The organism is Pseudomonas turukhanskensis (assembly GCF_027922365.1).
Classification (GTDB): Bacteria; Pseudomonadota; Gammaproteobacteria; order Pseudomonadales; family Pseudomonadaceae; genus Aquipseudomonas; species Aquipseudomonas turukhanskensis.
This window is the reverse complement of record NZ_BSFN01000001.1, coordinates 699,255-813,384: the sequence shown is the minus strand read 5'-3', so window position 1 is coordinate 813,384 and position 114,130 is coordinate 699,255. Positions and strand designations below refer to the sequence as shown.

103 protein-coding genes, 2 tRNA genes, 1 other RNA gene and 2 pseudogenes (2 of these 108 only partly in view) are annotated in these 114,130 nt (G+C 61.3%); 43 read left to right on the top strand and 65 right to left on the bottom strand.

Annotated features, from left to right (window positions below):
- The 6 genes from rplI to rnr all read right to left on the bottom strand — a co-directional run.
- Positions 1-445, bottom strand: partial view of a 50S ribosomal protein L9 gene (rplI, locus tag PKE98_RS03660; protein ID WP_108097884.1) — the 5' portion only. Its footprint begins 2 nt before the window's first position; only the first 445 of its 447 coding nucleotides appear in the window; its start codon is at positions 443-445; the stop codon is cut by the window's left edge — 1 of its three bases falls inside, at position 1.
- Between the two features lie 21 nt (positions 446-466).
- A complete protein-coding gene (locus PKE98_RS03655; protein WP_271193900.1) occupies positions 467-1,342 on the bottom strand; it encodes a hypothetical protein in 876 nt (291 codons plus the stop codon).
- 36 nt (positions 1,343-1,378) lie between these two features.
- Positions 1,379-1,609, bottom strand: coding sequence for a 30S ribosomal protein S18 (gene rpsR, locus PKE98_RS03650; protein WP_002551829.1), 231 nt, complete (start codon positions 1,607-1,609; stop codon positions 1,379-1,381).
- 28 nt (positions 1,610-1,637) lie between these two features.
- On the bottom strand, positions 1,638-2,063 hold the full coding sequence (rpsF, locus tag PKE98_RS03645; protein WP_108097886.1) for a 30S ribosomal protein S6: 426 nt from the start codon (positions 2,061-2,063) through the stop codon (positions 1,638-1,640).
- A 217-nt stretch (positions 2,064-2,280) separates the two neighbouring features.
- A complete protein-coding gene (gene rlmB, locus PKE98_RS03640; protein WP_271193891.1) occupies positions 2,281-3,039 on the bottom strand; it encodes a 23S rRNA (guanosine(2251)-2'-O)-methyltransferase RlmB in 759 nt (252 codons plus the stop codon).
- Positions 3,036-5,600 (bottom strand): ribonuclease R, encoded by a 2,565-nt coding sequence (rnr, locus tag PKE98_RS03635; RefSeq protein ID WP_271193890.1) that lies wholly within the window; start codon positions 5,598-5,600, stop codon positions 3,036-3,038. Before rnr ends, rlmB begins: the two co-directional genes overlap by 4 nt.
- 210 nt (positions 5,601-5,810) lie before the next feature.
- Between rnr and PKE98_RS03630 the strand changes: the two genes are divergently transcribed.
- Positions 5,811-5,897: transfer RNA gene (locus PKE98_RS03630), tRNA-Leu, on the top strand.
- A 190-nt stretch (positions 5,898-6,087) separates the two neighbouring features.
- Positions 6,088-6,174 (top strand) — tRNA-Leu (locus PKE98_RS03625).
- A gap of 143 nt (positions 6,175-6,317) precedes the next feature.
- Here PKE98_RS03625 and PKE98_RS27015 read toward each other — a convergent pair.
- The 14 genes and pseudogenes from PKE98_RS27015 to PKE98_RS03560 all read right to left on the bottom strand — a co-directional run.
- A pseudogene (locus PKE98_RS27015) lies at positions 6,318-6,833 on the bottom strand (methyl-accepting chemotaxis protein); the annotation flags it as partial.
- Between the two features lie 390 nt (positions 6,834-7,223).
- Positions 7,224-7,436 (bottom strand): annotated as a pseudogene (locus PKE98_RS27010) (methyl-accepting chemotaxis protein); the annotation flags it as partial.
- A gap of 982 nt (positions 7,437-8,418) precedes the next feature.
- Complete coding sequence (locus tag PKE98_RS03615) at positions 8,419-9,711, bottom strand: adenylosuccinate synthase (RefSeq protein ID WP_271193888.1); 1,293 nt, start codon at positions 9,709-9,711, stop codon at positions 8,419-8,421.
- Between the two features lie 50 nt (positions 9,712-9,761).
- Positions 9,762-10,949, bottom strand: coding sequence for an ATP phosphoribosyltransferase regulatory subunit (locus tag PKE98_RS03610; protein ID WP_271193887.1), 1,188 nt, complete (start codon positions 10,947-10,949; stop codon positions 9,762-9,764).
- A gap of 32 nt (positions 10,950-10,981) precedes the next feature.
- Positions 10,982-11,167 (bottom strand): DUF2065 domain-containing protein, encoded by a 186-nt coding sequence (locus PKE98_RS03605; protein WP_271193886.1) that lies wholly within the window; start codon positions 11,165-11,167, stop codon positions 10,982-10,984.
- Positions 11,168-11,278: 111 nt separating this feature from the next.
- On the bottom strand, positions 11,279-12,148 hold the full coding sequence (hflC, locus tag PKE98_RS03600; RefSeq protein WP_271193885.1) for a protease modulator HflC: 870 nt from the start codon (positions 12,146-12,148) through the stop codon (positions 11,279-11,281).
- Positions 12,148-13,314, bottom strand: coding sequence for an FtsH protease activity modulator HflK (gene hflK / locus PKE98_RS03595; RefSeq protein WP_271193884.1), 1,167 nt, complete (start codon positions 13,312-13,314; stop codon positions 12,148-12,150). The genes hflC and hflK overlap by 1 nt, the downstream gene beginning before the upstream one ends.
- A 96-nt stretch (positions 13,315-13,410) precedes the next feature.
- On the bottom strand, positions 13,411-14,712 hold the full coding sequence (gene hflX / locus PKE98_RS03590; RefSeq protein WP_271193883.1) for a ribosome rescue GTPase HflX: 1,302 nt from the start codon (positions 14,710-14,712) through the stop codon (positions 13,411-13,413).
- Positions 14,713-14,724: 12 nt separating this feature from the next.
- The gene (gene hfq / locus PKE98_RS03585) at positions 14,725-14,985 is read right to left on the bottom strand and encodes an RNA chaperone Hfq (protein ID WP_108097895.1); all 261 of its coding nucleotides are present in this window, start codon (positions 14,983-14,985) and stop codon (positions 14,725-14,727) included.
- 93 nt (positions 14,986-15,078) lie between these two features.
- Positions 15,079-16,053, bottom strand: coding sequence for a tRNA (adenosine(37)-N6)-dimethylallyltransferase MiaA (gene miaA, locus PKE98_RS03580; RefSeq protein ID WP_271193882.1), 975 nt, complete (start codon positions 16,051-16,053; stop codon positions 15,079-15,081).
- Positions 16,054-16,066: 13 nt separating this feature from the next.
- Positions 16,067-17,953, bottom strand: a complete 1,887-nt coding sequence (gene mutL / locus PKE98_RS03575) for a DNA mismatch repair endonuclease MutL (protein WP_271193952.1) — start codon at positions 17,951-17,953, stop codon at positions 16,067-16,069.
- Between the two features lie 11 nt (positions 17,954-17,964).
- Positions 17,965-19,395: an N-acetylmuramoyl-L-alanine amidase gene (locus PKE98_RS03570; protein WP_271193951.1), complete on the bottom strand. Its 1,431-nt coding sequence runs from the start codon at positions 19,393-19,395 to the stop codon at positions 17,965-17,967.
- An 8-nt stretch (positions 19,396-19,403) separates the two neighbouring features.
- Entirely contained in the window at positions 19,404-19,883 is a 480-nt protein-coding gene (gene tsaE, locus PKE98_RS03565; protein WP_271193881.1) for a tRNA (adenosine(37)-N6)-threonylcarbamoyltransferase complex ATPase subunit type 1 TsaE, read from the bottom strand.
- Positions 19,871-21,370, bottom strand: coding sequence for an NAD(P)H-hydrate dehydratase (locus PKE98_RS03560; protein ID WP_271193880.1), 1,500 nt, complete (start codon positions 21,368-21,370; stop codon positions 19,871-19,873). Before PKE98_RS03560 ends, tsaE begins: the two co-directional genes overlap by 13 nt.
- A 62-nt stretch (positions 21,371-21,432) precedes the next feature.
- On the opposite strand from PKE98_RS03560, the gene queG reads away from it, so the two are divergent.
- On the top strand, positions 21,433-22,494 hold the full coding sequence (queG, locus tag PKE98_RS03555; protein WP_271193879.1) for a tRNA epoxyqueuosine(34) reductase QueG: 1,062 nt from the start codon (positions 21,433-21,435) through the stop codon (positions 22,492-22,494).
- Positions 22,495-22,614: 120 nt separating this feature from the next.
- Here queG and orn read toward each other — a convergent pair whose 3' ends face one another.
- Positions 22,615-23,160, bottom strand: coding sequence for an oligoribonuclease (gene orn, locus PKE98_RS03550; protein WP_271193878.1), 546 nt, complete (start codon positions 23,158-23,160; stop codon positions 22,615-22,617).
- Between the two features lie 139 nt (positions 23,161-23,299).
- Here orn and rsgA point away from each other — a divergent pair, with 139 nt between their 5' ends.
- Positions 23,300-24,331, top strand: a complete 1,032-nt coding sequence (gene rsgA, locus PKE98_RS03545) for a small ribosomal subunit biogenesis GTPase RsgA (protein ID WP_271193877.1) — start codon at positions 23,300-23,302, stop codon at positions 24,329-24,331.
- Between the two features lie 88 nt (positions 24,332-24,419).
- On the opposite strand, the gene motB is transcribed toward rsgA, so the two are convergent.
- Both motB and motA read right to left on the bottom strand, forming a co-directional pair.
- Complete coding sequence (gene motB / locus PKE98_RS03540) at positions 24,420-25,448, bottom strand: flagellar motor protein MotB (RefSeq protein ID WP_271193876.1); 1,029 nt, start codon at positions 25,446-25,448, stop codon at positions 24,420-24,422.
- Between the two features lie 3 nt (positions 25,449-25,451).
- A complete protein-coding gene (gene motA, locus PKE98_RS03535) occupies positions 25,452-26,303 on the bottom strand; it encodes a flagellar motor stator protein MotA (protein WP_271193875.1) in 852 nt (283 codons plus the stop codon).
- Positions 26,304-26,431: 128 nt separating this feature from the next.
- On the opposite strand from motA, the gene PKE98_RS03530 reads away from it, so the two are divergent.
- The 5 genes from PKE98_RS03530 (at position 26,432) to PKE98_RS03510 (ending at position 33,886) form a co-directional block, all read left to right on the top strand.
- Entirely contained in the window at positions 26,432-27,952 is a 1,521-nt protein-coding gene (locus PKE98_RS03530; RefSeq protein ID WP_271193874.1) for an HDOD domain-containing protein, read from the top strand.
- 48 nt (positions 27,953-28,000) lie between these two features.
- Complete coding sequence (locus PKE98_RS03525; RefSeq protein ID WP_271193873.1) at positions 28,001-28,819, top strand: rhodanese-like domain-containing protein; 819 nt, start codon at positions 28,001-28,003, stop codon at positions 28,817-28,819.
- A gap of 34 nt (positions 28,820-28,853) precedes the next feature.
- Positions 28,854-29,711, top strand: coding sequence for an archaetidylserine decarboxylase (asd, locus tag PKE98_RS03520; RefSeq protein WP_271193872.1), 858 nt, complete (start codon positions 28,854-28,856; stop codon positions 29,709-29,711).
- A 229-nt stretch (positions 29,712-29,940) separates the two neighbouring features.
- Positions 29,941-31,752 carry a cyclic-di-GMP receptor FimW-related protein gene (locus tag PKE98_RS03515; protein ID WP_271193871.1) on the top strand — a complete coding sequence of 604 codons (1,812 nt, stop codon included), beginning with the start codon at positions 29,941-29,943 and terminating at the stop codon, positions 31,750-31,752.
- Between the two features lie 64 nt (positions 31,753-31,816).
- Positions 31,817-33,886, top strand: coding sequence for an EAL domain-containing response regulator (locus PKE98_RS03510; protein ID WP_271193870.1), 2,070 nt, complete (start codon positions 31,817-31,819; stop codon positions 33,884-33,886).
- A gap of 77 nt (positions 33,887-33,963) precedes the next feature.
- Here PKE98_RS03510 and secB read toward each other — a convergent pair whose 3' ends face one another.
- The 3 genes from secB to PKE98_RS03495 are packed head-to-tail and all read right to left on the bottom strand — an operon-like array spanning position 33,964 to position 35,175.
- Positions 33,964-34,452, bottom strand: a complete 489-nt coding sequence (gene secB / locus PKE98_RS03505; RefSeq protein ID WP_122451596.1) for a protein-export chaperone SecB — start codon at positions 34,450-34,452, stop codon at positions 33,964-33,966.
- A 53-nt stretch (positions 34,453-34,505) separates the two neighbouring features.
- Positions 34,506-34,760, bottom strand: a complete 255-nt coding sequence (grxC, locus tag PKE98_RS03500) for a glutaredoxin 3 (RefSeq protein ID WP_271193869.1) — start codon at positions 34,758-34,760, stop codon at positions 34,506-34,508.
- A gap of 1 nt (position 34,761) precedes the next feature.
- Entirely contained in the window at positions 34,762-35,175 is a 414-nt protein-coding gene (locus PKE98_RS03495) for a rhodanese-like domain-containing protein (RefSeq protein ID WP_271193868.1), read from the bottom strand.
- 286 nt (positions 35,176-35,461) lie between these two features.
- On the opposite strand from PKE98_RS03495, the gene gpmI reads away from it, so the two are divergent.
- The gene (gene gpmI, locus PKE98_RS03490) at positions 35,462-36,997 is read left to right on the top strand and encodes a 2,3-bisphosphoglycerate-independent phosphoglycerate mutase (RefSeq protein WP_271193867.1); all 1,536 of its coding nucleotides are present in this window, start codon (positions 35,462-35,464) and stop codon (positions 36,995-36,997) included.
- Between the two features lie 57 nt (positions 36,998-37,054).
- On the opposite strand, the gene PKE98_RS03485 is transcribed toward gpmI, so the two are convergent.
- From PKE98_RS03485 to ompR, 5 genes are all read right to left on the bottom strand, one after another.
- Entirely contained in the window at positions 37,055-37,795 is a 741-nt protein-coding gene (locus PKE98_RS03485) for a SapC family protein (RefSeq protein WP_271193866.1), read from the bottom strand.
- A gap of 657 nt (positions 37,796-38,452) precedes the next feature.
- A complete protein-coding gene (locus PKE98_RS03480; RefSeq protein WP_271193865.1) occupies positions 38,453-39,538 on the bottom strand; it encodes a HEAT repeat domain-containing protein in 1,086 nt (361 codons plus the stop codon).
- A gap of 95 nt (positions 39,539-39,633) precedes the next feature.
- Complete coding sequence (locus PKE98_RS03475; RefSeq protein ID WP_271193864.1) at positions 39,634-43,404, bottom strand: bifunctional diguanylate cyclase/phosphodiesterase; 3,771 nt, start codon at positions 43,402-43,404, stop codon at positions 39,634-39,636.
- Positions 43,405-43,509: 105 nt separating this feature from the next.
- Complete coding sequence (locus tag PKE98_RS03470) at positions 43,510-44,823, bottom strand: ATP-binding protein (protein WP_271193863.1); 1,314 nt, start codon at positions 44,821-44,823, stop codon at positions 43,510-43,512.
- A gap of 118 nt (positions 44,824-44,941) precedes the next feature.
- Positions 44,942-45,673: an osmolarity response regulator transcription factor OmpR gene (gene ompR, locus PKE98_RS03465; RefSeq protein WP_271193862.1), complete on the bottom strand. Its 732-nt coding sequence runs from the start codon at positions 45,671-45,673 to the stop codon at positions 44,942-44,944.
- A 162-nt stretch (positions 45,674-45,835) separates the two neighbouring features.
- On the opposite strand from ompR, the gene PKE98_RS03460 reads away from it, so the two are divergent.
- The 4 genes from PKE98_RS03460 to rmf all read left to right on the top strand — a co-directional run bounded on the left by PKE98_RS03460 (position 45,836) and on the right by rmf (position 50,624).
- Positions 45,836-48,148 (top strand): Tex family protein, encoded by a 2,313-nt coding sequence (locus PKE98_RS03460; protein WP_271193861.1) that lies wholly within the window; start codon positions 45,836-45,838, stop codon positions 48,146-48,148.
- A 3-nt stretch (positions 48,149-48,151) separates the two neighbouring features.
- Entirely contained in the window at positions 48,152-48,559 is a 408-nt protein-coding gene (locus PKE98_RS03455) for a PaaI family thioesterase (RefSeq protein ID WP_271193860.1), read from the top strand.
- Positions 48,560-48,718: 159 nt separating this feature from the next.
- Positions 48,719-50,302, top strand: a complete 1,584-nt coding sequence (gshA, locus tag PKE98_RS03450) for a glutamate--cysteine ligase (protein ID WP_271193859.1) — start codon at positions 48,719-48,721, stop codon at positions 50,300-50,302.
- 109 nt (positions 50,303-50,411) lie between these two features.
- Positions 50,412-50,624 carry a ribosome modulation factor gene (gene rmf, locus PKE98_RS03445; RefSeq protein WP_271193858.1) on the top strand — a complete coding sequence of 71 codons (213 nt, stop codon included), beginning with the start codon at positions 50,412-50,414 and terminating at the stop codon, positions 50,622-50,624.
- 240 nt (positions 50,625-50,864) lie between these two features.
- On the opposite strand, the gene argA is transcribed toward rmf, so the two are convergent.
- Together argA and argE are read right to left on the bottom strand one after the other, a co-directional pair.
- Positions 50,865-52,163: an amino-acid N-acetyltransferase gene (gene argA, locus PKE98_RS03440; protein ID WP_271193857.1), complete on the bottom strand. Its 1,299-nt coding sequence runs from the start codon at positions 52,161-52,163 to the stop codon at positions 50,865-50,867.
- A 114-nt stretch (positions 52,164-52,277) separates the two neighbouring features.
- Positions 52,278-53,435, bottom strand: a complete 1,158-nt coding sequence (argE, locus tag PKE98_RS03435) for an acetylornithine deacetylase (RefSeq protein WP_271193856.1) — start codon at positions 53,433-53,435, stop codon at positions 52,278-52,280.
- Positions 53,436-53,620: 185 nt separating this feature from the next.
- Here argE and PKE98_RS03430 point away from each other — a divergent pair, with 185 nt between their 5' ends.
- The 6 genes from PKE98_RS03430 (at position 53,621) to PKE98_RS03405 (ending at position 59,230) form a co-directional block, all read left to right on the top strand.
- Positions 53,621-54,991 (top strand): CYTH domain-containing protein, encoded by a 1,371-nt coding sequence (locus tag PKE98_RS03430; protein ID WP_271193855.1) that lies wholly within the window; start codon positions 53,621-53,623, stop codon positions 54,989-54,991.
- 339 nt (positions 54,992-55,330) lie between these two features.
- The gene (gene tfpB, locus PKE98_RS03425) at positions 55,331-57,115 is read left to right on the top strand and encodes a type IV pilus assembly ATPase TfpB (RefSeq protein WP_271193854.1); all 1,785 of its coding nucleotides are present in this window, start codon (positions 55,331-55,333) and stop codon (positions 57,113-57,115) included.
- A gap of 62 nt (positions 57,116-57,177) precedes the next feature.
- Positions 57,178-58,038, top strand: coding sequence for an SPFH domain-containing protein (locus tag PKE98_RS03420; protein ID WP_271193853.1), 861 nt, complete (start codon positions 57,178-57,180; stop codon positions 58,036-58,038).
- A 13-nt stretch (positions 58,039-58,051) separates the two neighbouring features.
- On the top strand, positions 58,052-58,501 hold the full coding sequence (locus tag PKE98_RS03415) for an NfeD family protein (RefSeq protein ID WP_271193852.1): 450 nt from the start codon (positions 58,052-58,054) through the stop codon (positions 58,499-58,501).
- An 88-nt stretch (positions 58,502-58,589) separates the two neighbouring features.
- Positions 58,590-58,913 (top strand): DUF2388 domain-containing protein, encoded by a 324-nt coding sequence (locus PKE98_RS03410; protein ID WP_271193851.1) that lies wholly within the window; start codon positions 58,590-58,592, stop codon positions 58,911-58,913.
- A 92-nt stretch (positions 58,914-59,005) separates the two neighbouring features.
- Positions 59,006-59,230, top strand: a complete 225-nt coding sequence (locus tag PKE98_RS03405) for a hypothetical protein (protein WP_271193850.1) — start codon at positions 59,006-59,008, stop codon at positions 59,228-59,230.
- A 157-nt stretch (positions 59,231-59,387) separates the two neighbouring features.
- Here the strand turns inward: PKE98_RS03405 and gcvH are convergent, their stop codons facing one another.
- From gcvH to PKE98_RS03365, 8 genes are all read right to left on the bottom strand, one after another.
- Positions 59,388-59,777 (bottom strand): glycine cleavage system protein GcvH, encoded by a 390-nt coding sequence (gene gcvH / locus PKE98_RS03400; protein ID WP_271193849.1) that lies wholly within the window; start codon positions 59,775-59,777, stop codon positions 59,388-59,390.
- A 97-nt stretch (positions 59,778-59,874) separates the two neighbouring features.
- A complete protein-coding gene (gene gcvT / locus PKE98_RS03395; RefSeq protein ID WP_271193848.1) occupies positions 59,875-60,957 on the bottom strand; it encodes a glycine cleavage system aminomethyltransferase GcvT in 1,083 nt (360 codons plus the stop codon).
- A 179-nt stretch (positions 60,958-61,136) separates the two neighbouring features.
- Complete coding sequence (locus PKE98_RS03390) at positions 61,137-62,750, bottom strand: ABC transporter permease (protein ID WP_271193847.1); 1,614 nt, start codon at positions 62,748-62,750, stop codon at positions 61,137-61,139.
- Positions 62,751-62,989: 239 nt separating this feature from the next.
- Complete coding sequence (locus tag PKE98_RS03385; protein WP_271193950.1) at positions 62,990-63,949, bottom strand: extracellular solute-binding protein; 960 nt, start codon at positions 63,947-63,949, stop codon at positions 62,990-62,992.
- Between the two features lie 209 nt (positions 63,950-64,158).
- Complete coding sequence (locus tag PKE98_RS03380; protein WP_271193949.1) at positions 64,159-65,379, bottom strand: 2-octaprenyl-3-methyl-6-methoxy-1,4-benzoquinol hydroxylase; 1,221 nt, start codon at positions 65,377-65,379, stop codon at positions 64,159-64,161.
- 52 nt (positions 65,380-65,431) lie between these two features.
- A complete protein-coding gene (ubiH, locus tag PKE98_RS03375; protein WP_271193846.1) occupies positions 65,432-66,625 on the bottom strand; it encodes a 2-octaprenyl-6-methoxyphenyl hydroxylase in 1,194 nt (397 codons plus the stop codon).
- Positions 66,626-66,633: 8 nt separating this feature from the next.
- Positions 66,634-67,968, bottom strand: a complete 1,335-nt coding sequence (gene pepP, locus PKE98_RS03370) for a Xaa-Pro aminopeptidase (RefSeq protein WP_271193845.1) — start codon at positions 67,966-67,968, stop codon at positions 66,634-66,636.
- 24 nt (positions 67,969-67,992) lie between these two features.
- The gene (locus PKE98_RS03365) at positions 67,993-68,550 is read right to left on the bottom strand and encodes a YecA/YgfB family protein (RefSeq protein WP_271193844.1); all 558 of its coding nucleotides are present in this window, start codon (positions 68,548-68,550) and stop codon (positions 67,993-67,995) included.
- A 157-nt stretch (positions 68,551-68,707) separates the two neighbouring features.
- On the opposite strand from PKE98_RS03365, the gene PKE98_RS03360 reads away from it, so the two are divergent.
- From PKE98_RS03360 to PKE98_RS03345, 4 genes are all read left to right on the top strand, one after another.
- The gene (locus PKE98_RS03360) at positions 68,708-68,914 is read left to right on the top strand and encodes a TIGR02449 family protein (RefSeq protein WP_108097940.1); all 207 of its coding nucleotides are present in this window, start codon (positions 68,708-68,710) and stop codon (positions 68,912-68,914) included.
- Positions 68,914-69,225: a cell division protein ZapA gene (locus PKE98_RS03355; RefSeq protein WP_108097941.1), complete on the top strand. Its 312-nt coding sequence runs from the start codon at positions 68,914-68,916 to the stop codon at positions 69,223-69,225. Before PKE98_RS03360 ends, PKE98_RS03355 begins: the two co-directional genes overlap by 1 nt.
- 33 nt (positions 69,226-69,258) lie before the next feature.
- Positions 69,259-69,437: non-coding RNA, 6S RNA (gene ssrS, locus PKE98_RS03350), on the top strand.
- Positions 69,438-69,513: 76 nt separating this feature from the next.
- Entirely contained in the window at positions 69,514-70,164 is a 651-nt protein-coding gene (locus tag PKE98_RS03345; protein WP_271193843.1) for a 5-formyltetrahydrofolate cyclo-ligase, read from the top strand.
- Here the strand turns inward: PKE98_RS03345 and PKE98_RS03340 are convergent.
- Complete coding sequence (locus tag PKE98_RS03340) at positions 70,161-70,295, bottom strand: hypothetical protein (protein ID WP_271193842.1); 135 nt, start codon at positions 70,293-70,295, stop codon at positions 70,161-70,163. The genes PKE98_RS03345 and PKE98_RS03340 overlap by 4 nt on opposite strands.
- Positions 70,296-70,497: 202 nt before the next feature.
- Here PKE98_RS03340 and PKE98_RS03335 point away from each other — a divergent pair, with 202 nt between their 5' ends.
- Complete coding sequence (locus tag PKE98_RS03335; protein WP_271193841.1) at positions 70,498-70,944, top strand: EVE domain-containing protein; 447 nt, start codon at positions 70,498-70,500, stop codon at positions 70,942-70,944.
- 109 nt (positions 70,945-71,053) lie between these two features.
- Positions 71,054-72,925, top strand: a complete 1,872-nt coding sequence (locus PKE98_RS03330; protein ID WP_271193840.1) for a sensor domain-containing diguanylate cyclase — start codon at positions 71,054-71,056, stop codon at positions 72,923-72,925.
- 22 nt (positions 72,926-72,947) lie between these two features.
- Here the strand turns inward: PKE98_RS03330 and PKE98_RS03325 are convergent, their stop codons facing one another.
- Positions 72,948-73,376: a flagellar basal body-associated protein FliL gene (locus tag PKE98_RS03325; protein WP_271193839.1), complete on the bottom strand. Its 429-nt coding sequence runs from the start codon at positions 73,374-73,376 to the stop codon at positions 72,948-72,950.
- Between the two features lie 133 nt (positions 73,377-73,509).
- On the opposite strand from PKE98_RS03325, the gene PKE98_RS03320 reads away from it, so the two are divergent.
- Positions 73,510-74,487 (top strand): NADPH:quinone oxidoreductase family protein, encoded by a 978-nt coding sequence (locus tag PKE98_RS03320; protein WP_271193838.1) that lies wholly within the window; start codon positions 73,510-73,512, stop codon positions 74,485-74,487.
- Between the two features lie 64 nt (positions 74,488-74,551).
- Here the strand turns inward: PKE98_RS03320 and PKE98_RS03315 are convergent, their stop codons facing one another.
- The 4 genes from PKE98_RS03315 to trxA form a co-directional block, all read right to left on the bottom strand.
- Complete coding sequence (locus tag PKE98_RS03315; protein ID WP_271193837.1) at positions 74,552-75,520, bottom strand: CDP-6-deoxy-delta-3,4-glucoseen reductase; 969 nt, start codon at positions 75,518-75,520, stop codon at positions 74,552-74,554.
- Positions 75,520-76,986 carry a 4-hydroxy-3-polyprenylbenzoate decarboxylase gene (ubiD, locus tag PKE98_RS03310; RefSeq protein WP_271193836.1) on the bottom strand — a complete coding sequence of 489 codons (1,467 nt, stop codon included), beginning with the start codon at positions 76,984-76,986 and terminating at the stop codon, positions 75,520-75,522. Before ubiD ends, PKE98_RS03315 begins: the two co-directional genes overlap by 1 nt.
- 123 nt (positions 76,987-77,109) lie before the next feature.
- The gene (rho, locus tag PKE98_RS03305; protein ID WP_108097950.1) at positions 77,110-78,369 is read right to left on the bottom strand and encodes a transcription termination factor Rho; all 1,260 of its coding nucleotides are present in this window, start codon (positions 78,367-78,369) and stop codon (positions 77,110-77,112) included.
- Between the two features lie 261 nt (positions 78,370-78,630).
- On the bottom strand, positions 78,631-78,957 hold the full coding sequence (gene trxA, locus PKE98_RS03300; protein WP_108097951.1) for a thioredoxin TrxA: 327 nt from the start codon (positions 78,955-78,957) through the stop codon (positions 78,631-78,633).
- A 348-nt stretch (positions 78,958-79,305) separates the two neighbouring features.
- On the opposite strand from trxA, the gene ppx reads away from it, so the two are divergent.
- Complete coding sequence (ppx, locus tag PKE98_RS03295; protein ID WP_271193835.1) at positions 79,306-80,808, top strand: exopolyphosphatase; 1,503 nt, start codon at positions 79,306-79,308, stop codon at positions 80,806-80,808.
- 141 nt (positions 80,809-80,949) lie between these two features.
- Here ppx and ppk1 read toward each other — a convergent pair whose 3' ends face one another.
- Positions 80,950-83,292, bottom strand: a complete 2,343-nt coding sequence (gene ppk1, locus PKE98_RS03290) for a polyphosphate kinase 1 (RefSeq protein ID WP_271193834.1) — start codon at positions 83,290-83,292, stop codon at positions 80,950-80,952.
- Positions 83,293-83,311: 19 nt separating this feature from the next.
- Positions 83,312-84,325 (bottom strand): porphobilinogen synthase, encoded by a 1,014-nt coding sequence (gene hemB / locus PKE98_RS03285; protein ID WP_271193833.1) that lies wholly within the window; start codon positions 84,323-84,325, stop codon positions 83,312-83,314.
- A 210-nt stretch (positions 84,326-84,535) separates the two neighbouring features.
- Here hemB and PKE98_RS03280 point away from each other — a divergent pair, with 210 nt between their 5' ends.
- Positions 84,536-85,090: a DedA family protein gene (locus PKE98_RS03280; protein WP_271193832.1), complete on the top strand. Its 555-nt coding sequence runs from the start codon at positions 84,536-84,538 to the stop codon at positions 85,088-85,090.
- On the opposite strand, the gene PKE98_RS03275 is transcribed toward PKE98_RS03280, so the two are convergent.
- Entirely contained in the window at positions 85,091-86,329 is a 1,239-nt protein-coding gene (locus tag PKE98_RS03275; RefSeq protein ID WP_271193831.1) for a sterol desaturase family protein, read from the bottom strand.
- A gap of 306 nt (positions 86,330-86,635) precedes the next feature.
- Between PKE98_RS03275 and elbB the strand changes: the two genes are divergently transcribed.
- From elbB to PKE98_RS03230, 9 genes are all read left to right on the top strand, one after another.
- Positions 86,636-87,301 carry an isoprenoid biosynthesis glyoxalase ElbB gene (elbB, locus tag PKE98_RS03270; RefSeq protein WP_271193830.1) on the top strand — a complete coding sequence of 222 codons (666 nt, stop codon included), beginning with the start codon at positions 86,636-86,638 and terminating at the stop codon, positions 87,299-87,301.
- Between the two features lie 54 nt (positions 87,302-87,355).
- The gene (locus tag PKE98_RS03265; protein ID WP_271193829.1) at positions 87,356-87,874 is read left to right on the top strand and encodes a GspH/FimT family pseudopilin; all 519 of its coding nucleotides are present in this window, start codon (positions 87,356-87,358) and stop codon (positions 87,872-87,874) included.
- A gap of 147 nt (positions 87,875-88,021) precedes the next feature.
- Positions 88,022-88,579, top strand: a complete 558-nt coding sequence (gene pilV / locus PKE98_RS03260; RefSeq protein WP_271193828.1) for a type IV pilus modification protein PilV — start codon at positions 88,022-88,024, stop codon at positions 88,577-88,579.
- A 13-nt stretch (positions 88,580-88,592) separates the two neighbouring features.
- Positions 88,593-89,372 carry a PilW family protein gene (locus PKE98_RS03255; RefSeq protein WP_271193827.1) on the top strand — a complete coding sequence of 260 codons (780 nt, stop codon included), beginning with the start codon at positions 88,593-88,595 and terminating at the stop codon, positions 89,370-89,372.
- Positions 89,369-89,911, top strand: coding sequence for a pilus assembly PilX family protein (locus tag PKE98_RS03250; protein ID WP_271193826.1), 543 nt, complete (start codon positions 89,369-89,371; stop codon positions 89,909-89,911). Before PKE98_RS03255 ends, PKE98_RS03250 begins: the two co-directional genes overlap by 4 nt.
- The gene (locus PKE98_RS03245) at positions 89,908-91,902 is read left to right on the top strand and encodes a pilus assembly protein (RefSeq protein ID WP_271193825.1); all 1,995 of its coding nucleotides are present in this window, start codon (positions 89,908-89,910) and stop codon (positions 91,900-91,902) included. Before PKE98_RS03250 ends, PKE98_RS03245 begins: the two co-directional genes overlap by 4 nt.
- A complete protein-coding gene (locus tag PKE98_RS03240; protein ID WP_271193824.1) occupies positions 91,889-92,326 on the top strand; it encodes a type IV pilin protein in 438 nt (145 codons plus the stop codon). The genes PKE98_RS03245 and PKE98_RS03240 overlap by 14 nt, the downstream gene beginning before the upstream one ends.
- An 85-nt stretch (positions 92,327-92,411) precedes the next feature.
- On the top strand, positions 92,412-92,882 hold the full coding sequence (locus PKE98_RS03235) for a thioesterase family protein (RefSeq protein ID WP_271193823.1): 471 nt from the start codon (positions 92,412-92,414) through the stop codon (positions 92,880-92,882).
- A gap of 147 nt (positions 92,883-93,029) precedes the next feature.
- Positions 93,030-95,174 carry a putative bifunctional diguanylate cyclase/phosphodiesterase gene (locus PKE98_RS03230; RefSeq protein ID WP_271193822.1) on the top strand — a complete coding sequence of 715 codons (2,145 nt, stop codon included), beginning with the start codon at positions 93,030-93,032 and terminating at the stop codon, positions 95,172-95,174.
- Here PKE98_RS03230 and PKE98_RS03225 read toward each other — a convergent pair.
- The 5 genes from PKE98_RS03225 to PKE98_RS03205 form a co-directional block, all read right to left on the bottom strand.
- Complete coding sequence (locus PKE98_RS03225; RefSeq protein WP_271193821.1) at positions 95,159-95,620, bottom strand: YaiI/YqxD family protein; 462 nt, start codon at positions 95,618-95,620, stop codon at positions 95,159-95,161. The two genes, PKE98_RS03230 and PKE98_RS03225, sit on opposite strands and share 16 nt — an antisense overlap.
- 78 nt (positions 95,621-95,698) lie before the next feature.
- On the bottom strand, positions 95,699-97,624 hold the full coding sequence (locus PKE98_RS03220) for an FTR1 family protein (protein ID WP_271193820.1): 1,926 nt from the start codon (positions 97,622-97,624) through the stop codon (positions 95,699-95,701).
- Between the two features lie 185 nt (positions 97,625-97,809).
- Positions 97,810-98,442: a homoserine/homoserine lactone efflux protein gene (rhtB, locus tag PKE98_RS03215; RefSeq protein WP_271193819.1), complete on the bottom strand. Its 633-nt coding sequence runs from the start codon at positions 98,440-98,442 to the stop codon at positions 97,810-97,812.
- Between the two features lie 99 nt (positions 98,443-98,541).
- A complete protein-coding gene (locus PKE98_RS03210) occupies positions 98,542-99,309 on the bottom strand; it encodes a TerC family protein (RefSeq protein ID WP_271193818.1) in 768 nt (255 codons plus the stop codon).
- 46 nt (positions 99,310-99,355) lie between these two features.
- The gene (locus PKE98_RS03205; RefSeq protein ID WP_271193817.1) at positions 99,356-101,266 is read right to left on the bottom strand and encodes an ATP-binding cassette domain-containing protein; all 1,911 of its coding nucleotides are present in this window, start codon (positions 101,264-101,266) and stop codon (positions 99,356-99,358) included.
- 50 nt (positions 101,267-101,316) lie between these two features.
- Here PKE98_RS03205 and PKE98_RS03200 point away from each other — a divergent pair, with 50 nt between their 5' ends.
- Positions 101,317-101,766, top strand: a complete 450-nt coding sequence (locus PKE98_RS03200; protein ID WP_271193816.1) for a TIGR02444 family protein — start codon at positions 101,317-101,319, stop codon at positions 101,764-101,766.
- Here PKE98_RS03200 and PKE98_RS03195 read toward each other — a convergent pair.
- Positions 101,763-102,845: an AlgP family protein gene (locus tag PKE98_RS03195; RefSeq protein WP_271193815.1), complete on the bottom strand. Its 1,083-nt coding sequence runs from the start codon at positions 102,843-102,845 to the stop codon at positions 101,763-101,765. The two genes, PKE98_RS03200 and PKE98_RS03195, sit on opposite strands and share 4 nt — an antisense overlap.
- A 114-nt stretch (positions 102,846-102,959) precedes the next feature.
- Here PKE98_RS03195 and PKE98_RS03190 point away from each other — a divergent pair, with 114 nt between their 5' ends.
- Positions 102,960-103,604, top strand: a complete 645-nt coding sequence (locus PKE98_RS03190) for an FKBP-type peptidyl-prolyl cis-trans isomerase (protein ID WP_271193814.1) — start codon at positions 102,960-102,962, stop codon at positions 103,602-103,604.
- A gap of 32 nt (positions 103,605-103,636) precedes the next feature.
- Here the strand turns inward: PKE98_RS03190 and rsd are convergent, their stop codons facing one another.
- The 8 genes from rsd to PKE98_RS03150 form a co-directional block, all read right to left on the bottom strand.
- Positions 103,637-104,110 (bottom strand): sigma D regulator, encoded by a 474-nt coding sequence (gene rsd / locus PKE98_RS03185; protein WP_271193813.1) that lies wholly within the window; start codon positions 104,108-104,110, stop codon positions 103,637-103,639.
- A gap of 252 nt (positions 104,111-104,362) precedes the next feature.
- The gene (locus tag PKE98_RS03180) at positions 104,363-104,857 is read right to left on the bottom strand and encodes a disulfide bond formation protein B (protein ID WP_271193812.1); all 495 of its coding nucleotides are present in this window, start codon (positions 104,855-104,857) and stop codon (positions 104,363-104,365) included.
- Positions 104,858-105,044: 187 nt separating this feature from the next.
- Positions 105,045-106,286 (bottom strand): heme biosynthesis HemY N-terminal domain-containing protein, encoded by a 1,242-nt coding sequence (locus PKE98_RS03175; RefSeq protein WP_271193811.1) that lies wholly within the window; start codon positions 106,284-106,286, stop codon positions 105,045-105,047.
- The gene (locus PKE98_RS03170) at positions 106,283-107,437 is read right to left on the bottom strand and encodes a uroporphyrinogen-III C-methyltransferase (protein WP_271193810.1); all 1,155 of its coding nucleotides are present in this window, start codon (positions 107,435-107,437) and stop codon (positions 106,283-106,285) included. The genes PKE98_RS03175 and PKE98_RS03170 overlap by 4 nt, the downstream gene beginning before the upstream one ends.
- Positions 107,438-107,453: 16 nt before the next feature.
- Entirely contained in the window at positions 107,454-108,227 is a 774-nt protein-coding gene (locus PKE98_RS03165) for a uroporphyrinogen-III synthase (protein ID WP_271193809.1), read from the bottom strand.
- On the bottom strand, positions 108,224-109,165 hold the full coding sequence (gene hemC / locus PKE98_RS03160) for a hydroxymethylbilane synthase (protein ID WP_271193808.1): 942 nt from the start codon (positions 109,163-109,165) through the stop codon (positions 108,224-108,226). Before hemC ends, PKE98_RS03165 begins: the two co-directional genes overlap by 4 nt.
- A 115-nt stretch (positions 109,166-109,280) precedes the next feature.
- Positions 109,281-110,027 carry a LytR/AlgR family response regulator transcription factor gene (locus tag PKE98_RS03155; RefSeq protein ID WP_108097982.1) on the bottom strand — a complete coding sequence of 249 codons (747 nt, stop codon included), beginning with the start codon at positions 110,025-110,027 and terminating at the stop codon, positions 109,281-109,283.
- Positions 110,024-111,100, bottom strand: a complete 1,077-nt coding sequence (locus tag PKE98_RS03150; RefSeq protein ID WP_373877798.1) for a sensor histidine kinase — start codon at positions 111,098-111,100, stop codon at positions 110,024-110,026. Before PKE98_RS03150 ends, PKE98_RS03155 begins: the two co-directional genes overlap by 4 nt.
- 261 nt (positions 111,101-111,361) lie before the next feature.
- Between PKE98_RS03150 and argH the strand changes: the two genes are divergently transcribed.
- Positions 111,362-112,756, top strand: coding sequence for an argininosuccinate lyase (gene argH, locus PKE98_RS03145; RefSeq protein WP_271193806.1), 1,395 nt, complete (start codon positions 111,362-111,364; stop codon positions 112,754-112,756).
- A 102-nt stretch (positions 112,757-112,858) separates the two neighbouring features.
- On the opposite strand, the gene PKE98_RS03140 is transcribed toward argH, so the two are convergent.
- Complete coding sequence (locus PKE98_RS03140) at positions 112,859-113,521, bottom strand: glutathione S-transferase family protein (RefSeq protein ID WP_271193805.1); 663 nt, start codon at positions 113,519-113,521, stop codon at positions 112,859-112,861.
- Positions 113,522-113,665: 144 nt separating this feature from the next.
- Between PKE98_RS03140 and PKE98_RS03135 the strand changes: the two genes are divergently transcribed.
- Together PKE98_RS03135 and PKE98_RS03130 are read left to right on the top strand one after the other, a co-directional pair.
- On the top strand, positions 113,666-113,950 hold the full coding sequence (locus PKE98_RS03135) for a hypothetical protein (protein WP_271193804.1): 285 nt from the start codon (positions 113,666-113,668) through the stop codon (positions 113,948-113,950).
- Positions 113,951-114,053: 103 nt separating this feature from the next.
- On the top strand, positions 114,054-114,130 hold the beginning of the coding sequence (locus PKE98_RS03130; protein WP_271193803.1) for a substrate-binding periplasmic protein. It continues 703 nt past the right edge of the window; only the first 77 of its 780 coding nucleotides appear in the window; its start codon is at positions 114,054-114,056; its stop codon lies beyond the right edge, outside the window.

Sequence of the window (114,130 nt, the reverse complement as noted above, 5' to 3'; positions counted from 1 at the left end):
AAGCAGCTACCACGACAACACGGACGGTAGCTTCAACGTCGGAGTGCAGGTGCACCGCTACGTCGAATTCGCCCACGTGACGGATGGTACCGTTCGGCAGACGCACTTCAGCTTTGGCCACTTCAACGCCGGAGGCGGTCAGAGCGTCAGCGATGTCGTGAGTACCGATGGAACCGAACAGCTTGCCTTCATCACCAGCGGTGGCAGTGATGGTCACTTCCAGCTCAGCCAGTTGAGCAGCACGAGCTTCAGCCGAAGCTTTCTTCTCGGCAGCCAGTTTTTCCAGCTCTGCACGACGCTCTTCGAACGCAGCAACGTTCGCAGCGGTAGCGGCAGTGGCTTTGCCTTGCGGCAGCAGGAAGTTACGGCCGTAACCAGCCTTAACGTTCACTTTGTCGCCCAGGTTGCCCAGATTGGCGATTTTTTCCAGCAGGATGACTTCCATTTGGGTCTTACCTCTTAACTTTTAACCTTCACCGTTCGCAGGACCAGCGCCCTTGTGGCGCGCCAGGCGTCCGCGAAAATCAATCAGACTGTCGACCACAGCCAGGATACAAATCAGGTTGCCGATTATCAGCACAGCCATGTACAGCGCCATCACCCAGAAGGTGCTGAGCCGCTTCATTTCAATCAGGCCATGGCCCAGGGCCAGACCTGCGAAAAACAGCGGCACCGTACACAGCGGAGCCAACACCGCGAAACTGTCGCCCAGCGCTGGCGCAAACAACACACCAAGCAACAGAGCCACCGCCACAGCGGGCTTCAAACGTATTGCCCGAAACTCCAGGCCGAAGCCGCCAGGGTTGTACAACGCCGCTTGCCAATAACGGGCAAGCACCAGGCAAAGCACACACATCAACTGCAATGAGGAGGCTAAAAACCCGGGCAAGGCCGCAATAAGCGAAGCTTGCACATCAGCGAGCTGTTCGGCTGGGATCTTCGCTTCGGCGGCATACTGCGAGAAGACTGCGCGGAGAAACTCCGCCATTCCCTTCAGCATGTCTGCCGAGACCGCCTCGATCACCTGCACAAACAACGCACCCAACACCACACTGGCCAGCAACACCCAGGTCCAGGAAGCGGTGACGCGTAACACCTGCGCCAACACCAGCGTGCCTGCCACGAGCATAAGGGTCGTCGGCTCGCCGACATACCACCACACCGCAGCGGGCAACAACGCCCAAACCCATACGCTAAATGCGTCGGCTGCACCGCGCCGCAACAAAATCAAAGCTGCTGCGGCAGCGCTCAACCAAATCAACAGCGGCAATGCCGCGCTACCTACCACTACGAGAGTGGCCTGCATGCGACCACGCATGATGAATTCAGCAATGGCGCGCATACGATTTATTCCTTACTGCGTTTCGACCTTCCGGTCTCAGCGGCCGTGGCTGTCGGTGTAGGCGAGCAGGGCCAGGAAGCGGGCGCGCTTGATAGCGGTAGCCAGCTGACGCTGATAACGAGCCTTGGTACCGGTGATACGGCTTGGAACGATTTTGCCGGTTTCAGAAACGTAGGCTTTCAGGGTGTTGAGATCTTTGTAATCGATCTCCTTCACGTCTTCAGCGGTGAAACGGCAGAATTTACGACGACGGAAGAAACGTGCCATGAGATTGGCTCCTCAATAGATCCGTGGATTACTCGTCAGCGTTATCGCTGTCGCTGTTGTCGCTGTCATCGCTGTCGCCATCGATGGAATCGGCTTCAGGACGGTCACGACGCTCGCGGCGCTCGCTGCGGTTTTCTTCAGCCTTGAGCATCTCGGACTGGCCAGTTACGGCTTCGTCGCGACGGATGACCAGGTTACGGATCACGGCATCGTTGTAACGGAAGTTGTCTTCCAGCTCAGCCAGGGCTTTGCCGGTGCACTCAACGTTCAGCATCACGTAGTGAGCCTTGTGAACATTGTTGATTGCATAGGCCAATTGACGACGGCCCCAGTCTTCCAGGCGGTGAATTTTGCCGCCGTCTTCTTCGATCAGCTTGGTGTAACGCTCAACCATGCCGCCGACTTGCTCGCTCTGGTCCGGGTGAACCAGAAAGATGATTTCGTAATGACGCATAAATGCTCCTTACGGGTTGTAGCCTGCCGCGTAGGCGGTCAGACAAGGAGTGAATGACACTGTTAGCTCACCGGACATCAGCGCACGAAAACGCCTGCCGTCACGGCAAGGGGCGCAATTGTAGAGAAGGGGGCTGGGGGGCGCAAGGCAATTGGTGATTATTTGAACAATCGGAAAAGGCGCGTTGCGCGCCCTTCCCGTATGCAAACCGCGTGGGCTATTTCCCGGCCTTGGCTTTCACACTGCGCTGGCGCAGCGCTTCGAACAGGCACACGCCGGTGGCTACCGATACGTTGAGGCTGCTGACGCTACCGGCCATGGGCAGGCGCACCAGGTAGTCGCAGTGCTCGCGCGTCAGGCGACGCATGCCTTTGCCTTCGGCGCCCATGATCAGAATGGTGGGGCCGGTCAGGTCCTGCTCGTACAGTTCCTGCTCAGCCTCACCGGCGGTGCCTACAACCCACAGGCCGCGCTGCTGAAGTTTTTCCAGGGTGCGCGCCAGGTTGGTCACGGCCACCAGCGGAATCACTTCTGCCGCACCGCACGCTACTTTGCGCACAGTCGGGTTGAGGGTGGCGGACTTGTCCTTGGGCACGATCACCGCCAAGGCACCCGCCGCATCGGCGGTACGTAGGCAGGCGCCGAGGTTGTGCGGATCGGTTACCCCGTCGAGCACCAGCAGCAGCGGATGACCTTCGGAACGGTCGAGCAGCTCGTCGAGCATCGCCTCGCCCCACACCTGGCTGGGGCTGACCTCTGCCACTACGCCCTGGTGCACGCCTTCAACCCAGGCGTCCATCTCACGACGCTCGGCCTGGCCAACGGCAACGCGCGACTGCGCAGCCAACTCCAGCAACACTTGTACGCGCGGATCGTTACGGCCTTCAGCCAGCCAGATCTGCTTTACCCGCTTGGGGTGATGACGCAACAACGCTTCTACGGCATGCACGCCGTAGATCTTTTCCAACTGACTCATGCTTTACCCTTTGGCTTGCGCGCCCCGCCGCTTCTGCTCGGTGCTGCCGCAGGGGCAGCTTTCGCCGGGCCCTTGCGGTGACTGCTGGGCTTGCCGGCTTTGCTCGCCGTACTGGCCTTGCCTTTGCTTTTCGCTTCGGCGAGCAGCGCGCTTTTCACTTCGCGGCTGCGTTTGACGTCGGCGCTGCCCGTGGCTGCCGGCGCGCGGCCGCCAGCGGCATTGGCTTTTTCCGCACGCTCGCGGGCGCCGCCTTTGGTAGCCGAGGTGGACGCACGGCCTTTACGGCCAATCGGCGCGTCGATGGTGGCTTGCGCCAGCTCGAAGTCGATTTTACGTTCGTCCAGGTCCACACGCATGACTTTGACGTCGATGCTGTCGCCCAGGCGGAAGCTGCGCCCGGTGCGCTCGCCAGCCAAACGGTGGTGAACCGGGTCGAAGTGGTAGTAGTCACCCGGCAAGGCGGTGACGTGCACCAGGCCTTCGACGTAGATGTCTTTAAGCTCGACGAACAGACCAAAACCGGTCACGGCCGTGATCACGCCAGGGAAGCTTTCGCCCACGCGGTCTTTCATAAACTCGCACTTGAGCCAGTTCACAACATCACGAGTGGCCTCGTCGGCACGGCGCTCGGACATCGAGCACTGCTCGCCCAATTGCTCCAGCGCTGCCTCGTCGTACGGGTAGATGCGCGCCTTCGGAATCATCATCGCGCCAGCACGTTTGACGTGCGGCGTATCCATCTTCGAGCGGATTACGCTGCGAATGGCGCGGTGGGTCAACAGGTCTGGGTAACGACGGATAGGCGAGGTAAAGTGGGTGTACGCCTCGTAATTCAGGCCGAAGTGGCCCTGGTTGTCGGCGCTGTACACCGCCTGGCTCAGCGAACGCAGCATCACGGTCTGGATCAGGTGGTAATCCGGGCGCTCGCGAATATTTTCCAGCAGCGCCTGGTAGTCCTTGGGCGACGGACCCTCCTTGGACTTGCCACGCTGCAGCGACAGCCCCAGCTCGCCAAGGAAGGCCTTGAGTTTTTCCAGGCGCTCCGGCGGCGGACCATCATGCACGCGGTACAGAGCTGGAATCTCGTGCTTCTTGAGGAATTCGGCGGTGGCCACGTTGGCGGCCAGCATGCATTCCTCGATCAGCTTGTGGGCGTCGTTGCGGGTGGTCGGACGGATTTCGGCAATCTTGCGGCCCGAGCCGAAGATAATGCGGGTTTCCTGGGTTTCGAAGTCGATGGCGCCACGCTCATGACGGGCCGCCAGCAGCACCTGATACAGCGAGTACAGCTGCTTGAGGTGCGGCACCACGTCGGCGTATTCAGTGCGCAGGGCTTTCGCCTCGGTGCTCTTGGGCTGCTCGAGGATGGTGCTGACTTTGTTGTAGGTCAGGCGCGCGTGGGAGTGAATGACTGCTTCGTAGAACTGGTAGTCGGTCATCTTGCCGGTTTTGGAGATGCTCATCTCGCAGACCATGGCCAGACGGTCCACGTGCGGATTGAGCGAGCACAGGCCGTTGGACAGTTCTTCCGGCAACATCGGCACTACGCGCTCGGGGAAGTACACCGAGTTGCCGCGCACTTGCGATTCGTCGTCCAGGGCCGAGCCGATTTTCACGTACGAAGAAACGTCGGCGATGGCGACATACAGCTTCCAGCCGCCGGAGAACAGGCCCCACTTGCTGCCGTTCTTTTCGCAGAACACCGCATCGTCGAAGTCGCGCGCGTCTTCGCCGTCGATAGTGACGAACGGCAGATGGCGCAGGTCGATGCGCTTCTCTTTGTCTTTTTCTTCCACTTCGGGCTTGAGCTTGGCGGCTTCTTTGAGCACGGCCTCCGGCCAGACGTGAGGAATGTCGTAGCTGCGCAGCGCCACGTCGATTTCCATGCCCGGCGCCATATAGTTGCCGACCACTTCAACGACGTCGCCCTGCGGCTGGAAGCGCGGGGTTGGCCAGTGGGTGATTTTCACCTCGACGAACTGACCTTGCTTGGCGTTGGCGTTGCGGCCCGGGGTAACCAGCACTTCTTGCTGGATCTTCGGGTTATCGGCAACTACAAAGCCAATGCCGCTTTCTTCGTAGTAACGACCGACGATGCTTTCGTGGGCGCGGGAAATCACTTCAACTACTGCACCTTCACGGCGACCACGACGGTCCAGCCCGGTAACACGCGCCAGGGCACGGTCGCCATCGAACACCAGACGCATCTGCGCGGGGCTCAGAAACAGGTCGTCGCTCTTGTCATCCGGAATCAGGAAGCCGAAGCCATCACGGTGACCGCTGATGCGCCCGAGGATCAAGTCGAGCTTATCGACCGGCGCGTAGGTGCCACGGCGGGTATAGATCAACTGGCCATCGCGCTCCATCGCACGAAGGCGACGACGCAAGGCTTCCAGTTGTTCTTCAGTGGTGAGACCGAACTCTTCCACCAACTGCTCGCGGTTGGCCGGCGAACCGCGATCAGCCAGATGCTGAAGAATCAGCTCACGACTTGGGATAGGGTTTTCGTATTTTTCCGCTTCACGAGCGGCCTCGGGATCGAGGGATTGCCAATCGGCCATTAGAGAGGGTTCGCCTTATCTATATAGAGAAGTAAGTGTCATGCGCCTATTGAAGCGCGAAAACGCTATCTTGGTCTGCTCACGTGAACGAATAAAGTTTTTTTTCACACCAGGGGTTTACAACCTCAAAGTCGATCCGTATATTTCGCGCCCACAACGACGGCAAACGTTGTTGTAGTTGAAAGTAGTTGAGCAATCAGCGAACTCAACGCCCAGGTGGCGGAATTGGTAGACGCACTAGGTTCAGGTCCTAGCGATGGCAACATCGTGGAAGTTCGAGTCTTCTCCTGGGCACCAATTTAGACTGAGGTTCTACCAACCTCAGCAACAAAAAGACCGGCTTAGGCCGGTTTTTTTGTGCCTTTCGTATCGGTAAGTCGTTTAAATTCAGGGGTTTACAAGCCTGCGCCTGGTCCGTATATTTCGCGCCCACAACGACAGCAATGTTGTTGTAGTTGAAAGTAGCCGAGCAGTCAGCGAAATCAACGCCCAGGTGGCGGAATTGGTAGACGCACTAGGTTCAGGTCCTAGCGATGGCAACATCGTGGAAGTTCGAGTCTTCTCCTGGGCACCAATTCAGACCGAGGCACTACCAACCTCGGCAACAAAGAGACCGGCTCAGGCCGGTTTTTTTGTGCCTGTGGTTTGAGCCGCCCTGCGGATATCTGCCGCCGCGCACTAGGCGAAACGGCGGATATCGCGGTGCGTATATTCGCTCTACACGCGGAACTGGCCAAGGCTCGACTTCAAACGCGACGCCAAGCCATCCAACACACGCCCACTGGCCGCTGTCGCCGCACCCGCCTCGGCCGCACGCTGCGCCTCGGCGTGAATCACCTCAACGCGACCACGCACCGCGTCTGCGCCTTCAGCCTGATGCGCCGCCGCCTGAGTGGCCGCCTTGATGGCCGCATGCACATCATCCACTGCAGCCTGCACCGACAACTGTAAACGCTCGCTATCGCGCAATGCCGCCAACCCTTCGTTTGCCTGCTGGCCGGCACGGCCGATCACCGACACTGCCTCCTTCGCACCCTGCTGCAGCGCAGTGATATGCGACTGAATATCGCCAGTGGACTGCTGAGTCTTGCTCGCCAGCGCCCGCACCTCGTCGGCCACCACGGCAAAACCGCGACCGGTCTCGCCGGCACGCGCTGCCTCGATGGCCGCGTTAAGCGCCAGCAAGTTGGTCTGCTCGGCAATGCCATGAATTACGGTCAACACCATTTCGATCTGCTCGCTCTGGCGCGCCAGACGCTCGATCACCGCAGAACCGGCGTCCACGCGCGACACCAGCTCCTCAATCAAGCCGCCAACCTTGGTGGCGATCACGGCGTTTTCATTGGCGTCCTGACGAATCGACACCACGCGCTGCAACGCCGCCTGCATGGCGCGGCTTTCCGCTTGCGCATCGCCCGCCATCACAGCCAACGCTTCCAGGCTACCAGCCACTTCGTCACGCTGACGCTCTGCCGCGGCCTCAGCCGCCACGCTACGAGTCGCCAGCCCTTTGATTTCAACCCCGGTGCTGACCGCCACTTCACCCGCTTCACGAACAATGGGCTGCAGCTTTTCGACAAAGCGGTTTACGGCGATGGCCATATCGCCGATTTCATCGCGACTGGTGACTTCGATGCGGCGAGTCAGATCACCCTCGCCCGCCGCCAGATCATTGAGCGCAGCGATCTGCAAATGCAGCTTGTTGACCACACGCTGACCCAGCACCACCGCGAGCGTGAGCAATACGCCCAGACCGACCAGCACCAGACTCAAGCCGATACGCCACTTCAGCGTGGCAGCCGATTCCTGCACCGACGCACGCGCTCCATCGGCCATGCCGGCGGTTTCGGTCTGCGCAGCCTTCAAGCGCGCCGTCAGCGCGGCAGTGCTTTCAGTTGAGGCGCCCGACAGACTGTCAGCCACCAGTTGGTCACCACTGGCTATCAGGGCGGTAAAGCGTTTATCCAATGCCTCCAACTGCTGCTCGACGGAAGCCGTGGAAACGCCCATCAGCACCTTGCCGATTTCCACGCCATTGGGGCTGATGGACGCTTCAATCATGTACACCGATTTATCGTTGCGCGCGGCGCTCAGCACTTTATCCAGCGCTCGCTCGCCCTCGCCCTTTTCCATCAGCGCCTTGATCAGCGGGTTTTCCCGGTTGAGGTAGCGGGTCAGGTGCTGGCCTTGTGCATCGTCGTACACAACAAACAACACGTTGGGGTTACGTTGGGCACGGCGGGCGAATTCGGACAATGCCGGGCCGTCGTTATCCCACATGGCCCGCGGTGCAACCGCTGCGAGCAACTGCGCCATATCGTTGGCCGAATCCTTGAGGTTTTGCTCAAGGGTGGCGCGGATCTGAGTTTGCTCTTCCTTCAGGCGTGTGGACAAGCCGGCCGCCAGGCGCTCTCGCGTGCGGGTGGATAACGTGCCCAGGCCGGAGGAAAGCTCGCGGCTGGCCTCCTGCAACTCGGACTCCAGGCGCTGGGTGTCGGACCCCAGGCGCGCGCCCAGATCGACCTCCAACGCACCGACCGTGCTCCGAGTTAGTGCAACAGCCACCAGGACCTGCACCAGCAGTGCAATTCCAAGAGCAATGAATACCGGGCGCAGCAGGCGGCTACGCAAGAGAGAAACGATGGCAGACACGACAAACCTCCAATACCCGTCAACTGTGTGACGGCAACCGCTGGGATAACTTGAGCACAGCAAGGGCCATGCCGCCACTCCTGGCCAGACATTCAGAAACGAAAAAGGGCCGCCCATGGCGACCCCTTGTCGTGTGCAGCCGCCCTGACGGCGGCGGCATATGCCGTTAGGCGAACGGGTGACGCAACACGATGGTTTCGTTGCGGTCCGGGCCGGTGGAGATGATATCGATCGGCGCGCCGACCAACTCTTCCACACGCTTGATGTATGCACGGGCATTGGCCGGCAATTCGTCCAGGGTTTTGGCACCCAAAGTCGACTCGCTCCAGCCTGGGACTTCTTCGTACACCGGCTCCAGGCCGAGGTAGCTGTCGGCGTCGGTCGGTGCGTCGATGACGGCGCCGTTTTCGTTCTTGTAGCCCACGCAGATACGGATGGTTTCCAGACCGTCGAGCACGTCCAGCTTGGTCAGGCACAGGCCCGAGATGCTGTTGATTTCGATGGCGCGACGCAGAATGACGGCGTCAAACCAGCCGCAACGACGGGCACGGCCAGTGGTCGCACCGAACTCGTGGCCACGCTTGGCCAGGAACGCGCCGACGTCGTCGAACAGCTCAGTCGGGAACGGGCCCGAACCCACGCGCGTGGTGTAAGCCTTGGTGATACCGAGGATGTAATCCAGGTACATCGGGCCAAACCCCGAACCGGTGGCGATACCGCCGGCGGTGGTGTTGGAGCTGGTGACGTAGGGGTAGGTGCCGTGGTCGATGTCGAGCAGGGAACCCTGCGCGCCTTCGAACATGATGTCTTTGCCATCGCGACGCAGGTCGTGCAGCACGGAGGTGACGTCAGCCATCATCGGCTTCAGCAGCTCGGCGTACTCCATGCACTCATCCAGGGTTTTCTGGAAGTCGATGGCCGGCTCTTTGTAGTAATTGACCAGCACGAAGTTGTGGTAGTCCAGCAGCTCGCCAAGCTTGGCGGCGAAACGCTCGCGGTGGAACAAGTCACCGATGCGCAGGCCACGACGGGCCACTTTGTCTTCGTACGCCGGGCCGATACCGCGACCGGTAGTGCCGATCTTGGCTTCGCCGCGAGCGCGCTCACGAGCCTGGTCCAATGCCACATGGTAGGAGAGGATCAGCGGACAAGCCGGGCTGATGCGCAGGCGCTCGCGCACTGGAACGCCCTTCTCTTCCAGCTTGATGATTTCGCGCATCAAGGCATCCGGCGCCACCACCACACCGTTACCGATCAGGCACTGCACGCCTTCGCGCAGCACGCCGGACGGAATCAGGTGCAGCACGGTTTTCTCACCGTCGATCACCAGGGTATGACCTGCGTTGTGACCGCCCTGGTAGCGCACTACCGCGGCAGCGTGTTCAGTCAGCAGATCAACGATCTTGCCTTTGCCCTCATCACCCCATTGGGTGCCCAGGACTACGACATTCTTACCCATAACACTTGTCCTCTTCGAAGCTTGATGCCGGCAGGTGCCAGCGGAAACCTTTAAACAGCCAATGGCACAACCTGCCAGCGCCCGTCATTGAGCACCAACTGGCGATCACACCCGGCTTCATGCGCGGCAGAAACATCCTGGCCCGGCAGTGCCTGCACAACACGCGTGTTTTGCCCGCGCAACTGGCGAACTGCCTTCCATAGGTACAAATCGTGATTGTCCGGCGCCCAGACCCCGGCCTCAGGTTCATCGAGCTGCATAGCGCCCAATGTCACCAGGGTTTTGAGGTCGGTAGAAAAACCGGTAGCCGGGCGCGCCCGACCAAAGTCAGCACCAATATCATCATAGCGGCCGCCTTGAGCGATGGACTGACCAACGCCCGGCACAAACGCCGCGAACACCACACCGGTGTGATAGTGGTAGCCGCGCAGCTCACCCAGGTCGAAGTACAACGGCACTTCGGGGTAACGACGCTCCAGGGTGTCGGCGATGGCGATCAACTCATCGAGCGCCAGGTGCACGTCTTCCGGCGCTTCGACCAGACAGGCTTGCGCCAGATCCAGCACTTCGCGCTCGCCGCAGAGCTCAGCGAGGGCGCGGAGCATTTTCTGCAGCTCGGCCGGGACGCTTTCGGTCAGAGCAGCGACTTCGTCGACCGCCTTGCGTTGCAGCGCATCGAACAATTGCTGCTCCACTTCACCGGAAAGGCCAGCGGCACGCGCCAGGCCGCGGTAGATGCCGACATGGCCCAGATCGATGTGCACGTCCGGCACGGCGGCCAGTTCAAGCATTTCCAGCAACAGGCTGATGACTTCAACGTCGCTGGCCGGACTGGCGTCACCGTACAACTCGGCGCCCAGTTGAATCGGGCTGCGCGAGGTGGTCAGGGCACGAGGCTGGGCGTGCAGGACGCTGCCGGCGTAGCACAGACGGTTGGGCCCTTCACGACGCAAAGTGTGCGCATCGATGCGCGCCACTTGCGGCGTGATGTCGGCGCGAAAGCCCATCTGCCGGCCGGTTTGCGGATCAATAACCTTGAAGGTGCGCAGATCCAGATCCTGGCCCGCGCCGGTAAGCAACGATTCCAGGTATTCAATGTGTGGAGTGACGACGAACTCATAGCCCCAGCGCTGGAACAGATCCAGTACCTGACGGCGCGCCGCCTCGATGCGCGCCGCTTCCGGCGGCAGTACTTCCTCGATGCCATCTGGCAGCAGCCAGCGGTCTACCGTTGCCATTTCGCCATTCCCCTCGTTGCGGGCGGCAGCCATTAATGAAGCCAGTAAAGGAGGACTGTTCCCAGCAGCATGCTGGCAAGCCCGATTAGGCGTAAGTGACCATCAGACAGCTGCAAAAGCTGCATGAATGCCTCACGCCAACCTCGTGGATATAGGAACGGCAGGATGCCTTCCAGCACCAGCACTAAACACAACGCGATGCCGAGTTCCTGCCACATGGTTCCCACAGACGCAAAAAAGCCGGGAATTTCCCGGCTGATGCATCATAACAACCTTTGCCTGATCGGTCACCCCGACGGACGACCAGCGTCCGTCGGAAGCGACCTCTATCAAGGCTTGGACTTTTCCAGGTAACGGAAAAAGTCGCTGCTGGGATCCAGCACCAAGACGTCACGCTTGTCCGCAAAGCTTTCGCGATAAGCACGCAGGCTGCGATAGAAACCGTAAAACTCCTGGTCCTCACCGTAGGCCTTGGCGTAGATGGCCGAGGCTTTCGCATCGCCATCACCGCGAGCTTCTTCCGCTTCGCGATAGGCTTCCGCCAGGATCACGCGCTTCTGCCGGTCGGCGTCTGCACGAATACCTTCAGCCAGTTCCTTACCTTTGGCGCGATGCTCACGAGCCTCACGCTCACGCTCGGAACTCATGCGATCGAACACGCTGCGGTTTACTTCCTTCGGCAGGTCGATGGCTTTGACGCGAACGTCTACCACTTCAATGCCGAGCTCTTTCTGCGCCGCCTTGTTCAACGAGGCCGTTACATCAGCCATCAACGCATCACGCTCGCCGGAAACCGACTCGTGCAACGTGCGTTTACCGAACTGGTCACGCAAGGAAGCTTCGAGGCGACGCGACAAACGCTCGTCAGCAATCTGCTTCATGCCCGAGGTGGCGGTGTAGTAACGCTCAGCGTCCAGCACTCGCCACTTGGCATAGGCATCTACCATCAATGCTTTCTTTTCCAGGGTGAGGAAACGCGAGGTGGAGGAGTCGAGGGTCATCAAGCGCGCATCAAACTTGCGCACCTGGTTCACGTACGGAACCTTCACATGCAGGCCAGGCGCCACATCGGTTTGCACAATGCGACCGAAACGCAGCATTACCGCGCGCTCGGTTTGCGAAACGATGTAGAAGCAGTTCCAGCCAACCAGCAACACAACGATGCCGACAATAAGGGCGGCCAGTGATTTATTGCTCATCAGCGAGTCTCCCTTGTCCGCAGATCACGCTGTTGCAAATCAGCATTCACCCGTGCGCCCAAATCAGCAGCAGCGGCATTGCTTGAAGCGCTTGGCGCCGGCGCGGCACCGCGGCTGTCGATCATTTTGTCGAGCGGCAGATAAAGCAGGTTGTTCTGCCCTTTCTCGCCTGTCACCAACACTTTGCTGGTATTGCTCATCAGCTCTTGCATGGTGTCGAGGTACAGACGCTCGCGAGTCACTTCAGGCGCCTTGCGGTACTCGGCGACCAGCTTGGTGAAACGATCCGCTTCACCAGTTGCCCGCGATACCACTTCGTCACGATAACCGCTGGCATCTTCGATCAGACGCTGAGCCTGACCACGCGCCTCCGGCACCACGCCGTTGGCATAGGACTCGGCCAGGTTCTTCTCACGCTGCTCGTCTTCACGCGCACGGATCACGTCATCAAAGGCTTCCTGAACTTCACGCGGCGCGGCAGCGCTCTGCAGGTTCACCTGGGTGACGGTGATGCCGGTTTTGTAGTTGTCCATAAAACGCTGCAGGCGCTCTTTGACTTCGCTGGCCATCAACTCACGGCCTTCGGTCAGCACCTGGTCCATGGCAGTGGAACCCACGACATGGCGCACCGAGCTGTCGGTGGCCTGCTGCAGGCTCACTTCCGGCTGGTCTACGTTAAGTACGAAATCCTGCAGATTGCTGATCTTGTATTGAACAGTCAGCGGCACTTCGATGATGTTCTCATCCTCGGTGAGCATCTGCCCTTGCTTGCTATAAGCACGCTCGCGGGTGACGTTCTCCTGGTACTTACGATCCATCGGAGGGAAATAGATGTTGAGGCCTGGGCCGACAGTTTCGTAGTACTTGCCGAAGCGCAGCACGACGGCTTGCTCCTGCTCGTCCACGACATAAATGGCGCTGTACAGCCAGATAGCCGCCAGCACGGCCACCACGATAGCGATCAGGCCAAAGCCACCGCCACTGCCGCTGTTGGAGCCGCCGTCACTGTCACGTTTTTTACTGCCACCGAACAACCCGTTAAGGCTCTCCTGCAGCTTGCGGAAGGCTTCGTCGAGATCTGGCGGACCTTTGCGGTCACCGCCGCCCTTGCGTCCACCCCAAGGGTCTTGATTATTCGAGTTGCCACCCGGCTCATTCCAAGCCATAGCGCTCTCCATACTGATAAAGCAAAGACGCGCCCACGGCGCGCCCGCCAATGCTACAGATGCCACCCAACAGCAGCAAAGCCACAGTCGCAGGCTTTATTGCAAAGTGTGTTGCTCTAGAAATTCTGACGGCTGCCAACCTTCACGGCTGATCAACCGGTTCAATTCCACACGCGGAACCCGCACAGCCAACAGGCTGGCGCCTTGCTCATCATGCGCTTCGGTTTGCACCACACCCAAGGCAAAAAACTGTGCACGCAAGCGGCCCAACTTTTGCGGCAGACACAACGTACCCACAAACAGATCGTTACCCAAGAGTTCGGCAACGGCCTGCTCCAGCAAGTCCAGGCCACGCCCATCACGGGCCGACAGCCACACTCGTTGCGGGCGCCCGGCGTCATCACGCTGAATCTGTGGCTCGACGCCTTCAAGCAGATCCAGCTTGTTGTACACCTCAAGAATCGGCAGCTCATCGGCGCCGATTTCCGTCAGCACTGCCAGCACCTGCTCGATCTGCTCCTGACGATCCGGCTCGTGGGAGTCGATCACATGCAGTAGCAAGTCGGAATTGCTCGACTCCTCCAGCGTAGCGCGAAAGGCTTCGACCAGCTTGTGCGGCAGATGTCGAATGAAACCCACGGTATCGGCCAGCACGATAGGGCCGAGATCATCCAGCTCCAGGCGGCGCAACGTCGGGTCGAGGGTGGCGAACAGTTGATCCGCCGCGTACACCTCAGACTGGGTAACGGCGTTGAACAGTGTGGATTTACCGGCGTTGGTATAGCCAACCAGCGAAACGGACGGAATATCAGCGCGCTTGCGACCGCGCCGGGCCTGCTCACGCTGGCTACGTACACGTTCGAGCTTCTGCTTGATCTGACCGATACGTACCCGCAACAAACGGCGGTCGGTTTCCAGCTGGGTTTCACCCGGGCCACGCAGACCGATACCGCCCTTCTGCCGTTCCAAGTGAGTCCAGCCGCGCACCAGTCGCGTGCTCAGGTGATCGAGCTGCGCCAGCTCAACCTGCAACTTACCCTCGTGGGTACGGGCACGCTGAGCAAAAATATCCAGAATCAACCCGGTACGGTCGAGCACGCGACACTCGAACACACGCTCAAGGTTACGTTCCTGACTCGGGGTAAGGATGTGGTTGAAGATAACCAGATCAATCTGTTCGGCCTTGACCAGGTCGCGTAACTCTTCGACCTTGCCACTGCCAATCAGAAATTTAGCGGTCGGCCGATGACGTGGCACGTTAATGAACGCCACCGTATCCGCGCCCGCCGAGTTGGCGAGCTCTTGGAACTCCTGCGGGTCTTCTCGCGCCTCTGTGTCTTGGCCTTCCAGATGAACCAGAACGGCCCGCTCACCACCTTCATGACGCTCGAAGAACAAAGCAGACTCCTATCAGGCGTTACCTGGTTCTGCTTCGACTTGCTCGCCTTCTGTCGCGCTAGGCAGACGAACCGGACGGCTCGGTACCACAGTGGAGATTGCGTGCTTGTAGACCATTTGGCTGACAGTGTTCTTCAGCAAAATAACAAACTGGTCGAAGGATTCGATCTGGCCTTGCAGCTTGATGCCGTTAACCAAATAAATTGAAACCGGTACGCGTTCCTTACGCAGGGTATTGAGGTAAGGGTCTTGTAGCGAATGCCCTTTTGACATGTGCCGCACTCCTTTGGAGATCGATAGTTATAGTATGAAAAGTGGTGGACTTCGCCGCCCTACCCCCAAGAGTAGACGGCAATAAGCAAGGTCTCATTCCAATATGGAGACCGACTTCAAGTATTTCAAGGCACGTGGCAGATTGTCGCAAGCCAGACTGTCTAGCCAGTGCAGATTGGACCAACTTCGCAACCAGGTGAACTGTCTTTTGGCTAATTGACGAGTAGCAATAATGCCTTTCTCGACCATTTGCTCTCGAGTCAGGCTGCCATCCAGATAATCCCAGACCTGGCGATAACCTACTGCCCGAATAGACGGCAACCCGACATGCAGATCCCCTCTATTTCGCAGGGTTTCGACCTCTTCGACAAAGCCCTGTTCCATCATGGCCAGAAATCTTTCGGCAATCCGCGCGTGCAACACCTGGCGCTGCGTGGGCGCAATCGCCAAGTTCGCGACAGTATAGGGGAATTGCACCACCCCGGCTGTGCTAGAAGCGCCGTTTTGAGCGGTCTGACGCTCTCTATGCGACGTCATCGTCTGACCGCTTACCAGGAATACTTCCAACGCGCGAGTAAGACGTTGCGGATCATTAGGGTGAATTCGTGCTGCCGACTGCGGATCCACCGCCGCCAACTCGCGATGCAGCACATCCCAGCCCTCGGCAGCAGCGCGCAACTCTAGCTGGGCGCGCACCTCGGCGTCCGCTGCCGGCATATCCGCCAAGCCTTCCTGCAGCGCCTTGTAATAGAGCATGGTGCCGCCCACCAGTAGCGGAATGCGGCCGGCAGCGGTGATTTCAGCCATAGCCGCCAAGGCGTCGGCGCTAAATTCGGCGGCGGAGTAGCGTTCGGACGGGTCGCGGATGTCGATCAGACGATGCGGATACTGGGCCAATAACGCTTTAGAGGGCTTGGCGGTGCCAATATCCATGCCGCGATAGACCAGCGCCGAATCGACGCTGATCAGCTCACATGGCAAATGCTTGGTCAGTTCGATGGCGAGGTCGGTCTTGCCAGCGGCAGTTGGCCCCATCAGGAAAATCGCCGGAGGCAGGCGACTGGACATATAAAGGAAGTCCTTAGCGGCCGCGCATAAAGAGTTTGTCGAGGTCGTCCATGCCCAGTTGCGTCCAGGTCGGCCGACCGTGGTTGCACTGACCACTGCGCTCGGTGCTTTCCATATCGCGCAGCAAGCCGTTCATTTCCGGAATGGTCAGACGACGATTGGCGCGCACGGCGCCGTGACAGGCCATGGTGCCGAGCAATTCGTTGAGGTGCGCCTGAATCCGGTCACTGGTGCCGTACTCCATCAGATCTGCGACCACGTCATGAACCAGGCGATTGGCTTCAGCCTGCTTGAGCAGTGCCGGAATTTGCCGAATAGCCAGGGTTTCCGGGCCAAGGCGCTGCAACTCGAAGCCCAGACGCTGGAACCACGCTGCATGCTCTTCGGCGCAATCGGCTTCGCGCTGGCTCACCGCAATCGACTCCGGCACCAGCAACGGCTGGCCGCTCAGGCCTTCGCTGGCCATCGCGATCTTCAACCGCTCATAGGTGATGCGCTCGTGGGCGGCATGCATATCCACCAGCACCATGCCGATGGCGTTCTCAGCCAGGATATACACGCCTTTGAGCTGCGCCAGCGCGTAGCCCAGAGGTGGAACATCGCCCTGATTTTCCGGGAGCGTGGCGGGGGCAGCGCCATTGGCCAGCGGCGCAAAATACTCACGGTATGCGCCCTGAGCCTCGGCGATGGGCATGCTCGAGCTTGGCCGCGGCGCGGAATAGCCGCTCTGGTAGCCGCTGCCCGGCGCACGCCAGACGTTTTCTGCCGCCGGCCGCTCAAGCAGATTGGCCGACAGGCTCATTTCATTCTGTGGACCAAACTCACCCGCCGCCTGTCCGGTCGGCCTGAGCATGCCAGCCACCGCAGCCGGGGCGGCCAACTGGTCTTCCGGGCGCACTTCGCCGAGGGCACGGTGCAAGGTGCCGTACAGGAAGTCATGCACCATGCGGCCATCGCGAAACCGCACTTCGTGCTTGGTCGGGTGCACATTGACGTCGACCACCGAAGGATCGATTTCCAGAAACAACACAAACGTCGGATGGCGACCGTTGAACAGCACATCGCGGTATGCCTGGCGCACTGCGTGGGCAACCAGCTTGTCGCGCACGGCGCGGCCGTTGACGAAGAAGTACTGCAAATCCGCCTGGCTGCGCGAAAAGGTCGGCAGACCCACCCAGCCCCACATCCGCAGGCCATTGCGCTCGATCTCGATCGGCAGTGCTTGCTCAAGGAAAGACGGCCCGCACACGGCGGCCACTCGGCGCGCGCGCGCCGCTTCATCGTGAGCCTCGTGCAACGACAACACGCTCTTGCCGTTATGGCGCAGGTGGAAGGCCACGTCGAAACGCGCCAGGGCCAAGCGTTTGACCACTTCCTGCAAGTGATCGAACTCGGTCTTCTCGGCCTTGAGGAACTTGCGCCGCGCCGGGGTATTGAAAAACAGATCACGCACTTCGACCGAGGTGCCCACCGGGTGCGCCGCCGGCTGCACGCGCGGCGCCATGTCGCGACCTTCTGTTTCCACTTGCCAGGCCTGGTCGGCGTCAGCGGTGCGCGAAGTCAGGGTGAGCCGGGCAACCGAGCTGATGGAGGCCAGCGCCTCGCCGCGAAAGCCCATGCTCATGACGCTTTCGAGGTCTTCCAATTCGCGAATCTTGCTGGTGGCGTGACGCGCCAGGGCCAACGGCAGGTCATCGGCGGCGATACCACTGCCGTCGTCGCGTACCCGCAGCAGCTTGGTGCCGCCCAACTCAACGTCTACATCAATACGCGCTGCGCCGGAGTCCAGGCTGTTCTCCAGCAGTTCCTTGGCCACGGAGGCCGGACGCTCAACCACCTCACCCGCCGCGATCTGGTTAGCCAGGCGCGGGCTTAGCAGTTCAATGCGCGCCTGGCTCAACACCGGCGCGGTCATGGCTGAGCCGCCAGCGCGGTCGGTGGAATCTGCAGGTGCTGGCCGACTTTCAGGGAATCGGTTTTCAGGTTGTTGGCCGAGCGAATCGCCGCCTGGGTGACCTGATAGCGCTGGGCAATCATCGCCAGGCTCTCGCCGGACGACACCATGTGGTCGCGCGGGCCAGGGGCGATCTTGCCGGAGTCACGCATCCAGGCGATGTAGGTGCCGGGCGGCGGGTTTTGCTGGAAGAACTGGCGAATACCGCTGGAAATCGAGCGCGCCAACGATTGCTGGTGGCTGCCGGAGGCCAATTTCGCCGACTCGTTAGGGTTCGAGATAAACCCCGTTTCCACCAGAATCGAAGGGATGTCCGGCGATTTCAGCACCATAAACCCGGCTTGTTCCACGCGACGTTTGTGCAGCGAAGTCACGCTGCCGAGGTTGCTCAGCACCTTTTGGCCGACGTTAAGGCTCGAAGACAGCGACGCCGTCATCGACAGATCGAGCAGTACGCCGGCCAGCATCGGGTCTTTGTCGTCGAGACTGACGTTGCCGGCGCCGCCGATCAGGTCGGAGCGGTTTTCACTGTCGGCCAGCCAGCGGGCCGTTTCCGAGGTGGCGCCGCGATCGGACAGGGCGAATACCGAGGCGCCAAACGCCGATTTGCTCGGTGCAGCGTCAGCATGAATGGAAACGAACAGATCCGCGCCCTTCTTGCGGGCGATCTCGGTACGTTTGCGCAGCGGAATAAAGTAGTCGCCGGTGCGTACCAACTCCGCGCGGTAACCCTTGGTTGCGTTTACTTGGCGCTGCAGCTCCTTGGCGATGCCCAGCACTACGTCTTTTTCACGGGCACCGCGCGGGCCCAAGGCTCCCGGGTCTTCGCCGCCGTGACCGGCGTCGATGGCCACCACGATATCGCGCTTGCCGCTCGGGTCTGGCGGGGTGAGTTTGGGCGCAGGCTGGGTTGGCGACACCGGCATCTGCGGCGCAGCAGCCGTGGTGGTGGACGGCAGGGTGGGCGAGCTGTCGGCGCCCTGGTCGAACAGGTCGACCACCAGGCGGTCGCCGTACTGTTGGTTCGGCGCCAGACTGAAGCTTTTCGGCGTTACCGGCGAAGACAGGTCGATGACGATACGCAGGTCAGTGGGCGAGCGCTGCGCCGAGCGCACGCTGGTAATCGGGGTATTGGCGATGGACAACTGTTCCAGTTTGGTCGCCAGGGTGGCACCGTTCACGTCGATCACGATGCGGTTTGGTGAGGTAAGGGTGAACACGCTGTGGGTCACAGGCCCGGAGAGGTCGAAGACCAGGCGGGTGTTATCCGGCGCGCGCCACAGCCGTACGCTTTTGATATCGGCCGCAGCCACAATGTCGGCAGCCAATACAGCAAGCAGCACAGCAACCCCGGTAAACAGCGCGCGCATGCGCATACCCAACCCCACTCTCTTATTCATGCTTTCTCGTATTTGGCTAAGGCGGCACACCAGGCCTCGCCCAATCCGTTATGCGGCGTAAAACACAGCAGGCGCCCGCTCTTATGGGGGCTAATGGTAATGTCCATGTCCGCCTTTGGCAAAACGCCCGCTCCGCGCTGCGGCCATTCGATCAGGCACAGGGCATCGCCTTCGAAATAATCGCGGATGCCAAGAAACTCCAGCTCCTCAGGGTCGGCCAGGCGGTAAAGGTCGAAGTGGTAGGCGCGCACCTCGCCGAGCTCGTAGGGTTCGACCAGGGTAAAGGTCGGACTTTTCACCGCACCGCTATGGCCAAGGCCGCGAATAATGCCGCGCGACAGGGTGGTTTTGCCGGCGCCAAGGTCACCGTGCAGGTAAATGATGCCACGCCCGCCGGTCACTTCAGCGATACGCGCCCCCAGCTCCAGCATCGACGCTTCGTCTGCTTTATAGATATCCACATTCAACTCAGGCATGGCGACTGTTCCTGCAATAGCCCACGAATCACTCCAATCAAATCACTGGCGGCGAGGCCACGGCCCTGCTCGCCCAACTGTTCGCCTGCCCGGGCGTGCAACCAGACGCCCAGGCAAGCGGCCTCGAAAGCCGGCATACCCTGAGCCAGCAACGCGCCAATCACACCCGCCAGCACATCGCCCAGCCCGGCACCGGCCATCGCCGGATGACCGTGATTGCACAGGCTCAGGCGACCATCCGGGGCCGCAATCAGGCTGCCAGCGCCTTTCAGCACGGCCACCACGGCATACTTCTGCGCCAGGGCATGGGCCGCAGCGGGACGGTTGGCCTGGACCTGCGCGGTAGACAAACTCAGCAGCCGCGCCGCTTCGCCCGGGTGCGGAGTAATGACGCAATTAGCCGGCAGCGGGGCCGGCGCTGCGGCCAGCCGATTCAATGCATCGGCATCCCATACCTGGGGCAACTCGGCGCTGCGGGCCACCGAAAACAGACTGCGCCCCCACGCCTCCTGCCCGAGACCAGGGCCAACCACCAACACAGTGGCGCGCTTGACCAGGGCCAACAGCTGATTCGCCGAACTGACACCGGCGCTCATTATCTCCGGGCGACGCACCAGCGCGGCGGGCACATGCTCGGGGCGGGTCGCCAGCGATACCATGCCGGCGCCGCAGCGCAACGCGCTTTGCGCCGTCAGCAGCGCAGCACCACCGAAGCCACGGTCGCCGCCCACCACCAGCACCTGACCGAACTGACCTTTGTGCGCCGTCGGCAAACGCGGCGCCAACGGCGGCAGGTTGGCACAAGCCAGGCGCTGAGCGGTGACGGCGGTTTGCGCCACCACCTCGGCATCCGCCTGCAGATCATCGAACACCAGCTCGCCAACCAGCGCCGGAGCCTCTCCCGTGAACAGGCCAATCTTCAAACCGATAAAGGTCACGGTCAGGTCGGCGCGCACGGCAGCACCGAGCGCCATACCGGTGTCAGCACACAGGCCCGACGGCACATCCAGCGCCAGCACCGGCAAGCCGGCGGCATTGATCTGCTGGATAACCTGGGCGTAGGGCGCGCGCACCTCGCCGCTGAGGCCGGTACCGAGCAAGCCATCAACCAGCACGCCGAGCAATGTCGCCCCGTCATGCCAAGGGTGTGGCGTCACTCCGGCCTGCAACGCGGCGGCATGGGCCGACGCGGCATCGCCCGCCAGCTTCGCCGGGTCGCCCACGGCATAACAGTGAACCTGCCAACCGGCACGCTGGGCCAGGGCGGCCAGCAAGTACGCATCACCAGCGTTGTTGCCGTGCCCGGCCAACACCGTCACGGCTTGCTGCTGCGGCCAGCGTCGGCGAAGCGCCCGCCAGGCGGCATGGGCTGCGCGCTCCATCAAATCGAAGCCAGGCGTGCCTGCGGCAATCAGGCGGGCGTCGAGATCACGCACCTGGGCGGCACTGTGCAAAGCGGTGGGCAGTAGGTCGTTGGAATACGGCATGCGTCAGTCAGCTCGGATGTCTGGCAGAATTATACGCACGTCCGCCCCGGTTGCCTGTTGCCATGTCCTCCCCTTCCCTCGATCTCGTTGCCCTGTCCCAGTCGATCAAAGACTGGGGCCGCGAGCTTGGCTTTCAGCAGGTCGGCATTGCCGGTCTGGAGCTGGGCGAGCACGAGGCGCATCTGGAGCGCTGGCTGGCGGCCGGTTACCACGGCGAAATGGACTATATGGGCGCGCACGGCAGCAAACGCTCGCACCCCGATGAGCTGGTGCCCGGCACGCTGCGGGTGGTGTCGCTACGCATGGACTACCTGCCGGGCGACACACTGATGGCCCAGCGTCTGGGCGAAAAGGAAACGGCTTATGTATCGCGCTATGCCCTGGGCCGCGATTACCACAAACTGATCCGCAAGCGCCTGCAACAGTTGGCCGAGCGCATTCAGCAGGCCATCGGCCCGTTTGGCTATCGCGCCTTTGTCGACAGTGCCCCGGTGTTGGAAAAAGCCATCGCCGAACAGGCCGGCCTGGGCTGGATCGGCAAAAATACGCTGGTGCTCAACCGCAAAGCCGGCAGCTATTTCTTTCTCGGCGAATTGTTTGTCGACTTGCCGCTGCCGGTCGATGAACCCACCACCACAGAACACTGCGGCCGTTGCACCGCGTGCCTGGATATCTGCCCCACCAATGCCTTTGTCGGCCCCTATGTGCTGGATGCGCGGCGCTGCATTTCCTACCTGACCATCGAACTGAAAGGGCCGATTCCCACCGAGTTGCGGCCGCTGATTGGCAATCGGGTATTTGGCTGCGACGACTGCCAGATCGTGTGTCCATGGAACCGCTTCGCGCGCCCGACCGAGCAGGGTGACTTTCAGCCGCGACATAGTTTGGACAACGCGCAATTGGCCGAACTGTTTCGCTGGAGTGAGGAAGAGTTTCTCCGCCGCACCGAGGGCTCGCCCCTGCGCCGTGCCGGTTATGAGCGGTGGCTGCGCAACCTGGCGGTGGGGTTGGGCAATGCGCCGTCCAGCATTCCGGTGTTGCAAGCGCTGGAGGCGCGGCGGGAGGATGCCTCGGAGATGGTGCGCGAGCATGTGCAATGGGCGTTGGCGCAACACGGGCGTTAACGGCAAACGATCCGCTAACACCGTCATCCCCACGCACGCGGGGATCCAGACTGGGCCAGGTAACGTTGCTCGCCGCAAAATCCTGGGTTCCCGACTGCGCGGGAACGACGGCTGGGGCATTTAAAATTTCTTGATGAAATGCTCGCGGTAGTACTTAAGCTCGGCAATCGAGTCGTAGATATCGTCCAGCGCCAGGTGACTGCCCTTCTTGCTGAAACCATCACGAATCTGCGGCGCCCAGCGGGTTACCAGCTCTTTCAGGGTAGAAACGTCGAGGTAGCGGTAGTGGAAGTAAGCTTCCAGGTTCGGCATGTAGCGGTACAGGAAGCGACGGTCCTGGCCAATGCTGTTGCCGCAGATGGGCGATTTGCCCTTTGGTACCCACTGCTCTAGAAACGCGATGGTCTGCGCCTCGGCCTCCTGGGCGCTGACCTTGCTGTCGCGCACGCGCTGAGTCAGCCCGCTTTCGCCGTGGGTACGGGTGCACCATTCATCCATGGCTGCCAACACCTCATCACTCTGGTGCACGGCAATCACCGGGCCTTCAGCCAGCACATTGAGATTGCTGTCGGTGACGATGGTGGCCATTTCAATGATCACATCGGTTTCCGGCTCCAGGCCGGTCATTTCCAGATCGATCCAGATCAGGTTCTGCGGGTTTTGCATGATGGGGCTCCTCGAACGTAGCTGAGCAGTTTAGCTCAGCTACGGCGCCCGGCGGCGAACTTGAGCGGCGTGCTAAACTCGCCGGCCACCTGGCTTGTTGCCAGGTCCTGTATTTGTAACTCCTCTATCCGGAAGCCCCATGGCCAAACGCCAGCTCAACCGTCGCCAGAACTGGCGCATCGAGAAGATTCAAGGCGAGCGCGCTGCCCGCGCCGCCAAGCGCGAGTCGCAGTCGCTGGAAGCGCTGGAAGGCGGCGACCTGGGCCCCGAGCAACTGGGCCTGGTCATCGCCCACTTCGGCGTGCAAGTGGAAGTTGAAGCGCTTGAAGGCGAATTGGCTGGCCAGGTCTTCCGCTGCCATCTACGCGCCAACCTGCCTGCACTGGTCACCGGCGACCAGGTGGTCTGGCGCGCCGGCAACCAGGGCATCGGCGTAATCGTGGCGCAGCTGCCGCGCAAAACCGAACTGTGCCGACCAGACACCCGCGGCCAATTGAAACCGGTGGCTTCCAACGTCGACCTGATCGTGATTGTCTTCGCGCCGCTGCCCGAACCCCACGCCAACCTGATCGACCGCTACCTGGTAGCGGCCGAGCACGCGGGCATTCGCCCCTTGTTGCTACTGAACAAGGCCGACCTGATCGACGACAAGAACGCCGTCGCCTTGAATGCCCTCCTAGGCGTTTACCGCCAGCTGGGCTACCCCCTGCTGGAAGTGTCCGCGCACCATGGTAACGGCATGCAATTGCTGCAGGCAGAGCTCGATGGGCATGTGAGTGTGTTCGTCGGTCAGTCGGGCGTTGGCAAGTCGTCGTTGGTCAACAGCCTGCTGCCGGAAGTGGATACCCGCGTCGGCCCGCTGTCCGAACTGACCGGCAAGGGCACCCACACCACCACCACCGCGCGGTTGTTCCACTTCCCCAATGGCGGTGAATTGATCGACTCCCCCGGCATTCGGGAATTTGGCCTGGTGCACGTGAGCCGTGATGATGTGGAAGCTGGGTTTATTGAGTTCCACGACCTGCTGGGCCGCTGCCGTTTCCGTGACTGCAAGCATGACCGCGAGCCGGGCTGTGCGCTGCTCAAGGCGCTGGAAGAGGGGCGCATCCAACCCCAACGGATGGCCAGCTACCGGCACATCATTTCCACCCTGCCCGAGCAGGATTACTGAAACCAAAAAGGCCGCGTATCGACGCGGCCTTTTTGGTGGAGCTCAAGATCGCTCGGTGCGCTTTGCGCACAAAACCTAAAGCAGGTTTTTAATTCTCCCGTGCCTGATCCAGCTTTAGCGCGCCGTTATCAAACACGTTTAGCTTTTCCTGGAGCTGCTCCGGTGTTGTTTGCGCAGCGGGCGCGGCACCCGGCGCGGGCGTTACCGGCGCCCCCTCGGCCGGCGGCGGCGTAGCCTCGCCTTCGCCTTGCGAGCCTTCGATCGCACGCTGAGCCTTTTTGGTCAGCACGATAATGTCGATACGCCGGTTCACGGGGTTCATCGGGTCTTCACGGTCAAACAGTGCCGAGGAGGCATAACCCACTACGCGGGCAATCTGGTCTTCAGGATAACTGCCTGCGACCAAGGTGCGGCGCGCGGCGTTGGCGCGCTCGGCCGACAACTCCCAGTTGCCGTAATCACCGCGCCCCACAAAAGGCTCGGCATCGGTGTGGCCGCTGATGCTGATCTTGTTCGGCACCGCTTTAATGGTATCGGACATGGCGATCAGGATGTCTTCGAAATACGGCTGCAGGCGCGCGCTACCGCTGTCGAACATCGGCCGGTTGGCCGCGTCCATGATCTGGATCCGCAACCCGTCCTGGGTGATTTCAAACAGGATCTGGTCCTTGAAACGCTGCAACTGCGGGTTCTCGTTGACCTTGTTCTGCAGCTCTTGCAACAGCAATTCCAGGCGCTCTTTCTCGAGTTTTTCCGCGATGTTCTCGGCCTGAGTTTCGCTTGGCGCAATATCACTGTCGGTGTCGGACGCGGTGTCGGTGGCGGCCTTGGCGTCTTTTACTTCCGGGTTAAGGGTCTTGTCTGGCGCAGGCGTGGGCGTACCGCCGAGATCGATGACATAGGGGCTGGCACTTTCGCTGAAACCGACCGGGTCCTGGAAGTAGCCGGAGATGGCTTTCTTCTGTTCGGGCGTGGCCGATGACATCAGCCACAGCACCAGAAAGAACGCCATCATCGCCACGGCAAAGTCGGCAAAGGCGATTTTCCAGGCGCCACCGTGGTGGCCAGCGGCAAACTTCTTGACCCGCTTGACGATGATGGGTTGGTTGTTATCCATCTATCAGCGGCCGCGAATCGCTTGTTCCAGCTCGCTGAAACTTGGCCGGTGCGCAGGGAACAGCACCTTGCGGCCAAATTCGACGGCCAGCGACGGCGGCATACCGGACGCCGACGCAACCAGGGACGCCTTTATCGCTTCGTATACGTTCAGCTCTTCCTTGGCATCGTGCTCAAGGCAGGTCGCCAATGGGCCGAAAAACCCGTACGCGGCAAGAATACCGAGGAAGGTACCCACCAGCGCCGCACCTACGTGTTGGCCGAGGGCCGACTGCTCAACCTGACCGAGCAGGGCCATAGTCACCACGATACCCAGTACCGCAGCCACGATACCGAAACCTGGCAAGCCGTCGGCAATACGGGTTACGGCGTGGGAGTTGTGTTCGAGTTCTTCCTTGAGGCTGCTCAGTTCCATGTCGAACAGACCTTCAAGTTCATGGGGCGCCATGTTGCCGGAAGACATGATGCGCAAGTAGTCGCACACGAATGCCGTCATGCCGGCGTCTTTGAGCAGGCCCGGATATTTGCTGAAAATGGCACTGGCAGCGGGGTCTTCCACATCGGCCTCGATGGCCATCATGCCCTCGCGGCGACTCTTGTTGAGAATCTCGTAGAGCATGCTCAGCACTTCGAGATAAAAAGCGTGGGTAAAGCGATTGCCAAACATCTTCAGCGCTTTTTTGAACACCGACATAAAGGTGCTGCCGGGGTTCGCCTGAAGGAATGCGCCCAACGCGGCACCGCCGATGATCATCACCTCGAAAGGCTGGATGAGCGCAGCGATTTTACCGTGGGACAAAATGTACCCGCCCAGTACCGAAGCGAATACCACGATGATGCCAATGATTTTTGCCATAGAGAGTTACTTAAAAGCCAGGAAGACACAGCCAAGGGAAGGGTTATAAAAATCAGCCCTTCTAATTATCGGAACTTATACGCCAGACTATAGCCAGTTAAGGTTAAAAGCCAATGGGCTAAAAATACATGTCGACCTTGCCACCGCTACCCTCCAGCCTGAAAACCTGGGTCAAACACCTCGATAAAGTTCGCCTGCCCATCCTGGCGACAACCCATGAACGGGTGCGGCGCTCCCTTGCCAGTAGCAGCACGTCACTTCGAGAAGTAGCCGAGCGAATCGAAGCCAGTCCGTCACTGGCATTGGTGGTATTGCGCGAAGCCAACGGCAGTAACAACACCCTAAGCGAGCCGGCGGAAAGTCTGGAAGTTGCTATTAGCCGGCTAGGGCTCTCACGCACCGAAGAGCTGCTCAGCCGGCTGCCCGTGATTGCCGAAGATAAATTCCCCAAGGCCCTGCGCCAGATCCAGCTAATCAGCCTGCACGCCTCGCAACAAGCCAGCGGCTTGTTTGCCAATCGCCTGGCGCGGCTGTGGCAGGAAATTCACTGGAGCAGCCTGCTCTTTCTGTCGCCTCTGTGGCCATTGGCCGCAGCCCATCCCGAGCTGATCGATAAATGGGAGGCGCGCGTATTGGGTTTGGGCGAGGCGCCGCACAAGGTTGAGCGCGAGCTGTTCAATGTGTCCTTGCCCTCGCTATGCCTGGCGCTGGCCGAACACTGGCGCCTGCCGGAATGGATAATCCAGGCGTACCGCCTGCTGGCCAGCGACCGCCGCCTTCTGGCCAAGGCGCTGCACATCGCCCGTAACAATGAAGAACCGTTGCATCAACAACGGCTGCTGGATGCAGACCCGGCGTTAGCGCGCTGGCTCACCCAGCCGGGCAACACCATTCTGTTTGCCAACGCCCTGGCCCTGACTGCACACGAGGCCTGGGAGAGCCCCCATAGCTTGCGTTGGCAGCGTCTTACCGCGCTGTACCTGCAAGTGCCCCTGGCCGAACTGCAACAGCTGAGCCACCAACAAGCGGTGAACAGCGTGCGCCAATACCCGGCCACCGACCTCTGGCACCCCGCTCACGCCCTGCTCTGGCCATGGAATGCGCGCCACCTGCAAGCCGTGCCGCCACCGCCGCCGGTTGCCAAAGACACCTCGCCTGCCTGGCAACAGCACTGCCGCGAGTTGCTGCGCGAACCGAGCGCCTTCGCCAACCTGCTGCAACTGACAACCTGCATTCGCGACGCCATCGACGCCTGCGGCATGAGCCGCGCCCTGGTATTGCTGGCCGACAAAACCCAGACCCGCCTGGTCACCCAGCAAACCGTGGGCATGCCCAAGGAAGCGCATTCGCTCACCCTCGACCCAGCTAACAGCCAAGTGCTCAAACGCCTGTTGGCGCAGCCGGGCCAACTGCGCCTGAGCCCGGACAACATCGCCCAGTTCTCGGCGCTGATGCCCGGCACGTTGAAGGCCCTGTTCCCCGGGGAACATATGCTGATCCGCTCGGTCGCCAATAACGGCAAAGTGGTGATGGTTCTGGTGGTCGATCAGCAAGGCGCGCCGCTCAGCGACCCTTGCGTACAGGCCTTCGGCAAAATATCGCAATGCATCGAGCGCGCCCTGGCCAGCTTTGCCAAACGCGGGCGCTAACCTTTCCGCTACAATTTGCCCCCTTATCATTTGGCCTGGAGGCCATGCATGTCTGCCTTCTCTGGTTTGCCCCTGGTCATCGAACCCGCCGACCTGGCCTCGCGCTTGAATGCGCCCGAGCTGATTCTGGTCGATCTCACCAGCGCTGCCCGCTACGCCGAAGGCCATATTCCGGGCGCCTATTTTGTCGACCCCAAGCGCACCCAGCTTGGCCAACCGCCCGCGCCAGGCCTGCTGCCAACGCACGACAACCTGCAAGCGCTATTCGCGGAACTGGGCCACAACCCTGACGCCGTGTACGTGGTGTACGACGATGAAGGCGGCGGCTGGGCAGGCCGTTTTATCTGGCTGCTGGATGTAATCGGCCACGACCAGTACCACTACCTCGACGGCGGCCTGCTGGCCTGGCAGGCCGAAGCGCGCGAACTGAGCACCGAGGTCCCGCCGGCCAGCACGCAAGCGCCGGCCGCGCTACCTATCAACGATGCCCCGACCGCCACGCGCGAATACCTGCAAAGCCGACTGGGCAGCAGCGACCTGGCGATCTGGGACGCCCGCGGCCCGCTCGAATACAGCGGCCAGAAGGTGGTTGCCGCCCGCGGCGGGCACATCCCCGGTGCCGTGAATTTCGAATGGACCGCCGGCATGGACCAGACCCGCGCCCTACGCATTCGCCAGGACATGCCCGCCATTCTGCAAAGTCTTGGCATCAGCAAAGACAAAGAAATCATCACCCACTGCCAAACCCATCACCGCTCCGGCTTTACCTATCTGGTGGCCAAGGCGCTGGGCTATCCACGGGTCAAGGCGTATGCCGGCTCCTGGGGCGAGTGGGGCAACCTGCCAGATACGCCAATCGAAGTGTGAAGCTCGGCTACCTATTTAACGTTTAAGGACACCCATGAAAGATCGTCTGTTTATCCTCAGCCAATACCTGCTGCCCCATCACTTGCTGTCGCGCCTGATTGGCTGCATCGCCGAATGCCGCGCCAGCTGGCTGAAAAATCCGCTGATCACGTGGTTCGTTAAGCAATACCAGGTGGACATGAGCGAAGCGCAGGTCGAAGACCCGACCGCCTATGAGAACTTCAACGCCTTTTTCACACGCGCCCTGAAAGATGGCGCTCGCCCGCTGGATGAGACACCTGGCGCCATCCTGTGCCCGGCAGACGGTGCCGTGAGCCAAATGGGGGCTATTGAGCATGGCCGCCTGTTCCAGGCCAAAGGCCACAGCTTCAGCGCCGTGGAATTGCTCGGCGGCGACAGCGAGCGCGCAGCGCCGTTTATGGGGGGTGAATTCGCCACCATCTACCTGTCGCCCAAGGACTATCACCGCGTACACATGCCGCTGGCCGGCACCCTGAAAGAGATGGTGTACGTGCCCGGCCGGCTGTTCTCGGTTAACCAGACCACCGCCGAAAACGTGCCCGAGCTGTTTGCCCGCAACGAGCGCCTAGTTTGCCTGTTCGATACCGAGCGCGGCCCGATGGCCGTGGTATTGGTGGGCGCCATGATCGTGGCCGCCATCGAAACCGTGTGGGCTGGCCAGGTCGCGCCACCGGCACGCCTGCTGAAAACAACCCGCTACGATGCCGCTGCACGCGGACCGATCGAGCTAGCAAAAGGCGCTGAACTGGGGCGCTTCAAGCTTGGCTCTACCGCCATCGTGCTGTTTGGCCCAAATCAGGTTAAGTGGGCCGAACATATGGTCGCCGGCAGCGCTACTCGTATGGGCGAACGTCTGGCTGACGCGCGCTGATGTTTTTTACACGGCATTGCAGCAGCAGGCCGTGTTGAACATCTGACGGCGCACACAGGTCTCATGCAGAAGAAACCCCGTCCGACAAAGGCAAAATGCCATCTTTGCCATACCCCCGATTGGCTGCGGGTATGGCAAGATGCTGCTAGAGTTCGAAAAACCAGACATTCAGATCGACTCGCCACGCCTTCGTGCGCAGGAGTGTCCAGCCAGATGGATTACGAGTTACATGGATAAACAGAATCCCCACCTGCTGCTACGTGTGCCCACGCCAAACCAGCAGAAACTTTCGTTCTGTGACTCCAGCCCTCGCGACCTGAAACGCTGGATCGCCGGCCTGCCGAAAGCCAATCTGGGTGAAACAGCCCGCCAGCTTTATCAATGCCTGGTCGAACTCAATCAACTGATCACGTCTGCCGAAAACCGTCTGCAACTGCTTGAGCTATTACGCGCGGAAGTTTATTTCGTCAGCAAACACCTTGAGCGCCACTTCCTCAATCAGGCCATCGTGCTCGACGAGCGACCGCGCAAAGTGGCCAATCTGTGCCAGGCCCTGGAAAACCACCTGGCCGCTGGCTATAAGCTCATCGTCTCTCAGGAAGCCCCGCGCAACAGCCGTGAACGCAGCCAGATGCAGCTGCTGACCATCGCCATTCAACGCGCCTGCCATTGCCTGTGCGGCCCGCTGATTCGTGCCAGCCAGCTGTACTGCCCGGTTCCGGAAGGCTTGTGGCTGGAGTTGCACAAGCTCTATCAAATTGCTCAGAACAGCGCCCTGCAAACCATCGTTGTGCGCGATGACATGGCCCTGCACACCAAAGGCCTGAGTGTTGAGCAAACCTACCTGATCGCCCTGCTGCTTGGCTGCGCCCGTACCAACCAGATGCGCCAGAGCGGTATCGCTCGCCTTTCCGAAGTGCTTGGTGCCTGGAGCTCGCTGGTGCACCTGCAAGCGGCGGACGAGCCCGGCAGCCTGTTTGCCATTCCCTCGCAAGTGGATGGCCCGCCTCGCTACAAATCCCTCTTTCAGGACAACGAACTGCACAACCTGCTGGGCATTGATCCTCAGCCCCTGGTCGACGCCATCAAGGAACACCTGATGCTCGACCCGGAAAACCGCAGCAAATCGCGTCTGCTAATTCCCGAAGGCATGAGCATCGACCTGCTGCAGCATTTGAGTTCTGCCTGGGGCGATATCGCCGAGCGCACGTTCCAGCGCAACGCCGGCCACGGCAGCCTGACCTTGTGCATGGGCATGAGCGCCCTGCACTTCTTCCTCGCTGGCGGCAAACCGTTCAACGAAGTACTCAAGCGCCCTGAAGAGCGCCAGACCGCCTCGTTCAAAGCGATAAACGCCGACGCCAAAGATATCTGGCGCAACGCCTTCGACGCTCAAGCCACGGTGGACTGGAACGGCGGCTTGCCCCATGAAGAAATCCAGTACCAACGCCCGAGCAGCGAGAGCGATAGCACCACCGCGACCGAAAACAATTACCCCACGTTCGAACTTGCCATCGTCAACCATAGCCCCGGCGGTTACTGCCTGAGCTGGCCGAAGGAAGTGCCAAATCAACTACAGGCCGGTGAACTGCTTGGCGTGCAAGACTCGCCGGAGCAAAGCTGGAGCGTTGCCTTGGTTCGCTGGATTCGTCAGGTACGCGGTGGCGGCACACAGATGGGCATCGAGCTGATTGCACCGCACGCCCAACCGTGCGGCCTGCAGCTGCTGCGCAAGGCCGATCAGAGCAGCCAGTACCTGCGCGCACTGCTGCTGCCGGAAATCAGTGCGATTTCGCGCCCGGCCAGCTTGATTACGGCGCGCCTGCCCTTCCAGGAAGGCAACAAGGTACAAATCAACCTGAACGGCGAGGAGCGTCGCGCTGTACTCAGCCGTAAGCAAACCAGCACCGGCAGTTTCAACCAGTTCGAGTACCGCGCGGTAGAGCTGGCGCCTCCTGAACAAGGGAAACCGGTCACACCGCAGAAACCCCAGAGCGCGGGCGGCGAGGAAGACTTTGACTCCCTCTGGAAGTCACTGTAAGTTGCCCCGCACACCCCCTTTTGTCGCCTTTTCGCGCCCGTTTGGCGCAGTCTAAGCACACGCCATGGCCATTGAGAAAAAAACCATCCGGCTGCTGATTCTCGAGGACTCGCAGAACGAGGCCGAGCGTCTCGTCAGCCTGTTCCGCAACGCCGGTCGCGCCACCCGCGTGCACCGTCTGACGTCCAGTGACGACCTGGCCAATGCCTTGCAGCAAAGCTGGGATTTGCTGATTGCCGCGCCGACCAGCGAAAACCTCGAGCCCAGCGAAGCGATCAATGCGATCCGCCGTCAGGCCAAAGACATTCCGCTGATTCAGCTGACTGCTGACAACGATCCCGACGCCATTACCGAGGCCCTGGCCCTGGGTGCGCAGGACGCATTGCCGCAAGGCGAAGACGAGCGCCTGATTCTGGTGGCCAACCGCGAGCTGGCCAACCTGGAAGAACGCCGCGGCCGGCGCACCGCCGAGATCGCCTTGCGCGAAGCGGAAAAGCGCTGCCAACTGCTGCTCGACAGCTCGGTGGATGCCATCACCTACGTTCACGACGGCATGCACATCTACGCCAACCGGGCGTACCTCAAGCTGTTCGACTACGAAGATGCCGACGAGCTCGAAGGCATGCCGATGATTGACCTGATCGCCAGCTGCGATCACGCCAACTTCAAAGACTTTCTCAAGAACTACCAGAGTGCCGAAGGCAGCGCCGAGCTGACCTGCAGCGGCATCAAGGCCAACGGCCAGACGTTCCAGGCCCGCATGAGCTTTTCGCCTGCCACCTACGACAGCGAACCCTGCATTCAGGTGGTCATCCGCGCCGAAACCGGCAACGCCGAACTGGAAGAGAAACTGCGCGAGATCAGCAGCCAGGACTTGGTGACCGGCCTGTTCAACCGCAGCCACTTCCTTGAATTGATGGATGCTGCCGCCGACCGCGCCGTAAACGCCGGCCAGCCCGCCACACTCAGCTATATCCGCCTGGACCGCTACAGCAACCTGCTGGCAGAAACTGGTCTGGCGGGCATCGACCTGCTCCTGACGGACCTAGCCAACCTGCTGCGCCAGCACTTCGGTGATGAAGCGCAGTTGGCGCGGTTTGGCGATGACGTATTTGCCACCCTGCAACCGGGTAAAACCCCGGAGCAGGCCGAAAGCGAGCTCAAGGCACTGCTGAAAAAAGTCGAAGGCCACATGTTCGACGTCAGCGGCCGTACCGTACAGACCAGCCTGTCCATCGGTGTTGCCGGGCTCAATGAAAAAACCCCCAACGCTCAGGAAGTGGTCGACCGCGCCCACCGCTGCGCCGATGAGCTGAACGACGGCAACGGCCTCAAGCTGTACAACCCGGCCCAGGAACTGGCAGCAGCCGCCAACCGCGGCAGCATTATCGCCATGGTCCAGCAGGCCCTGGAAAACAACAGTTTCCGTCTGTTGTTCCAGCCGATCATCAGCCTGCGTGGTGACAGCAGTGAGCATTACGAAGTGCTGTTGCGCCTGCTCAACCCGCAAGGCGTAGAAGTGCCACCGGGTGACTTCCTGGAAGCCGCGCGTGAAGCCGGCATGGCCGAGAAGATCGACCGCTGGGTGATCCTCAACTCGATCAAACTGCTCGCCGACCACCGCTCCAAGGGCCACAACACCGTGCTGTTCGTGCACCTGTCCCAAGCCAGCGTGCAAGACCAGACCCTGCTGCCATGGCTGAGTGTGGCCCTCAAAGCCGCGCGCCTGCCGTCCGACGCCCTGGCCTTCCAGCTCAGTGAGCCCGATGCCACCACCTACCTGAAGCAGGCCAAGGCCTTGACACAGGGGCTGGCGGAGCTGCACTGCAAGGTGGCGTTGAGCCAGTTCGGTTGCGCGCTAAACCCGTTCAACACCCTCAAGCACCTGAGTGTGGACTTCGTGAAGGTCGATGGGTCGTTCTCCCAGGACCTAAGTAACGCCGAGGCCCAGGAAGCGCTGAAAACCCTACTCAGCAGCCTGCACGCGCAAGCCAAGCTGACCATCGTGCCCTTCGTAGAAAGCGCCAGCGTACTCGCCACCTTGTGGCAGGCCGGGGTGAACTACATTCAGGGCTACTACCTGCAGGGCCCGAGTCAGTCGATGGATTACGACTTCGCCGCTGGCGACGAGTAACGGCTTCAGCCTCGACGCTCTTGATCTCCACCCATAAAAAAGGCGCCCCGCGGGGCGCCTTTTTTGTGCAGCCAAGCTTAGTGCTGAGCAGCACCAGCGCCTTCGGCCTGCATACGCGCCAGTTCCTGGGCGTACAGCGCATCGAAGTTCACCGGAGCCAGCATCAATGCCGGGAACGAGCCACGAACCACCAGGCTGTCCAGGGTTTCGCGGGCGTACGGGAACAGGATGTTCGGGCAGAACGCGCCCAGGGTGTGGCTCATGGACGCGGCGTCCAGGCCCTTGATCAGGAAGATACCGGCCTGCTGCACTTCAGCGATAAAGGCGGTTTCTTCGCCGGTTTTAACGGTAACCGACAGGGTCAGAACCACTTCATGGAAGTCGCCTTCCAGAGCTTTCTGACGGGTATTGAGGTCCATCGCAACGCTTGGTGCCCACTCCTGACGGAAGATTTCCGGGCTTTTCGGTGCTTCGAACGACAGGTCGCGCACGTAGATGCGTTGCAGGGAGAATTGTGGGTTTTCAGCGCCTTGAGCAGCGCCTTCGTTGGTCACTTGATCAGTCATGTGCAAAACCTTCTTATCAATAAATGCATACAAGCTAGTAAGGGATGAAAAACCTAGGCCTTGAGCAGCGCATCCAACTTGCCGGCGCGCTCCAGGGCATACAGGTCATCGCAGCCGCCCACGTGGGTGCTGCCAATCCAGATTTGCGGCACCGAGGTCGCGCGGGCTTTGCGGGTCATTTCAGCGCGAACATCGGGCTTGCCGTCGACGCTGATTTCCTCGAACGCCACACCTTTGTTGGTGAGCAACTGTTTGGCGCGAATGCAGTAAGGGCACCACGCGCTGGAATAAACGACAACGGCAGGCATATCACTTCACCAATGGCAGGTTTTCGCCGCGCCAGCTGGAAATTCCGCCAGACAGCTTGGCTGCGTTGAAGCCGAGTTTCTTCAGTTCACGGCTGATGGTACCGGCATGCTGGCCCAGGGCGTCGACCACGATGATGGTCTTGGCCTTGTGCTTCTCCAGTTCGGCTACGCGCTCGATCACTTTGTCGTGGGGAATATTCAGCGCATCCACGATGTGCCCGGTGGCGAAATCTTTGTGCGAACGAACGTCCAGAACAATGCCCTCGTCGCGGTTGACCAGCGCGGTCAGCTCGCGGGTGCTGAGGCTGGCGCCGCCTTTGCTCAACTCGGTGAAGATCAGCGCTGCCAGCAGCACTGCGAAAATACCGCTGAGCACATAGTGGTTAGTAGCAAATTCAATCAGGTGAGCGAGCATCAATAAGTTCCAGAACGGCAAAATGTCGGCCAGTATACACAGCCCCCAAGGGCGGCCAAACCCCGTCCAGCGGTGACGCAGCCTCAACTTCGCTTTAAAATGCCGCACCGTTCTAACTGGCACGAAAACTACTGCGCTTGGCCATGCTGCGTTAAAAACGCTGAACGAATGCTCATTGACTACAGTCAACTCCGCTTCGTCCCCCGTTTTTGCCTTGCCTAGCCTTCGCTCGCTACGTTTTCGAGCCAGTTAACCCAAAAACACTTCCCCAAAAGCGAGCCGGATAATGACTGCCACGCCAAAACCACTGGTGCTAATCATCCTCGATGGCTTCGGTCACAGTGACAGCCCCGATTCCAACGCCATCTACGCCGCCAATACCCCTGTATACGACCATTTGCGCGCCACCCAGCCCAACGGCTTGATTTCCGGCAGTGGCATGGACGTGGGCCTGCCAGACGGGCAGATGGGCAACTCCGAAGTTGGCCATATGAACCTGGGCGCGGGCCGCGTGGTTTACCAGGACTTCACTCGGGTGACCAAGGCCATTCGCGATGGCGAGTTCTTCAGAAACCCGGCCATTGTCACCGCCGTAGATAAAGCCGTAAGCGCCGGCAAAGCCGTGCATATCCTCGGCCTGCTGTCCGATGGCGGCGTGCACAGTCACCAGGACCACCTGGTCGCCATGGCCGAGCTGGCCGCCCAACGTGGCGCCGAGCACATTTACCTGCACGCGTTCCTCGACGGTCGCGACACTCCGCCGAAAAGCGCCCAGCCATCGCTGCAGCTGCTGGACGATACCTTCGCCAAACTCGGCAAAGGCCGTACCGCGAGCATTATCGGCCGCTACTTCGCCATGGATCGTGACAACCGCTGGGACCGCGTCGAGCAGGCCTACAGCCTAATTGTCGACAGCAAGGCCGAGTTCACCGCCGACAGCGCCCAGGCCGCCCTCGAAGCCGCCTACGCCCGCGGTGAAAGCGACGAGTTCGTCAAAGCTACCCGCATCGGCGCCCCAGCCAAGGTGGAAGATGGCGATGCCGTTATCTTTATGAACTTCCGCGCCGACCGCGCCCGCGAACTGACCCGCGCCTTTGTCGAACCCGACTTTGCCGACTTCGCCCGTGCCCGCGCACCGCAACTGGCGGGCTTCGTGATGCTGACCCAGTATGCCGCCAGCATCAAAGCGCCCATCGCCTTTGCCGCCAGCAGCCTGGACAACGTACTCGGCGAATACCTGGCCAAAAACGGCAAAACCCAGCTGCGCATTGCCGAAACAGAGAAATACGCCCACGTCACCTTCTTCTTCTCCGGTGGTCGCGAAGACCCCTTCGAGGGCGAAGAGCGCATTCTGATCCCGTCGCCAAAAGTCGCCACCTACGACCTGCAGCCGGAAATGAACGCCCCGATCGTCACCGACCGTATCGTCGAAGCCATCGAGCAACAGCGCTATGACGTCATCGTGGTCAACTACGCCAACGGCGATATGGTCGGCCACACCGGCGTGTTCTCGGCAGCGGTGAAGGCCGTTGAATGCCTGGACGAATGTGTAGGTCGCATCGTCGCTGCACTGGACAAGGTAGGCGGCGAAGCACTGATCACCGCCGACCACGGCAATGTCGAGCAAATGGAAGACGAAGGCACCGGCCAGGCGCACACCGCACACACCTGTGAGCCTGTGCCGTTTATCTACGTGGGCAAACGGGCGCTGAAGATTCGCGACGGCGGCGTGCTGGCCGACGTGGCGCCGACCATGCTGGCGTTGATGGGCTTGCCCAAGCCGGCCGAGATGACGGGCGAGAGCATCGTTATTCTGGATTGATTTACGCGGCCATAAAAAACCGGGCTCAGGCCCGGTTTTTTATGGCTCAAGCATCCATCAATGCTTGGTCCCTTCACCTGCCTTCTTGGCCAGGTAATGCGCGAACAACTGGTTGCCGTTACCCAACGAGGTCAAGTGAGCGTATATCCAGCCGAGGAAGCCCGAGCGGTGCAAGTCCAGCACATGCTCATCGGCCAGGGCCATGAATTTTTCTTCGTCTACGGCCAAAAAGTCGCTCAGTACAAACGTCTCGCCACTGGTGTGGGTCAGTTTCAGGCTGCGCGGGGCCAGCAGTTCCAGTTCGTTGAGCTTGGCGACAAAACGGCGGGTGCGCTCCATTTCGGCGGTGAAGTTCTGCAGGAACTGAATCATCTCCTCGAGAAACTCGCTGTTCTGACCTTCTTCGGTGAACAGTTCACGGCCTTCTTTCTCGTTCCAGCCGGCGTAGGCGGAGTCGAAGCACACGGTGAAGTTTTCCGCGCCATCTTGCGCCAGCACGAACGGATAACGACGCACGAAAGCAGGAATGTAAGTGTTCTCGGCCCATTGCTGGTCGGCACCGACGTAGCCGTTGTGGCCCTCTTTCAAACCCAGCAACGCGATTGGCAAGGCGGTTTCGCCGGCGCCGATAAAGACGATGGGGTAGTGACGCGCCGCCTGGAAGAATTCCAGGCCGGCCAGTGGCACCAGGTGGGTGTTGGCAGCGAACTCGCTGTTGTTGAGGCCGGCGAGCTTGAGGGTTTTGTGCTCGTCCCGGTTCAGCGCTTTGATTTCTTTGTACAGCAACAAGGTGGTCATAAAAACTCCTGAAAATTCGGCTTAACGAATAACGATCTGGGCCATAACCTGACCGCTGTCCTGGTCCGCCTCCCCATCCTTGGGGGTATTGGCTGCCACCAGGCTGATATTCAATGCTTGCCTCAGTTGAGGTTGAGCCCCGCGCCGACGCTTTGCAGGTCGACATCGGTGGAACCCGTTTCCAGGGCGCGACCATCGTCAAAAAACACCAATGGCTGCCAACGTTCGCTGAGGTTCCAGTAACGCTCCAGGTTCAGCGTCGCGCCTCGCGGAGATGCAATTACCCCGGTTCGTCACCGCGCACAGTGCTGATACCACCAAACTGGTATAGCAAAGTGCGACGGCAGGGTCTCAGCATCACTGGCTGCTGCCAACCGAAGCGACCCACTGTCAGAAACGGCTTACCTACATTGCGGCTCGCCTAAACGCGGCCGCTAACCCGCTGATAGCTGTCACGTTTGAAGGTGGTTGAGAACCCGTTGGGTGCGCCGCCGTGTTGCTCGCAGCCGACGCATTCATTGCGGTAGTTGTTATGGGCAACCGGTCCATCCGCGTGGGCTTTCTCCTGGAGCCAGGGACGCAGATCAGCGCGAGACAGATGGTTTCGCGGGGATGACAACGGCGAGGTTTGGATTTCTCGAAGACATGCGCGCGCGATTATTCGTACTGCACGGTGCCCAAGCGAATCGAACGCTGTGAAGCCGCAGGCATCTTCTCGTCTTCGTCCCACTCTTCAACCGCCTCGGCCAACGCCTGAATCACATCAGCCGGAACCCGCTTGGGCAGATGCTGCAACAGCATTTCCAATTCGTGCAGTTCGCAAAGCTGTGCCAGGGCGAGCACAGCGGTTTGCCGTACGGCTTCTTCGCGGTCGGCCAGACATTGGGTAAGCAAGGGGATGCATTGCTCGGCCGGGTAGAAGCTTAGCGCCCAGACCAGACGCCGCCGCACGTAGGCAGCCGGCTCGTTGTTTAACCGCTCGCGAAGCGGTTCGTAGCCGCGCGGGTCCGCGCTGGCGGCGAGCGCCAAGGCAGCGTGGGCGCGCAGCTCTTCGTCAGGGTCTTGCAGGCAGGCATTCAACTCTTCGACCGCTTCGGCCACGGCTACCGCTTGCAGCCCGATGCAGGCCTGCACCCGCACTGCGGTATCGGGGCTCCCGAGTGCGGCAAGCAGGGCGGGAATATTGGGCGGCTCTATGGGCGTCGGCGTCCAGTCGTAGGCGCGAGAGGTCCGGCGTTCGGCGAAGCCTTCGAGGGTGCTGGTGGCGTAGTCGCGTACGTCTTCGTCGGGGTCTGATTGCTGCAATTGGCCGATCGCCTCGATGGCTTCGGTAGCGTCCAGCGAACCGAGAGCAAGCACGGCTTCCAAACGCACGGGGGCGGCTTCATCGCGTAGCGCCTTGAGCAGCACCGCAATGGCTTCGGGGCTGGAGTAGCGCAGCGCATTGCAGGCTTGCTGGCGAACAAAGGCGGCGGGGTCGCTGGCCGCCGCCAAAAAACGCGGCAACTGGTCGTCGGTGATTTCGCTTAGGTAGGTCAGCGCCCAGCCCCGCACGTCGGCGTCGGGATCATCACAGGCATTGAGCAGCGGCTCGCGCAGACGCTCATCACGCAGCTCTCCCAGCTCGCGCACAGCACGTTCGCGCACCCTGGGATCGGCGCTGCCAAGCTGTCGCAGCCAGCCGGCCACTTCTGTCTTGGCACGGTGGGTCTGGTAAAGCGCGCGTAAGCGGTCGAAAACCATGGGGCACTCTTAGCGGGTAAAGGGCGGCTCTCAGCATACAAAAAAGCAGCGCGGTGAATGCCGCCACCGCAGGGCAAATGCGAGGTGCTACAGACCTACGCGGACGGTGGCTGTTCCAGCCAGGCGAGAAACGCGGCTTCGTCCAGCGGTGGGCTGAAGTAGAAGCCTTGACCAAGGGCACAATCGAGGCCGCGCAAGGTGTCGTATTGGGCAAGATTCTCGATGCCTTCGGCCACGCATTCCAGGCCCAGGTTATGGGCAATCATCAGGATGGTTTCCACCAGCATTTTGCCGCTGGCATCGTCGGGCAGATCGGCGACAAAACTGCGGTCGACTTTCAGACGGTCCAGCGGTAGGCGCTTGAGGTAGGTGAGCGAGGAATAACCGGTGCCGAAGTCATCGATGGCAAAACGCACGCCGAGGTCCTTGAGTGCCTGCATGGCGGCGATGCACTGGTCGACATCTTCGAGCAGCACGCCCTCGGTGATTTCCAACTCCAGCACGCGGGCCGGCAGGTTATGGCGGCGCAGGCAATCGGCCACGCGTTGCACCACATCAAACTGGCGCAGCTCGTGAGGGCTGAGGTTGACCGCCAGTACAAGCGCCGGCCAACGGCGGTGCCAGCGCGCCAGGGTGGCGCAGGCTTCGTCGAGCACCCAGGCGCCGATATCGAGGATCAGCCCGGTTTCTTCGGCCAGGGGAATAAATTGAGTGGGCGGAATTTCACCGCGCTCCGGGTGGGTCCAGCGCAGCAGCACTTCGGCGCCGACAATCTCGCCGGTGAGCAAATCCAGTTGCGGCTGGAAGGCCAAGTGCAGCTGGTTGCGCACCAGTGCCTGGCGCAATTCGCCTTGCAGTTGCAGACGCTGGTCGATGGCGGCCTGCATAGCCGGGGCGAAGAAGTGCAGCGCATTGCGCCCGCCGCGCTTGGCGCGGTACATGGCGGTGTCGGCTTGCTTGAGCACATCGGCAGCACCCTGGTCGCCCACCGGGTGCAGGGCGATGCCGATACTGGCGCTGATGGACAGCTCATGGCCGTCGATCTGGTAGCTGCCCAGCAGGCTTTGCAGCAGCTTTTCGCCCACATCGGCGGCGTGTTCGCCGGCTACCTCGGCGTTGTCGCCGATGCTTTCCAGCAGCACCACGAATTCGTCGCCGCCTAACCGGGCGAGGGTGTCCTCGGCACGCAGGCAGCCGGCCAGGCGCGTCGTCACTTCGCGCAGCAAGGCATCGCCCACGGGGTGGCCAAGGCTGTCGTTAACGGTTTTAAAGTGGTCCAGGTCGATAAACAGCAGCGCGCCGAAGGAGCTGTCGCGCACTTCGCGGGTCATGGCGTGTTGCAGACGGTCGAGCAACAGGCGGCGGTTGGGTAGGCCGGTAAGTTCGTCGCTGTAGGCCAGGCGTTCGATTTCCCGCTGGTAGCGCTGGCGCTCGGAGATATCGGTGACGCTGGCGCGGATCAACTTCTGCTCGCCAGGCATGCGCACCAGCCGCACCTCGCACGGCAACTGGCGGCCGGCGCTGTCGCGGTGCAGCCATTCAAACACTGGCGCGGCGCCTTCCAAGGCGGCGGTGGTGTAGCCCATGCCGGCTTGCGCGGAGAGACGCCCATCGGCCTGACGGGTTGGGCTGAGATCCACCGGGCGGCGGCCGATCAGCTCGTCACGGCTAAGCTTGAACAGACGCTCGGCGTTCTCGTTGACGTCCACCAGGCCACCATCTTCGGTAAATAGCAGGATGGCTTCCGGGGCGTGTTCCACCAGGGTGCGGTAGCGGGCTTCGGCCTCGTAGCGCGCGGTGATGTCTTCGATCAACGCCAGACAGGCTTCCAGCCGCCCCTGCGCATCGCGCACGGCGCGCAGGCTCAGACGGGTGTAGATGACGCTGCCGTCTTCACGCAGAAAACGTTTGTCCAGTTCGTAGTCGTCGCGCTCGCCCAGGGCCACGCTTTCGAACAAGGCCTGCTCGACAGGCAGGTCTTCGGCATGGGTGATCTGCGCCCAGCCGCCAGCGCGCAGGCTTTCGCGGCCCCGGCCCAGCACCTGGCAGAGCTTGGCGTTGACCTCCAGCCACATGCCCTGCGGGCTGATCATGGCCATGCCGATCAGCGGCGCTTCGAAAAACAGCCTTAGCCATTCATCGCGCTCGCGCAGTTGCTGTTCGGTGAGTTTGCGCGCGGAGATGTCCTGAATGGCGCCGTAGATGCGGATGACTTTGCCGTCATCCATCTCGCTGAGGCCCATCACCCGAAGAAATCGGGAATTGCCCCGCGCGGTGATCAGGCGTACTTCCACGTCGAATGGGCGGCCATCGCTCATGGTTTCGGCAAGAGTGCGCTGGGCGGTGGCCTGGCCTTCCTTGTCCAGGTAGCTGAGGGCCTGGTTAAAGTCGGGGGTGGCGCCGCTGGGGTCCAGCTCATAGAGGCGGAAGCAGCCCTCGCTCCAGAACATGTCCAGGCCCGGCACGTCCAGCACCCAGCCGCCAATATCGGCGATAGCTTCGGTTTGCGACAGCAGGTGGGTCTGGCGCAGCAGTTCTTCGCGGCGCGTGGCGATTTCGGCGGCCAGGCGTTCGCGGGAGGTGACGTCGTTTTGCAGGGCGATGTAATGGCTGATGCCCTGGTCATCGCGCAACGGCGACAGGGTGATTTCGTTCCAGAATGGCGTGCCGTTCTTGCGGTAGTTGCGCACCACCACCTGGGCCGCCTCTCCGCGATGCAAGGCCGAGCGCAGTACGTGCAGCTCGCTTTGGCGGCGGTCGTCGCCTTGTAGAAAACGGCAGTTGCGCCCGAGCACTTCGGCGCGGCTGTAACCGGTGATGCGTTCGAACATGGGGTTGCTGTAGATCAACGGCAGGTCGGGCTGGCGGGCGTCGGCGATGGTGATGCCCAGGGGGCTGGCTTCCAGGGCGAGGTTGGCCAGGGCCAGTTGCTGCTGCATCTGCGCGCTGCGGCGCAGCGCCAGACGCAAGTCGCTGAGGCTGCGGCCGATCAGCAGGGCCGCAACCATCATCAATAGCACCGACAGGTGCAGCTCGGTGAGCGGCGCGCCCAATAGCGTGGCGGCGCTTTCGCGGCTCTGCACCAGGGGCAGGGCACGCATCATCAGGCCGCTGAGTACGGCACCGCTCAGCGCGCCGGGGTAACCCCAGCGCATGGCTAATAGCAACATCACCGTGCCGAGCAGCGGCAGGATCAACGGCACCGGCAAAATATCCAGCAAGAATGGCAGGCCCACCAACAGCCCCAGCAACAGCCACCACGGCGGCAGACGCCGGCGCGGCTGGGCCAGTTCGTCATCCCGGCTGGCCCCGGGCGGCGGCGCCCAACCTCGCGCGCGCAAGGTGTAAGTGAGGTAACTGAACAGCGGCGTGGCGACTACCAGGGCGCTGAAGCTGTCGGCCAGCCACATGTTCAGACTGGCCAGCGCCCAATCGCCGTTGGGCGCCTGACCCGAGACAAACAGCGCCGCCTGCATCAGCAAGGCCTGCACTGACACCGGCACCAACAGGCCGAGCAGCAGGTAGCGAATCAGGTTACTGAGGTTGGGCAGGCCGGCATCAAACAGTCGTCGGCGCAGCAGCAGCCAACCCACCAGCGTGGCAGTGGCCTGGGGTATGGCAAACAGCGGCGCCCAGTGCCAATCCAGCCCCCAAAGCGGCGCGCTGATGGTGGCATTGAGAACGATCGCCAGCAGCACCCGTGGCCCCCACCACATGGTGAACACCAAGCCCAAGGCAAATGGCAGGTACCACAGCGCCAAGCCAGCCGTGAATTGCGTAGGCAGCGAACACCAGGTAGCGAGATGCAACAGCGGCAGCGGGAGCCACCACGTCCACTTCGGGAGGGTATTGAAGACAGCAGGCATGCGTACCTCGGGCCAAGACGCTGCCATAGCATAGAACAGCGTCACGTCGTCTGTGCTGCTGTTTCGCCACTACTTGAGGAAGGATGCTGGGTGATGCCAGACGGCTTAAACAGCGTCGCGGGGAAGCAGCAGGCCGAGCGGCAGACAGACTCGGGCTTCCAGACCGCCACCGGAGCGATTGCGCAGCTCCACACTGCCGCCGTGTTGCGCGGCAATGCGTTTGACAATGGCCAGCCCCAACCCTGTGCCCTTGCCACCGCGGGCACGGTCGCCTCGAATAAAGGGGTTGAAGATATCGTCCAGCTCGGCTGGGTTAATGCCGTGACCGCGGTCGAGCACGCTCAGCACTACGTATGGCGCGTTGCTGTCGCCGGACACATAGGCAGCCACTTCCACCGCATTACCGCCGTGGTGCAGGGCGTTTTCGATCAGGTTGTTGAGCAGGCGCTTCATCGACACCCGGCGCAAGGGAAACGGCGGTACCGGCTCCAGGCACAGGCGCACGTTTTCCCTATCGTGATTGAACGGCGCCACGACGTCTGCCACCAGATCGGCCAGGTCCACTTCTTCCAGTCGCTCGTCGCGACCGTCGCGGATAAAGGCCAGGAACTGGTCGAGGATGGCGTCCATGTCTTCGATATCGCGCACCATATCCTCGACCAGTTCGGTGTCGCTGTTGAGCAATTCCAGGCCCAGGCGCAGGCGGGTAAGCGGGGTGCGCAGGTCGTGCGAGACCCCGGCCAGCATCAGCTCACGCTCGCGGGCGGCCTGTTCGAGGCCGTCGGCCATCTGGTTGAAGGCGCTATACACCTCGGTCATTTCACTCGGGGTATCGCTGATCGGCAGGCGCACGCTGCGGCCCTGGCCGAGTTGGCGGGTGGCTGATACCAGGCGCTTCAAGGGTTGGTTGAGCTGGCGTACGAAAATCCACGCGGCCGCGGTGGAAAGCACACCGATGGCCAGGAACCAGCCCAGCACACCCCAGATTTTCTGCCCGCGCAGTGGGTGCGGGTACAGCGGCACTTCCACCCAACCGTCACCCAGGGCCGGGGCACGTACCCACAACGCCGACGGCTGATGGATGCGCAGGCGCACTTCGGTGTCCGGGCCCAACTCCATGCGCATCTGCCGTTGGAAGATGCCGGTGTAGGGCCAGTGCTGCTCGCCCGGCGGCTCTTCGGCGTCGGAGGTCCAGCGCAGGCCGGCGGCTTTTTCGATGACCGGCCGCTTGTCTTGCTCGGTCGCCCAGTACGCCCGCAGGGTCAACGCGGCGCCGTGGCTGTACTGGCGATCGACCAGCACGTCCTCGTTCATCATCAAATAAACCAAGGTAAGCGCTTTGGAAAACAGCACCACCACCAGCACCAGCCAGAGGGTGCGGGCGAAGAAGCTTTGCGGGAACCAGACGGGGGTTTTCATGGGGGAGTAAGGATTCTGGAGGAGAGGGCTTTTTGTGGGAGAGGCTTTAGCCTCGATGCTGTTGATTTAAAAGCATCGAGGCTAAAGCCTCTCCCACAGGTACAGCGTTACTCAGGCGTTACTTATTGCCATCCGGCACAAACACATACCCCACGCCCCACACCGTCTGGATGTAGCGCGGCTTGGACGGGTCTGGCTCGATCAACCGGCGCAGGCGGGAAATCTGCACGTCGATGGAGCGCTCCAGGGCGTCCCACTCGCGGCCACGGGCCAGGTTCATCAGCTTGTCGCGGGTCAGCGGCTCGCGGGCATGTTGCACCAGCGCCTTGAGCACGGCGAACTCGCCGGTGGTGAGCATATGCACTTCTTCGCCACGCTTGAGCTCGCGGGTGGCGAGGAACAGTTCGTAGTCGCCAAAGCTCACGGTTTCGTCTTCGCTACCCGGCGCACCTGGCACGGAAACGGTCTGGCGGCGCAGCACGGCTTTGATCCGCGCCAGCAGTTCGCGCGGATTGAACGGCTTGGCCAGGTAGTCGTCAGCGCCCTGCTCAAGGCCCTGAATACGGCTGCTCTCATCGCCTTTGGCGGTAAGCATGATGATGGGCATCTGGTTGTTGGCTTCACGCAGACGTTTGCACGCCGACAGGCCGTCTTCGCCCGGCAGCATCAAATCCAGTACCAGCAGTTGAAAGAGTTCGCGCGACAGCAGGCGGTCCATCTGCTCAACGTTTTCCACCGCCCGAACGCGGTAGCCTTGCTCTTCCAGAAAACGTTCCAGCAGGCGTCGCAGACCGGGATCGTCATCGACGATCAGGATTTTTTCGCCTTCCAGCGGGGCCGTATTGCTCATAAGTGCTCCTCTAAATCGTCGCGCATTATGGCGCAGACACCAGAGACGGCGTGTGCGGCATTCGTTAGCAGATTTTTCCCGGTCGCATTAAAACGCCCTGCGTATAATGCCGGCCTTCCACTTTTTGTGTCAGTTCATCCTAGTTAAGTGAGTTTTTTATTAATGGAAAGCATCAACAACCGTATTGCCCAGGAATTGGGCGTTCGCCCGCAGCAAGTCGCCGCTGCCGTTGCCTTGCTGGATGAAGGTTCCACCGTTCCGTTTATTGCCCGCTACCGTAAAGAAGTCACCGGCAGCCTGGATGACACCCAGCTGCGTAATCTGGAAGAGCGCCTGCGCTACCTGCGCGAGCTGGACGAGCGCCGCGCCAGCATCCTCGCCAGCATCGAGGAACAGGGCAAACTCACCCCCGAGCTGACCCGCGAGATCAACCTCGCCGACACCAAGACCCGCCTCGAAGACCTGTACCTGCCCTATAAGCAGAAGCGCCGCACCAAGGGCCAGATCGCCCTGGAAGCCGGCATCGGCGAGTTGGCCGACGGCCTGTTCAACGACCCGAGCCTGACGCCCGAAACCGAAGCGGCGCGTTTTATCGATGCCGAAAAAGGCTTCGCCGACGTCAAGGCCGTGCTCGAAGGCGCCAAGTACATCCTCATGGAGCGCTTTGCCGAAGACGCCAAGCTGCTGGATAAACTGCGCAGTTTCCTTAAGCACGAGGCCATCCTCAGCGCCCGCGTGGTAGCCGGCAAGGAAGAAGAAGGCGCCAAGTTCCGCGATTACTTCGAACACGACGAGCCGCTCAAAAGCATGCCCTCGCACCGTGCCCTGGCGATTTTCCGTGGCCGCAACGAAGGCATTCTCAGCTCGGCGCTGAAAGTCGGCGATGAAGCGCCCGGCAGCCTGCACCCGTGCGAAGGCATGATCGCCGAGCATTTCGGCGTGAAGAACGAAAACCGCCCGGCTGATAAATGGCTCGGCGAAGTGGTGCGCTGGACTTGGAAGGTCAAACTCTACACGCACCTGGAAACCGACCTTCTGGGCGAGCTGCGCGACGGCGCCGAAACCGAGGCGATCAATGTTTTCGCCCACAACCTGCACGACCTGCTGCTGGCCGCCCCGGCCGGCCCGCGCGCCACCCTGGGCCTGGACCCGGGCCTGCGTACCGGCTGCAAGATCGCCGTGGTCGATGCCACCGGCAAGCTCTTGGAATACGCCACCGTGTACCCGCACGTGCCGCAAAAACAGTGGGACCAGACCCTGGCCATCCTCGGCGCGCTGTGCATCAAGCACCGCGTGGACCTGATTTCCATCGGCAACGGCACAGCCAGCCGCGAGAGCGACAAGCTGGCCGCCGAGCTGATCAAAAAACTGCCAGAGCTGAAGATGACCAAAATCATGGTCAGCGAAGCCGGCGCCTCGGTGTATTCGGCTTCGGAGCTGGCGGCCAAGGAATTCCCGGACCTGGACGTGTCGATCCGTGGCGCCGTGTCCATCGCCCGTCGCCTGCAAGACCCGCTGGCCGAGCTGGTGAAGATCGACCCTAAATCCATCGGTGTCGGCCAGTACCAGCACGACGTGTCGCAGTTGAAGCTGGCGCGCAGCCTGGATGCCGTGGTGGAAGACTGCGTAAACGCCGTGGGCGTGGACGTAAACACGGCCTCGGTGCCGTTGCTGGCGCGTATCTCTGGCCTGAACACCACCCTGGCGCAGAACATCGTTAACCACCGCGACTCCCACGGTGCGTTCAAAACCCGCGACGCCCTGAAAAAGGTGCCGCGTCTGGGCGACAAAACCTTCGAACAAGCCGCCGGCTTTCTGCGCGTGATGAACGGCGACAACCCGTTGGACGCCTCCGCCGTGCACCCGGAAACCTACCCGCTGGTGCAACGTATTGCCGCCGACACCGGCCGCGATCTGCGCTCGCTGATTGGCGATGCCAGCTTCCTCAAGCGCCTGGACCCGAAGAAGTTCACCGATGAAACCTTCGGCCTGGTGACCGTTAGCGACATCCTCGCCGAGCTGGAAAAACCCGGTCGCGACCCGCGCCCGGAGTTCAAGACCGCCGAGTTCCAGGACGGTGTGGAAACCCTGCAAGACCTGCAACTGGGCATGGTCCTCGAAGGCGTGGTGACCAACGTCACCAACTTCGGTGCATTCGTCGATATCGGCGTGCACCAGGACGGGCTGGTGCACATCTCGGCGCTGTCGGAAAAATTCGTCAAAGACCCACGTGAAGCGGTCAAGGCCGGTGATGTGGTGAAGGTCAAGGTGATGGAAGTGGACATCCCGCGTAACCGCATCGCGCTGTCCATGCGCATGGGCGACACGCCGGGCGAGAAAATCGACGGCCCACGCGGTGGCGGCAATAAAGGCGGCGGCAAGCCACGCCCGCAAGCGCAACCCACCACGCAGCCTGCGCCAAGCAATAACGCCATGGCCTCGCTGTTCGCCAACGCCAAACAACTGCGGAAATAATCCATGACCCAGCCAGCGGACGAAACGCCTTCCAATTGCGAAGAAGTCGGCAGTAAAAGCGCATTTGCCCGTTTGCTGGGACTGCATATTCTCAAGGCCGACGGCGGCGAGGCGATCATTGGCCTGAGCATGCACGACGGCCTGCGTAACCTGCACGGTAAGCTGCATGGCGGCGCGCTGTTCTCCCTCATCGACACGGCCATGGGCCAGGCCAGCCACAGCGTGGTGGGCGGCCCGGGCACGGTGACGCTGGAGAGCAAGATCAACTACATCCGCCCGGTGGACGATGGCGACATTCTCTGCCGCGCCTGGGTGGTGCATGCGGGCCGGCGCACGCAGGTGATCGAGGCCGAAGTGCACCAGGGCGACAAACTGGTGGCCAAGGCGCAAGCGACGTTTGCCTGTCTGTAAACGCCGGCCGAGCGTAACCGCCGCGTGAGTTCCGCCTGCGCTGCGGTTAATCTGTCTGGCATCAGTAAACCAGGCGTCAACGCCAGTTCCTCATTTGCCCCCTTGTAGACCGTTAGAGCCACCCCCATATAGGGCCGACTGACGCGAAGGAACACAAAATTGAGCGACCTCCTCTCCCGCCGTTTGGCACTGCTCAGCAAGCCCGCCCACTTGAATTTGCTTACCCAGTGCCTGCACGGGATCGAGCGCGAATGCCTGCGCGTCGATAGCCAGGGGCAACTCGCCCTGACGCCGCACCCCATCGCCTTGGGCTCTGCCCTGACTCACCCGCAGATCACCACCGATTACTCCGAATCGCTGCTGGAGTTCATTACCCCGGCCGAGCCGGATCCGGCAGCAACGCTGGCGGACCTCGAACAGATCCATCGCTTTGCCTACAGCAAACTCGACAACGAGTATCTGTGGAGCCCGTCCATGCCCTGCCCATTGCCGGAAGAAGAGGTGATTCCCATCGCCCGCTACGGCAATTCGAATATCGGCCGCCTCAAATACGTTTACCGCAAGGGCCTGGCCCTGCGTTACGGCAAGACCATGCAGTGTATCGCCGGCATTCACTACAACTTCTCGTTGCCCGAGGCGGTATGGCCGCTGCTTCAAGTAGCAGAAGACGACACCCAGAGCCCGCGGGACTATCAGTCCGAGCGCTATATCGCCCTGATCCGTAACTTCCGGCGCTACAGCTGGCTGTTGATGTACCTGTTTGGTGCTTCGCCAGCGCTGGATGCCGGTTTCCTGCGCGGCCGCCCGCACAAGTTGCAGCAGCTTGACGACCACACGCTATACCTGCCCTACGCCACCAGCCTGCGCATGAGCGACCTGGGTTACCAGAGCAACGCCCAGGCCGGACTTACGCCGTGCTACGACGACCTGGCCAGCTACACCGACAGCCTGCGTTGCGCGGTGTCGACGCCCTACCCGGCCTATGCCGAAGCGGGCACGAAGAAGGATGGCGAGTGGCAACAGCTGAACACCAACATCCTGCAGATCGAAAACGAGTACTACTCCAACATCCGCCCCAAGCGCGTGACCTACAGCGGCGAGCGGCCGATTCAGGCGCTGATGGCCCGTGGCGTGCAGTACGTGGAAGTGCGCTGCCTGGATATCAACCCGTTCCTGCCGATGGGCATCGACCTTGAGAGCGCACGTTTTATCGACGCTTTCGTGCTGTTCTGTGCCCTGCAAGACAGCCCATACCTGAGCAGCAACGAATGCCATGGCTGCACCTACAATTTCCTCACTGTAGTGAAGGAAGGCCGCAAACCGGGCCTGCAACTGCAGCGCAACGGGCTGGGCATCGGCCTGCAGGAGTGGGCAAACGAGCTGCTGGATAGCATCGGCAAGCTCAGCGCCCTGCTCGACCAGAGCAATGGCGGCGACCAGCACGTGCAAGCCCTGGCGGCTCAGCGCGCTAAGGTGGCCGACGTGACGCTGACCCCGTCGGCGCAGGTGCTGAGCGCCTTGCAGGCCAACAAGCAGACCTTTGCCGAGTTCTCGTTTCAGCAAAGTCAGGCCCATGCCGCGTACTTTCGCAGCACGCCGCTGAGTGCCGAGCAAAGCGCGCAGTTCGAAGAGTCGGTAAAGCAATCGCTGGCCGATCAGGCTGCAACCGAAGCGGAACAGAGTGGCGATTTCGACACGTTTGTTGCCGCCTACCAGGCCAGTATTCTGGCGTTGGCGGTTTAGTCGACAGCGTCACAAAAAAAGCCAGCGGGGTAAAAGCCGGGACCGACGGTCAGTCGCGACCGGCCGGGCGCGGCTAGCATTAGCCCAGTTACCCCACGCGAGCTTGCCCATGGCGCCCCCAGAGGCCATCCCCAAGGAAGACGACCCGCAATGGAGCCTGGAAAGCCTCAATAAGGCTTACCAACAAGGCTACATGGCAGGTTTGACCGGCAGCCCCATCAGCAACCAACCCCACGCCGCCGATGTGCTTGCGGCTGCCTGGGAAGCGGGTCGGGATGATGGGGAAGAGCAGTATCAGCTATTGGCGCAGAAGACGGCATAACAAAGTCAAAGGCTCTGCCCCCCTCTCCCGCGTGCGGGAGAGGGGCCGGGGGTGAGGGTCGAAGCACATTCGGTCTCCGCCAAAGCCTCTCACCCGCCCTGCGAGCACCCTCTCTCACACGCGGGAGAGGGGCCGGGGGTGAGGGTCGAAGCACACTCGGTCACCGCCAAAGCCTCTCACCCGCCCTTCGGGCACCCTCTCCCGGACGCGGGAGAGGGAATAGATTGAAGAGCTTCGACCCTACAACTGCTTCTCAAAAATCTGCGAATTACGCTGATAGTTGTACAGCGAAGCCCTGGCGGCCGGCAGCCGTTCCACGCCGCTGGGCTCAAAGCCGCGCTCGCGGAACCAGTGGGCCGTGCGGGTCGTCAGCACAAACAAGGTCTTCAACCCCTGCGCTTTTGCGCGCTCTTCGATTCGCTCCAGCAGCTCATCGCCGCGACCGCCATGACGGTATTCCGGGTTCACGGCCAGGCACGCCAGCTCTCCACTGTCCGAGTCGGCAATTTGATAAAGCGCCGCGCAGGCGATGATCAGGCCGTCGCGCTCGACGATGGTGAACTGCTCGATCTCGCGCTCCAGCACTTCCCGTGAACGGCGCACCAGAATGCCCTGCTCTTCCAGCGGGCTGATCAGGTCGATCAAGCCGCCCACGTCTTCAATGGTGGCCTCGCGCAGTTGCTCGAATTGCTCCTGGTCCACCAGCGTGCCGCCGCCGTCGCGGGTAAACAGCTCGGTGAGCAATGAGCCGTCCTCGCTGTAGCTGACGATATGCGCGCGTTTCACCCCGCCGCGGCACGCCTGCGCCGCCGCATCGAGCAGTTCGGCCTGGTAACTGTTGCCCAGGCGCTGCAAATGATTGGGCACCTGCTGTGGGCGCAGTTCGCGCACCAACTTGCCGGCGTCGTCCATCAGGCCCTGTTCATTGCCGAACAGAATCAACTTGTCGGCGCCCAGGTCGATGGCCGCACGCATGGCCACGTCTTCGCAGGCCAGGTTGAAGATTTCGCCGGTAGGCGAATAACCAAGCGGCGACAGCAGCACAATGGAGCGCTCGTCCAACAGCCGGCCAATGCCTTTGCGGTCGACCCGGCGTACCTCACCGGTGTGGTGGTAGTCCACACCTTCCACCACGCCGATCGGCCGCGCCGTAACGAAGTTGCCGCCCGCCACCCGCAAGCGCGAGCCCTGCATTGGCGAGGCGGCCATGTCCATCGACAGCCGCGCTTCAATGGCAATACGCAACTGACCCACGGCGTCGATCACGCATTCCAGGGTCGGGCCGTCGGTTATGCGCATATCACGGTGGTAGTGCGGGGTCAGGCCACGGGCAGCCAGGCGCGCTTCAATCTGCGGGCGCGAACCGTGCACCAGCACCAGGCGTACGCCCAGGCTGTGCAGCAGCACCAGGTCGTGAACGATATTGCCGAAGTTGGGGTGCGCAACGCCGTCGCCGGGCAGCATGACCACAAAGGTGCAGTCGCGGTGGGCGTTGATATAGGGCGAAGCATGGCGAAGCCAATTGACGTATTCGGGCATGACGCGAAGAGCCTTTTATTCGAGATGAGAAAGCCTGTGCAGGTACAGCGGGAGATCAGCTTTATCGTCGGAATTGGGGCTGCAACACGCGGGTGCTCCTTGTCATTGGGTGGGTCATGGCTGGGTGGTTGGGGTGAGGCAATAGTGCTGAATCAGTTCACGCAGCACCTTCACTGTGGGCTGCAAACGTGACAACTCCAGGAATTCGCCAGGCTGATGCGCACAGCTGATATCGCCCGGGCCGAGCACGATGGTCTCGCAACCGAGCTGCTGAAGATAAGGTGCTTCGGTGCCGAATGCCACTGCCTCGGCACGATGCCCCGTCAAGCGCTCGGCCACGCGCACCAATTCGGCGTCGGCAGCCTGCTCAAACGCCGGCACGTGGGGAAACAGCGGCGCGTAGTCGATCTTGACTTCATGGCGCTCGGCAATTGGCTTGAGCTTCTCGCGAATGGCAGCGCGCAGTTGCTCGGCGTCCATACCCGGCAAAGGCCGCAAGTCGAACTCCAGCGAGCATTGGCCGCAGATGCGGTTGGGATTATCGCCGCCATGGATGCAGCCAAAATTCATGGTCGGCTGCGGCACGCTGAACTGCTCGTTGCGGTACAGGCGTTGCCATTTCTGGCGCAGCTGCATCAGCTCGGCCATGGTGGCGTGCATGGCTTCCAGCGCGCTGTGGCCCAGGCTTGGGTCGGAAGAATGGCCGCTTCGGCCGAGAATATCGATGCGCTCCATCATCACGCCTTTGTGCAGGCGGATTGGCCGCAGGCCAGTAGGTTCACCGATCACGGCGGCGCGACCCAGTGGTTTGCCGGCAGCGGCCAGGGCGCGGGCGCCGGCCATCGAGCTCTCTTCGTCGCAGGTGGCCAGCACCAGCAGCGGCTGTTTAAAGGGGTGAGCCAACAGTGGCAATACGGCCTCGATTACCAGGGCAAAGAAGCTCTTCATATCGCACACGCCAAGACCCACCCAGGTGCCGTCCACTTCGGTGAGTTTCAGCGGGTCGGTTTTCCACAGGGCGTCGTCGTACGGCACGGTATCGCTATGGCCGGCCAACACCAGGCCACCGGGGCCGGAGCCAAAACTGGCGAGCAGATTGAATTTGCCGGGGGCCACTTGTTGCACGTCGCAGGTAAACCCCAGGTCGCCCAACCAGGTGCTGAGCAAGTCGATCACCGCCTTGTTCGACAGGTCGAGGCTCGGCTGGGTACAGCTCACCGACGGCGCAGCGATCAGGGCGGCGAATTGTTCTTTGAGCGTTGGTAATGGCATTCCACGTCTCCACGGGCGAGACCCATCATAGAGGTATCGCCGTTAAGGAATAAACCGTAAGCGGCGCGGGATTGATGTTTGCAGGGATCGAGGCTTGCGCCTCGATGCGCTTGATCTTCGGGCCGATCCACCGTCCGTCCTGTACACTTCACCGCCTTAGTTAACAGCGTTTGGATTCCCCGGCCATGCAGAAAGAAACCGAAATCAAACTCCGCGTCAGCCGCGAAACCCTCACTGCCCTGCGCGACCACCCGTTGCTGAAAAAGCGCAACAAGGCGGGCTGGGAGCAGCGCGAACTGCTCAACCAATATTTCGACACCCCCGAGCGCGACCTGGCCAAGGCACGAATCGCCTTGCGCATCCGCCGCGACGGCGTTCAATTTATCCAGACCCTGAAAACCCGCGGGCAAAGCGTGGCCGGGCTGTCCGAGCGCAACGAGTACGACTGGGACGTGGCCAAGGCCAAGCTCGACCTTAAAAAGCTCGATGACAGTTGCTGGCCTGCGTCGCTTGCGCAGTTGGACAAGAAAACCCTGCAAGTGATCTTCACCACCGACTTTGTGCGCGAGCGCGCGGAAATCGCGTGGGGCCGTGGCAAGGCCAAAGTCGTCGTGGAAGCCGCGCTGGACCTCGGCAAGGTAGTCGCCGGCGGCCACGAAGAAGAGATTTGCGAGCTGGAACTGGAACTGCGCCAGGGAGAGCCGCAGGCACTGCTGGAATTGGCTGCCGAGCTGGCCGCCGATCTGCCGTTGATGCCCTGCGATATCAGCAAGGCCGAGCGCGGTTATCGTCTGTTCGATGCCAACAGCTATTCCTTGAGCCTGCCGCACCCTGAACTGACCGTTGAACAGCCGCTGGACTCGGCGTTCAGCGCCCTGGCCTGGAATCTGCTCGGTAGTAGTCAGCGCCTGGCCGAGCAATACCGTTTCAACGGTCATTGGCGTTTGCTGGTGGAGTGGCTGGAGCACCTGGTCGACCTGCGCGCCCTGCTCAGCAGCCTCGGCCAGGCCGCTCCGCGCGCCAGCAGCCATGACTTGCGCGAGCGTCTGGATGCGCTGCTCGGCGATTGGCGCCCTCGCGTGGTGGCCGGCCTTACCGATGACGACGCGCGCCAGGCGGCACCCGCATTGTTCCAGGAAGAACTGCAAGGCACCCGCTGGGGCCAGTTCTCCCTTAATACCTCGCTTTGGTTGCTGACCAACGCCTGGACCGCCGAACGCAACAGTCGTGGCAATCGCCAAGGCGCCGCGCCGCTGGGCAACTGGCTGCCGACCCTGCTGGCCGAAGAGGCCCGCAGCCTGCAATTGAGTCGCTATCAGCAGCAACCCGAAGACCTGGCCGAGCAACTGCCGCGTATCGAGCGCATTCAGGTGTGGTTGCGCCTGGCGCGCCAAGTGCTGGTAGATGTACCAGAGGTGGACCGTCTTTATGGCGAGCTGAACAAGCTGCGTGACCTGGCCCACCGGGCGATTGAAGACGACTGCCTGGACGCGCGCAGCCAGCAAGCGCAGACGGTGCTGACGACCAAGGCGTGGAAAACCCTGCTGAAGATGTAACGCGCTCTCGGCAGTTTCCCCTCGCCCGCTCGCGGGAGAGGGTGCCCGAAGGGCGGGAGAGGGGTTGTTGCTGTACATCTCTTTGGTTCCCGTCGCGAGATTTTCTTTTGCCCCCTCACCCTCACCCCCGGCCCCTCTCCCGCAAGCGGGAGAGGGGTGCAAAACATTTGAGTTTGTTTGGCGGGAGAGGGGTGCAAAGCATTTGAGTTTGTTTTGATGTCGACTCGGTTTGGCGCCAAACCACGCATTCGGGCATGCTTGCGACTATTCTTGATGCGCTCCAGCCACGCTCTGGAGATTTCAATTCGCTTCGCAATGCCGTGTTAATCAGGAGTTCGCATGTCTGCCTTCGCTACCCAGGGCCAAGATCGCACGCTGGATCTCAATGACCTGTTGCGCGAGTTGGTCAGCCAGGGCCGCGTGGCTCAGGACACAGCCGAACAGCTGATGGCGATCCGTCGCAGCTCCAGCAATACGCAAATGCACCCGCTGGAGTTTATCGCCGCGCAGCAGGTAGACGACCTCAGCCGCCCCGGTAAAAAGCTTGATCTGGAAACCCTGGCCATCTGGCTGGCTAACCTGGCCGGGCAGCCTTACTTGCGCATCGACCCACTGAAGATCAACGTGGCGGCGGTTACCCCGCTGATGTCTTACGCCTTCGCCCAGCGCCACAAGATTCTTGCCGTAGCCGCCGATAACGAAGCGGTGACCATTGCCAGTGCGCAGCCGTTTGTCAGCAGTTGGGAAGCCAACCTGACCCACGTGCTCAAACGCCCGATCAAGCGCGTGGTGGCCAACCCGGCTGATATCCAGCGCTTTACCGTGGAGTTCTTTCGCCTGGCCAAATCGGTCAGCGGCGCCTCGGCGGTGGATAGCAAGGGCACCAACGTCGGTAACTTCGAGCAGTTGCTCAACCTGGGCGCCAGCGACCAGGAGCCGGACGCCAACGACTCGCATATCGTCAATATCGTCGACTGGCTGTTCCAGTACGCCTACCAGCAGCGCGCCAGCGATATCCATATCGAGCCACGCCGCGAACAGGGCACGGTGCGCTTTCGCATCGACGGCGTGCTGCACAACGTTTACCAATTCCCACCCCAGGTCACCATGGCCATCGTCAGCCGCCTGAAGACCCTGGGCCGCATGAACGTAGCGGAAAAACGCAAACCGCAGGATGGCCGGGTGAAGACCAAAACCCCGGACGGCGGCGAGGTGGAGCTGCGCCTGTCGACCCTGCCCACCGCGTTCGGCGAAAAGATGGTGATGCGGATTTTCGACCCGGAAGTGCTGCTGAAAAATTTCGATCAGTTGGGCTTCTCGCCGGACGACCTGCGGCGCTGGCTGGAAATGACCAGCCAGCCCAACGGCATCATTCTGGTGACCGGCCCCACCGGCTCAGGCAAGACCACCACGCTGTACACCTCGTTGAAAAAGCTGGCCACCTCTGAGGTCAACCTGTGCACTATCGAAGACCCCATCGAGATGATTGAGCCGGCCTTCAACCAGATGCAGGTGCAGCACAATATCGACCTGAACTTCGCCAGCGGCGTACGCGCCCTGATGCGCCAAGACCCGGACATCATCATGGTCGGCGAGATCCGCGACCTGGAAACGGCCGAGATGGCCATTCAGGCGGCGCTCACCGGCCACCTTGTGCTCTCCACCCTGCACACCAACGACGCACCGAGCGCCATCACCCGCTTGCTGGAGCTGGGTGTGCCGTATTACCTGCTAAAAGCCACCCTTCTTGGGGTAATGGCCCAGCGCCTGGTACGCACGCTGTGCCCGCACTGCAAGGTGCCGGTAGAGATTTCCGAGGAGGACTGGCAATCACTGACCCGTCCCTGGAGTGCGCCGCTGCCGACAGGCGCACACAAGGCCGTGGGTTGCCTGGAATGCCGTGACACCGGGTATCGCGGCCGGGCCGGGGTGTACGAAATCATGCAACTGAGCGACAGCCTCAAGCCGTTTATCAGCGCTGACACCGACCTGCTTTCCCTGCGTCGCCAAGCGTTCAAGGAGGGCATGCGCAGCCTGCGCCTCTCCGGTGCACAGAAGGTTGCGGCCGGTCTCACCACCATTGAGGAAGTGCTGCGGGTGACACCGCAGAGCGAACAGAAGTAAGGTTCACGCCTGCGCCGCTCCTACGGTTCAAGGCTGCCTCAACTCAACAACAAGGACTGGTTATGCAAATCGGCAGTGTGCTTTTTCTCTTCGTCGGCCTCGCGGTCGCCATTCTGTTCATGGGTTTCAAGGTGGTGCCACAAGGCTTCGAGTGGACGGTGGAGCGCTTTGGCCGGCGCATCAACGTGATGGAAAACGTGCTGGATATTCCGCCGCAGGAGGTCATCACTTCGGACAACGCCACGGTGCAGATCGATGCCGTGTGTTTCTTCCAGGTGGTGAACACCGCTCAGGCGGCCTACGAGGTGAATAACCTCGAACACGCGATTCGCAACCTGCTGCAAACCAATATCCGCACCGTGCTTGGTTCCATGGAACTGGACGCCATGCTCGGCCAACGTGATGTGATCAACGAACGCCTGCTGCGCACCGTGGATGAAGCCACCGCGCCGTGGGGCATCAAGATCACCCGCATCGAAATCAAGGACATCAGCCCACCCGCCGACCTGATGGCCGCGATGTCCGGGCAGATGAAAGCCGAGCGGGTCAAACGCGCCCAGATTCTCGAGGCCGAAGGCCTGCGCGCTGCCGCCATTCTGACCGCCGAGGGCAAGAAGCAAGCGCAGATTCTTGAAGCCGAAGGTGAGCGGCAGGCCGCGTTTCTGGAGTCCGAAGCCCGCGAGCGTCAGGCCGAAGCCGAAGCCCGTGCCACCCAGGTGGTTTCCGAAGCCATCGCCAGCGGAAACGTGCAGGCCATCAACTATTTTGTTGCCCAGAAGTACATCGATGCACTGGGCAAGCTGGCTTCAGCCGACAACAGCAAAGTGATTCTGATGCCACTGGAAGCCAGCCAGGTTATTGGCGCCGTGGGCGGCATTGGCGAGATCGTCAAAGCGACATTCGACACCAGCAAGAAAGCGTAAGGACGCGTCACCGATGATGGATTTTCTGCAACACCTGTCCTTCTGGGACTGGTTGGCGCTCGGCACCCTGCTGTTGATTCTGGAGGTGTTTGGCGCCGGCGGTTATTTGCTATGGACCGGCATGGCAGCAGCCGCTGTTGGCGTACTCAGCTACCTCTTCCCAGCCCTGCCCTGGCCGTGGCAATTCCTGTTGTTTGCGCTGCTCTCCGTACTCACCGCCGTGCTGTGGTGGCAGCGCCTGCGCAACGCCGGCAAAACCTCGCAGCAACCCGGCTTGAACCAGCGCGGCCAGGAGTTTATGGGGCGCACGTTCGCCCTGCATGAGGCGATTGTGGACGGGCGCGGCAAGATCAAAGCCGGCGACAGCCTGTGGTTAGTCAGCGGCCCGGATTTGCCAGCGGGCACACCGGTGGAAGTGGTGGGGCAAGACGGCGTGGTACTGAAAATCAAGGCCTGCGCATAAGGCGCTTCTGCAAAGCAATTTGAACTCGCGCGCTGGGCTTGAAGTCCTATTTTCAGGCCCATTGCGCCAGTCACGCAGGAGAAACACCATGCACCGTAAACTCGTTATTGCGTCCTTGTTGGTCATTGTCCCTGTTGCTTCGGCCTCGGCCGACACTTTCTGGCGCAACGTACTGTCGTCCGGCGCCACCACCGGCTCTTTCTACCTGACCTCGCGCCACGACCATAAAGTGATCGTGAATGCCCAGGAAGATGCCGGCAGCTTTATCGCCAGCAACGGCGCCATTCGTGGCCCGTATCTGGAAGCCGCGCTGCAGAAAGTGCGCGCCGAGCACCCGGATCTCAAAGCCTCGGATGACCAACTGGCGCAAGCCATTCTGACTGCCGAGCCTGCGCCCGCGCCCGCGCAGTAAGACGTTGCAGTGGGATTGCCTACCGTGTCCGATTGCCGGGCCGGCGGATATGCGAGCATCGACGCTCATCCAACCAGACAAGGACCGTTGCCATGGGCAATCCCATCCCCACCCTGAAAGTCGTGCTGATTTTGATCATCGCCGTGAACGCTGTCTGGTTCACTGACCGTTTGCTGTCGTTGATCGGTATGGACCTGCTGGGCCTGTTGCCGAGCACGGTGTGGCAACTGCTGAGCGCCTTTGGCAGCGGCTTGCTGATTATCTTCAACGTGCTGCTTTTGGGCTTGTTGCCGAAGTTGCAGCTCAAGCCTGAGTAGGTTGATCACGATCCGAGGAAAATCCCCTCGCCCGCTAGTGGGAGAGGGTGCCCGAAGGGCGGGAGAGGGGCTGTTGCTGTAGATCGTCGCTGGGCCCGGCCCTCACCCCCGGCCCCTCCCCCGTAAACGGGCGAGGGGTGCACAGCATCTGAGTTTGTTAGGCATCAGCATCTGCCACCGCCTGGTACGCACCGGCGTCCAGCAGCTTGTCCAACTCGCTCACATCACTGGGCTGCAGCTTGTAAAACCAGCTGCCATACGGGTCGCCGTTCACGCTTTCTGGCGCATCGGCCAGGGCATCGTTGACGGCAGTCACTACGCCGCTCAGCGGCGAGTAGATATCAGAAGCGGCTTTTACCGATTCCACCACGCCGGCTTCCTGCCCTGCGGCGAGTTGTTTGCCCACTTCCGGCAGTTCGACGAATACCACATCGCCCAGCGCTTCCTGCGCGTGGTCGGAAATGCCCACGGTCACGCTACCATCGGCTTCCAGGCGGGCCCATTCGTGGCTGGCGGCGTAACGCAGTTCGCTAGGGATATTGCTCATGTCTTGGTCCTCGGAGTCGGGGAGGCGGAACGTCCGCCTGGAAAATTTAGCAGGTTGTGGCGCGTAGCCCGGTTTTTCCGTGGCGGCGCCCAACCGATCAGATCAATGCCTTGCCGTGTCGCACAAAATTAGGTCGTACCACGCGCACCGGATACCACTTGCCACGAATTTCAACCTCGGCCCGTTCCCCGGTGTTGGCAGGAACACGCGCTAACGCGATGGATTTACCCAGGGTAGGCGAAAAGCTGCCGCTGGTGATTTCACCTTCACCAATGCCTTCCACGCGCACCACCTGATGGGCGCGCAGTACGCCGCGCTCTTCCAGCACCAGGCCGACCAGCTTCGGCTGGGCGCCGGCGCTGCGTTGCGCTTCAAGGGCCTGGCGGCCGACAAAGCGCCGCGCTGCCGGCTCCCAGGCGATGGTCCAGGCCATATTGGCAGCCAACGGCGACACACTTTCGTCCATATCCTGGCCGTACAGATTCATGCCGGCTTCCAGGCGCAGGGTGTCGCGCGCGCCAAGGCCGATGGGAGCGATACCGGCACCCACCAGCTCGTTGAAAAAATGCGAGGCCTCGTCACGGGGCAGCACGATTTCCAGGCCGTCTTCACCGGTATAGCCGGTGCGCGCGATAAACCAGTCGCCATCGGCAAAGCCCTGGAAGGGTTTGAGGTCGGTAATCAGCGCAGCGCGGCTGGACGATACCAGCTCGGCGGTTTTGGCCCGCGCATGGGGGCCTTGAATAGCCAGCATCGCCAGCTCGCTGCGCTCAACGAGCTGAACGTCGAAGCCAGCGGTTTGCGCCTGCATCCAGGCCAGGTCCTTGTCGCGGGTAGCGGCGTTAACCACCACGCGGTAGCCCTCGACGGTAAGGTAGACGATCAGGTCATCGATCACCCCGCCCTCACTATTGAGCATGCCGCTGTACAGCGCTTTGCCGAGCTCTTGCAGGCGGTCGATGTCGTTGGCCAAGAGGTGCTGCAGATAGGCCTTGGCCGCTGGGCCGCTGACGTCGACGACGGTCATGTGCGACACGTCGAACACCCCGCAATCGCGCCGCACCTGATGGTGCTCCTCGACCTGCGAGCCGTAGTGCAATGGCATGTCCCAACCGCCGAAATCGACCATCTTGGCACCCAATGCAAGGTGCTGATCATAGAGGGGCGTGCGCTGTCCCATGGGTTTCTCCTTCCGGGCTTGGCGAAGGTGCGGGCGAGGCATGAGCCCGGCTGCGCCCAGGAATATCGGGCACTTGCACGAGGTTTCAATACACCGGTCTGGATGACGTCCTACACCGAATGGCGCGCATTGTAGCCGCAAGACCGACGCCTGCACACACGCCTAAATCGTCTGCCCGGTCAGTGCCCGTAGCGCCTGGCCGAACGCCGTATGAGCCCGACCACCGGCAGCAGGCCTACCAGCACCAGCGTCAGGGCCGGTAACGCGGCGCGAGCCCACTCACCCTCGCTGGTCATCTCGAAAATGCGCACCGCCAGGGTATCCCAGCCGAAAGGGCGCATCAGCAAGGTAGCGGGCATTTCCTTCAGCACATCGACAAATACCAGCAACCCAGCACTCAACGCCCCCGGCACCAGCAGCGGAAGGTACACGCGAAAGAACAGGCCATAACCGGACACGCCGAGGCTGCGCGAAGCTTCCGGCAACGACGGGCGGATGCGTGCCAGGGCACCTTCCAGCGGCCCATAGGCCACGGTGATAAAGCGAATAAGGTAGGCCAGCACCAGCGCCAGCAGACTGCCGAGCAGCAGCGGCCTGCCGGCGCCACCGAGCCACTGCGACAGCGGCACCACCAGCTCACGGTCGAGGAAGCTGAACACCAGCATGATCGACACCGCCAACACCGAACCCGGCAATGCATAACCCAGGTTGGCCAGGCTGATGGCGCTGCGGATCGGCCGGGTCGGCACCAGGCGGCGCGCGAATACCAGCACCAGCGCCACGGCGACCGTAACAGCAGCGGCAATGGCGCCCAGGTAGAGGGTGTGCAGGATCAAGCCCACATAGCGCTCATCAAGGTCGAAGCGCCCGCGCTGCCAGCACCACACCACCAGTTGCACCAAGGGCACCAGAAACGCACAGGCAAACACCAGACCGCACCAGCCACTGGCCGCCAGCGCTTTCCAGCCGCGCAGGTGATACAGCGCCTGACCACGCGGGCGCTCGTTGGCGGGGCGAGTGGCGCCACGGGCACGGCGCTCGCCGTAGAGCACCAGCATGACGGCTAACAGCAACAGGCTAGCCAGTTGAGTGGCGCTGGAGAGGCTGTAGAAGCCGTACCAGGTTTTGTAGATGGCGGTGGTGAAGGTGTCGAAGTTGAAGACCGACACGGCGCCAAAATCGGCGAGGGTTTCCATCAGGGCCAAGGCCACGCCAGCACCAATGGCCGGACGCGCCATCGGCATGGCCACGCGCCAGAATGCCTGCCACGGCGTCTGGCCGAGAATCCGCGCCGCCTCCATCAGCCCCTTGCCCTGCGCCAGAAAGGCGCTGCGGGCGAGCAGGTAAACATAGGGGTAAAACACCAGCACCAGCACAACGATCACCCCGCCGGTGGAACGCACCCGCGGCAGCCGCAGGCCCGTGCCGAACCACTCGCGCAGCAGGCTTTGCACGGGGCCCGCAAAGTCCAGCAGGCCGACGAACACGAACGCCAATACATAGGCGGGGATGGCGAAAGGCAGCATCAGTGCCCAGTCCAGCCAGCGCCGGCCGGGAAACTCACACAGGCTGGTCAACCAGGCCAGGCTGACGCCCAGTAGCGCCACGCCGATACCGACGCCCACCACCAGAATCAGCGTATTGCCGAGCAGGCGCGGCATCTGGGTATCCCACAGGTGGGCCCAGATATCGTGATCGATGGTTTGCCAGGAAAGCGCCAACACCGTGAGCGGCAGCAACACCAGTGCGGCGATGGCAAAAGAGAGGAGATACCAGCGACGTTGGTGAACCACGGGGGAGCCTGGTTAGTGGGGGTAATGGCCGAACTATACGTTTCCAGGGGTCGCGAGCAAGCTCGCTCCTACGGATCAACGCTCTGTTTTTTCTCTTTGGCTTTATGCGGTCCAGATGTTCTGGGCTAAGGCCAGGCAAGGCGCCCCGCAGCTTTTAAGCGCAGCGTACTGCCGTACGTGAGCATTAAAAGCGAGGACGCAACGCCGCATGGCCGACGACCAGGAAATCGGTTGGTAACTCAATACCAACCGGCGCGATCCATAAGCTTGATCGCCTCCGCCTGACGCTTGCCGGCCACTTCCACCGCAATGGTATCGGCCTTGAACGTGCCCCAGCTGGCGACCTCCTCCGAGGGTTTCACGCTTGGATTCGCCGGGTACTCCTGATTCACACCGGAGAAAATCGCTTGCGCATCCGGCCCGGTCATCCACTCCACCAACGCTTTGGCAGCTTCGGGGTGGGGTGCATGTTTGGTCAGGCCGATACCCGACAGGTTCACATGCACGCCACGGTCACCCTGGTTCGGCCAGAACAGCTTCACCGCCAGGCTCGGGTCCTGCTTGTGCAGGCGGCCGTAGTAGTAGGTGTTGACGATGCCCACATCGCATTGCCCGGCGTTGATGGCCTGGATCACGGCGATGTCATCAGAGAACACATCGGTGGACAGGTTGTTGACCCAGCCTTTGAGGATTTCTTCGGTCTTTTCGCTGCCGTGGGTTTCGATAAGCGTGGCAGTCAGCGACTGGTTGTACACCTTCTTGGCCGTACGCAGGCACAAGCGCCCTTCCCACTCCTTGCCGGCCAATGCTTCGTAGGTCGACAGTTCCTCAGGTTTTACCCGGTCGGTGGAATAGGCGATGGTGCGCGCGCGCAGCGACAGGCCGGTCCAGCTGTCGGTAGAAGAACGGTATTGGCTGGGGATATTGGCGTCGATCACCGGCGACTTGAAGGGCTGCAAGATGCCCATGTTCTCGGCTTGCCAGAGGTTGCCGGCATCCACCGTCAACAGCAGGTCGGCAGTAGCATTGGTGCCTTCAGCCTTGATGCGCTGCATCAGCGGCGCTTCCTTGTCGGTGATGAACTTGACCTTCACCCCGGTCTTGGCGGTGTAGGCGTCGAACACCGGCTTGATCAACTCGTCGATACGCGAGGAATACACCACCACTTCATCGGCGGCCTGCACAGTGGTTGCGCCCATCAGCACAAGAAGAGAAAAGAGAGTGCGGCGAATCTGCACGGGCAGTTCCTCGTAAAACCGAAAGGGGCGCAAATGATAGTGAACCTCACTTGGCCAACGGCATTCGAGGTGTGTCGGAATGTTGCGATGCCAATGGAGGAGCGGCTTCAGCCGCGATGCTTTTGAGCTCAAGAGCATCGCGGCTGAAGCCGCTCCTACCAAGACAGGTGTCAGGCTTTCGCCAGCGCAGGCAGATCGCCCGAGAGGCCCAGCGCCTGGCGCACAAACATCGCTTTGCCTTCCGCCAACCCATCCACCAGGTTCAAACCACTATTGCGCAACCAACGCACGGGCAACGGGTCGGCCTGGAACAGGCGTTGAAAGCCTTCCATCGCCGCCATCATCGCCAGGTTGTGCGGCATGCGCCGGCGTTCGAATCGACTGAGCACGCGCTCGTCGGCAATGTTTTCGCCGCGTTCCACGGCATGCAGCAACACTTCGGCGAGCACGGCAGCATCGAGAAAACCGAGGTTGACGCCCTGCCCCGCCAGCGGGTGAATGGTGTGCGCGGCGTCGCCGATCAGGGCCAGACCCGGCTCGACGTAACGTTTGGCGTGGCGTTGACGCAGCGGGATGCACACGCGCGGATCGGCCTCCAGCACCTCACCCAGACGCCATTCGAAGGCCTTGCCCAGTTCTCGGCAAAACTCGCTGTCGTCCAGTGCCATCAGGCGTTCGGCTTGGGTCGGTGTGGCGGACCAGACAATCGAGCACCACTGCTGGCCATCGCCTTCACGGGCCAACGGCAGAAAAGCCAACGGACCGTCATCGGTAAAACGCTGCCAGGCCGTGAGTTGGTGCGGCTTGGCGCAGCGCACGCTGGTGACAATGGCGTGGTGCAGGTAATCCCACTCGCGGGTGGCGCAGCCGGCGAGGCGGCGCACGGCTGAATTGGCGCCGTCGGCTGCGATCACCAGCGGCGTACGCACGGTACGGCCGTCAGCGAGGGTGAGCAGCCAGTCGTCACCGGAATGGCGCAGTTGTTCGAGACGGGCGTTGGCCAGCAGACCCAGATCGGTGGCGTGCAGTTGGTCCAGCAGCGCGTCCTGAATCACCCGGTTTTCGACGATATGGCCGAGCACATCGGCATGCACGCTGGCGGCGGAAAAATGGATCTGGCCGGTGCCGGAACCGTCCCAGACCTGCATCTCGCCATAGGGGCTGGTGCGTCGCGCTTGGATGCCGGACCAGGCGCCGACGCGTTCGAGAATCCGTTGACTGGCCATCGACAAGGCACTGACGCGCGGCTCGAAGGCTAAACCCTGGTCAAAGGGTTTGACGCTCAAGGGGCTGCCGTCGACAACCAGAATATCCAACCCGCTGTCTCTCAGGGCCAAGGCCAGCGCACTGCCAACCATGCCGGCACCCACTACTACCAAATCCGCTCGCATTTCCATGCTTTCAGCCTGTTCACGGGCAGCTGTGAGGCTGCCGGAAAATTGATCAAGTGTCGCTGCGGGTACCGATACCCATCGCCTGCCGGGCAAACCAGCGCTTGGCTGGTGGCAGCATATCCAGCCCCAACAGGCCGAGGTTGCGACCGGTGGCCAGCAATGGCTCGGCGTTGCTGAACAGGCGGGTGACACGGTCGGAGAAGCCGACGGTCAATGTCTGATCCAGCTGTTGACGGGCGTAGTACTGCTGCAGGGTGGCGACGTCTCCGGGGACATCGGGCCCGGCCAGCAACGTCTCGGCCAAGGCCTGCACATCGCGCAGGGCCAGGTTGTAACCCTGACCGGCAATGGGGTGCAGGCTGTGGGCGGCGTTGCCGAGCACCACCAGGTTGGCGCGCACCTGCTCCTGCGCCTCGATCAGCGAAAGGGGGTACACATGCCGCGCGCCGACCTGACGCAGCGCGCCCAGGCGGTAGCCAAAAATGCTTTGCAGCTCGGCGAGAAAGGCGCGGTCGTTCAGGGCCAGCAAGCGCTGAGCGTCGTCACCGGGGCGCGTCCAGATCAACGCACTGCGGTTATCCGACAGCGGCAGCAAGGCCATCGGGCCTTCGTCGGTAAAGCGCTCAAAGGCCAGGCCACCATGGGGCTGGCTGATGCTGATATTGGCGATCAACGCGCTCTGTTTGTAAGCGGTGGTTTTAACCGTGACGCCCAGTTGCTCGCGCAGGCCGGAGCGGCCGCCATCGGCGAGCACGGCGAGGTCGCAGTCGAGCAGGGTTTCGTCGTTGAGGGTCAGGCGGTAGCCGTCGCCAATGGCCTGCATGGCGACCACTTCGGTGGGGCAGCGCCAGCTCACCACGGCAGGGTCCAGCGCCTGCCACAGGCAATGGCCGAGCCAGGCGTTTTCGGCGACATAACCCAGCGCCGGTACGCCCTCTTCTTCCGCGCTCAAACGCGCCGCCGCAAAGCGGCCGCGGTCCGAGACATGGATATGCAAAATGGCTTCGGCCCGCTCGGCCACCTTGGGCCAGATGCCCAGGCGTTGATAGATTTGTTGAGTGCCGTAGGACAGCGCGGTGGAGCGCGCATCGTAGCTGGGCTGGTAGCTGTCGCCAGGCGCGAACGGCTCGATAAGCACAATCGACCAACCGCGTGCTTTGGCACCGGCCTGCAGCGCCAGCGCCAGGCTGGCGCCGACCAGGCCGCCGCCGATGATGGCCAGTTGCGCGCGAGTTTTGTCCACCGCCACCGTCAGGCAGCCTGCGTGCGAGCGGCGGCCATCAGGGCCTCGATTTCGGCGACGGTTTTCGGCGCATCTTTGGTGATGATTTCGCAGCCGGTTTTGGTGACCACCACGTCGTCTTCAATACGCACGCCAATGCCGCGCCATTTTTTCGCGACGTTCTGGTTATCCACGGCGATATAGATGCCGGGCTCGACCGTCAGCGCCATGCCAACTTCCAGCACCCGCCATTCGCCGCCAACTTTGTAGTCGCCGACATCGTGCACGTCCATGCCCAGCCAGTGACCGGCACGGTGCATATAGAACGGTTTATAGGCTTCGCTGGCGATCAGCTCGTCCACATCACCTTCGAGCAGTCCGAGTTCCACCAGGCCGGCAGTGATCACCTGCACGGTGGCTTCGTGGGCTTCGTTCCAGTGCTTATCCGGGCCGATGGCGGCGAACGCGGCTTCCTGGGATTTGAGCACCAGCTCGTAGATGGCTTTCTGTTCGGGCGAGAATTTGCCGCTGACGGGGAAGGTGCGGGTGATGTCGCTGGCGTAGCAGTCGATTTCACAGCCGGCGTCGATCAGCACCAGGTCGCCATCTTTGAGCGGTGCATCGTTTTCGCGGTAGTGCAGGATGCAAGCGTTGCGCCCGGCCGCGACGATGGAGCCATAGGCCGGCATCTTCGCCCCGCCCTTGCGAAATTCGTAATCCAGTTCGGCTTCCAGGTGGTATTCGCTCAGGCCAGCACGGCTGGCCTGCATCGCGCGGATATGGGCGCGGGAGGAAATCTGCGCGGCTTCGCGCATTACCTTCACTTCGTTGGCCGACTTGTACAGACGCATGTCGTGCAGCAGATGCGTCAGGGCGACGAACTCGTTGGGCGGCTGTGCGCCCTGGCGGGCTTTGGAGCGAATGACGTTGATCCATTCCATGAGGTGCCGATCGAATTCCTGGTTGGTGCCCATGGCGTAGTACACGCGGTCACGGCCTTCGATCAGGCCCGGCAGGATTTCGTCGATATCGCCGATCGGGAACGCATCGTCGGCGCCGAACTGAGTCACGGCGCCATCTTGCCCGGCCCGCAGGCCGTCCCAGAGTTCGCGTTCGGGGTCACGCTCGCGGCAGAACAGTACGTACTCGCCATGCTCGCGGCCAGGGATCAGCGCGATCACCGCCTCGGGCTCGGGAAAGCCGCTGAGGTATTGGAAATCGCTGTCCTGACGGTAGATATGCTCGACGTCGCGGTTGCGGATGTACACCGGCGCCGCCGGCAGAATGGCGATGCTGTTGGGTTCCATCTGCGCCATCAGCGCCTTGCGCCGACGAGCGTATTCCGACTTGGGGATGCTGATCATGGGCGAGCTCGTTCTGGTCTGAAGTTAGTGCAGAGAAGGTTTTGGCGCGGCCGGGGCGGCAGGCTTCACGCATTCGGTGAACAGCAACAGCGGCGCCACGCGCAGGTACTCCATCACTTCCATATAGTCGTTTTCACCGTCTTCGGATTCCTCCAGGGCTTCTTGCACCTGGGCAATCGCGGCGAGGTCTTGCAGCACTTCCATGGCTTCGCTGCTCAAGGCGGCATCGCGAGCGGTCAGGCCGAAACCGGCGAGAAAGCCTTGGCACCATTGGCCCATGGCGGCGGCGCGGTCGGCCAGCGGCGCGTCGTCGGACGGCAGCAGCAGAACGACAGCGATGTCATCGCCGGTCAGCTCGGCTTTGACCATTTCCTGCAGACCGATCAGAGCGGCGCGGATGTTGTCGGCAGGTTCTGTCGTGAACAGGTCGGCGGCGTCCACCAGCCAGGCGTCGGCTTCAAAGCCTGCGCCGGCGCAACTGCGCCCCAGCAACAGACCATGCAGTTCGGCGGGCGAGACGGGTTGACCGCTGCTGGCAAGCAGGGTGGCGAAAGCGCTATACGGGGAATTTTGTGTGGGCATTGGCAACTAGGCGCCAGAGGGCGCAATGACTAGAATGGAGGCCTTGTATCCTAGCACCGGCAAGCGCGCCAAGACCATTGGCCAACGTCAACGGCTTTACCCCGCTGCCTGTACCTTCCTATATAGTTTCGCCACCTCAATATTCTAGTGAGAGCCCATGGAAGACGCCGATCTGCACGCGCTCACCCTCAAGCTGGAACTGCTGATACAGCGCGTCGAGCAGCTGAAAGCAGACAACCGCGCCTTACGTGCGAGCGAGCAGTCTTGGCGCGAAGAGCGCGCCCATCTGATCGAAAAGAACGAAATGGCCCGGCATAAGGTCGAATCGATGATTTCGCGCCTCAAAGCCCTGGAGCAGGACTAATGACCTCGAACACCGTTACCGTTCACATTCTTGATAAAGACTATTGCATCGCCTGCCCGGCGGACGAACGCGCCAACCTGGAAAGCGCTGCCCGCTACCTCGACGGCAAGATGCGCGAGATCCGCAGCGGCGGCAAAGTGATCGGCGCCGACCGCGTGGCAGTCATGGCAGCGCTGAACATTACCCACGACCTGTTGCACAAGCAGCAGCGTCTGGACCAGGACGTCAGCTCTACCCGCGCCCACGTGCGCGATCTGCTTGAGCGCGTCGATGGCGCCCTGGCCACCGATCAGGACAGCAGCCATAGCTGATTGCAGAGCGGTTTATTCGGGTATACTGGCCGCCGCTCCCTGGAGTGTGCGCCAGTTGGTGATGTCCCTGAGCCGATACGCACAAACCCGGGGGTTGCAAGTTGGAGCCGGTGTGCATGTCCGCCTGACGGAAAGCCTTAACGCTCCCTGCAACCTCCACCTTGAACTTTCGGGTTCAAGGGCTAAGCCGACAGCGGCACGCCGGGGGGTCTTGTTTCTACACGCATTGCTCGCACCGAGCAGTGCTGCTTCTTGCGGTTCGCGCCTGCGAACCCTGGCCGTCACCCCATGCTGACCGCCGCCGAACTCTCCCGCCCGCAACTGCGTCGCCTGCTTCGTAAAGCCCGGCGCGCGCTCAGCGCCAGCGCCCAGCGCCAGGCCGGCCAGCAGCTTTATCGGCAACTGTCCCAGCACCCGCTTTTTCGTCGAGCGCGCCATATTGCGCTGTATTTGCCTGCCGATGGCGAGATTGACCCTCGCCCCTTGATGCGCGCTGCACAACGGCGCGGCAAGGCAACCTACCTGCCCGTTCTCAGTGCATGGCCACGAACCAAAATGGTGTTCCAACGGGTGCGCCCGAATGAACGCCTGCGGCCCAATCGCTTTCGGATTGCCGAACCCACGGCCAAGCCTCAGCGCCAACGCAAAGTGTGGGCACTGGACCTGATCATGCTGCCACTGGTGGGTTTCGATCCCGAGGGCGGACGCCTGGGAATGGGTGGCGGTTTCTATGACCGCAGCCTGGCCTATTTGCAAAGGCGCCATAATTGGCACAAACCGACATTATTGGGCCTGGCCCATGAATGTCAGAAAGTGGATCGCCTGGCATTGGCCAGTTGGGATGTGGTGTTGCACGCGACGGTGACGGACCAGGCCTGGTACCGAGGCAGCAAGGCCGCACAGGGTGCGGCACTGGCAGAGGTCAGCAGTCAGCCTTAAGGCTGTTGCGACACTGTGACGGGAGCGTCGTTCTGACGGTCCCACAGGCTCTGGGTGTAACCGGTGGTTACGACACCCAGACCGAAAAGAATTACCAATACCCACAACAAATCTGGTTTACGTTTCTTCATCGATTGCCTCCCCCTCCAGGCAAATTTCGCACTAAAACCGCGACGCTTTTTTTGTTTTTGGACGCTCCGGCGGCGTTAGATTCAACTGCGCGGCATTCTCCAGCATGGTGCGCGCCTGTGCAATTGTGACCCCAACCGGCTGTCGTCTAAATAGGTGTAATAGCCCACAAAGGTTTAACCCCACGAGCGAAGAGCAAAGTTCATGCCTCACTGGTTAATGAAGTCAGAACCCGAAGAACTTTCCATCCACGATCTGCAACGTCTCGGCCACGCACGCTGGGATGGTGTGCGTAATTACCAGGCGCGCAACTTCGTGCGCAGCATGGCCGTGGGCGATCTGTTCTTCTTTTATCACTCCAGCTGCCCGGAGCCAGGCATTGCCGGAGTCGGCCGGATTATTGCTTCAGCCTATCCCGACCCGACGGCGCTGGACCCGCAAAGTCATTACTACGATGCCAAGGCCAGCCTCGAGAAAAACCCGTGGAGCGCCTTGGACGTGGAATTCGTCGAGGCGTTCCCCCATGTCATTGCTTTAGCCACGTTGCGGGAGCTGCCGGCGTTAAGCGAACTACCCTTGGTAAAAAAAGGCAGCCGGCTTTCGGTGATGCCAGTCAGTGCTAGCGAATGGGCAGCGGTTTTGGCCGTGTGAAAACGCAGCGCGCGAACGTTGGGCAAGGCCAGATTTGAGCCTGTTTTCAGTGCCACCCGTCCGAGCGAAGCAGTTTTTGGCTCTGCATTAAGCAACACGGACACTGTGCATGGAACTAGACAGCTTGCGCGACACCACGTCGATTACCGCCGAGCGCCCGGCATGGCGCGCACGCCTGGCGCTGGTACTGCTGGCCGTGATGTTGCTCGGCGCCAGTTTGCTGCTGTGGCAGAAGATGGTCACCATCGAGCGGGCCCATGCCAATGAGCGCGTGGCCGCCCAGGCGCGCCTGCTGACCCGGCAACTGGAAGGCGGCCTCACCACTCAGGCGCAAGACCTCTACCGCGTGGCCGAGCTGTGGCAGCACCATGGCCGCTTGAGCCGTGACGAGTGGGAGTTGCAAGCGCGTTTCTCATTGCAGCACTTCCGCGGTTATCAGGCCATTCAGTGGGCCGATGCCGATTTGCGCCTGCGCTGGATTTTGCCGATGGCCGGCAACGAAGCAGCGGCCAATTTTCAGCTCACGCCTGCGCACCCCAATTACCTACTGGCCATGCAGGCCAAGACCCAGGGCAAGGCGGTGTTTTCCAACAGCTTCGAGCTGGTACAAGGTGGCCGAGGCTTTGCGCTGTACACGCCGCTGTATATTCAGAACGACCGTGGCGAGCGAACATTCGATGGCTTCGTGCAAGGCATCTTCCGCGTTCAGACGTTGATGGACGAGCTGCTCGACACCGTCGACAGCGCCGGTTTCAACGTACGCTTGCTGGAATTTGGCCGCCCGCTCTACAGCCGCGAACAGGCCGACTTCAGTGCCGGCCTGCAACAGGAACTGCCGCTGCACCTGCTAAACAATCGCAACTTCACCCTGCAGCTCAACCCAACCCGCAAACTAGCCCAGCAGTTGTCTAGCCCACTGCCGATGGTGGTGCTGGGTGCCGGGTTGATCACCACCTTGCTGTTGATTGCCGCCCTGGCGCTGGCACTGGAAAACGCCCGCCGCGCCGGCGACCTGCTCGCCAGCAACAGCCGCCTGAACGAGGAAGTAGGCAATCGCGAGCTGATCGAGCAGGTGCTGCGCGACAGTCGAGAACGCCTGCAACTGGTGGTCGACCTGACGGACTCCAGCCGCGACGGCCTGTTTATCATCGACCCGCAGAACCGCAACATCCTGCATATGAACAAGGCCACCTACAGCAGCCTGGGCTACAGCGCCGACGAATTCCGCGAGCAATTGCGTGACCACCCCGAAAGCCTGCTGCTGGGCTTTCACGCCTGGGTGGAACTGGTACGTCAGGCCCAGCACGACAACCAGGGGAAGATCTTCCAGCGGGAAATGCGCCGACGTAACGGTAGCATCCAACCGGCCGAAATCAGCGCGCAACTGGTGCAGGTCAATGGCCACGAGTACCTGATTGGCGTGTCGCGCGATAACAACGAGCGGCTGCAGCTCGAAGCACAGTTACAGCACCTGTCCCAGCGTGACGGCCTGACCGGCCTGTACAACCGCCGCTTCTTCGACCATCAGTTGCACAGCGAGTGGCGGCGCCTGCAACGCATTGGCGCGCCGATGAGTTTGCTGATGCTGGATGTCGATCACTTCAAGGCCTACAACGACCAGCTTGGTCATCTGGCCGGTGACGATGCGCTACGCAAAGTGGCGACAGCTCTGCAAAGCTGCCTGCTGCGTGATGGCGATGCGGTGTGCCGTTACGGCGGCGAAGAGTTTGCGTTGATTCTGGCCAATACCGACCAGGCTGGCGCCGAGCTGATTGCCGCGCGCATTCATCACGCGCTGGCTGAGTTGCACTTGCCCCACCCCGGTAGCCCGCTGTCGTGCCTGACGGCGAGCATCGGCTTGAGCACGGTGACGCCCAACCGCGACAGCCACCCCGACAGCCTTGTGGCCCACAGCGACCAGGCCTTGTACCAGGCCAAACACCAGGGCCGTAACTGCACCTGCGTGTGGCGCAAGAGCTGACGGGCGTTACTCACTGCTCAACTTACTGGACGATCAGGTTATTGAAGAGCAGGTCTTCCACCAGAGGCTTGCCCTCTTCCTGGGTCAGCACGTCCTGCACCTGCTTTAACGCTTCCTGGCGCAGCTTTTCCTTGGACTCGACGTTGCCCATGGACTCGTCGGTCTGCTGGGAAAACAGCATTACCAGTTGATTGCGAATCAGCGGCTCATGGTGCTCGACCTTGGCTTCGGCATCGCTGCCGGTCACCTGCAAGGCAATATCGGCCTTGAACACCTTCAGCTTGGGGCCAGTACCGTAGTTGCCCACCAGCGCGGGCACCAGGCTGATATACGCCACGGTCGGCGTCTTGCCTTCCTTTTCGCCTTCACCGCCACCCTCTTCCTTGGCCATGGCCGCGAACGGCAGAGAGAGGGCCATCAACAGAACAAACCAAGCTTTCACAGTGCGCATCCTCGACTGGGTGTGTGCTCTAGCATAGCGATAGCCCGGCGCTTATACACCTTTATCAGGCCAAGCCATGCTCGTTGACCCTCGCGGCCACGCACCTACACTGCCAAGCCATAACTCTGCGAGGAACACTCCAATGAAAGCCGTGTTGTGCAAAGCCTTCGGCCCAGCCGAAACCCTGGTACTGGAAGAAGTCGCCAGCCCAGAACCGAAAAAGAACGAAGTGCTGCTCGACGTGCACGCCGCCGGCGTGAACTTCCCGGACACCCTGATCATTGAAGGCAAATACCAGTTCAAGCCGCCGTTCCCGTTCTCGCCGGGTGGTGAAGCGGCGGGTGTTGTCGCTGCCGTGGGCGAAAAAGTCACCCACGTAAAACCCGGTGACCGCGTAATGGCCCTGACCGGCTGGGGCAGCTTCGCCGAACAGGTCGCCGTGCCTGGCTACAGCGTGATGCCGATCCCGGCCGGCATGGACTTCGCCAGCGCCGCCGCGTTCGGCATGACCTATGGCACCTCGATCCACGCACTCAAACAACGCGCCAACCTGCAACCGGGCGAAACCCTCCTGGTGCTCGGCGCCTCCGGCGGCGTGGGCCTGGCCGCGGTAGAAATTGGCAAAGCCATGGGCGCGCGCGTTATCGCTGCCGCCAGCAGCGCGGAAAAACTGGAAGTAGCCAAAGCCGCTGGCGCCGACGAGCTGATCAACTACAGCGAAGGCGGCCTTAAGGACAAACTCAAAGAGCTCACCGGCGGCCAAGGTGTGGATGTGATCTACGACCCGGTTGGTGGCGATCTGTTTGAGGAAGCCTTCCGCTCCATCGCGTGGAACGGCCGCTTCCTGGTGGTTGGCTTTGCCAGCGGTACCATTCCCTCGCTGCCCGCCAACCTGACCCTGCTTAAAGGCGCATCGCTGGTAGGCGTGTTCTGGGGGGCATTCGCCCAGCGCCAGCCAGCCGACAATGCGGCCAACTTCGAGCAACTGTTCACGTGGTTTGCTGAAGGCAAGGTCAAGCCACTGGTCTCGCAGACCTTCCCACTCACCGATGCTGCCGCTGCGATCAACGCACTGGGCCAGCGCAAGGCTGTGGGTAAAGTGGTAGTACAGGTGCGCTAAAACGCCTGCTTTGCGCCTAACAAAAAGCCGCCCGAGGGCGGCTTTTTTGTTTCTTGGTGATCGGCTACTCACGAGGTGCGTAGGCGAATACGTCAGCGCGCATCTGGTGCGCATCCATCCCCGCGTCCACCAGCGCATCCAACGTGGCGTACACCATCACCGGCGAGCCGCTGGCGTACACATGCAGTGGCTTGAGATCAGGGAAGTCTTCGCGTACGGCTTCGTGCAGCAAGCCACAACGCCCTTGCCAGCCGCATACATCGCTGACCACCTGGTGCAGGCTCAGGTTCGGCATCTGCTGCCAATCAGCCCAATGCGGCAACTGATAAAAGTCTTCCGGCCGCCGCGCCCCCCAATACAGGTGCACCGGGTGTTTGAAGCCCGCCGCGCGGCAGTGTTCGATCAGGCTGTGCATCTGCGCCATGCCGGTGCCGGCGGCGATAAGAATCAGCGGCCCATCTGGCAACTCCGCCAGGTGCGTATCGCCAAACGGCATCTGCACTTCCACCAGCGGCTCGCGCTGCAGTTGGGCCAGCAGGTTCAGCGCGCTGTCCTCACGGCCGAGGATATGCAGCTCCAGTTCACGCCCCTGAGACGGCGCCGAAGCCAGCGAGAACGCTGACTGCTCACCGTCATCGCGGCGTACCAATATGTATTGGCCGGCGTGGTAACGCGGCGGCTTGCCCGCCGGGGCGCGCAAGCTGACGCGCCAGACGTCGCCGCCCACGTCCGTCACGGCCACCACTTGGCACCGCAGCGTGCGCACCGTTAGCTCGCCCGGGGCCAGAACGCCATCCCAATGCAAAACACAATCCTCCAGCGGTTCGGCCAGGCAGGTGAACAGCTCACCGTGGTCACGAGCCTCGCCGTTCTGCTGCACGGAGCCCTCCACCAGCAAGGCAGCGCAGATATGGCAGTTGCCATTGCGGCAGGCTTGCGGGCACTGATAACCGAGGCGCCGCGCGGCATCCAGAATACGCTCGCCGGGGTTCACATCCAGCACCGCGCCGGAGGGTTGCAGGGTTACTTTCATCACTCTATTCCAAGGTCCTTCCACATCGCATCGACGCGCTGGGTAACGGCTTCATCCTTGACGATCACCCGGCCCCATTCACGACTAGTTTCGCCCGGCCACTTGTGGGTGGCGTCCAGGCCCATTTTCGAGCCGAGCCCGGAAACCGGCGAAGCGAAGTCGAGGTAGTCGATCGGCGTATTGTCGATCAGTACGGTGTCGCGCTTGGGGTCCATGCGCGTGGTAATGGCCCAGATCACATCGTTCCAGTCCCGCGCATTGATGTCGTCGTCGGTGACGATAACGAACTTGGTGTACATGAACTGGCGCAAAAACGACCACACACCCAGCATTACGCGCTTGGCATGCCCCGGATACTGCTTCTTCATGGTCACCACCGCCATGCGGTAGGAACACCCCTCGGGCGGCAGGTAGAAGTCGGTGATCTCGGGGAACTGCTTTTGCAGGATGGGCACAAACACTTCGTTCAATGCCACGCCGAGAATCGCCGGCTCATCGGGCGGCCGGCCGGTGTACGTGCTGTGGTAAATCGGTTTTTGCCGCCGGGTAATGCGTTCGACGGTGAACACCGGAAAACGATCCACTTCGTTGTAGTAACCGGTGTGGTCGCCGTAGGGGCCTTCGTCGGCCATCTCGCCGGGATGAATCACGCCCTCGAGCACGATCTCGGCGCTGGACGGCACCTGCAGCTCGCTGCCACGGCACTTGACCAGCTCGGTACGGTTGCCGCGCAACAAGCCGGCAAAAGCGTATTCGGAGAGGCTATCGGGGACCGGGGTAACGGCGCCGAGAATGGTCGCCGGGTCCGCCCCCAGGGCCACAGCCACCGGGAAGGGTTGGCCAGGGTGTTTGTCGCACCATTCCTTGAAATCCAGTGCGCCGCCACGGTGGCTGAGCCAGCGCATGATCACCTTGTTGCGGCCAATCACTTGCTGGCGGTAAATGCCGAGGTTCTGCCGGTCTTTGTTTGGCCCCTTGGTGACGGTAAGGCCCCAGGTGATCAGCGGCCCGACATCGCCCGGCCAGCAGGTTTGTACCGGCAGCTTGCTAAGGTCGACATCATCGCCCTCCTCGACCACTTCCTGACACGGCGCGTCTTTGACCACCTTGGGCGCCATGGAAATGATTTTCTTGAAAATCGGCAGCTTCGACCAGGCGTCTTTCAAGCCCTTGGGTGGCTCCGGCTCTTTAAGGAAGGCCAGCAGCTTGCCGATTTCGCGCAGCTCGCTCACCGCTTCGGCGCCCATGCCCAAGGCCACACGCTCGGGGGTGCCAAACAGATTGCCGAGTACCGGCATATCGAACCCGGTGGGGTTTTCGAACAACAGGGCCGGACCTTTGCGGCGCAGGGTGCGGTCGCAGATTTCGGTCATTTCCAGCACGGGCGATACGGGTACGCTGATGCGTTTCAGCTCGCCGCGTTGTTCCAGGCCACGGATAAAGTCGCGCAGATCGCGATACTGCATGCTTGAGCCTCGTGTAGGGCGCTCGAAATTGATGTGCGAAGTTTAGCCTGCGAGCCCAATGCGAGGGCGCCACGCAGGTAGCAAAAAGCCGGGTTTCCCCGGCTTTTGCCTGTCGCGCGTGAGTTACTTGCGCTTCATCGACTGGAAGAACTCGTCGTTGGTCTTGGTCGCTTTGAGGCGATCGAGCAGAAACTCGATAGCGGCGATCTCGTCCATCGGGTGCAGCAATTTACGCAGGATCCACATGCGCTGCAGCTCGTCTTCAGCGGTCAGCAACTCTTCACGGCGGGTACCGGAACGGTTGATGTTGATGGCCGGGAATACGCGCTTTTCAGCGATGCGACGGTCCAGGGGCAGCTCCATATTGCCGGTACCCTTGAACTCTTCGTAGATCACTTCATCCATCTTCGAGCCGGTTTCAACCAGCGCGGTGGCGATGATGGTCAGCGAGCCGCCTTCTTCGATGTTACGCGCGGCGCCGAAGAAGCGTTTCGGCTTCTCCAGGGCGTGGGCATCGACACCACCGGTGAGCACCTTGCCGGAGCTCGGGATCACGGTGTTGTAGGCACGCGCCAGACGGGTGATGGAGTCGAGCAGAATCACCACGTCCTTCTTGTGCTCGACCAGGCGCTTGGCCTTCTCGATCACCATTTCGGCAACCTGCACGTGACGAGTTGGCGGCTCGTCAAAGGTGGAAGCAACCACTTCGCCGCGCACGGTGCGCTGCATTTCGGTAACTTCTTCCGGGCGCTCGTCGATCAGCAGAACGATCAGATGGCACTCGGGGTTGTTGCGGGTGATGTTGGCCGCGATGTTCTGCAGCATGATCGTTTTACCGGCTTTGGGCGGTGCCACGATCAGGCCACGTTGACCCTTGCCGATAGGGGCACACAGGTCGATGACGCGGCCGGTCAGGTCTTCGGTGGAGCCGTTGCCGGCTTCCATCACCAGGCGCTTGTTGGGGAACAAGGGCGTGAGGTTTTCGAACAGAATCTTGTTCTTGGCGTTCTCGGGGCGGTCGAAGTTGATGGTGTCGACCTTGAGCAGCGCGAAGTAACGCTCGCCTTCTTTAGGCGGGCGGATCTTGCCAACGATGGTGTCGCCAGTGCGCAGGTTGAAGCGGCGGATCTGGCTAGGCGAAACGTAAATGTCGTCCGGGCCGGCCAGGTACGAGGCATCGGCGGAACGAAGGAAGCCGAAGCCGTCCTGGAGGATCTCCAGCACGCCATCACCGGAGATTTCCTCGCCGCTCTTCGCGTGCTTTTTCAAAAGGGAGAAAATCACGTCCTGCTTGCGCGAACGGGCCATATTTTCTATGCCCATCTGTTCGGCCATTTCTAGCAGTTCGGTAATCGGCTTTTGCTTGAGTTCAGTCAGATTCATATAGGAATGACGTAGTCGATAAGGAGGGGAAATAAGCGTTTAGCTTATGAGGCCTGAACTGCGCGGAGGCAGCATGATCGCCTGCTTGTTTATCGATGGGTATCGAGTAGGAATGCGTCGGCGACGGCTTACGATGAGCAACGGAGGAACCGTTGCGAGGCCGAATGTACCATCGGCTTTGCGGAGCGTCTAGTGCCGAACCAATGAAAAAGCCCCGCACAGGACGGGGCTTTCAGGCGTAACGGAGAAAATCCTTACGACTTAGATGTTGCTGTCGAGAAACGCAGCCAGCTGAGACTTGGACAATGCGCCAACCTTGGTGGCTTCGACGGCGCCGTTCTTGAACAGCATCAGAGTCGGAATACCACGCACGTTGTACTTGGGCGGGGTGTCCTGGTTTTCGTCGATGTTCAATTTGCACACTTTCAGTTTGCCTTGGTAGGTCTGGGCAATTTCGTCCAGAACCGGGGCAATCATTTTGCACGGGCCGCACCATTCAGCCCAGTAATCGACCAGCACCGGGCCATCAGCCTGGAGCACATCCTGATCAAAGCTGGCGTCGCTGACGTGTGTGATGAATTCGCTCATGGAAACTCTCCAGGGTCGCAAGGATGTAAAGTGGCGCCATCATAGCCCGGCTTTGTCCTCACCGAAAGCGGCTACCGATTGAGCTTCGCTATGGTGGTCTGCGCAAATGCTGATCGCGCATTGAACTTAAAACCGTCCTGGCCGCTCCGTTTCTGTAAGGTTGTAGCCTGACACCGGTCATAATTACGACGTACAGCATCGGCATACTGCGCGGCCACACCTTGTCACCGCCCGACCTGCGGCTATAAAGAACAACTCCAGCATCGACATCACGCCCGGCCCGCTCGCGTTGGCGCAAGCGCCCGATCATGGCAGGATGTCGCGCTACAGCTCTGAGACCATCACACCATGCCGCAAAGCCCCGCCAAGCATTTCTCCATGATCGCCGCCATCGACCTCGGCTCGAACAGCTTCCATATCGTTCTGGCCAAAGCCGACCACGGCGAAATTCGCATTCTGGAGCGCATGGGCGAAAAGGTGCAGTTGGCCGCTGGCATCGATGAACAACGCGAACTCAATGAAGAAGCCATGCAGCGCGGCCTCGACTGCCTACGTCGCTTCGCCCAGCTGACCAACAGCTTGCCGCCTGGCGCGGTGCGCGTGGTGGGCACCAACGCCTTGCGTGAAGCGCGCAACCGCTCGGTATTTATCCGCCGCGCCGAAGAAATTCTCGGCCACCCGGTGGAAGTGATTTCCGGGCGTGAAGAAGCCCGCCTGATTTACCTCGGCGTTTCCCACACCTTGGCCGACCAGCCAGGCAAACGTCTGGTGGCCGACATCGGCGGCGGAAGCACCGAATTCATCATCGGCCAACGCTTTGAGCCGCTGCTGCGCGAAAGCCTGCAGATGGGCTGCGTGAGTTTCACCCAACGCTATTTCCGCGACGGCAAGATCACCCCCGCCCGCTATGCTCAGGCCTACACCGCAGCGCGCCTGGAATTGATGGGCATCGAGCACGCATTACGCCGCCTGGGCTGGGATGAAGCCGTCGGCGCCTCCGGCACCATTCGTGCGGTGGGTTTGGCCATCAAGGCCGGCGGCCACGGCAATGGCGAAGTAACGGCCGAAGGCCTGGCCTGGCTCAAGCGCCGGGTATTGAAGCTCGGTGAGATCGACAAGCTCGACATGGACGGCATCAAGCCGGATCGCCGCGCCATCTTCCCCGCCGGCCTGGCCATTCTCGAAGCGATTTTCGACGCCATGGACCTGCATACCATGACCCACTCCGAAGGCGCTCTGCGTGAAGGTGTGCTGTATGACCTACTCGGCCGCCATCACCATGAAGACGTGCGTGAGCGCACCCTGAGCGCGTTGATGGAGCGCTACCACGTCGACCTGGAACAGGCCCAGCGCGTAGAGGCCAAAGCGCTGGAAGCGCTGGACGATGTGGCAGCGTCCTGGGGCCTGGATGATGAATGGCACCGCGAGCTGCTGAGCTGGGCCAGCAAGGTGCATGAAGTGGGCCTGGATATCGCCCACTACTCCTACCACAAGCATGGCGCCTACCTGGTGGAGCACTCTGACCTCGGCGGTTTTTCCCGCCAGGACCAACAGATGCTCGCCCTGCTGGTACGCGGCCACCGCCGCAATATTCCCAAGGACAAATTTGCCGAGTTCGGCGACCAGGGCATCAAGCTGATGCGCTTGTGCGTACTGCTGCGCTTTGCCATTTTGTTCCACCACATCCGCGGTACCCAGGAAATGCCCAAGGTAAAACTGCGCGCCAGCGACGACAGCCTGGACCTGGTGTTTCCCGAGGGCTGGCTGGCAGCCAACCCGCTGACCCAAGCGGACTTTGAAGCGGAGGCCGAGTGGCTGAAACGAATCGGGCTGACGCTTAGCGTTCGCTGAGTCGCGATTACAAAAAAAGCCGCTCGATTGAGCGGCTTTTTTATGCGCGGTTGTTTTGTTGGGCTTCGCCGTTGGCTCAACCCAACCTACGGATCACGGACCTGCGTAGGTTGGGTTGAGCACAGCGAAGCCCAACGTGATTTAGCGAACGCTTAACGGCGGATTGGTGAGTTTCTCCAGCAACCCAGCCTGCGCACTGCGCGCGTTCTGGTTGCCGGTCGGGCTGGAGCGCACATAACGGCCATCCGATTGCAGCACCCAGCTCTGCGTGTTGTCGCTGAGATAAGACTCCAACTCCTTCTTCACCCGCGTGATCAGCTTTTTGCCTTCGACCGGGAAGCAGGTCTCCACTCGTTTATCCAGGTTGCGCTCCATCCAGTCGGCGCTAGACAGGTAAATCTTCTCGTCGAAGTCGTTGAGGAAGTAGAACACTCGAGTGTGTTCGAGGAAGCGACCAATGATCGAGCGCACATGAATGTTGTGCGATACCCCGACGATGCCCGGGCGCAGGCAGCACATGCCACGCACCACCAGATCGATGCGCACGCCGGTCTGACTGGCCTTGTACAACGCGCGGATAATCTTCGGATCGGTCAACGAGTTGAACTTGGCGATGATGTGCGCAGGCTTACCCTCGGCCGCCGAGGCAGTCTCGCGGGCGATCATGTCGAGCAGGGTTTTCTTCAGCGTAAACGGTGCGTGCAGCAGCTTTTTCATGCGCAGGGTCTTACCCATGCCGATCAACTGGCTGAACAGCTTGGACACGTCTTCGCACAGTGCATCGTCGGAGGTGATCAAGCTGTAGTCGGTGTACAACCGCGCGTTACCGGCATGGTAGTTACCCGTGCCCAGGTGGGCATAACGCACGATCTCACCGGCCTCGCGGCGCAGAATCAGCATCATCTTCGCGTGGGTTTTATAGCCGACCACGCCATAGATCACCACCGCACCGGCGGCTTGCAGACGGCTGGCCAGTTGCAGGTTCGACTCCTCGTCAAAGCGCGCGCGCAGCTCGATTACCGCCGTCACTTCCTTACCGTTACGCGCCGCATCCACCAGTGCATCGACAATCTCGGAGTTGGCACCGCTGCGGTAAAGCGTCTGCTTGATCGCCAGCACATGCGGGTCTTTTGCGGCCTGGCGTAACAGGTCGACCACCGGAGTGAACGACTCGAACGGGTGCAGCAGCAGGATGTCTTGCTTGCTGACCACGTTGAACAGGTTGTCGCTGTTCTGCAGCAGCTTGGGAATAACGGGGGTGAACGGCGTGTATTGCAACTCCGGGTGACTGTCCAGACCGGTGATGCTGAACAGGCGCGTCAGGTTGACCGGGCCATTCACGCGGTACAGCTCGGTTTCACTCAGGTTGAACTGCTTGAGCAGGTAGTCGGCCAGATGCGCCGGGCAGGTATCTGCCACCTCCAACCGCACGGCGTCGCCGTAACGACGGGAGAACAGCTCGCCGCGCAAGGCGCGCGCCAGGTCTTCCACATCTTCGGAATCCAGCGACAAGTCGGCGTTACGGGTCAGACGGAACTGGTAGCAGCCTTTAACCTTCATGCCTTGGAACAGGTCATCGGCGTGGGCGTGAATCATCGACGACAGGAACACATGGTTGTCGCCAGGGCCGCCGACTTCTTCCGGCACTTTGATAACCCGTGGCAACAGGCGTGGCGCAGGAATGATCGCCAGACCAGAGTCGCGGCCAAAGGCATCGATACCTTCGAGCTCGACGATAAAGTTCAGGCTCTTGTTCACCAGCAACGGGAACGGGTGCGTTGGGTCGAGGCCGATCGGCGTAATGATAGGTGCGATTTCGTCGCGGAAATAACGGCGCACCCAGGCCTTGAGTTTGGTGGTCCAGTAACGGCGACGAATAAACGTGATGTTGTGCTTGGCCAGCTCGGGGAACAGCACGTCGTTGAGAATGGCGTACTGGCGATGCACCTGCTCGTGCACCAGCGTGCTGATCTGCGCCAGCACCTGATGCGGTTGCAGGCCATCGGCACCGGCCTGTTCGCGGGCGAAGGTGATCTGTTTTTTCAGCCCAGCCACACGAATCTCGAAGAACTCATCCAGGTTGCTGGAAAAGATCAGCAGAAACTTCAGGCGTTCGAGCAGCGGGTAGGACTCGTCCAGCGCCTGCTCCAATACGCGAATGTTGAACTGCAGCTGCGACAGCTCGCGGTGGATATACAGGCTGCTGTCATCCAAACCTGGAATCGGCGCTGGGGCGTGTGCAGGCTCAGGCGCAGCGAGCACCGGCTCCTCCACCAGCGGTTCAGGCGCAGGCTCAGCAGTGGATTTGTCCGCAGAGGCTTTGTCGACCGGCGCTTTTTCAACGACGGCCTTTTCAGCGACCGGCTTTTCAACAGTTGCCTTTTCTGCCCCTGCCTTGCCCGTCACCGCCTTCTCCACCACTGCTTTTTCCACGGCGGTTGAGTCGTTCAGCCCATCCGCTTTGCTGAGTCCTTCGCTGTTCATCACGTATTCCCGAACGGGCTTACTGCCCTTGCTTTAATAGTTGCGCCGCACGCACGGCGAAGTAGGTCAGGATGCCATCGGCACCCGCGCGTTTGAAGGCGGTGAGCGATTCGAGGATAACCGCCTCGCTGAGCCAGCCATTCTGGATAGCCGCCATGTGCATGGCGTACTCGCCGCTGACCTGATAGACAAAGGTCGGCACGCGGAATTCCTCTTTCACCCGGTAAAGAATATCCAGGTAGGGCATGCCGGGTTTGACCATCACCATGTCTGCGCCTTCAGCCAGATCGGCCGCCACTTCGTGCAGGGCCTCATCGCTGTTGGCCGGATCCATCTGGTAGGACGCCTTGTTGGCCTTACCCAGGTTCAGCGAAGAACCGACCGCATCTCGGAACGGACCATAGTAGGCGCTGGCGTACTTGGCGGAATAGGCCATGATTCGCACATTGGTGTGATCGGCCAGTTCCAGGGCTTCGCGGATGGCTTGAATGCGGCCGTCCATCATGTCGGACGGTGCCACGACCTGCGCACCGGCTTCGGCATGGGACAACGCCTGGCGTACCAGCGCATCGACAGTGACGTCGTTCTGCACGTAGCCGCTCTCATCGAGAATGCCGTCCTGACCATGGGTGGTGAAAGGGTCCAGCGCGACGTCGCTGATTACACCCAACTCGGGAAACTTCTCGCGCAGTGCACGGATGGCGCGCTGGGCGATACCGTCAGGGTTCCAGGCTTCACAACCGTCGAGGGTCTTCTTCTCGGCCGGGGTCACCGGAAACAGCGCCAATGCCGGAATACCGAGGGCCACCCACGCTTCAGCTTCTTTAAGCAGCAGATCAATCGACAACCTCGCCACGCCCGGCATGGAAGCTACTTCTTCGCGGGTATTTTCACCGTCGAGGACAAATACCGGCAGGATCAGATCGTTTACGGTCAGCACGTTCTCGCGCACCAGGCGACGGGAAAAATCATCGCGGCGGTTGCGGCGCAGGCGGGTGGCGGGGAACAAACGATTGGCGGGGGTAAAGCTCACGGCAAACTCCTGGGCCCGCACAAACGGGCGAGTGTGACAGTTATAGGCGGCCATTATGACCAAAGAATGACAAAAGCTGGCACCTATGCGACGGCGCGCCGCAGCCAGCGGCCGTTATGCCTTTGAATAGACTACGGGCTGACGCGTCACGCTTTCCCCTAACGCGCTGGCAGGTTAGGCTGCGCGTTCATTTCGCTGTGCACGCTGACGATGCTCCAACAATTCCTGCAGGACTTCGGTTACCTCGCCTTGTTTCTTGGCACCTTTTTCGAAGGCGAGACCATTCTGGTGTTGGCCGGCTTCCTCGCGTTCCGTGGCTACATGGACATCAACGCGGTGGTAGCAGTGGCCTTCTTCGGCAGTTATGCCGGCGACCAACTCTGGTACTACCTGGGCCGCCATCACGGCCGTCGTCTGTTGGCGCGCAAGCCGCGCCTGCAGAAAATGGGCGACAAGGCACTTGGTTATGTCCAGCGCCATCCCGACCTGTGGGTGCTGAGTTTTCGCTTTGTCTACGGCATGCGCACCGTGATGCCGGTGGCCATCGGCCTGTCGGGTTACCCGCCGCTGCGCTATCTGACTCTCAACGGCATCGGCGCCATCGTCTGGGCCGCCGTGCTGGGCTACGCCTCGTTCCACTTCGGCTCGGTGATGGAAAGCATTCTGGGCAACATCAAGAAGTACGAGTTGTGGGTACTGGGTGCGCTGGTGCTTCTGGGCGCCGTCTTGTGGCTGCGCCGTTATCTCAAGTCCCGCAAGGACTGATCAGGCCGGTACGGCATTGGCACTGCGGCGGCTCATCAGCACCAACGCCACGCCACTTGCCAGGCTGTAGCCGAGCAACATCCCCCAGCCTAGGCCCGTGATCGGCAGCAGCCCAGCCTGCTCGGCCAGCCACAACGCCGGCGCATTCAACAGCAAACGCAACGCCTCCAACCCCAGCGCATGGGGGCGGTTTTCCAGCCACATGCCCAACACATACAACCCGAACGCCATCCACGCGCAACTGCCCAGCAGCACGGCCACGCTTTGCGTTGCGCCGTTGGCCAGCAAGTAACTGCCGGCGGCGACGTACAGCACAAATTGCACAGCGGCATACACCTGGTGAGCCGGGCGCAGCGGCACGTGGAATTTCTCGAACTGACTGAGATCGGCTTTGCTCTGCGGGTACCGGGCGGCCACATCAGCCGGGCGCCAGCCGGTGCGCATAAACCAGATTCGCAGCTTGTCCCACAGTGACCCGGCCCGCGCCGCGTCCTGCCAGAGCACGGCGTAAAACTGCAGGTTGGCCCACAACGGATTCCAGCTGGCCAGCGGCGTTGTCACGCCAAACACCACGGGCTCCTCGTCCAACTCTTCCTGAAACGTGCCGAACAGACGGTCCCACAGAATAAAGACGCCGCCGTAGTTGCGGTCCATGTACACCACGTTTTGCGCGTGGTGCACCCGATGATTGGACGGCGAGATAAACACCCACTCAAACCAGCCGAGCTTGGGGATGTGGCGGGTGTGCACCCAGAACTGGTACAGCAGGTTCAGGGCCGCCACGGTCAGGAACACCAGCGGCGGCACCCCCAGCAGCGCCATCGGCAGGTAAAAGATCCAGCCGAAAATCCAGCCGGTGCTGGTCTGACGCAACGCCGTGGACAGGTTGTACTCCTCGCTCTGGTGATGCACCGAATGCGCGGCCCACAACACATTGCGTTCGTGGCCAAGGCGGTGGTTCCAGTAGTAGCAGAAGTCATAAAAGACAAACGCAAACACCCAGACCCACAGGTTCTGCGCTGACAACTCGAACACGCCCCAGTTCTGCCAGGCAAAGGTGTAGGTGAGCAGCCCCACCACTTTGGTCAGCAGCCCCAACGTAGTCGACAACACCCCGGCGCTGAGGCTGTTGATCGCATCGGCCAGACGATAGGTGCGCATACCGCGCCAACGGTCGGCGAGCAGTTCCAGCGCAATCAGCAGGAAGAAAAAAGGTACGGCGTAGAGGACGTAATTCATGGCTCACCCATCATTGTTATTGTCCGCCCACTTGCAGGGACTATAGCGGTGGATGCTATCTCTCGATGACGTGCTACACCGCGACATCAGGTGACAACCTGAGCGGCATTTAGCGACAGACGCCTCTGAAACAGCCCGTTACGCTGGTAAATGACATTTTGATAACACCGTTTGCGGCAAACTGCGGTCCAAACTCATATCAACCAGGCAGCACAGTTGGTCGAGGGTGCTTGGCGGCTTTGAAAGCGTCGAGTTGAGTAAATAGGCCGAGTGCTCGGCCAACCCATCGAGAAACGGGGAATCGCCATGCATAAGAAAGTCGCTGTAATTCTCTCCGGCTGCGGCGTTTACGACGGCGCGGAAATCTATGAAAGCGTCATTACGCTGCTGCGCCTGGACCAGCGCGGCGTGGACGTAGAATGTTTCGCCCCCAATATCACCCAACACCATGTGATCAATCACCTCACGGGCGAGGAGATGCCCGAAAGCCGCAATGTGCTGGTCGAGGCCGCGCGCATTGCGCGGGGCGCGATCAAGGATATCCGCCAAGCCAACGCTGAAGAGTTCGATGCGTTGATCGTGCCGGGTGGTTTTGGCGCGGCCAAAAACCTTTCTGACTTCGCCGTGAACGGCGCAGAGCTCAACGTACAGCCTGATGTGCTGGCGCTGGCGCAGGCATTTGCTGCGGCGAAAAAGCCCATCGGCCTGATCTGCATCGCACCCTCCATGGCCGCGAAAATTTTCGGACCGGGGGTCATCTGTACTATCGGCAACCATGCCGACACCGCCGCCGCACTTTCGCAAATGGGTGCCGAACATCAGGAGTGCACGGTGGAAGACATCGTCGAAGACCCTGCGCACAAACTGGTCACGACCCCGGCCTATATGTTGGCCAACTCCATCAGTGAAGCCGCTTCCGGCATCAACAAGCTGGTGGACCGGGTATTGGAGTTGGCCGTTTCGCCCAGCTGACCCTGCCCCCCCACTACCGGCCAGGACGGCCCACGATGACAAGGATGTTATGCCATGGCCCCACGCCTCTCCCACGGGCTGACGTTGCCCGAACTGCTGATCACCCTGTGCCTGCTGGCCATCATCGTCAGCATCGCCATGCCTTCTCTAGACCGGCACGTGCACAGCAATCGCCAGGAGACCCAGCGGCACAGCCTGCTGAGCCATCTCAAGACTGCCCGCAGCGAAGCCATCACCGGCAACCACCGCGTCGAGCTCTGTGGCTCCAGCAACGGCCAGCAGTGCGACCATCGATGGAGCGAAGGCTGGTTGATGCGCAACCCGATCACGCAAACCGTGCTGCGCTTTTCCCCGCAGCCAGGGCGTGACCAACTGCGCTGGACCGGGGCCGGACAGGCCAACCAGACCATCGTATTTCAGGCCAATGGCACCATGATCTCCAGTAACGGGCGTTTTGTACTGTGCTCCGCCGAACGCCGTGTGGCCTGGCAATTGGTGATCAATCGCCAGGGTCGCATACGCCAAAGCACGGGGCTGGAAAGCGGGCAGAGCGATAGTGACTTGTGCGGCTGATTCATAAACGTCGAACACACGCTGTGAGCCTTCCTACAGGCATCTGTAACGCACCTGCTTCCTCGCCCCCAGTATTAGCCAAACAATCGAGGTGCCTTCTCGGGCAAGGAGCAAGACTCGATTGGCTATGGCACAGGGAGCGCCAGCATGAACAGCACACGGATAACCGCAACACCCGTCTTCGCATCACCGACCTCACCCTCTTTCCCACGACCTTATGCACGCCATAGCGCCGCCGGCTTCAGCCTGGTGGAGGTATTGGTCACCGCCCTGCTTATCGGTGTCGGTCTGTTGGGCATGGCCACGCTGCAAGGCCAAGCCATTGCCTACACCGCTCAAGCCTCGCACCGCGCCACAGCAGCCATGTTGGCCGCCGACCTGCTGGAACTGATCCATGCAACGCCGGCAGACTGGGCGGTTTATCTGCGCAGCGCCGCCTCGGCATCGACAGACACTGCCATCTGCGCGGTTACCCCAACGCCACCCGCTGCGCAGTTGGCCTGCTGGCGCGCCGAGGTGGCAAGGTTGCTTCCCGCCTCAACTGCCCTACCGGCCAGCACAACGTACGTCTGCCGCTCGCCCAGCACCGGTGTGTGCGCCCAACAAGGGCAGACCATCGAAATTCAGGTGGCGTGGAAGGGCAACCCTGGCGAATGCCCGGTTGCTGATGCGTACTGCCATGTACGTCTGCGCAGCGAAATCTGAGGAGGCAGCCGTCATGTTCAGAACAACACAACGCGGCCTGTCGCTGGTCGAACTGCTGGTGGCACTGTCGATCGCCTCTTTCCTGGCCCTGGCAGCGACTCAGCTGGTGGTTGATACCAAAATCAGCTTCCTGTTCCAGCGCGCCCAGGCTGACAACCAGGCCAACGCCCAGTTTACGTTGCAATGGCTGGACCGACAGTTGGCCAGAACGGGCTTCAAACGCCGGCCAGACCAACCCCTGCAAGCCGCGTTCCCTGCGCTTAGCGAGGCGCAATCTGGCGTGGCCGGCTGCGTCTTCACTGCCGGCCAGGTAATCAAGGCGTTGACCCGTAAAGCGCTGTGCATTCGCTACCAACCCAGCGACCGGCTGGAGGTGGATTGTCTGGGCAACGGCCGGCCGGCCAACGCCAGCAGTCTGGCCCAGCCGTATGCCGAACCCGTGGAGGCTTACATTGAGAAGCTGGCTGTCAACAACAACCAGCAATTGCTCTGCACCAGCAAAGGCGGCTCCGCCACCCTCACAGAAGGCATCCTTGATCTGCGCTTCGACTATGGCGTCGGGGTATACGGCCACCCTGATCCAACCACCTACACCGCTTCACCGGCCAGCGATGCCCCCATCCGCAGCGTTCGCTACGCCGCACTGCTGAGCACACCAGCGCCCGCGCGCACGACCACCAGAGACTCTCCTGCCTGGCAGTACTGGCACGAAAGTGCACTACCAAGCAGCACCAAGGGGCAGTTGTACCAAGTAATCAAAGGCACCACCGCGCTCAGGAATCTGCTGCCATGATCCGACGCCCTCAGCGCGGCAGCGTGCTTATCGTGACCCTGATGCTATTGCTGGTGGTAACCGCACTGGCGATTACCAGCGTGCGTGACAGCGCCCTGGAATATCAGGCAATGGCCAGAAACCTCGAGCAACAACGCCTGCTCAACGCCGCTGAAGCAGGCCTGCGGGAGGCTGAGCGCCGTATCGCCAAGACTGCTGTCCCGCTTCGGCCCTGCGGCGCGCCGCCCTGCCTGCAGGGGCTGGCGACCAATCATGCCGTGGACTTCTCGCTGGCGACCGCCTACCCCGGCACGTTTGGCCCCGCGCCCACGGCAGCCAGCGTGCGCTGGTATATCCGCCTTATTCCGGACACCAGCCAGCAACCCGTAGAGGCCGCCTACGACAAAGCGGCCAGAGCGTTTGGCACTTACTACTACGAAGTCAACAGCCAAGCCTTTTTCACTCACCTCGCACCATCCAACCTCAACGGCAGCTGTGCACTGGCGGTGGTCTGCTTGCGTGCCGTGGTAGCGAGAACCTATCTGGAAGGCCAGCTATGAAGTGGCGTGCACTATTCATGGCGCTGCTGGCCGGCGCCACAAGCTTGAGCGCATCGCCACAAAATGGTGACGACTACTTCCCCTGGCTGCTGTGTTATCGCCCGGCAGCGCCCGAACGCTTGGTCGTAGCGGAACAGGCTGATACGTACTTGCGCACACGCTTCGACCCGCACGATTGGTCGGGTGAATTACGCAAGGAACGGCGAACGGCGTCGGGAAAAATCGTACAACTGTGGCAAGCCAACGAGCACTTCCCGCGCCAGCGGCAGATCAAGATCGCCGGCGGCGCCGGCCCCTCGGGGCTGGTCGACTTCCACTGGGCCAATCTCGACCTTGCGCAGCAAACGCTGCTCAACACCGACTTGCGTGGCGCCCCCGACAAGCTCGGCGAGGCCCGTTTAAGGCTGCTGCGCGGCGAGCGCTGCACGGATTTGGAAGAGTGCACGCTGCTTCGCCAACACTTACCGCGACTGGGCGATATCGTGAATGCCCGGCCATTGACCGTTGGCACGCCTGATCGTCACACCGCCACGATGGAAAGCTACGACGGCCCGCCGGGCGCGTACGCCGCGTTTAGGGCCAGGCCCCGGCGTGCCCAGGTATACGTCGGCGCCAACGACGGCATGCTGCATGTCTTCGACGCGGCCACTGGTGAAGAACGCCTGGCGATTATCCCCTCGGCTGTCCTCGACAAGCTGTCGACGCTGACATCGCCGCACTACGCCAATGATGCACCCCATCGCTTCTTCGTCGACGGCCCGGCGGTTGCTCAAGACGTTTTCTTCGCCAACGCCTGGCACACCGTCCTGCTGGTTAGTCTGGGAGCGGGCGGGCGAGGTCTGTTGGCCCTGGATGTCAGCGACCCTGAGCAGATAAACCTGTTGTGGGAGTTCGATGCTCGTCAGGATCCAACCCTCGGTCACCTGCTGACAGCCCCTACCATTGCCCGCCTGCACACCGGCCAATGGGCGGCTCTGCTGGGCAATGGCATCGATGCAGCGCAAGAGCGCGCCAGCCTGTTATTGCTGGATATTCAAACCGGCGCACTTATCCGCCGCCTTGACACACCGGTGCCCTCGGCAGGGTTGGCGATGCCCCTGGTGACCGATACTAATGGCGATGGTTACGCTGACTACGCCTATGCTGGGGATAGTCTGGGCAACCTGTGGCGCTTTGATCTGTATGACACAAGTCAAGGCAACCTGACTAAAGCGCCGCCTGAGCGCCCGGTCAATGCCAGCGCCTTTCGCGTGTCCTTTGGCGCAAGTCCATTGTTTCGCACCTCGGCCAGGGCAGCGCAACCCATCACACTGGCGCCGGCAATTGTTAGCCACCCTTCGGAATCGGGCTATCTGATCATCGTCGGCACCGGCCAGAACCACCGCCAGGCCGACCGTGATCGGCAAAGCCTGTACGGAATATGGGACCGCCATACCCGCGGCGAAAACACCCACAACCACGTCACCATCAGCATCGCCGACCTGCAGCACCAGCAGGTTTCCAGCAGCGATGGCCTGACCTTCAACCTGAGCCGCCGCCCAATCGACTGGCGCCAGCGTGAACACGATACGCAGGGAAAACTGGGCTGGTACATCGACTTGCAAGCGGCGGCATCAGCTACCGCGAGCGAGCGTCTGCTCGAGCCAGCCAAACGCCTCGGCGAGTTACTGAGCTTCACCACTCGGATCCCCAGCACAGCGCCCTGCCAGCTCGATATCCAGACGCGACTGTACGTTATTGACCCGACCCTGGGCGGTGGCGCGCCGTTTCCGGTTTTTGATCTCAATGGCGATGGTCGGGTCGACAGCCAAGACAGCAGCGGCGGCCTCGCGCCTTCGGGCATTGCCGCTCCCTCGGATGTGCAGATAACTGTGGACCCCGCCACTGGCATGCCCTGCGTGCTCGGCGAAGCGGGCTGTGCAGCGATTTCGCTGGGCCCACGGGCCAACGGCAGACAAAGTTGGAGGGTAATCAGCGATGGCACACCGTAAACGCATGAGCGGCGGCTTCAGCCTGCTGGAACTACTGGCCGTGTTGACGATTGTGGGTGTGCTGTATGCCCTGGTAATGCCCCAGTATCGCCAGCACGTGCTGCGCAGCAATCGTACCGACGGCCAGGTCTTGCTGGTGGATGCCGCCGCCCGGCAGGCCCGCCACTACGCCCAGCATCAGCACTACATCACCAGCACCAGCGGGCTCGATGAACTGCAAATGACCCATTCCAGAGACGGTGAGGTGCGCAGCAACAAGGGCCTGTATCGCCTCACCAGCGAGCCCGGAGACGGCGGCTACCGCCTGCGCGCCGAGCCCCTGGGCGCGCAGCGTGCCGACACGGCATGCGCCACGTTGCTACTCGATGGCATTGGCAGAACCGGCACCACCGGCACCGTCAGTGCGCTGGAGTGCTGGAGATAGTCACATATGCCCACCCGGGCCAGGGATGGCGCCCGTGTCCACCTTGCGGCAGGCTAAGTGCCTACCTTTTGGAGTGACCCCAGCCATGTCCGAGCCCCCTTTCGAACTGACCCCCGAGCTGAAACAGGCGGTGCAAGGCTTCTTCGAACGCATTCCGTTCAACCAGATGCTGGGCATCCGCATCGACGAGTTATCCACCGACCACGTGCTGATGTCCCTGCCCATGCAGCCGGGGCTGGTAGGCAACTTCGTCCACGGCATTCTCCATGGCGGGGTTATTTCGGCACTGCTGGACGTTACCGGCGGCGCGATGGCACTCATCGGCGCCTTCGAACGTCACCAGAACCTCAGCAGTGGTGAACGCATGGCGCGGCTTTCAAAGCTCGGCACGATCGATCTGCGGGTGGATTATCTGCGGCCCGGACGCGGCCAGCACTTCGTCGCCAAAGCGGTTTTGCTACGCTCAGGCAATAAAGTCGCAGTGGTACGCTCGGAACTGCATGCCGACGACGGCACGCTGGTGGCCGTGGGCACAGGCACCTATTTGTGCGGCTAGGGCAGCGACTGTAGCGCTCAGCACGCGGGGCGGCCCAAGCGACCAAAAACATAGCCTTGGCCTTCGGTGCCCTTTAAGATGCCGAAACTGGCAAAGAGCCATTACTGTTGACAGTATTGGGTTGTAATTTTGGGGTTGGAGTTTGTGATGTCACTGCTGCACTTCATTGCTGACATGCCGGCCAACCAGACGGCGATTCTCGATTGCCAGCATGATCCAAGCCTGGTGTTTCTCGCCTACCTGGTTGCCAGTGCCTCCGGCTTTACCGCACTGGCCATGGCCAACCGTGTGAGCAGCAGCCGTACCGTCGGGGGGCGCGAGCTTTGGCGCTGGATCGGCGCATTTGCGTTGGGTGGCGGCATCTGGTCGATGCATTTCATCGCCATGCTGTCATTCAGTGCGCCGCTACAGATTGGCTACGACTTCAAAATCACCCTGGCTTCCCTGCTGGTCGCCATCGTCGTGTCGTACGCGGTGATGTGGGTGATCAGTCGCAAGCGCCTGGTGGCCTGGCAGTACCTAGCCGCCGCAGTGACCGCAGGCGTTGGCATTGCCACCATGCACTACAGCGGAATGGCCGCCATTGAGTCGGCCGCCACCCAGTACTACGACCCCATACTTTTTGCCGTCTCGGTGCTGATCGCAATCGGGGCCTCATTGGCTGCCGTGATCCTGGCCTTCTATTTTCGCGGCAAGACCGGTGAGCGCGCGCATTGGCTGCGAATGCTTGCCAGCCTGGTGATGGGCGGAGCCATTGCGTCCATGCACTTCACCGGTATGGCCGCCATGACCCTGGCCGTGCCTACCGATCTGTATGCCCATGTATTGCAGCCGGTGGCCGAGACCGGCGAGCAAAGCGTGCTGGCCATCTCCATCGGCCTGATCGCGTTGGTCATCATCGTTGCCGGCATTGGTGCAAGCTGGGCCGATCAGCGTCTGCGCGAGCAGCATGCCAAGCTGCGGCGGGTTGCCCAACAACTGAACGTGGTGACCCAATACGACCCGCTGACCAACCTCTTCAACGGCCGCGCCTTCACCCAGTTGGCCACGCGCGCCCTAGGCGCCGTGGAGCCGCAGCAGCGCTGGGCGCTGCTGTTTATCGATCTGGACAACTTCAAGCGCATCAACGACAGCCTCGGCCATGCCACCGGCGACCACCTGCTGCAATTGGTTGCCCAGCGCATTCGCTCGGCACTCGGCGGCGAGGATGTGCTGGCGCGTTTTTCCGGCGACGAGTTTTGTGTGCTGGCCAAAGTGGAACACAGCTATCAGGCCGAACAACTGGCCAGCCGCATCGTTGACCAGCTGCAAACCCCGTTCAATCTGTCCTGCGGGCAGCTGACGCAAACGGCCAGTATCGGCCTCAGCGTTTTCCCTCAGGACAGCCGCGACTACGACGCGCTGTTCAAACACGCAGGTCTTGCCGTGGGCTACTGCAAACAAAACGGGCGCAACCGCAGCCTGCGCTTCAGCCCGGACCTGGAACGTCGCGCCCATATGGACCTGACGCTGGAGCAGGACCTGCGCCGTGCCCTTAATGAGGACGGGCTGCATGTGCATTACCAGCCCATCGTTTCCTGCGAAACCGGTCAGGTCATCAGCCTGGAGGCCTTGGCCCGCTGGAACCACCCGCAACGCGGCAGCGTGAGCCCGGAAGTATTTGCACCGCTGGCCGAGCAACACGGCTTTATCGTCGAGCTGGATCTGTGGGTGGCCGAGCGCGCCTGCCGCGACCTGGTTAGCCTGCGCGAAGCCGGCTACCCGGAGCTTCGCGTGGCATTCAACTGCTCGGCATTGAACCTGTCTAACCGCGCCTTGCCTGCGGCCATCGAGCAGATTCTGCTACGCACGGGAATGGACTCGGCCGGGCTGGTGATGGAAGTCACCGAGAACGCGTTGATGAACAACCTCAACACGGCGGTGGAAATTCTCGAAGAGATTCGCCGCCTCGGCGTGCGGGTTTCGATCGACGATTTCGGCAGCGGCTATTCATCGCTGGCCTATCTGCGCAAATTGCCGGTCAACAGCCTGAAGGTCGACCGCTCGTTTATCCGCGACATTCCCGCCGAACCCAACGACATGGCGATCACCTCGGCGATCATCGCCATGGCGCACAAGCTGCAACTGATGGTCGTGGCCGAAGGGGTTGAGTCTGCCGAGCAGCTGGAGTTTCTGCGCGCCAACGACTGCGATCTGATCCAGGGCTATTTCTTCAGCCGCCCCTTGGCGCTGGACGCCTTGCGGGCCTGGCTGGCGCCGCCGGTGCAGGCCTCGCCTCAGCTCACCGCCTGACGGGCCAGGCGGGTAAGGATGCGGTCCAGCGCATTGGCAAACGCCTGTTTTTCCCGCTCGCCATAAGGTCCCTGCCCGCCGCCGACCTGCCCTTGCTCGCGCAGGTCGGTGAACAGGTTACGCACCGCCAGGCGCTCGCCCATATTGCCGGCATCGAATTCACGGCCACGTGGGTCCAGCGCCGCCACGCCCTTTTTCACTAGGCGGTCGGCCAGCGGCACATCGCTGCAAATCACCAGTTCTCCCGGCACGGCATGCTCCACCAGGTAATCGTCGGCGGCATCCGGGCCGCTGGGCACAACAATCAGACGTACGCAGGCGAAGGCCGGTTTGGTCTGGCTTTGCCCGGCCACCAATAGCACCTCGAACTGACGCTTCAAGGCGAATTTCACCACCTGGTCCTTGGCAGCCTTGGGGCAGGCGTCGGCATCAATCCATACGCGCATGGGCGCACTCCTTTGAACGTAAAAACAAAAACGGGCGAGCAGTGTGACACTGCTCGCCCGTTTTTCTAGCGCTGAGAGTTAGCTGGCGCTGGTCGCCTGCTCACGCGCTCGGGCGGTAAGGGCGCTGCGCCCGTACAGAATGGCGATGGCAGCAAGCGCCACAGCCTGGGCCGACAGCGAGTAGAGGTCGGCGTGCACACCCAGCCACTCGAACTCAATGAACGGCACCGGATGGGTGCCGAACACACCAGCCTCTTGCAGTGCTTTTACGCCGTGACCGGCAAAGACCACCGACAGCGCGCAGAGCAGCGCGGCGTTGATGCCAAAGAAGATGCCCAGCGGCAGCTTGGCCGAACCGCGCAAAATTACCCAAGCCAGACCCACAAGCAGCACGCAGGCGGTCGCGCCACCCGCCAGCACCGCGCTGTGACCAGCAGGGCCAGCCTGCAGCCACAGGGTTTCGTAGAACAGGATGACTTCGAACAGCTCGCGGTACACCGAGAAGAACGCCAGGATGGCGAAGCCAAAACGGCCACCGCCACCCACCAGGCTGCTCTTGATGTAATCCTGCCAGGCGGCGGCGTGGCGACGGTCGTGCATCCACACACCCAGCCACAGCACCATCACGGCGGCGAACAACGCGGTGCAGCCTTCCAGCAATTCGCGCTGCGCCCCACTGACGTCGAACAGGTATGCAGCAGCCGCCCAGGTGAACACACCCGCCAGCATGGCCAGGCCCCAACCGATATGTACGCTGCGTTCGGCCGATTGCTGGCCGGTGTTGCGCAGGAAGGCCAGAATCGCAGCCAGTACCAGAATGGCTTCCAGGCCCTCACGCAGCAGAATCAGTAGCGCCGAGATAAAGCTCAGCGACTGGCTCAACCCATCGCTGCCCAGTAGCTTGGCCGATTCCTGCAGTTTGCCCTTGGCGAAATCCAGCTTCTCTTTGGCCTGCGCAAGCGGCAGCCCATCCTGCAGCGATTGACGGTAGGCCATCAGCGCTTTTTCGGTGTCTTTGCGCACTTGCGCATCAACGTTGTCGAGCGAGCTTTCAACCAGTTCGAAACCTTCCAGGTAGGCGGCTACCGAGAGGTCGTAGGCTTGGTCATGGTCGCCGTTGCCGTAGGCCGCCAGGCTCTTGTCGAGGGTGACGCTGGTGTAGTCGAGCAGTTGTTGAGGCCCACGCTGCACAATCGGCGGCTGGGCGCGCTGGCTGCGGAACAGCGCAGCAGCCGGCTCACCTTGGGTGGCGGCAATTTCATCCGGAGTTTGGCGCGCGAGTTCAGCCAGATCGAAGACTTTGGGCTTGGCGCCATCGGCAGCCGCTGGAGTGGCAGCAGACGCGCCGGCGCTGAGGCCGGCGATGTAAACAGCCAGATCCCAACGTTGACGCTCGTCCAGTTGGTCGGCGAAGGCCGGCATGTCGGTGCCTTCCACGCCGAGCGTGGTGGTGCTGTACAGGTCGTACAGGCTCAGACGGCCCAGGCGCTTGGCGTCGGTCAGGTTCGACGGTGCCGGTTCCAGGCCAATGCCGGCCGGGCCATCGCCCAAGCCTGCATCGCCGTGGCAGACCGCACATTGCTGCGCGTAGAGAGGCGCGCCACGGGTTGGATCCGGGGTAATCACCGGCGCCTGGCTGACCTCATAGGCGGCGGCCACTTGCGCGCTCACCAGCCGAGCCTGGCGGCTGACTGCCGCGGCGTCCTGACGTTGGGTAATGGCATCGCGCAGGGAGCCCACGCCTTGCTCGATGTCTTTGCGCTGCGGGCTGGCCGGCAAGGCCACGATAAGGCCTTGCAGAGCCGTCAGGGCATCGAGTTGTTTCTGGTAGTGGTCGCCATCGATTACCTGGCCAGCATTCACCGCGTCGGCGTAATCGGCGCCGATATAGTCGAGCACGTGAATGGCTTGGGCGGTTCCTTCCACCGGGTCAGCGAATGCGTTGAGGCTTAAAGCGGACAACAGCGAGAGAAGACACAACAACAGGCGGGGAGAGGCAAACATGATTCCATCCCAAATAAGAATGGAAGACATTGTTACCTTCCTAACGTTCTCACTCAAGTGTTTGTAACAAAGCTTTACCTCAAGCGGGTGCTCGGCTGAATCGCGAGAAGTGGAAAGTTGGAAACGAAAACGGCGCGATCAGAATCGATTGCGCCGTTAAAAGGCAACGCGGTGAAGCTGCTAAATCAGCTGGCCGCCCGGCGGACGCTGGCCAGCAAACCGGCAGCACCGATAAACAACGCCCCGAAGGTACGGTTCATCACCCGCTGCTGACGCGGCGTTCGCAGCAAACGCAGCACCTTGGACGCCAAGCCGGTGTAACCGGCCATCACGATCAGATCGACCGTGATCATGGTTACGCCCATGGTCAGGTACTGCATCAATTGCGGCGCCTTTGGGTCAATGAACTGTGGCAACACCGCCAGCATGAACACCACCGCCTTGGGGTTACTGACGTTCACCAGAAAACCGCGAAATACCAGGCTCAGCGGTCGACCGATAGGCCGCACTGCCGCCTCGTCCGAGAGGTCACTGGGCAACGCGCGCCACTGTTTGATGCCCAGAAACACCAGGTAGAACACGCCAAACCATTTGATCAGGCTGAAGGCCAGTTCCGAGGCAGACAGAATGGCGCCCACACCGGCCGCGACAATGGCGATCTGCAATGCCAGCCCGAGCTGCAAGCCCAGGGCGTTCCAGTAACCGCGCCAGAACCCGTATTGCAGGCCAGCCGACATCGAGGCGATGGCGCCGGCACCGGGAGAAAGACTGATAAGCCAACAGGCAACGAAAAACGCCAGCCAAGTTTCAAGCAGCATGGCCGCGAACCTCAGAAATGTGGGAAGGCGCTTACGTTAACGCGCTGTGTGGCGACTGACTAGCACAGTCGCCACACAGTTGAGGAGCACAGCAGCCGGTTAGGCGTCCGGGCTGTTTTTGCGCAGGTGCACCGGATCGGCAGCCTTGTTGGCGGCGCGGTTGCGCGCAGTGCGCATCTTGATGTTGATGGCTTCCACCGCCAGCGAGAACGCCATGGCGAAGTAGACATAGCCCTTAGGCACATGCACCTCGAACGCTTCGGCTATCAGCACAGTACCGACCACAATCAGGAACGACAGGGCGAGCATCTTCAGCGACGGGTGCTTGTCGATGTATTCGCTGATGGTGCTGGCGGCCAGCATCATCACGCCCACCGAAATCACGATGGCCGCAATCATTACCGGCACATGCTGCACCAGGCCGACGGCGGTGATGACCGAGTCCAGGGAGAAGATGATGTCGATAATGGCGATCTGCGTGATGATCCCCATAAAGCCATACACCTTGCCGCCGGCCTTGGCTTCTTCTTCCGCGCCTTCGAGGCCGTGGTAGATCTCGGCGGTGCTCTTGAACAGCAGGAACAGACCACCGAAGAACAGAATCAGGTCACGCCCGGAGATACCCTGCTCGAACACGGTGAACAGGTCTGCTGTCAGGCGCATCACCCAGGTGATCGACAGCAACAGCAGAATCCGCGTACCCATGGCCAGGGCCAGGCCGAAGAAACGTGCTTTGGGTTGCTGCTCGATGGGCAGACGGCTGACCAGAATCGAGATAAAGATGATGTTGTCGATGCCAAGGACGATTTCCAAAGCGGTCAGGGTCGCAAACGCGATCCAGATCTCTGGACTCATTAGCCATTCCATAGTGTTGCCTCAAAAAGGGTAAGTTGAACCCGCAAGGTTCTTTGCCTTAGTCGACCTGGGCCAGTTGTTGCTCGAGGCTTTCCAGGTGTTCCAGCGCCAGCATCCAGGCCTCTTCCAGCTCGCCTTCGCGGGCCTTCATTTTGGCTTGTTCGGCAAGAACATCGCGTAATTCGTCTTTACGCGATGTTTCATAAATCGCCGCATCACCGAGCCGCTCCTGCAGCTTGGCCAGTTTTTCGTGCAATTGGCCCAACTCTTTTTCCAACTTTTCCGCTTCGCGCTTGTGCGGGGCCAGTTGCTGACGCAATGCAGCAGCGGCCTGGCGCTGGGCGCGTTTGTCGGTCTTGTCGGCTGCCGGCGCGCTGGTGCTGACCGGCGCCTGACGCGCGCGGTAGTCGACTAACCAACGAGCATAGTCGTCCAGATCGCCGTCGAATTCCTGAATACGCCCTTCGGCCACCAGCAAAAATTCATCGGTCGTGCTTTTGAGCAAATGACGATCATGAGAAACCACCACAACCGCACCTTGGAATTCCTGCAACGCCATGGTCAGGGCCAGGCGCATTTCCAGGTCGAGGTGGTTGGTCGGTTCGTCGAGCAGCAGCAGATTGGGTTTTTCCCAGGCGATCAACGCCAAGGCCAGACGCGCTTTTTCGCCGCCAGAAAAGTTCAACACGGGTTCGTCGCAGCGTGGGCCGCGGAAATCGAAGCCGCCGAGAAAGTCGCGCAGGGTTTGTTCGCGCTCAGTCGGCGCAATGCGTTGCAGGTGCAGCAGCGGGCTGGCCTTGTTATCCAGCGAATCGAGCTGATGCTGGGCGAAGTAGCCCACCACCAGGTTTTCACCGCGCACCAGCCGCCCGCCAATCACCGGCAGTTCGCCCACCAGGGTTTTGATCAGGGTGGACTTACCCGCGCCATTGGGGCCAAGCAAACCGATACGTGCACCGGGTACCAGGCCGAGTTTGACCTTCTCCAGAATCACTTTTTCGCCGTAACCCAGACGGCCATCGGAGAGGTTCAGCAGTGGGCTGGAAATCTTGTCCGCTTCGCGGAAGGTGAAGTCAAAGGGCGAGTCGACATGGGCGGCGGACAACTCTTCCATCCGCTCCAGGGCTTTGATCCGGCTTTGCGCCTGACGCGCCTTGGTCGCCTGCGCTTTAAAGCGGGCGATGTATTTTTCCATGTGCGCGCGCTGCGCCTGCTGTTTCTCGTACGCCTGTTGCTGCTGCGCCAGGCGCTCGGCACGAGCACGTTCAAAGGCGGTATAGCCGCCGCGATACAGCACCAGCTTGCGCTGATCAACATGGGCCACATGGTCGACCACGGCATCGAGAAAATCGCGGTCGTGGGAAATCAGCAACATGGTGCCGGGGTAGCTTTTCAGCCACTCCTCCAGCCACAGAATCGCATCGAGATCCAGGTGGTTGGTGGGTTCGTCGAGCAGCAAGAGATCGGACGGACACATCAGCGCCTGCGCCAGGTTCAGGCGCATACGCCAGCCACCGGAAAAGCTGCCTACCGAGCGGTCCATCTGTTCGTTGCTAAAGCCCAACCCGGCGAGCAGTTTGCGCGCGCGGGCATCGGCGGTGTACCCATCGGCCGAATCCAGCTCGGCATGCAGGCGCGCCTGAGCGGCGCCGTCATGGGCCGCTTCGGCGACGGCCAGGTCCTGTTGCACCTGGCGCAAGCGCACATCACCATCGAGCACGTAGTCGACGGCGATACGGTCGACCTCGTCGACCTCCTGGCGCATATGGGCGATCCGCCAATCAGCGGGCAGGAAGCAGTCGCCGGAGTCGGGCGTCAGCTCACCGCGCAGCAAAGCGAACAGGCTGGATTTGCCGGCGCCGTTGGCACCGATGAGGCCGGCTTTATGGCCGGCGTGCAGGGTGAGCTCGGCGTCTTCCAACAAACGCTGCGGGCCACGCTGTAAAGTGAGGTTTTGTAGTCGAATCATAATGGCGGCGGAGTCTACCAGCTTCGTTCGCACATCGCCCGGAAAGCACCATGCCCTCTGACCTGTGGAGTTTTGCCCAAAACCTGTACGCCCGCCCCGGCATCGAATCGGCCTGCCTGCAGTTGCAGCAACACGGCGCCGACGTGTGCGTGCTGCTGTCTGCGGCCTGGCTGCAACAGCGCGGTATCGCCTGTACGCCGGCGCGTGCGGCAGCACTACGCGCATTGGCTGAGCCATGGCAGAGCGAGGTGATTACGCCCCTGCGCCAATTGCGTAAGGGTTGGCGTGAAGCAGCCGGCCACGACGAAGCCCTGCGCGTATTGCGCGAGCAGATCAAGGCGTTGGAGTTACAAGCGGAGCAGCAGCTATTGGAGCGTCTGCAACAGGCGACAACCGATTGGCTGAAGGGTGAAACAGAAGGGGACTGGTTGGCTGCCGTGGCAGGCCAGCATGACCACGACGCGCTGCAGGTGCTGCGCGCCGCGATCACTCACACTTAGGAAGCGCTAGGTACGGCGCTGCCGTTGGTGACAGGTGCTGCGGCGGCCGGCGCTGCAGGCGCGGCGGCTGGAGCCGGAGCGGGTGCGGCAGCCGGTTTTGCCGGTACGGCCGGTTTGGCAGCGACGGCAGGTTTGGCAGCAGGTTTTGCGGCCGGCTTGGCGGCAGGCTTAGCCGCCGGTTTTGCAGCGACTGCAGGTTTGGCCGGTGCTTTCACTGCTGGTTTAGCGGCAGGTTTGGCAACTGCTTTCACCGCAGGTTTAGCGGCTGGCTTGGCAGCAGGTTTAGCAGCTGGCTTGGCCGACGCATTTGCTGGAGCTTTGGTAGCGACGGGTTTTGCTGCTGGTTTAACCGCTGGCTTGGCGGCAGCCTTGGCAGCCGGTTTGGCCGCAGGCTTGGCGGCTGGTTTTGCAGGGGCCTTGGCCGCTGGCTTGGCAGCGGCTTTCGCCGGTGCTTTAGCGGCTGGTTTGGCAGCAGCTTTTACCGGTGCCTTAGCAGCGGGTTTGGCCGCAGCTTTGGCCGGCGCTTTGGCAGCAGAAGGTTTGGCTGCCGGCTTGGCGGCTGGTTTTGCGGCAGCTTTTGCCGGTGCTTTGGCAGCCGGTTTAGCGGCCGGCTTGGCAGCGGCTTTGGCGGCCGGCGCCTTGGCAGCTGGTTTGGCAGCAACGGGTTTGGGTGCAGCGGCACGAGCGGCCAGCGCCTTGGCGACGGTCTCTTTTACCTTGCCAACGCCCTGGGCCAATTTCAGGCTTTCCTGGGCATCGCGCTTGAGCTGCACGATGTAGTTGCGCGTCTCGGCCTGGCTGGCTTTGAGGGTATCGAGCAGGGTTTCCAACTCGCCCACAGCCTTCTTGGCTTTGGCTTGTGCTTTGTTCTTGCCCGCAGTGGTTGCCGCTTGCAGCAAGCTGCGTGCGTCGTGCAATTTTTCCTGGGCTTTGCCGCGTTGTTTTTCCAGTTTGGCGAGCAGCTTTTCAGCGTCGACCAAAGCTTGGGAACAAGCACTTTCAAGATGATCCAGCAGACTCTGGGAGAGCTGCTGCAGCAGATGCAAAGGAGTAGTTACCGATTTCTTATTGGCCGACATGACGCGCCTCCTGGCGAACGTTGGTGCGGCCCATACTAGCCGGGTGTTTCGCCGCTCGCCAGTTCTGCAATAAGCACTGGCATAATCGCCGCACTTATCGTTCGGAGAACGTCCATGTCGCGTTGTCTTCTTTTCGTTTTTTTTCTGCTTATCGCCCCCGTTCACGCGCAAGAGAATCAGCACGACCTGGCCTATAGCCTCGGTGTAAAACTGGGCCAGCGTCTGCGCGAAGAAGTGCCCGATCTGCAACTGCAAGCGCTGCTCGACGGCTTGCGCCAAGCCTACCGCGGCGAGCCGTTGCAGCTCGATGCCAAACGTATGGAGCAACTGCTGGCAGACCACGAAGCCAAACTCGCGGCAGCGCCGGCAGACGACGAACAAGCCGTGCAAGCCGAGACGCGTTTTATGGTCAACGAAAAAGCCAAAGCGGGCATCCACCAACTACCCGGCGGCGTGCTGTATAGCGAACTGGTCCAGGGCCAAGGCAAAAAGCCGACGGCGACCGGTCGCGTTCGGGTTAAGTACGTGGGGCGTTTTGCCGATGGCGGCGTGTTCGACGAGAGCACTCAACCGGTGTGGTTCAAGCTCGACAGCGTCATTGCCGGTTGGCGGATTGCGTTGCAGGAGATGCCGGTGGGCAGCAAATGGCGACTGGTGGTTCCTTCTGCGCAAGCCTATGGCGCAGAAGGGGCAGGCGACCTGATACCGCCTTACTCACCTTTGGTATTTGAACTGGAACTGCTCGAGGCCGCAGACTGAGCAGCGGCCTCTTTTTCACAGTAGTCTTGCGCTTAGACAGCAGGAGCCGTCTGCTGCTGATGGGCGTTGTGCAGCACTTCGATCAGGCAGTCTTCCAACTCGAAACGCTCATGGAGCAATTGCCCCAGGCGTTTCAATTCAGCAGCCACCGCGGCGGCGTCACTGCAATCGCCTTTGTCGCAACGGTCATTGAATGCCAACGCCACTTCGGTGATGGCTTCAATACGCGGGTAGATCTGCTTGGCTAATTCCAACCCACGCTCGTCACCGAAGGCCTTGGCTTCATTGGTGAGTTGTTCATAGACCTCGAAGTGGCCCGCGGATACGTAATCCACCAGCACTTCGCAGAAGCGTTGCAAGGCTTGCTCGTTGGCAGCCGGTGACGCTTGCTGGTCATGCAGCGCATCGAAACTGAGGACCAGTTCGTGGCGCTCTTTCAGCCAACGGTCGATTAACAGATGCACCCCACCCCAGCGTTCTTGGGCGTTCTGACAGCTCTCGAGCATGATGACTACACTCCCCTTGATCGTAATGCTGTTATACGTCTGCTCCGAGACGGTTTTTTGTCATCCGGTGCTTCACAACGGCATTTTACCGACGCTTTGTGCAGGCCAGATTATGCCCGCCCGCTAACGCCCACAAGGCGCCGGGAAAGAAAGTTTCATACGAGCGTTTGATCCGAATGCCGCATGCGGCTTGGCCTGAGCAAACCCCCAGGCCTGGAGATAGAGCGGCCTTGAGCCGCTGCTTAGGGAAGGTCAGGCGCGACGCAGGAACTGGTACAGCGAGAAAATGGCCATGCTGATAAAGGCCAGCAAACACCACTCGGCCAGGCTCATGCCAAACAGGGTCCAGGTTACTTCGGCGCAATCGGCTGTGCCGTGCAGCACCCACGCCACGAACTTCTCGAACGGCAGCGCCTGCAGCATGTAGTCGAAGTTGGTGGGCATACACGAGGCCATCGGATCGGGCGGCGTGTTTTGCAGCCAGATCTGCCGCACCGCCGCTGCACCACCGGCAGCCGCCGCCAGGAACGTCAGCGTCGAATACACGCGACGTCCGCCACGGCCGGGATTGTGCAACGTGGCCAGCAGCGCGAACACGCCAAATACAATCACGCACAACCGCTGCACGATGCACAGCGGGCACGGCTCAAGACCGACCACATGCTCGAGGTACAGCGCACTGCCCATCATGACAACGCAGGCAAGGAAGGCTAGGAAGAACAGTGAACGCGGGCTGGCCAGCGACATGACAACTCCGGAGCAGGCAAAGAAAGGCGGTACGTTAGAGCAAAGCTCCTGCCGCTTACAAGCCAACGCCTGGCAGCGGTCATCGGCGTTCTGCCACCGTCCATCCGCTACCCAGCCGCCACGGCGCAAAGCGCGCGGCGACTGGGCAAGCCTTGAGGATTTATTGGCGGGACAATTCGCCGCGCCCTCAGGCGCTGACAGTCTTGGGCAAAGGCAGGTTTGGCAAGCGCTGGTCCAGCAGGCTCAGGCCTTCCTGGAACAATTCATTGCTGCGCTGTACCTCACCTAGCTGCGCCAGCAGACGTGCCAGCTCGGCGCACGCCTGTGGATGGCGAGCAAAGCTCAGGCTACTTTCGAAATACTCACGCGCTTTGCCCCACAGATGATTCTGCAAGCACAGACGGCCCAGGCAGAGCAGTAACACAGGGTCGGTCGGATTCGCCTTCAGCCATCCTTCGGCAGTCTGCAGTTGTTTGGCCACATCCCGCCCGCGCACCAGCCCGTACAGCTCCACCAGGCGGCTGTCGTACTGCCGTGCAATCGCTGCACGCAACACCTCTTCGGCTTCTTCCGGCGCTCCCAACACCCGCAACTGCTCGGCGTACACGGCCACCAGTTGCGGCTCACCGCGCTGGCTCTTGGACAGGTGTTGCCAAGCCTGGGTCAGCGGCTGCAATGCGATCTCGCCGTCATTCAGGCCATCGTTGGCGGCACTGGCCAGGCGGGCACTCCAGGCTTGCTGTTCGAGGGCAGTGAGCTCGGCATCGCCTAGTACTTTGTCTTTGCGAAGATCCGGTAACAAGGCAATAACTGCCGGCCAATCACCGCGCTGCTGATGCACCTGCTGCAAATGCTTGAGCACCTGGCGGTGGTGCGGATGTCGGTCGCGCATCACCTGCAAGGTTTCCAGTGCAGCCTCGGTTTGCCCGCGTGCCTGTTGCAATTCGGCATGGGCCAGGGCGATGGCGAGCTCGGCATGGGGCTGGCGCTCCAGGGCCTTTTCGAGAAAGCCGTCGCTCTGCTCGTACTCGCCCAATTCATTGGCAGCCCGGGCGGCGCCGAGGTAGTAGATCAGCGGCTGCCGCTCGCCGTCCGCTGCGCGCTGCAAGTGCCGCACAGCACGTGCCCAGCGGCCTTCGGCAAGGTCAAGCAAGCCTTGTTCGCTAGCCAGTTGTACGCGGCGTTGGCGGTTGCGCCGCGACCAGGGGTTGACCACGCCACCCGACACTAACACCAGGCTGAGCAGCAAGCGCACCAGATAGACCGCCAACGCCAGCACGGCAATCACGGTGACCGCGGCCCACAGGCTCGATTCGTAGCGGAAGTTTTTATAGGCAATCAGCACATAGCCAGGGTCTTCGACCACGGCCAAACCGATCAACACAGCGAGTGCTACAAGGAGTAGGAGAATCAGCAGCGCACGTCTCATGGGCTGACGTCCTCCAACTCATCCTCGGGCGCTGACTGCTCGCTCTGCGCGGGATTTTCCTCCTGCAACTTGCGGCTGGCATTCTCGCGGCGCTGCACGTAGGCGCGCACCGCGTCGGAAGCCTGGGTCAGGTCGGGCATGGTGACCGCCACAGGCTGAGTTCTCAGCTCGTCGATACGGGCCAGCAGTGCTCGGCTATCGGGGTTCTCGTGGTTGAAGTAGCTTTCCAGTACGTCGCGCGCCTGCGCCAGAGCCTGTTCATACACCTCTTGTTTGCCATTGAGTGCCGCCCATTGCGCCTGCTCCAGGGCCAGCGTCAGGGCCAGTTGCACTTGGGTCAGGCTTTGCCCGGCCAGCAGCGGTTTCACCTTCTGGTCGGCATCGAAGTCGATGCGGATATAGCGCGAGAGTTTCTCCAGCCACTCGGCCCACCAGCCCTGGCCGTCACCTTCAGCAGCGAATTTGAGTGACTCGCCGTTGCTTTTGAATGCCGGCACCAGTGTCTTGAGTTGCGCGGCCTGTTGACGCATCGCGCCCAATTGCAGGAACAGCCCAGTGCGGTCCAAGGCCGTGATGCCGCGCAGAGCGACCAGCGATTTGGCCAGTTGCTCACGGGCGGCATAGGCGGCGGTGTCGTCCTGATCCCGCAGAATTTCATCGGCGCCCTGCACCAGCACCGTGGCACTGCCCACATCCTGCAGTGCGGAAAGACGCAAGGCGGCAAGACGTAACAGGTGCTCGGCTTCAGCCAGACGCCAATCCTGACGGCTGGCGCCCAGCACGCTTTCTACGCGTTCGCTGAGGTGCTGCTGATCACCCTGCAACTGCGCCAGCAGACGCCGACGGCTTTCCAGTTCCTGCGGGTCGGGCAAGGCTGCCAGACGCTCCGTCAGGCCCTGCTCACGCTGGGTCAACAACAGGGTTTGGCTGCGCGCTTGCTCAAGCTGCGACAGCTGTTGTTGATCCTGACTCTGCAGCAGGCGCACCTGCCACACGCTCCAGCCGGCCACTGCCACACCGGCGGCGCCAATCAGCAGGGCCAGCGCCGCCAGACCGTTGCCACGTTTTGCGGCGACGGGTTTGGGCTCTGGAGAAATGGGCGCAGTCAGCGCAGGTTGAGTGTCATCTTTCGGGGAGGTTGCTTCGCTCACGTATCCGTCCTGTGCATCAGAGGGCAGTTGGGGCTTGTTCCCGCAACACTGCCAGCAACGCCGCGGCACTCGCACCACGACAGTCCACAACCGCAAGAGCTCCGGCAGCCGTTGCCAGTTCGGCAACCCGCGGGCTCGGTACAAACAAGGGTAGCCGCGCCAATGTCGGCCAATCGGCGCCCGCCAGGGTCAGCAGGTGTTGCAAACCCTGCCCACTGCTGACCACCAGACCATTCAAGCGTTCAGCGTAAACACGCTCGGGCAAGGTCGCCACCGCATAGTGCGGCAACAAGCGGCGATACAGTGGCAGATAATCGACCGCCACACCTTGGCCGCGCAAGCGGTCGGCCAGGGCTTCACGGCCACCCTCGCCGCGCAGGATCAGCACCCGAGGAGATTGGCCGGTATTTAACGCCTGTTGCAGCGCTGGCAAGGCGAGCAAGGCTTCGCTGTCATCGCCCTGGCTCGGGTAGCTGACTGGCAAGCCATGCTCAGCAAGGATATGGCCGGTGGCAGCGCCAACACTGAACCATGGAAGGCTGGCCGCTGGTTGCGGCCAATACCGTTGCAGCAAAGCCACGCCAAGGCGGGCCGCCGGTTTGCTTACGACGATTACCGCGCAGTAGCGATTGAGGTTCCGGAAGGTGTCGCGCTGCTCAGGCGTTTCTGCGAGAGGTTGGATTTCCAGTAGAGGCAGGCTGCTGCTGAACACGCCCTGCTCGGCGAGAGTGGCAGCCAGCGCCGCACACTCTTCAGCCGGACGGGTCAGCAGCAACCGCCACCCGGTCACTCCGGTTTCGCCTCACCGTAGACGGCTTTCAGGATGGCCGCAGCGCCTTGTTTCAGCAGGTCTTCGGCAACGATTACACCCAGGGCTTGCGGATCTTTCACCGAGCCCGTGGCTTCGGCACGCAGCAGCAACGCCCCATCGGGCTGACCCACAAGGCCGCGCAGCCACAACTGCTCACCTTGTAGCTCGGCGTAACAGGCGATGGGCACCTGGCAGCCGCCATTGAGGTGCTTGTTCAACGCACGCTCGGCAATGACGCGTAGGGCGGTTTCGTGGTGGTGCAGCGGTTCGAGCAATGCGTGGATTTCACGGTCGGCGCTGCGGCATTCGATGCCAACTGCGCCCTGGCCACCGGCAGGCAGGCTATCGATCACACTGATACTGGAACGGATGCGCTCGCCAAAACCCAGGCGAATCAAACCAGCGGCAGCCAGGATGATCGCGTCGTACTCGCCAGCATCCAGCTTGGCCAAACGGGTATTGACGTTGCCACGCAAAAAGTTGATTTTCAGATCCGGGCGCAGCGCTAGCAACTGGGTCTGGCGACGCAGGCTGGAGGTGCCGACCACCGCGCCTTGCGGCAAGGCTTCGAGGCTTTCGTAGGTATTGGAAACGAAGGCGTCACGCGGGTCTTCGCGCTCGCAGATGCAATAAAGGCCCAGGCCTTCGGGAAAGTCCATGGGCACGTCTTTCATTGAGTGCACGGCGATGTCGGCTTCGTTTTCCAGCAAGGCGGTTTCAAGCTCTTTGACGAACAACCCTTTGCCGCCGATTTTCGACAAGGGCGAGTCCAGCAGCTTGTCGCCGCGACTGACCATGGGCACCAGGCTGACGATCAGCCCCGGGTGAGCCGCTTCAAGGGTGGCTTTCACGTATTCAGCCTGCCAGAGGGCCAGGGCACTTTTGCGGGTGGCGATGCGGATTTCGCGGGACGACATGACGGCTCTCGAACGGAATTAACCCGCGCATAGTAAGACACGCGCGCCGCAGGTGCACCCGCCGTCAGGGTGACCGGCTGCCGCAGCATGGCGGCAACCGGCTAGGCGAAGTGCGTCAGAGGTTATTCATCAGCTTGCGTACGCCGGCAACATGCCGGCGGCTGACGATCAGGGCATCGCCATTCAAACCTTTGAGATAGAGCTGGAAATGCCCCAAGGGCGTACGTTGCAGCCGCTCGATGCGCTCGCGGGCGACCAGCGCGTTGCGGTGGATACGCACAAAGCGATCACCGAACTCGTCTTCCAACGCTTTGAGCGGCTCATCCAGCAGCACCTCACCGCCTTCGTGGCGCAAGGTCACGTACTTGTGATCGGCAATGAAATAGATCACCTGATCCAGGGGAATCAGCTCGATGCCTTTTCGGGTTCGGGCGCTGATATGGGTGCGTGGGCCGTTACCACTTTCGGCGGCCGGGCGAGTTAACGCAACAAGCTGCACACGGTTGGGCCGCTCGGCCTTTTTCAATGCCTCGATCAGGCTTTCGGGGCGCACCGGTTTGACGAGATAGCCCACTGCGCTCACCTGAAAGGCATCGATGGCAAATTCATCGTGCGCGGTGCAGAAGATCACCGCTGGCGGTGCTTCGCGTTCGCAGAGTTTGGCGGCGACCTGCAAGCCGTCCAGACCCGGCATGCGAATGTCGAGCAACACCACATCGGGTTTAAGACTATCGATCAGGGTCAACGCCTCTTCGCCATTGCTGGCACTGGGCTCCAACACTCGGTAACCATCGAGCTCACCGACCATACGGCTGAGGCGCTCGCGGGCTAGGGGTTCATCGTCGACGATCAGGACATTCATATTGCTCGGGCTTCCTGCGTGAGTCTCGCACAAGGATAGCGTAGACAGGTGAAGTGGCGCCCGTCACGGCGATCCACGCTGAGACTCGCTCTTGGGCCAAAAAGTGCCGCAAGACGCGCATCTATATTCACCAACGCTTGATGTGTACCACGAGAGGGTTTGTGCTCACTGCCCTCCTCATAGGGGTTGCTGACACACAGCTGGAACACCCCGTTTTCATACTCTGCTTCTATGCGTACCACGCCCCCTTCGATGCGCGGCTGAATACCGTAGATCAAGGCGTTCTCCAACAAAGGCTGCAAGGTCAACTGCGGAATCGGCAGATCCGCCGGAACATCATCGACCTGCCACTCCAACTGTAGACGCTCGCCAAGGCGATATTGTTCGATCGAAAGATAGCGCTTGCTGAGCTCCAGCTCTTCACTCCATGACACCAGGCTGCCGGGCTTGGCCAGGCTGGCGCGAAACAGATCGGACAAATCCAGCACCGCCTGTTCGGCCTTGTAGGGGTCGATGACCACCAGGCTGGCAATGCTGTTCAGGCTGTTGAACAGAAAGTGCGGACGGATCCGCGCCTGCAACGATTCGATCCGTGCCGATAACTCTGCCTGCTGCTGACGGCGCCATTGGCTCTGCAGATAGAAATAGCGTAGCAGCAGCGCCGACATGATCAGGCTAATCAGCGCATGGCGCAGATAAAGATTGACCTCACCGGTGCGCGCCAACGGCCCGCCCAGATCGTAGTAGTCGGCAACCGCCGTACAACCCAGGGTCAACCCCACCACCAGCAGGCAACAGAGTAGCCCGGCCAGTGACGCAGGCAAACGGGCCAACAACGGCCGCAGCTGACACATCAGCCCGGCCGAGAGCAGCACGATCCATTGCACGAACAAGGAGGTCAGTGCCAAACGAACCCAGTTGAAACCCGGTTGCATGGGCTCGGCCAACACCAGGACCAGCACCAGCAGTTCGGCAAGCAACACCAATACCAGCAAGGCCTCGGGCAGGCACAGCTCAGGCAGAAAGAATTCGCCAGGTGTGGTTTTTTTCGGTTTGAGCCAGTCGATTCGCATCGGCACAGTTTCCGGGGCGGCATGCGTGGCAGCAAGCAGGCGAGCGCTGCACGGACTAAATAAAGCAGCAAATGGCCATCTCGTAGCGAAAACTGTGATCGGTCCTACATTGACGCAGCCGCTGTCCTGACTGTGTTACGGCAGAAGGCACGATAAAGCGCCGCCGCGAATTTTCGTCCTACCCTGCTATTATCCGCACAATTTTCCACGCCGGCCGCCCACCGTGGCCTGCCCGTATTGCGCACCAGCCGAGTCATTGCCATGAGCACCGAAAAGACCAACCAATCCTGGGGCGGCCGCTTCAGCGAACCTGTCGACGCCTTTGTTGCCCGCTTCACGGCCTCGGTCAACTTCGACCAGCGCCTGTATCGCCACGACATCATGGGCTCTATCGCCCACGCCAGCATGCTGGCCAAGGTCGGCGTGCTCACCACTGAAGAGCGCGATGCCATCGAAAACGGCCTGAAGCAGATTCAGGGCGAAATCGAAGCGGGCACCTTCGACTGGCGGGTGGACCTGGAAGACGTGCACATGAACATCGAGGCGCGCCTGACCGACCGCATCGGCGTTACCGGCAAAAAGCTGCACACCGGCCGCTCGCGCAACGACCAGGTAGCGACCGACATCCGCCTGTGGCTGCGCGATGAAATCGACCTGATCCTCAGCGAAATTACCCGCCTGCAACAGGGCCTGCTGGAGCAGGCCGAGCGTGAAGCCGGCACCATCATGCCGGGCTTTACCCACCTGCAAACTGCCCAACCAGTGACCTTCGGCCATCACCTGCTGGCCTGGTTCGAAATGCTCTCGCGTGACTACGAGCGCCTGGTCGACTGCCGCAAGCGCACTAACCGCATGCCGTTGGGCTCGGCCGCGCTGGCCGGCACCACCTACCCGATTCAGCGCGAGATCACTGCGCAGTTGCTGGGCTTTGACGCAGTGGGCGGCAACTCGCTGGACGGCGTGTCCGACCGCGACTTCGCCATTGAATTCTGCGCCGCCGCCTCGTTGGCGATGATGCACTTGTCGCGTTTTTCCGAAGAGTTGGTGCTGTGGACCAGCGCCCAGTTCCAATTCATCGACCTGCCCGACCGCTTCTGCACCGGCAGCTCGATCATGCCGCAAAAGAAAAACCCCGACGTGCCGGAACTGGTACGCGGCAAGTCCGGCCGTGTGTTTGGTGCGTTGATGGGCTTGCTGACGCTGATGAAAGGCCAGCCGCTGGCCTACAACAAAGACAATCAGGAAGACAAAGAGCCGCTGTTCGATGCCGCCGACACACTGCGCGACAGCCTGCGTGCGTTCGCCGACATGGTGCCGGCGATCAAGCCGAAAACCGCGATCATGCGTGAAGCCGCCCTGCGCGGCTTCTCCACCGCCACCGATCTGGCCGATTACCTGGTACGCAAGGGCCTGCCCTTCCGTGATTGCCACGAAATTGTTGGCCATGCGGTGAAGTACGGGGTGGAAACGGGCAAAGACCTGGCAGAAATGAGCCTGGACGAGCTGCGTAAATTCAGCGACCAGATCGAGCAGGACGTGTTTGCCGTGCTGACCCTGGAAGGCTCGGTGAATGCCCGTGACCACATCGGCGGCACTGCGCCGAATCAGGTGCGGGAAGCGGTGCTGCGCGGTAAGGCGCTACTGGCTAGCCGGTAATTCCCGCGCTCCTGCAACACCCATCGAGGCTGAAGCCGCTCCTGCAGACCGCACAATCTTGTAGGAGAGGCTTGAGCCTCGATGCTTTTATCGGCACTAAAACTACTTCTTGCCGCCCCGCGCCATCTCCAGAAACTTCTCCATCTCGGCATCTTTGTCAGCCGCGACTTTCTGCACATTGGGGTTCTGGCCCAACAGCTGGAACAACGCCTTGGCCTGCGGGAAATCGGCCAGCACGTCGGTGGCGAACAGCTTGCCCATCACTACGCAGGCCAGATCCAGGCTGTAGAGAAAGTACAGGTCGGCCAGGCTCAACTGTTCACCCGCCAGGTACGGGGAAAATTTACCGTGGCGTTTGAGGCTGGCGATGCCCAGGTCCAGGTCTTCCTTGCTTTTGGCCTTGATGGCCGGGTCGACCTTGCCGCCAAAGAAGGCTTCCAGGTAACAGGCCCGCGCCGGCAGTTCGATATACAGCTCGATTTCGCGCATCAGCGAACGCACGTACGCGCGCGTCTGCGGGTCGCTCGGCAGCAGCGCTTTGCCGGCCTGGGTTTCTTCGATGTACTCGAGAATCACGCTGGTTTCGTTGATATAGCCTTGCTCGGTTTGCAGCACCGGCACCTTGCCGCGCGGGCTAATGCGCAGAAAATCTTCGCGCTGGCCGCCGTGAACATCGACCGCCTCGAAGGCAATGCCCTTTTCCAACAGCGCCAGTTTGACCATGTTGTAGTAATTGCTGACCGAAAAACCGTGCAGTTTGAGCATGACTTTCTCCGTTCCAGGTGGAGTGGGGGTTGCACCTTATAAACCCCACCGCGGTTCTCGCCCAGCCGTATTGACCCCATGAATGCGTACGCCATAGCGCACAGACCGTGGCACACTGCGGCCTTGTTTCCCAAGGAGCTCGCCATGAGCGAATTTGACGAGAGCGAAGAAGCCTTCGCCGAAGCGACCCTGACCCAGGCCATCGAAAACCAGATCGAAACCGAGAACCCACCCGCCGCCAAAGCCGCTTACAACAAGTTGACGCTGGTGGGTTATCCGCGCGAAGAAATTCTGCAGTTGATGGCGCTGGTGCTGGCCCACGAGATCGACGCGATGCTCGATGAGGACCGCCCGTTTGACACCGCGTGGTATGAACAGGCGCTGCGTGCGTTGCCGGATCTGCCAGAAGACAGCGAAGAGGTCGACTAGCACTTAAGCAGCACTTGCCTTGACACAACTCAGCGGATTAGCCTCGCAGGCATAGCACTGTGCTGTGACCTGCCCGGACGGGGTGGCCTCTGAGCCTGTATCGATGACCCATCGTGTCTATTTCAGCAGTTGGACAATCCTGTGCGCGGCCCTGCTGTTTGCCGTGCTGGGCCTGTGTCG

Excerpts from the sequence above, each read along its gene's own strand:
- PKE98_RS03655 (WP_271193900.1), bottom strand. The coding sequence starts at position 1,342 with ATGCGCGCCATTGCTGAATTCATCATGCGTGGTCGCATGCAGGCCACT.
- rpsR (WP_002551829.1), bottom strand. The coding sequence starts at position 1,609 with ATGGCACGTTTCTTCCGTCGTCGTAAATTCTGCCGTTTCACCGCTGAA.
- rpsF (WP_108097886.1), bottom strand. The coding sequence starts at position 2,063 with ATGCGTCATTACGAAATCATCTTTCTGGTTCACCCGGACCAGAGCGAG.
- rlmB (WP_271193891.1), bottom strand. The coding sequence starts at position 3,039 with ATGAGTCAGTTGGAAAAGATCTACGGCGTGCATGCCGTAGAAGCGTTG.
- rnr (WP_271193890.1), bottom strand. The coding sequence starts at position 5,600 with ATGGCCGATTGGCAATCCCTCGATCCCGAGGCCGCTCGTGAAGCGGAA.
- PKE98_RS03615 (WP_271193888.1), bottom strand. The coding sequence starts at position 9,711 with ATGGGTAAGAATGTCGTAGTCCTGGGCACCCAATGGGGTGATGAGGGC.
- PKE98_RS03610 (WP_271193887.1), bottom strand. The coding sequence starts at position 10,949 with ATGGCAACGGTAGACCGCTGGCTGCTGCCAGATGGCATCGAGGAAGTA.
- PKE98_RS03605 (WP_271193886.1), bottom strand. The coding sequence starts at position 11,167 with ATGTGGCAGGAACTCGGCATCGCGTTGTGTTTAGTGCTGGTGCTGGAA.
- hflC (WP_271193885.1), bottom strand. The coding sequence starts at position 12,148 with ATGAGCAATAAATCACTGGCCGCCCTTATTGTCGGCATCGTTGTGTTG.
- hflK (WP_271193884.1), bottom strand. The coding sequence starts at position 13,314 with ATGGCTTGGAATGAGCCGGGTGGCAACTCGAATAATCAAGACCCTTGG.
- hfq (WP_108097895.1), bottom strand. The coding sequence starts at position 14,985 with ATGTCAAAAGGGCATTCGCTACAAGACCCTTACCTCAATACCCTGCGT.
- miaA (WP_271193882.1), bottom strand. The coding sequence starts at position 16,053 with ATGTCCAGTCGCCTGCCTCCGGCGATTTTCCTGATGGGGCCAACTGCC.
- tsaE (WP_271193881.1), bottom strand. The coding sequence starts at position 19,883 with ATGCCTGAGTTGAATGTGGATATCTATAAAGCAGACGAAGCGTCGATG.
- PKE98_RS03560 (WP_271193880.1), bottom strand. The coding sequence starts at position 21,370 with ATGCCGTATTCCAACGACCTACTGCCCACCGCTTTGCACAGTGCCGCC.
- queG (WP_271193879.1), top strand. The coding sequence starts at position 21,433 with ATGTCCTCCCCTTCCCTCGATCTCGTTGCCCTGTCCCAGTCGATCAAA.
- orn (WP_271193878.1), bottom strand. The coding sequence starts at position 23,160 with ATGCAAAACCCGCAGAACCTGATCTGGATCGATCTGGAAATGACCGGC.
- rsgA (WP_271193877.1), top strand. The coding sequence starts at position 23,300 with ATGGCCAAACGCCAGCTCAACCGTCGCCAGAACTGGCGCATCGAGAAG.
- motB (WP_271193876.1), bottom strand. The coding sequence starts at position 25,448 with ATGGATAACAACCAACCCATCATCGTCAAGCGGGTCAAGAAGTTTGCC.
- motA (WP_271193875.1), bottom strand. The coding sequence starts at position 26,303 with ATGGCAAAAATCATTGGCATCATCGTGGTATTCGCTTCGGTACTGGGC.
- PKE98_RS03530 (WP_271193874.1), top strand. The coding sequence starts at position 26,432 with ATGTCGACCTTGCCACCGCTACCCTCCAGCCTGAAAACCTGGGTCAAA.
- PKE98_RS03525 (WP_271193873.1), top strand. The coding sequence starts at position 28,001 with ATGTCTGCCTTCTCTGGTTTGCCCCTGGTCATCGAACCCGCCGACCTG.
- asd (WP_271193872.1), top strand. The coding sequence starts at position 28,854 with ATGAAAGATCGTCTGTTTATCCTCAGCCAATACCTGCTGCCCCATCAC.
- PKE98_RS03515 (WP_271193871.1), top strand. The coding sequence starts at position 29,941 with ATGGATAAACAGAATCCCCACCTGCTGCTACGTGTGCCCACGCCAAAC.
- PKE98_RS03510 (WP_271193870.1), top strand. The coding sequence starts at position 31,817 with ATGGCCATTGAGAAAAAAACCATCCGGCTGCTGATTCTCGAGGACTCG.
- secB (WP_122451596.1), bottom strand. The coding sequence starts at position 34,452 with ATGACTGATCAAGTGACCAACGAAGGCGCTGCTCAAGGCGCTGAAAAC.
- grxC (WP_271193869.1), bottom strand. The coding sequence starts at position 34,760 with ATGCCTGCCGTTGTCGTTTATTCCAGCGCGTGGTGCCCTTACTGCATT.
- PKE98_RS03495 (WP_271193868.1), bottom strand. The coding sequence starts at position 35,175 with ATGCTCGCTCACCTGATTGAATTTGCTACTAACCACTATGTGCTCAGC.
- gpmI (WP_271193867.1), top strand. The coding sequence starts at position 35,462 with ATGACTGCCACGCCAAAACCACTGGTGCTAATCATCCTCGATGGCTTC.
- PKE98_RS03485 (WP_271193866.1), bottom strand. The coding sequence starts at position 37,795 with ATGACCACCTTGTTGCTGTACAAAGAAATCAAAGCGCTGAACCGGGAC.
- PKE98_RS03480 (WP_271193865.1), bottom strand. The coding sequence starts at position 39,538 with ATGGTTTTCGACCGCTTACGCGCGCTTTACCAGACCCACCGTGCCAAG.
- PKE98_RS03475 (WP_271193864.1), bottom strand. The coding sequence starts at position 43,404 with ATGCCTGCTGTCTTCAATACCCTCCCGAAGTGGACGTGGTGGCTCCCG.
- PKE98_RS03470 (WP_271193863.1), bottom strand. The coding sequence starts at position 44,823 with ATGAAAACCCCCGTCTGGTTCCCGCAAAGCTTCTTCGCCCGCACCCTC.
- ompR (WP_271193862.1), bottom strand. The coding sequence starts at position 45,673 with ATGAGCAATACGGCCCCGCTGGAAGGCGAAAAAATCCTGATCGTCGAT.
- PKE98_RS03460 (WP_271193861.1), top strand. The coding sequence starts at position 45,836 with ATGGAAAGCATCAACAACCGTATTGCCCAGGAATTGGGCGTTCGCCCG.
- PKE98_RS03455 (WP_271193860.1), top strand. The coding sequence starts at position 48,152 with ATGACCCAGCCAGCGGACGAAACGCCTTCCAATTGCGAAGAAGTCGGC.
- rmf (WP_271193858.1), top strand. The coding sequence starts at position 50,412 with ATGGCGCCCCCAGAGGCCATCCCCAAGGAAGACGACCCGCAATGGAGC.
- argA (WP_271193857.1), bottom strand. The coding sequence starts at position 52,163 with ATGCCCGAATACGTCAATTGGCTTCGCCATGCTTCGCCCTATATCAAC.
- argE (WP_271193856.1), bottom strand. The coding sequence starts at position 53,435 with ATGCCATTACCAACGCTCAAAGAACAATTCGCCGCCCTGATCGCTGCG.
- PKE98_RS03430 (WP_271193855.1), top strand. The coding sequence starts at position 53,621 with ATGCAGAAAGAAACCGAAATCAAACTCCGCGTCAGCCGCGAAACCCTC.
- tfpB (WP_271193854.1), top strand. The coding sequence starts at position 55,331 with ATGTCTGCCTTCGCTACCCAGGGCCAAGATCGCACGCTGGATCTCAAT.
- PKE98_RS03420 (WP_271193853.1), top strand. The coding sequence starts at position 57,178 with ATGCAAATCGGCAGTGTGCTTTTTCTCTTCGTCGGCCTCGCGGTCGCC.
- PKE98_RS03415 (WP_271193852.1), top strand. The coding sequence starts at position 58,052 with ATGATGGATTTTCTGCAACACCTGTCCTTCTGGGACTGGTTGGCGCTC.
- PKE98_RS03410 (WP_271193851.1), top strand. The coding sequence starts at position 58,590 with ATGCACCGTAAACTCGTTATTGCGTCCTTGTTGGTCATTGTCCCTGTT.
- PKE98_RS03405 (WP_271193850.1), top strand. The coding sequence starts at position 59,006 with ATGGGCAATCCCATCCCCACCCTGAAAGTCGTGCTGATTTTGATCATC.
- gcvH (WP_271193849.1), bottom strand. The coding sequence starts at position 59,777 with ATGAGCAATATCCCTAGCGAACTGCGTTACGCCGCCAGCCACGAATGG.
- gcvT (WP_271193848.1), bottom strand. The coding sequence starts at position 60,957 with ATGGGACAGCGCACGCCCCTCTATGATCAGCACCTTGCATTGGGTGCC.
- PKE98_RS03385 (WP_271193950.1), bottom strand. The coding sequence starts at position 63,949 with ATGGGCGCAACCACTGTGCAGGCCGCCGATGAAGTGGTGGTGTATTCC.
- PKE98_RS03380 (WP_271193949.1), bottom strand. The coding sequence starts at position 65,379 with ATGCGAGCGGATTTGGTAGTAGTGGGTGCCGGCATGGTTGGCAGTGCG.
- pepP (WP_271193845.1), bottom strand. The coding sequence starts at position 67,968 with ATGATCAGCATCCCCAAGTCGGAATACGCTCGTCGGCGCAAGGCGCTG.
- PKE98_RS03365 (WP_271193844.1), bottom strand. The coding sequence starts at position 68,550 with ATGCCCACACAAAATTCCCCGTATAGCGCTTTCGCCACCCTGCTTGCC.
- PKE98_RS03360 (WP_108097940.1), top strand. The coding sequence starts at position 68,708 with ATGGAAGACGCCGATCTGCACGCGCTCACCCTCAAGCTGGAACTGCTG.
- PKE98_RS03355 (WP_108097941.1), top strand. The coding sequence starts at position 68,914 with ATGACCTCGAACACCGTTACCGTTCACATTCTTGATAAAGACTATTGC.
- PKE98_RS03345 (WP_271193843.1), top strand. The coding sequence starts at position 69,514 with ATGCTGACCGCCGCCGAACTCTCCCGCCCGCAACTGCGTCGCCTGCTT.
- PKE98_RS03340 (WP_271193842.1), bottom strand. The coding sequence starts at position 70,295 with ATGAAGAAACGTAAACCAGATTTGTTGTGGGTATTGGTAATTCTTTTC.
- PKE98_RS03335 (WP_271193841.1), top strand. The coding sequence starts at position 70,498 with ATGCCTCACTGGTTAATGAAGTCAGAACCCGAAGAACTTTCCATCCAC.
- PKE98_RS03330 (WP_271193840.1), top strand. The coding sequence starts at position 71,054 with ATGGAACTAGACAGCTTGCGCGACACCACGTCGATTACCGCCGAGCGC.
- PKE98_RS03325 (WP_271193839.1), bottom strand. The coding sequence starts at position 73,376 with ATGCGCACTGTGAAAGCTTGGTTTGTTCTGTTGATGGCCCTCTCTCTG.
- PKE98_RS03320 (WP_271193838.1), top strand. The coding sequence starts at position 73,510 with ATGAAAGCCGTGTTGTGCAAAGCCTTCGGCCCAGCCGAAACCCTGGTA.
- PKE98_RS03315 (WP_271193837.1), bottom strand. The coding sequence starts at position 75,520 with ATGAAAGTAACCCTGCAACCCTCCGGCGCGGTGCTGGATGTGAACCCC.
- ubiD (WP_271193836.1), bottom strand. The coding sequence starts at position 76,986 with ATGCAGTATCGCGATCTGCGCGACTTTATCCGTGGCCTGGAACAACGC.
- rho (WP_108097950.1), bottom strand. The coding sequence starts at position 78,369 with ATGAATCTGACTGAACTCAAGCAAAAGCCGATTACCGAACTGCTAGAA.
- trxA (WP_108097951.1), bottom strand. The coding sequence starts at position 78,957 with ATGAGCGAATTCATCACACACGTCAGCGACGCCAGCTTTGATCAGGAT.
- ppx (WP_271193835.1), top strand. The coding sequence starts at position 79,306 with ATGCCGCAAAGCCCCGCCAAGCATTTCTCCATGATCGCCGCCATCGAC.
- ppk1 (WP_271193834.1), bottom strand. The coding sequence starts at position 83,292 with ATGAACAGCGAAGGACTCAGCAAAGCGGATGGGCTGAACGACTCAACC.
- PKE98_RS03280 (WP_271193832.1), top strand. The coding sequence starts at position 84,536 with ATGCTCCAACAATTCCTGCAGGACTTCGGTTACCTCGCCTTGTTTCTT.
- PKE98_RS03275 (WP_271193831.1), bottom strand. The coding sequence starts at position 86,329 with ATGAATTACGTCCTCTACGCCGTACCTTTTTTCTTCCTGCTGATTGCG.
- elbB (WP_271193830.1), top strand. The coding sequence starts at position 86,636 with ATGCATAAGAAAGTCGCTGTAATTCTCTCCGGCTGCGGCGTTTACGAC.
- PKE98_RS03265 (WP_271193829.1), top strand. The coding sequence starts at position 87,356 with ATGGCCCCACGCCTCTCCCACGGGCTGACGTTGCCCGAACTGCTGATC.
- pilV (WP_271193828.1), top strand. The coding sequence starts at position 88,022 with ATGAACAGCACACGGATAACCGCAACACCCGTCTTCGCATCACCGACC.
- PKE98_RS03255 (WP_271193827.1), top strand. The coding sequence starts at position 88,593 with ATGTTCAGAACAACACAACGCGGCCTGTCGCTGGTCGAACTGCTGGTG.
- PKE98_RS03250 (WP_271193826.1), top strand. The coding sequence starts at position 89,369 with ATGATCCGACGCCCTCAGCGCGGCAGCGTGCTTATCGTGACCCTGATG.
- PKE98_RS03245 (WP_271193825.1), top strand. The coding sequence starts at position 89,908 with ATGAAGTGGCGTGCACTATTCATGGCGCTGCTGGCCGGCGCCACAAGC.
- PKE98_RS03240 (WP_271193824.1), top strand. The coding sequence starts at position 91,889 with ATGGCACACCGTAAACGCATGAGCGGCGGCTTCAGCCTGCTGGAACTA.
- PKE98_RS03235 (WP_271193823.1), top strand. The coding sequence starts at position 92,412 with ATGTCCGAGCCCCCTTTCGAACTGACCCCCGAGCTGAAACAGGCGGTG.
- PKE98_RS03230 (WP_271193822.1), top strand. The coding sequence starts at position 93,030 with ATGTCACTGCTGCACTTCATTGCTGACATGCCGGCCAACCAGACGGCG.
- PKE98_RS03225 (WP_271193821.1), bottom strand. The coding sequence starts at position 95,620 with ATGCGCGTATGGATTGATGCCGACGCCTGCCCCAAGGCTGCCAAGGAC.
- PKE98_RS03220 (WP_271193820.1), bottom strand. The coding sequence starts at position 97,624 with ATGTTTGCCTCTCCCCGCCTGTTGTTGTGTCTTCTCTCGCTGTTGTCC.
- rhtB (WP_271193819.1), bottom strand. The coding sequence starts at position 98,442 with ATGCTGCTTGAAACTTGGCTGGCGTTTTTCGTTGCCTGTTGGCTTATC.
- PKE98_RS03210 (WP_271193818.1), bottom strand. The coding sequence starts at position 99,309 with ATGGAATGGCTAATGAGTCCAGAGATCTGGATCGCGTTTGCGACCCTG.
- PKE98_RS03205 (WP_271193817.1), bottom strand. The coding sequence starts at position 101,266 with ATGATTCGACTACAAAACCTCACTTTACAGCGTGGCCCGCAGCGTTTG.
- PKE98_RS03200 (WP_271193816.1), top strand. The coding sequence starts at position 101,317 with ATGCCCTCTGACCTGTGGAGTTTTGCCCAAAACCTGTACGCCCGCCCC.
- PKE98_RS03195 (WP_271193815.1), bottom strand. The coding sequence starts at position 102,845 with ATGTCGGCCAATAAGAAATCGGTAACTACTCCTTTGCATCTGCTGCAG.
- PKE98_RS03190 (WP_271193814.1), top strand. The coding sequence starts at position 102,960 with ATGTCGCGTTGTCTTCTTTTCGTTTTTTTTCTGCTTATCGCCCCCGTT.
- rsd (WP_271193813.1), bottom strand. The coding sequence starts at position 104,110 with ATGCTCGAGAGCTGTCAGAACGCCCAAGAACGCTGGGGTGGGGTGCAT.
- PKE98_RS03180 (WP_271193812.1), bottom strand. The coding sequence starts at position 104,857 with ATGTCGCTGGCCAGCCCGCGTTCACTGTTCTTCCTAGCCTTCCTTGCC.
- PKE98_RS03175 (WP_271193811.1), bottom strand. The coding sequence starts at position 106,286 with ATGAGACGTGCGCTGCTGATTCTCCTACTCCTTGTAGCACTCGCTGTG.
- hemC (WP_271193808.1), bottom strand. The coding sequence starts at position 109,165 with ATGTCGTCCCGCGAAATCCGCATCGCCACCCGCAAAAGTGCCCTGGCC.
- PKE98_RS03155 (WP_108097982.1), bottom strand. The coding sequence starts at position 110,027 with ATGAATGTCCTGATCGTCGACGATGAACCCCTAGCCCGCGAGCGCCTC.
- PKE98_RS03150 (WP_373877798.1), bottom strand. The coding sequence starts at position 111,100 with ATGCGAATCGACTGGCTCAAACCGAAAAAAACCACACCTGGCGAATTC.
- argH (WP_271193806.1), top strand. The coding sequence starts at position 111,362 with ATGAGCACCGAAAAGACCAACCAATCCTGGGGCGGCCGCTTCAGCGAA.
- PKE98_RS03140 (WP_271193805.1), bottom strand. The coding sequence starts at position 113,521 with ATGCTCAAACTGCACGGTTTTTCGGTCAGCAATTACTACAACATGGTC.
- PKE98_RS03135 (WP_271193804.1), top strand. The coding sequence starts at position 113,666 with ATGAGCGAATTTGACGAGAGCGAAGAAGCCTTCGCCGAAGCGACCCTG.